This is a genomic window from Sporosarcina sp. P37 (genome assembly GCF_002109365.1).
Classification (GTDB): domain Bacteria; phylum Bacillota; class Bacilli; order Bacillales_A; family Planococcaceae; genus Sporosarcina.
In genome coordinates this window covers 1945172-2060514 of sequence record NZ_CP015349.1, presented here as the reverse complement: position 1 = coordinate 2060514, position 115343 = coordinate 1945172, and the positions used below count along the sequence as shown (strand labels likewise).

Sequence of the window (115343 nt, the reverse complement as noted above, 5' to 3'; positions counted from 1 at the left end):
TAATGCAGCATATTCAAATGTCACTTCTTCTGCGTCTTTTGGCGGCAGCCAATACACAGCGCCCGCAGCTTGTGCTATATGACGGCCGCCGGAAATATGATCCGCGTGCAGATGTGTATCCAGTACATGGGTTATTTTAACGCCTTTTTGTTCGGCAAAGTCTATGAAAACGTCTGTCATGCGTGTTGCATCAATAATGGCTGCTTCTCCGCCGGAAATGACCATGTAAGACAGACACCCTTTACCGAGACGGACAAATTGATAGAGCTCGCCGCCTGATTTCAAATCAGCAATCTTCACCGGCTCTAAGTACTCGCTCCAAGCTTTCATCCCGCCTTCCAAATACCCCGCGTTGTATCCTTCTTCCTGAAGAATTTCTGCTACCATGACGGACGAACCTTCTTTTGCACAGACAACTAAAATCTCTTCATCTTTTGGCAGCTGGTCCGCAATCTCTTCGATACCGTCCAGTAATTCAAAATAGGGCACGTTCAAGTGGCGCACTTGTTCTCCTTCAATCTTCCAATCCTCGAATGCATCTGTATTCCGGACATCCAGAATGAATAGCGGCTCCTTCGCAATCACTTTATTCGCAACTTCACTCGATTGAATGGTTCTCATTTATCCATACCCCCCGTTGTATTTTCTGTTTCACCTTTCCATTCAGACATGCCGGGAATCACATTCGTGACACATTCGTATCCGGCAGCGGCTAATTTTCGGCAAGCCATATCACTGCGGTTACCCGTTCTGCAGACGATAAACAACTTACTGTCTTTACTTAGATAGGTCATTCTCTCTTCCAGCTCGCCAAGCGGTATCGATAGGGCCCCGGGTATGTGAGAGAAAGCATATTCAGCTTCCTCCCGAACGTCAATCAGTACGGCGTCGGGATTCTTCAAATGTTCCAGCAGCTGATCATTTCCCACCGTAACTGGGTACTCAGTTTGCAGCTGATCTTCCTGTCCTGCTTTTCGCAAAAAGTGGCGCCATACGCCTGCTTCCTGCACGTTCCCAACATACTGGTGTCCCGTGCTTTCTGCCCATGCCTGTAAGTCTGCGGCTGTTCCTGAATCCGTTGACTGGACTTCGAGCACTTGGCCGCCTTCCAAATCCTTCATGACCTTTCTCGTCTTCACAATTGGCATCGGACAGGCAAGTCCCTTTGCATCCAATACTTTGTCTGTTTTAATCATCGTATCCCTCCGGTACCCCGCGGGGTATTTATTTTATTAAAAAAATTAAATGAATAAATTGACTTGACCATCCTGCGCTTCACCTAAGTAAGCCGCCACACCGCCGTATTCCACTTCTGTAAGCAGTTCGTCTTGTCCAAGTCCAAGCAAATCCATCGTCATCGTACAGGCAATCAGTTTTACATCCTGTTCGATCGCCATTTCAATTAACTGCGGCAGCGTCATTGCATTATGCTTTTTCATGACCTGTTTGATCATTTTAGGACCCATACCTGCGAAATTCATATTGGAAAGCCCCATTTTGTCTGCGCCGCGCGGCATCATTTTTCCAAATGCCTTCTCAATAAAACTCTTGTTGCTTTTAATCGGTTCATCTTTGCGCAATGCATTCAAGCCCCAAAATGTATGGAAAATCGTTACTTCATGGTCATAAGCTGCCGCGCCGTTCGCGATAATGTATGCAGCCATTGCTTTATCATAATCTCCGCTGAATAACACAATCGTTGTCTTCTTTTGTTCAGACATATTCTCGTTCCCTTCTATAGCTATTTTATATACCTATGGGGGTATATTATATTATATAAAAAAAAGAGTCAAGATTTGTTGCTTATCGACTCTTTACCAAAAGATCCACCGCTTCGTTAATTATGGCCTCATGTGTGCGGTCATCGGCCTCGTCCAGATTTTCCATGCATGCAATCAAGTTGGAACTCACAATTACACCAATTGTGCGGTCGATAGCAGAACGACTGGCAGACAATTGGGTAATGACTTCTTTACAGTCTTTTCCCTCTTCCATCATACGCAAGACACCTTTAATTTGCCCCTCAAGACGTTTTAACCGGTTTTTTACTTTGTCATCGTATTCCATATCGCTCACTCTCCTTTGTGTTAACTTAATAATATACCCCCTAAGGTATAATGTCAATAGAAAAGTTTTCATGTGTTTACTGCCCTATCGAACGTTCCCTCCATAACTGTACGGGAATCAATCTATCGAAATTCATTCGACAAAACACTTGCTCATTTGACAAACTTCTAGTATTCTGAAATATTTTGCGAAATGTGTTATAATAGATAGAGTAAGCTATTGTACACACTTTCCGTCTGATTTCAATGTCATATTGTGACAGACGAGATTCTTACTACCGAAGGAGATGATTCGATTGGCATTCCCACGTAAAGATCGTCCAGTTTCTGATTTTGTGGCCTCACGATATGTAGACGAAGTCATATCTTTCAACCGTAATGAACATGAAGTTTCCGGAACTATCTTCAAAATTCTTGAAAACTCTGTCATTGTGAAAATTTCCGAAGCAGACGCAGAGCAAATTGGAGCAGCTTCCAATATGACTGTCGTTGCACACAAAAATTACACGGTACAATAATCTATGTTTTTATGCCCTGCAGCTATATGCAGGGCTATTTTTTTGCGTGCTAGTTATACTCTTTCATGAGCATGCCAGAAAGTATAAAACAATCTTCCTTCATTGAACTTGATGGCTGCCGCCGTCTGTGGCAAGTCAACTAGACAAACGGCTTAACTCTTTCTTGCTGCGCCAGTTTACAAGGAAAATACCCAAACTGATAAGCATACCGCCAAAGATTAAACTCATCGACAATCTCTCGTTCAATAACACCCAGCCGGATAATGTGCCGAAAAACGGTGCCAAAAACAAAAATGCACTCGTCCGTTCCGGATTTCCTGTCTGCAATAAATAAAACCAAATAGAAAATTGTACAATTGATGCAGCAATCGCCAGCCACCCGAGAATTGCCAGTGACAGCGCATTCACTTCAAAAAACGGTTCTTCCAGTACATAACTCGCGGCGAATAAAATCAATCCGCCAAACAGCATTTGATACGCTGTCATTACCCACGTATCGAAACGGTGGCCATGCACTTTGACGAGAAGTGTTGCACAAGCCCAGGCTACTGCAGAAAGAAACCCTAATACTGTACCGATTTTCAAGTCCAAGTGCCCGCCCATTGTGATGAACACACCAAACAGACCGCAAATGACACCAACCCACTGTTGCAGACGATAACGGATCTTCAATACAAGTGTTCCGATGACTACTACAAGCAGCGGGTTGGTGAATGTCAGAATAGATGTTTCACCAGACGTAATCGTACGGAGCGCGATAAAGATACAGCCCATGACCGCAGCGGTCTGCAGTGACCCTATCAGCACGAGCCACTTCCACTCCCCGATCGTTTTTGGATGCGGCTTTTTCATTATCTTTACAATCACCGCCATAATCGCGCCCGCAATGGAAAACCGCAGTGCTACCAATAGCAGCGGTGAAGAATATTCCAGCCCAATTTTACCTACTGCAAATGAGGACCCCATCAATGCCGTCGTAATGACAACCAAAAGCCCAAATAGAATTTTATTCATCCGGCTCCTTCCTTTCCGTCCGCTGTGAAGGAGAGATAAATGGAGTCTTCAGGCGCCGTATCAGCACTTCAATTGCAGGAGACATGTAGCGGTTTTTTAAATAGGTGATATATACAGTACGCGTCAGCGTTTTGGAGTTCGTCGTTTTAATTACTATGGACGGGTCTGGCCGATCGGAAAAGTAATTCCGCGGAATAATCGAAACTCCAATATTTGCCCTTACCAGCTCCACAATCGTTTCGAATCGTTCCACTTCATAACGAATAGTCATCGGAACCCCTTCTTCTGCGAAGGCAGTGAATATATCCTGTCTCGTCTGCAAACCCACACTCGTGACAATAAACGCCTCGTCTTCCAGGTCAGCCAGCGTAATGGATTCCAGACCAGCCAGCCGGTGATCAGGATGCATAATGACCGCGAGCTGTTCGTTATAAAGCGGAATCGAATGAATATCCGGGGCGTCGATGTACTGGTTTGTCAAACAAGCATGAACCGAATACTGACGGAGCGCTCGCTCAACATCTTCCCGGCTCAATACTTCTATTAATTTCACTCTCATCGAAGGAAACTCCTTCTGGTATGCATGCAGCACCGCAGGAATCCAATTCTTTACAGACTCAATCATGCCGACTTGCACAATGCCGCTGCCTGTCCACTTTACTTCTTTAATTTCCTGCTGCAAAATATCTGTTTCATTAAGAATCTGCAGTGCGCGCTCATAAATCACTTGGCCCGATTCCGTGAGCCGGATATGTTTCGTAGTCCGCTCCAGCAAACGGAACCCTATTTCTGCTTCCAAGTTTTTAATTGCTTTACTGAGCGAGGGCTGTGACAGATGAAGTTTTTTGGCCGCTTCCGAAAAACTGGATTGCTGCACGACCATTACAAAATATTGCAGTTGCTTAAATTCCATTTATTCCACCCCTATCTATAGCCTGAATGCATGAATATATGAAAAAGATGTATTAGAATTAATAAATCAAAACCATTATAGTAAGAGTATCATGCGGGAAAGGGTGAAGTATATTGTTAATTCAAACAAATGAAAAGTTCTGGTCCGGCCGTACGGACAGTAAGACCGATAGAACCGCATTCCGTATGCACCAAATTGTCCAACTTTCCGAGCTAAAAGAAAGCGCTATCAATAAAACCTGTGCACTGATCGGATTTTCTTCCGAAGAAGGTGTACGTCGAAATAACGGCAGACTCGGTGCTGCCGAAGGACCGGATGCTTTGCGCAGTGAACTCGCTAAATTGCCGTGGCGCCTGCCCGCTGACTGTGACCTGGTTGATGTGGGCACTGTCGTATGTACTGACGGTCAATTAGAACATGCACAAGCTGAACTTGGCGCAGTCGTCAAAAGAAGTCTTCAACGTCACGCCAAACCTGTCATTTTAGGCGGCGGGCATGAAACTGTATATGGCCATTATCTCGGAGTGCGCGAATTTTTAGGCCCGGATGCGAAGCTCGGTGTCATTAATATCGATGCACATTTTGATCTGCGCAGTTACGATGAACAGCCTTCTTCAGGTACGATGTTCAAACAAATGCTTGATGCAGATATGAATGTTGACTACTTGGTCCTTGGCATTCAAGAGTTTGGAAATACAGATACATTATTTGCAGAAGCCGATAAAAAAGGCGTGACATATGTCATGGAACAAGAAATTATGTCGAGGCCTTTGAACGAGACATTAGAAAAAATACAGTTATTCATTGAAAAACAAGATGCTGTTTTGCTAACATTGTGCTCTGATGTCCTGAATTCTGCATTTGCTCCCGGTGTAAGTGCGCCGTCTCCATTCGGATTGGATCCGTTGACCGTGCGTTCGTTCATTCAAACCGCTGCATCGCATAAGAAAACCCTTTCATTCGACATTTCAGAAATAAACCCGTCACTTGACCAGCATAATCAAACGGTCAAACTCGGGGCCTATCTAACAAATGAAGCAATCTATGCATTGCTGGGAGGTCGAATCACATGACAATTGAGCTGAATCAAATAACCACGCTGTTTCTTGCGTTGGCACTTCTGACCTTGGGGACGATGTTAGTACGTAAAATCGGCTTTCTCCAGAAGTTCTGTATCCCGGCCCCTGTGGTCGGCGGATTACTATTCGCAATTTTGGCGACAATTTTGAAATACTTTGATTTACTGAGTTTCACATTGGATACTTCGCTGCAAAACTTATTCATGCTGACGTTTTTCACGACAGTCGGTCTGGGTGCCAGCTTCCGTCTGATTCGTCTGGGCGGAAAGCTATTGATCATCTACTGGGTCGCGTGCGGTTTCCTGGCATTGGCACAGAACGTTATCGGTGTTTCAATGTCTTATTTATTTAATCTTCATCCATTAATCGGGATGATGGCAGGCGCTGTATCCATGGAAGGCGGACACGGCGGAGCAACAGCCTACGGTCAGACACTGCAGGAGCTCGGCATCGATTCGGCATTGTCCATCGGGATTGCCGCAGCTACTTTCGGACTTGTGGCAGGCGGACTGGTAGGCGGACCTATCGTAAAATACCTGATTAATAAATATGATTTGAAATCCACAGAAGTTGAACATGAAGAAGCTTATTCTGTAGAATCACTTGAAAAGCCGATCAATACAGACAACTTTATAATACAGACATTACTGATTACGCTTTGTATCGCAGGCGGCACATTTATCGGTGATTTATTCTCAAACGCTACCGGGTTTGTCATGCCGGGTTACGTCGGCGCAATGTTTGTTGCGGTGATTGTCCGGAATATCGTTGACCGCGTGAAGGAAGATGCAGTCCATATGACAAGCATCAACCTAATCGGCGATGTATCGCTCGGTATTTTCCTGTCCATGGCGTTAATGAGCATCAAGCTATGGGAAGTGGCAGATTTGGCGCTTCCATTGCTGGTGATCGTATTTGTACAAGTACTTTTCGTCGTACTGTTCGCGATTTTTGTCTTATTCCGCATTCTCGGCAAAGACTACGACGCAGCAGTCATGATTGCCGGTTTCGCAGGACACGGCCTGGGTGCGACCCCGAATGCCATGGCGAATATGGCTGCGGTAACGGCTCGCTACGGCCCGTCACGCAAAGCGTTTCTGATCGTGCCCATCGTCGGCGCCTTCCTCATAGACGTCGTCTCGATGCCGATCATCATTACAACCATTAATATCTTTACGTAATGGCAGGAATGACAAAGAACTGGCAGCTTCTGTGCAGCGGCCGATCAACATCAATTACTACTCTGTTTTCAATAAACAGCAAAGAGCTTCCTTCACTTACAAAGAACCGGATATTCCGGTTCTTTTTTTATTCGTTTTAAGCGTAATTGGCACACCTTTCTGTTAAAATGAAAACAGAAATTCGCATACTGGAGAGGAGCTTGCTGCATGAAAGAACAATTGATTGAACGATTCATTCGTTACGCTAAAATCGACACACAATCAGATGCAACTTCTGAAACTACGCCGTCAACTGCCGGACAGTGGGATCTGCTGCATATGCTTGAAAAAGAAATGGCAGAAATCGGACTTGAGGAAATTTCGTTGGACGAAAATGGTTACTTGTTCGGCACACTGCCCGCCAACACTGACAAAAAGCTTCCGACGGTCGGCTTTCTGGCGCATGTCGACACAGCCACTGACTATACCGGCAAAAACGTCAAGCCGCAGCGCATCGATCACTATGACGGAACAGACATATCACTCAACGACACAACAATCATGAGTGTGCAAGCGTTTCCCGAGCTTCGCAACTATGTTGGGCACACGCTGATCACAACAGACGGCACAACGCTGCTTGGTGCAGATGATAAAGCCGGTATTACAGAAATCATGACAGCGATGCAGTATCTGGCCGAGCACCCGGAAATCAAACACGGCAAAGTACGCGTCGGCTTCACGCCAGACGAGGAAATCGGGCGCGGACCGCATAAATTTGACGTCGAGCGATTCGGTGCAGAGTTCGCCTACACAATGGACGGCGGACCGCTCGGTGAATTACAGTATGAGAGCTTCAACGCGGCCGGTGCGGAAATAACATTCCACGGCACAAACGTTCATCCCGGAACCGCAAAAGGCAAAATGGTCAATTCTTTACTGATTGCGGCTGAATTCCAGGAAGCGATGCCTCCGCATGAAATTCCGCAGGAGACGGAGCAGTATGAAGGCTTCATCCATCTGATGGAAGCGCATGGCTCTGTAGAGAAAACAACATATCAGTACATTATCCGTGACTTTGACCGGGATGCGTTTGAAGCCAGGAAAGAGCTTTTCCGGACCGCTGCCCAGCAGCTTCAGGACAAGTACGGAGAGCAGGCCGTAGAACTGACGATCACAGATCAATACTTCAATATGGGTGAAAAAATTACACCGGTTATGGAAATTGTGGACGTGATGGCCGATGTTTACCGCAGTCTGGATATTGAGCCGAAAATTGAACCGATCCGCGGCGGTACTGACGGTTCCCAACTTTCCTATATGGGTATGCCGACACCGAACATTTTCACGGGCGGTGAAAATTACCACGGCAAATATGAATTTATTTCAGCAGATAATATGGTGAAGGCAACGCAAGTAATCATCGAAGCGCTGAAGCTCCAAGAGCAGCGCGGATAAGCAAATGAAAGCAATTGGAATTGGCATCTTATCTGCCCTCTTCTTTGCTGTCACCTTCGTGTTGAACCGATCGATGGAGCTTGACGGGGGCAGCTGGATGTGGAGTGCATCGCTGCGCTATTTCTTCATGGTGCCGTTTCTGATTGCCATTGTCGCCATGCGCGGCGGGCTGCCAGGAATGAAACGTGAAATGACAGCGGCACCCCGCCTTTTTTTCATCTGGAGTTTCGTGGCATTTGTATTATTCTATGGACCGCTGACATTTGCTGCGGGGTACAGTCCCGGTTGGCTCGTTGCGGGAACATGGCAAATGACAATCGTGGCAGGCGTACTGCTCGCTCCTTTCTTTACGTTCCAGGTAAAAACGGAAAGCGGTGAAATCCGGACACTCCGCCACCGTATTCCCGCAATATCTTTGATGATTTCATTGGTTATCTTAGCCGGTGTTGTACTGATACAGATTCCTCATGCAAGCACTGTATCCGCGCAAATTATTTTGCTCGGCATATTGCCGCTTATCGTTGCTGCCTTCGCATATCCGCTCGGCAACCGGAAAATGATGAAACTGGTCGGCGGCAGACTGGACATGTTTCAGCGTGTGCTGGCGATGACGCTGATGACTATCCCAGTCTGGCTTCTCTTGGCGCTCTATGCATGGGCGACAGTCGGCTTACCTTCTGCCAGTCAGGTTGTGCAGTCATTGATTGTTGCGGTAAGTTCAGGTGTCATTGCGACATCGCTCTTTTTCATGGCAACCGATATGGTGCAGCACGATCAGGGCAAACTTGCGGCAGTGGAAGCCACACAGTCTGTTGAACTGCTCTTCGCAATGCTCGGTGAGATGCTATTGCTTGGCCTGCCATTGCCTGGCGCACTTTCATTAACCGGAGTGCTGGTGATTATCGGCGGTATGTCACTGCACAGTTATCAGACGTCACTCGCGGCAAAACACGGCTGAACAGAAAACAGGGTTGCCCGCTGATCAATAATTGATCTGCCGGACAACCCTGTTTATATTTTAGGTTCATGAATTTGCCGCGGGATACGCTTTTTAAGAAGCTGCGGTCTGACTTCAGACAATAAAATTGCAATGAAAATGATGAGCGCGCCGAGAAACATTCGGAACGTCAGAATTTCATATGCAAGGGCTACAGAAAAAATCATACCCCAAACCGATTCTGTCGATAAAATAATCGCTGCTTTTGTCTCCGACAGATGTTTCTGTCCCACTGTTTGCATTAAAAAAGCAAGTGTCGTGGAGAAAACGGCCAAATAGACTACGGAACTTAACGCTGCGGGGTCCATGGAAAATGAAGTTTCGCCCAGTCCAAGGACCGTCAAGCACCCGATGACTGCCGCGAAAGCCATTTGCAGCAATGTCAGCAAAATCGGATCTTCCGAACGGACAAATCGTGCTGTGTAGAAAATATGAAATGCAAACAGCACCGCACAGCCAAGTGTCAGCAAATCCCCCACATTGATGCTTGACGACCATTGCAGCGATAATACCGCTACTCCGATCAGCGCCAGCACCGCTCCGAATAACTCCAACGTATCCAGTCTGCGTTTATATAAAACAAATGCAATAAAAGGAACAATTACCACATTGACGCCTGTCAAAAAAGCATTCTTCGAAGGCGTCGTAAACTGCAGGCCTACTGTCTGCAGCGCAAACGCCGCATAAAGCAAGGCACCGAGCAAGGCACCTTTCCACAAAACAGCACGGTCCATATCGTGCAGACGTTTACGGAACACAAGCCCGAGCAGTAATGCACCGATTGTAAATCGAACCGCCAAAATTTGATACGGCGTATAGTAATCCAATGCGAGCGCACTCATCACAAAGCCGCTTCCCCAAATGACAGCGGTCACTGTCAAGCCAATTTCACCTATGTATTTTTTCATCTCATTCACCATGCTTCCGCTAATCAGTCGTATTAGTTTAGCATGAAATTCTTGTCGAATACAGTAACCTCGCAATATTTTGATAACAAAAAAAGCTCCTGCTTCACCATCGAAGCAGGAACTGAGTGTTATTCTTCATACAGACCGATTTCTTTAATGGCGCGCTCTACAAGTGACGGATCGACCGATTTGTCGAAATCAATTTCCCCGCGGATTGCTCCGTTTGCTTTATACGTTTCATATTGCTTCTTGATATCGTCAATGAACATTTTGCCGTTTGGATCAAGTCCCGTAACAAAAACTCTTTCCCACAGTTCAGGATCTTTCAGTGCGGTGTGTTTCACCATAATATCGATGATTTCTTGTTTATCTTTGTTCTTAAAGAACGCATCATTATAGTCACGCACGCCCTTCAGATAGGCAGCCATGAAGCGCAGTGATAAATCTTTATTCGCCATGAACTGCGGTGAAGCCAATACCATCGCAATCTGTGATTCAGGCGCATAATCGGTTGTGTCTCCAAATCGTACGTGGAAACCTTTACTGATTCCCTGCGCAATAAGCGGCTCGATATTCAGTGCAGCATCGACAGTTCCTGAATCCACCGCTCCAAGCATCGCACCGAAGTCAGCTATATGAACATATTCCACATCATCTTCTGTTAGACCCGCGTGCTTCAGCATTTCTTGGTAGATGTAGCCGTCTATCGAGTTGCGGGATGATACGGCAATTTTCTTCCCTTTGAAGTCACTGTATTCTTTAATCTGATCTTTCATGTGATTACCGATGACGAAGCTGAAGTAGGATTTACCAGGCATGTTGTGGCCTTTATCTGCAATAATCCGGACATCTATTCCTTGTGCAATGGCGTTAAAGAAAGATGCAGTGGAAACACCGCCCGCAATATCCACTTCTCCTGCCGCCAGTGCCGGCAGCATATCATCGCTGTTCGCAAAGTCTGCGAAGTCGACACGTATATTATAGTCTTCAAAATAACCTTTTTCTTTAGCAATATAGAAGCCCGCTCCGGAAGCCGCCCCGTCTTCCGCAATAAATACTTTCGCCTGCTTCTCGAGGGGAGCCAGATCACCCGACGCCGGTTTTTCATTGCCCGGTACAGGCTTCACTACTTCTTTCGGTGAACAAGCACCCATCATCAGAACAATTGATAACACACTGAACAAGCCCGCTTTTTTCATCCACTTCCCCACGTCATCTCTCCTTTTATCATTTACTCCCTAGATTTCAGTACTTCTTCTTGCAGATGATGCCAGATTTCAATAAATTTCGCCGCCATTTCGGGATCTTTGCGGATATCTTCAATTTGACGCGGCCGCGGCTTGTCGATGATAATCTCCTCTATAATCTTCCCTGGCTGTGCTCCCATTAATAATATCCGGTCACTCAGCAGTAACGCTTCATCGATACTGTGTGTAATGAACAGCACCGTCTTCTTCGTCTCTGCCCAAATGCTTAATAGCTCTTCCTGTAAAATGAATCGATTTTGTTCATCCAGCGCCCCAAACGGTTCATCCATCAGCAGAATCTCCGGATCATTTGCGAATGCCCGCGCAATACTTACCCTCTGCTTCATTCCGCCGGATAATTCTTTCGGATACAGTGAAGAAAAACGCTCTAATCCTGTCTTTTTCAAATAAAAGTCCGTACGCTCGTCAATAAATGCTTTCGGCAAGTTGCGCATCTTCAGTCCGAACGCCACATTTTCCCGGACAGTCAGCCACGGAATAACACCGCGCTCCTGAAACACCATCGACTGCAAAGGGCGGTCCTCATTCTCTGTCGCAATCGTAAAACTGCCGACACTCGGCTGTTCCAGCCCAGCCAAAATACGCAGCAAGGTCGTCTTACCGCACCCGCTCGGTCCGACCAGACAAACAAACTCGCCTTCTTGCACTGTCATGGAAATATTCTCAAGCGCCACCACACTGCCCTGCTTCTTATAAAAAGCTTTCATCAGACCATCCACCGTAATTTTTGGCGTCCCCTCTATTTCTTTCACCTCCAAGGCAGTAACTTATTTTGAAGCGCGCGCAGCATAATAGAAAATAAATAACCAAAAAACGAGATAAGAATTAAGCCGACGTACATTTCAGGCAATAAAAAGGCCTTATATGACGTCCAGATTAAATAACCGATTCCGGAAGTGGCCCCCATCATCTCTGCCGCGACAATGGTCAGCAGCGCAATCGCCTGCCCCATCTGAATCCCTTCTAGCATAACGGGCAATGCACCCGGAAGAGCAATTTTAAAGAAGAAATTCCACCGGTTTGTCTGGTAGTTATTGGCGACATCCAGATAAATTTTATCAATATTGAGCACACCGGCTGCCGTATTAATCACTACCGGGAAAAACACACTTCCCGCAATCGTCACTACTTTCGACAAATCCCCAATACCGAATAAAATAATAATAATCGGCAATAATGCCAAAGTTGGAATCGGCATAAGTGCCATGACAATCGGCTGTACGAAATGCCGAATCGGCGAATACAATCCCATCAGCAAACCAATAATTACACCGGGAATGACACCCGCCAAAAATCCGATGAAAATCCGATACAGTGATACGCCTACGTGCTTCGCCATCATACCGCTCGCAATCATATCAAAAAAGGTTTGCACAATCGTACTGGGCGGCGGGAAAAATCGAATGTCTAAGACACCTGTTCTGGAAAGCACTTCCCACAGCACCAGCAGGAAAATGGGGGACACAATCGTCAGCAGCTGCTTGCCGCGTTCCTTGCGCTGACGCAGCTTCCATTCCCTCTGTTCCACCTCAAATGACTCATCGCGGGCTAATTGTTGAGTTTCCACTCTTCACCACCTCTTCACTGCCTATAGTATGTAAAGGCCTAGTAAATTGGTTGGGCTTCTGCCGCATGCCGGTTGTTTCCAAGTGCCTGTTTGACTATACTGAAACTATGACTACACTTACAGCAGATCAAATCAGAGAATTGAATAGTTACAGTATCTATCTGACAACACCTGAACACCCCGTTTTCACACTCTCAGACGTTCTGGAGCCTTCTAAGATACAAAACGTGGTACAAGTCGCACAGACTGTCAGCCAGAGTCCGAATGAAGTAGTGGCCGCTTCCTATTTCATGCGGCGGCTGGGCATGTTCTTCGCCATGCAGCTCTATAATCTGGCGGCTTATGACGAAATATGGAACGGCTCACCGGAAAATCTTCATTTCGGTGCATTGGAGGAATTCGGAAACAGGACCATCAGTACATTTGCAGATGCAGACGACTGGGAAATGGTCGATGACGGGGAACGGCAGGCACATATTAAGCGTTTGCTGAATGATGCACATGCCGCGATCACGTCTTTGCGCACAGCTGCCCCCGTTTCTCCGCTCACCTTGTGGGAAAATATCTTTGGATTCTGGCTATGGCAATACCATGTGCTGTTGTCTGATCCGGCTACGGAAATGGAAGCGAGAGAAGATTTGAACATACTAAAAGACGACACCATATGGACAGGCATCGCCAATCACTCGCGCTTTGCGGGTTATTTGAACGGTTCGGAACCATCTGCTTTACTGAATACCACTGTGCGCAAAACTTGCTGCTTCTCAAAAGACGTTCCAGGCCTAATGCGCTGTGGTTTTTGTCCAATAGACTAAAAATAAACAGGCCCGTCCGCATTGAATGCGAAGGCCTGTTTATTGTTTGCTGCGATAAGCAAGAAATGATTGTTTGGTTGAATAGATCACACCCATTGCCGCCCCGCTGTAGAAAAACCCCATAAAGATTCCTGCAGATAAATTTTTCGGATGACTGATGAATATGGACAAGCCGAGTGCAACTACGGTAGCTACTGTAGAAAGCCAGGTAGGACGCACCTTGAACAACCATTTTGCCAGTAATACTGCTGCCAGTACGACCGGCACTGCCCACATAGCATCCCACACATTTGTATGGATTACAGGGAATTCCGTCAGCATCTGCTACACCCTTTCTTTTTTGTTAGGATGTGCATTTTGCTTTTATTTATCCGTTAAAAAACCTCCCAGTCCAAAAACTGAGAGGCACCCGCGCTATACTTCCTTCGTCGCGGCCCGTTGAATTTCCCTCCGCATTTCATAAATGTTCTGCACAATCACTTTACCGACTGCATAGGCAGGCACGGCAACTAAAATACCCAGGAATCCGGCCAGACTTCCCGCTACGAGCAAGACCGTAATAACAGTCAGCGGATGTATGTCAAGTGATTTTCCCATTACGTTCGGTGTGATGAGGTTACTGTCTATTTGCTGTGCGACCAAAGTAACGACACCTACCCAAATAACTAGCTTCGGATCTTGCAGATACCCAATAAGCAAAGCAGGCGCTACGGCAATCCACGGCCCGATGAACGGTATGAGGTTCATAAAGAGCGCGAGAATAGCCAGCAGCAATGCGTATTCCAGCCCGATAATCCAATAACCTATTAAGATAATGCTCGCTAGAATAGCACTGATCAGCAATTGACCCTGAATGTAAGAGCGCAATACCTGATCAATATCTTCCAATGTCTTCTTGATCCATAAACGGCGTTTTCCCGAGAACAGATTATAGATTTTTGGCGCGAACTTTTCATGATCCTTCAGCATAAAGAAGAAGAAAAACGGAACCAGTAAAAGTAAAACGACTGCCTGTACAAATGACTGAACAAATTGCACGAACCATTTGCCGAACTTCACCGCAAAGGTTTGTACAGATTCAAATGCTGAATTCAGCGAGTCCTGTAAGCCATCCGGCAAATTATCCTTCTGATTCAGCGCTTCGTTTTTCAGCTGTTCGAGCTGTTTGGTAAGCGCAGGCCCATTATCTACGAGATTATTCACTTCTTTCGATATAATCGGGCCAATAATTGCGATTAAAATCCAAACAACTGCCACCAAAATCAAGATAACTGTTATGATACTTCCCCATCTTGGCAGTCCCTTTTTCTCTAAAAACTTCTGAATAGGAACTGTCATGTAAAAAAGTAAGCCCCCGAAAATCAAAGGCAGAATAATAGTTTGTAAAATGACGCCAACAGGCCTAAAAATATAATTTACTTCTAAAAAGTATTTCGTGATCAGCAGTGCCAGCAATATACCAATTCCTGTCTGGAACCATACCTTTTTCGTCAAATGCTCACTTCCCCTCTTTTTAACTATACACGGTTATTGTTATTATACGCGGTTGAGCCGTCCGTGTCGAAATTTCCATTAGCCGTTTGATATACAATAATTCGAGAATTTTACACTGTATTGTAACAATAATTGTCTAACTATGCGAAAAAATCTCAATTCCTCTTGTCCTGGCCGTATTTACTCGGTAAAATGGTTCTGTCTTGGAAAGAATATCTATTCTTCAAGAAATACAACGTAGAAACGAAGGGATCTTAATGTTACAACAGACTTGGAATCGTCTATGGTCATTACATGATCAGGTGAAAGATGTCTTCCGCTTTTTCACTGCACCTGATTCTTCCGAAATGGTAAAGGGCGGACAGGGCGGAAAAAAGATTGGCGTGAATCATGAAGGAGGGGGAAGAGACTCCCGCAGTTATTCTGCTACACAGCTCATTGGGCTGCTGCTGGGACCGTTACTCTTTTCCCTGATTTTACTGTTCCTCAAACCTGCCGACTTGTCTGCGGCGGGTATCGCTATTTTAGCCAGTACCGTATGGATTGCAGTGTGGTGGATAACGGAAGCCATTCCGATTCCGGTTGCTTCACTGCTGCCGCTCATACTGTTTCCGCTGACAGGCGGGCTGGAAATGAAGGATACGGCGTCTTCTTATGGCGATGAAACGATTTTCTTATTTATGGGCGGATTTATGATTGCACTTGCCTTGGAGAAATGGAATTTGCACCGTCGGATTGCACTGACAATTATTTCTGCCATCGGAACAAACATGGACAAAATTGTTCTCGGTTTCATGGTAGCGACCGGATTTCTGTCTATGTGGATTTCCAATACTGCAACAGCCATGATGATGGTGCCGATCGGTCTGGCGATCATTACACAAGTAACTGTCGCGTTGAAGGATGATACATCTATCGACACGTCAAAAGAAAATTTTGGATTCGGTAAAGCATTGATGCTCGGTATTGCCTATTCGGCTTCACTGGGCGGGATTGCGACATTGATCGGTACGCCGCCAAATACATTGCTTGCCGGTGCTATCAATAAAATTTACGGCATCGAGCTGTCATTCGGCAAATGGATGTTATTCGGTGTGCCATTTGCCTGGGTATTCATTTTGCTTACGTGGTGGTATTTGGTGAAAATTGTCTATAAATCACCGGTAAAGACATTACCGGGCGGACGCGAAGTCATCGATAAAGAAAAGAAAATGCTTGGACGCCCTTCGATTGAAGAAGTGATGGTCTTCATCGTCTTCGCCCTGGCTGCCTTTTCATGGATTACACGTTCATTCTTCCTGTCAAAGTTTATTGACGGCTTGAGTGACGGCGTCATTGCGATTGCGTTTGCTATGATTTTATTCATCATCCCTTCTGTTAATAAAAAAGGCGATCACTTGCTGGATTGGAATACAGCAGTAAAATTACCATGGGGTATCCTGCTTCTGTTTGGAGGCGGGCTTGCCATCGCAGCCGGTTTTGTCAGCAGCGGTCTGTCTGAATGGATTGGAGCACAGCTGATTGGACTGAAAGGTGTTCCGCTCATTGTCATTATTTTGATCGTTGCGACACTGGTCATTTTCCTGACAGAGATCACGTCAAATACAGCAACAGCTTCCATGATGTACCCAATCATGGCTTCATTGGCACTTGCTCTTGGGTTCCACCCGTATGCATTGATGATCGCGGCAGGTGTAGCAGCATCTTGTGCGTTCATGCTGCCGGTTGCCACCCCGCCGAACGCGGTCGTTTTCGGGTCAGGTTATCTGCGGATTCCTGATATGGCAAAAGCCGGATTCGCGCTCAATATTGTCGGAGTTGTGCTGGTGACGCTCTGTATTTATTTCCTCCTCCCTTTATTGTGGGGAATCGATCTACAGACAATACCGGAAGTATTTAAAGGATAAAACAAATCAGGTGTCCGGGTTCGCTCGGACACCTGATTTTTATTTACTGCGCTTTACTCAGTATTTTGCGCCGTAACCGTATGAGCAGAACATAGACGACAGGCACAACTGCCGAAAACACAGCAAGGCCGGTCCACCCTGCGAACTGCCAAAGAGGGGTCACCAGCGTACTTCCTGCCGCCATACCGACATAATAAGAAACGAGGTACAGGCTGGAAGCACTTCCTTTGTGATGTGTTGCTTCTTTACTGACAGATGCGGCCGTTAAGGAATGGGCAGAGAAAAAGCCAAGACAGATGGCGCAATAGCCGATAACAATCAGCGGTAAGTTCGCCGAAATCGTAAGCAGACAGCCCGCCGCCAGCAGAAGGACTCCTGTAAAGCGGACTTGATCCATCGATATTTTTCCGGCTATGGATCCGGCAAGCGGTGAGCCGATTATTGCGAATGCATAAGCAAAATAAATGTATGATATTTCGTCGAGCGTCAGCGAGAATGGCGCAGCCGTCAAATGGAATGGAAGAAACGTCCACATGCCCGTGAAGCTCAGCTGCAGTACAATGCCGAGCCCAAAAACAATCAGCAATGCCGGATTCTTTAAGTGAACGCCAAAACCTTCCATGTCTTTCTTCATCGTCTCTACACTTGGCTCGAAATGAACAGACTTTGGCAAAACAAACAGCAGAAAGACAAATACCGCCACACCCGTGACCGTCAACAGCTGAAGTGACAGCTCCCACGACCAGCGTTCTGCCAAATATCCCGTTACAATACGGCCAATCATCCCGCCTGTGCTGTTAAATGAAATATACAGCGCGGTTGCCACGCCCACAACCCGCTCATTAATCTCTTCATTGATATACGCGAGGGCAGCAGCCAACACGCCAGCCATTGCAAAACCTTGTACAAAACGCAGCACAAGAATGACAGTGAATGACTGAGCCAATAACATAGGAATGAATAAAAGTGCGGTTGCCAATACAGATACTTTGACAAAATTTGATCTGCCGAGCCTGTCAGAATAAAACCCGAGAACGATTAAGCCGATAATCAGACCCACTGTATTGACAGACATAGCTAAACTGGCAGTGGATACCGATACATTAAATTGCTTTGTTAAAATTGGCAGCAAAGGCTGTACCGCGTACATTGCCGCAAAGATCTGCACTGAAGCAATGCCCAGTCCTATAACAATACGCCAAAATCTCAGCTCGCCAATTGTTGATTTTGCTTGTAAATTCATGAAGACACTTCCAGTTCTAATAATACGAATAATGAAATTATATCATTACGAAAGCGGTTTAACAGGAATTAGTAATGCATATGTTGAGATTTTCCGTATATTATCTACGCGAAAAGCCATCCTACTTTTTGGAGGTGTTGGACAAATGAACAAAATGGCGATGACAGCTGTCGGACTTGGTGCACTATACCTCATGCGAAATAAGCAGTCACGGGAAAAGCTGATGGAGCAGATTAGTCAACTTTCAGGGAAGAACAGTACTCCGTAATGCCTGACATTTGTTGTGCACTCCAAAAAGCCGGAGCTTTAGGGTTCCGGCTTTTTCTTTTTATGTAAGTTTTAATCAAAGAGAAGTTACTTGGAACTGTAATAATTCCGTCACTAGTTCAAAGGTTTTCTCCTGATCAAAATGGGTATTTATATAGTAACAAATGAAACGGAGGAGATTACATGAATAACAAAGACCACGGTACAGAAGATAAACTAAAAGGTATGGCTAACAAAGCCAAAGGAAGCGTTAAAGACGCTGTAGGCGATCTGACAGATAACACAAAAATGCAAGTTGAAGGTAAGCTGGACAAAGCAAAAGGTGCTGCCCAAGAAAAAATTGGGGAAGCAAAAGAGCATTTCAGCGATACGGAAGCACGCAGCGAAAACCCATAATCAATTGACAAGCCTGCAGATGATTCAGCAGACTTTTCTATTCAAAAAGAAGGATCTTCCACTCAGATGGAAGATCCTTCTTTTTCATAACTGATCTGTTCCTATCCGCGGACTGTTTGGAATGGGACGATCTGTATCCGCATCCAACTCATTATCCAAACGTTCTCCGCTGTTTGTTTGCTGACCGGCGCTGTCATGCAGGTTTACTGACTGTCCAAGCTCTTCTTCCGTCAGATTATCTACAAATAATGCAATACCGCCTTCTTTTAACTCATTATAAAAATTCTTTGCTTCTTGCTTGGTGAATCCCATTTTAATAAAGATAGTCAGCATTTCATCTTTACTGTTAAACAATCTGCGGGTATGATCCCACAAAGACCCGTCCTGAATACCGATCAATTCAATTTCGGCATCACTTTCTAAAACCTTCAGGTCGTCCAGCACATTGGAGACTGCACATATATGCTGCTTTTTAAAGCCTTGTGCTTCAAGCTCCGTTATTTTATATAAGACGTTATCCACTGAATGAAATGTGCCTGCATATTTTTTATTCATTAAACTTGCACCTCCCTTTTTAGCTAGCGCTATTCTTTACTATTACCCAGCAGCACCTGTTTTCACACATCCTATCTGACGGCGTGTATCCATTTTCAAAGCACATACTTTTACTTTTCCTGCACAAGCTATCGGTATCAACAGGAAAAGGAGTGGTCGATCAGTGAAAATGACAAACAAAGTGGAATCTGAAATTTCAAATCTGGGCGAGGAAAAGAAAGAGCAGATCCTGCAGAACTTCAATCATTTCAAGGGCTATTTGGCTGATAAAGTGCAAAAAGGCGAGAATTTGGGTCTTAGCGATGAGCAGCTGGCAAAGACAACGGAATTCATTGCAAATTACTTATCACGCCACGAAGAGCCGAGAAACCGAGAGCAGTATTTATTGCAGGAGCTATGGGATTCAGGCTCTAAAGAAGAGCAGCATTCACTAGCACATATGCTGCTGAAGATGGTGCGCCAAGCATAAGAGGAGGCGATGGAATTTGGCGGTTAAAGGAAATCCAGGGCCGAAATACGATCCGAATACGTATCGGTTAATCCAGAAACATCCCGAAAATTTACGGACCAATACCGTTAGTCTGTTCGATTTGCATGAAGATATGCAAACAGTCGACTCCATTTCTTTGCCTGATCAGCGAAAAGACCTCATGAAAGAAAAAATCAACCACTCCCCCCGATACAGTGGCGGCAGCCCGTCAACCGATTATGGTGCGCCACGATAAATTTCAGATAAAAGCTGTACAGTGTTTTATTCACTGTACGGCTTTTCCCCGTTTTACCACAGTCGCTGTCGATATTTCCCGGGAAATGCGCAAATTATTCTCCCATTTTTAAAAGAGGTTCCATGATATACTAGTATCCGATAGAAATGAGGGGAATCTGCATGAAACTATGGATGTATCCGCTGCTTGTCGTCATTGGTGCAGCTTGTTACGGAATTTTATCAACAATTATTAAATTGGCAATCCATTCTGGCTTTACTGCTTCAGAAGCGGTGACAAGTCAATACTATACAGGCTTCCTATTAGCTCTAATTATTTTTGTCATAGTAAAACGCGGTATGCCTTCCTTCCGCGGCAGTTTTCCCGTCCTAACGGCAGGTTTATTCACAGCAATTACCGGTACAGTATACGGGAAATCCGTGGAGTATATGCCCGCTTCTTTGGCTGTCGTGCTGCTGTTTCAGTTCACGTGGATCGGGATGCTGTATGAGTGCATCGGATCCAGGCGTCTTCCTAAACCATCTGAAGTTGTATCACTTGTGTTTTTGTTCGGAGGAACTATTTTAGCCGCAGGTCTGATCGATGCGGATATCAGCGGTATTCCGTGGCAGGGCTGGGCATGGGGAATTGCGGCGGCGTTCAGCTTCGCAGCGTTTGTGGCCGCGAATCAAAAGCCGGTGCCAGGCATGGATGTCGTGACCCGGTTATTTCTGATGTCGTTTTACGCGGCGATTGCCATTACGTTTTTCCAGTCGCCCGAGATTTTGTGGAATGGGAAGCTGGGTGAAGGTTTATGGCTGTACGGTGCTATTTTAGGCGTGTTCGGTATTGTCCTTCCTATTTTCCTGTTCTCCGTCGGTGTACCGAAAGTCGGAGCAGGCATGTCTTCTATTTTGAGTGCCATGGAATTGCCGGTTGCCATTATAGCATCCATGCTTTTGCTTGGTGAAAGACTGACGCCGCTGCAGTTTCTCGGCATTTTCCTAGTACTGTTCGGCATGACATGGCCTGCCGTGCTGCAGCGGTTTGCGTTGAAGAGAAGAGCGCTGTTGAAACGTGCGGAATGACGGGTCAGCGGCTGAAAACCGTTGATCTGCGCTGCAACTGGACTTAGTGTACATAATACAGTTTGATAGCCCTCTGCAAGTAGTGAAAGCCGAGTAGACTTGTCCATTCAGTCAGGCAATCCATAGCTCCAACCACACCGCGCAGATAGAGTCACTTACCATACTCCAATTTCTGGACGAACACTAACTGACCTGCGGACACAAACTCAAGGATTCTCCCGGAAGAACCGGCGACTCCTGGAGGATCAGGGTGACGGGCGTAATCGCCAACGCACTTCTGGCGAGTCCGCCGCGCCCCCTCAGGAAAGCGTCCGTTTCTGCAGGGAGAATCCTAAACCGTACACTATCTTTACAACGACTTGTCAAGAGCATCTCATTTCCAATAACCAATTTCTTTGGAAAATCTACAAACTTGTTATTTTCTGTATGTTTGACCATCTGGCCCGATAATTGAATAAACCATTCTTTCATAATCTACTTTATCATAAAACACTATTTCCACTTCACTTCCCGATAATCGCAAGATTCCGCTTGGCCAGCTCGTCGATGTTTAGATAGCCCGGCGATGGGGCAGCGGCTAAAAACCGTTGATCTGCGCTACTCTCAGACGCGTCCGAGAGCACGGTCTCTGCCGCTTCCTCCGCTCAGATCAACTAAATAAGCACTTCGAATGTTATTCTGTAAACGCATCCGCTTTATGAATAAAAATTACTTATTCAGTTGGCATGTAGCCGATTACTTTATAGGTATTAGGGTCAATAAGGATTTGAGGTGTTCCGGTAACAACATTTTCTGCGTCTTCAAAAGAAACAGTCAAAACTTCTTTATTCTTATTTTTGGTTTCCGAGTCGGGATAATATGTAAAACTTTGATGAATGCTAAAAAATGATAATGAATAATACCAAGATATGAAATCTATGACAAGTACAAGAAAAACTTCTTGACCTATCCAAAAAAATCCTTTCATGTTTTGTATTCATATAAATCTGCTTTATCTTCATGCTAATCCCAACAATTAAAAATAACTTCTCCGTTTGTATTTGGTCTCCAATATTTCACGTTTTTTAATTCACTCTCTGATAAGTCATGAAAATCGGGATTAAAGGCTTCGTTTAGAAATGCCATTTCTAAAACTGTATAGTATGGTCGTAATTCATTTATTACATCTTCAGAATCAAAATATTGTATTTGAAGTTCATTTCTATATGAAGCGGTGGCAACGTAAGGAAAGTATTCATGAAGTAAAATGGACATTATATTTTCACCTGTCTTTATATCTAGGCGGAAATAATTCAACGGATACCTAGGTAAAATATAACCAATTACTTCACCATGAAATTTCCTGGCAATTTCGTATCCTAACTTTTTAAATAAGTATCCATCCATCTTCTTTAAATCAATATTGTGATTTGCTATACCTGTAATATACATAGGTAACCGCATTTAATTCACCTCACTCCACGAGTACTTTGTTTCTATGATCCATAATTTAATTAATATATTTTACAATAAACCCGCCTGATTGAAGCATAATCCTTCTTATAGTGATAGGTAAGCCTTTGAAGTTATCTCAGTCGCTACTCTCAAAACTATTTTCCTTTTCAACGTTTCACTGGGAGTAAGCCCTCTAGATTATCAGCCTACAACATTTACTTTAATCAACCTAGTACAATCAGACTTTATCGTCAGTTTCACATTGATATTCAAGAATATCCCCTGGCTGACAATCTAAAGCCTTACAGATGGCATCTAAAGTTGATAATCGAATCGCTTTTGCCTTTCCATTTTTTAATATAGAAAGGTTAGCCATTGTTATTCCAACCCTCTCCGAAAGTTCCGTTACGCTCATTTTCCTTTTAGCCAACATCACATCAATATGGATTATAATCGTCATATCATCACCTCAGACCGTTAAATCATTTTCAGATTTTATATCTATCGCATCTCTTAAAAGTTTTTGAAGAACAGCAGAAAAAACTGAAACGACCATTGAAGCAAATATAATAACCAATCCGATTAGGACGATACCAGGAGCGTCATCTTTATCACCTAATAGGAAAAAGAAAGGCATGCCCACCATATACAAAATACTGATTGAGATTGCACAATACTTTATTTTCTTTAAAGCTCTTACAGAAATACTAGAAAACGCATTATTCTCATCAATAAAGCTTAAAAGGCGGAATGCCTGAAACAACGCAATAAAATACGGTACCGCTGATACATACATAATGCTTACAATTGGATACAGCATATTGGCATACTCGGCATTTGCTGGATTCTTAACTAACCAAGGCAAACCAATTAGACAAAAAGCAAGAACTGGTATTCCAATAAGAAGAACTGCCACCTTTAAAATTAGTGTTGTTCCACGCTTCATAAAAGCACCTCACAATTTATAATTATTTTTATTTTAGCAGTAAATTTATTGTTTTACAATAAAAATATACTGTAATTCAATTACTAGTTGTCGTAATAAAATTAATTATTATACAAAATTAAAAGCACCCTTATTAAAAGAAATGCTTCTCACTTTAAACTATTCAATTTTTAACTTGTTTAAATAACGTTACTAAGTTAGCTCACTGAGCCTTATTCTATTAAGTGGCACATTTGTCGATCAAACCATTCTTTCTTAATCTTCTTTACCATAAAACACCATTTCCACTTCAACGTTTTCTATTGTTTCAAAACTATTTACAATGACGTTATTCCAGCCACTAATCAACAAGCTTAACAGCAGCGCAATTGTGATGCCAATTTATCAATATCCGGCATTTGCCTGTTGGTGAAACAATAGAAATAGGGACGCAAACTCGTCTGCGAATTGCGTCCCGATTTCTATGCTTTTTATTCGTGCACGGTGCACTGAACCCGTTACTATATTTATCAGGTCATGTTTGTTTGTATTATTGCTAAACCGGCCGCTTACTGCAGCGGGCAGGGTCATCTTTGCCTTTTTTATCCGGTCATTCCTTACAGTGTCCGTAAAAACTCAACCAAGTCCTGCTGATTCTCGGGCGTCACGCCGTGTCCGTCAGTGTAGGTCTTAAATGTAACGTTCGCACCGAGCGACTCGAAATAGTCCTTGCTTTCTGCTCCCCACTGAGATGGAACAATGTAATCATAATCGCCGTGCGAAATAAATACTTGCTGTTTTTCTACGGACTGCTTTGCATAGTCACTCTTAACGAATTCAGGCACATAACCGCTCAGTGCCACTACGCCTTGCAGGGCAGGGATCAATGTTAAGCCCAGCGCTTGTGCAAGCACTGCTCCCTGACTGAAGCCGATGACCGTTAAACGTTCGGAGTCCAGATTATATTCCTGAATAGCTTCTCGGATGAAAGACTGGATATAGACAAGGATCTTATCGAACACTTGGCGATCCGGCTTGCCTTCCTCCTCTATCGTGAAAAATGCATAACCCGGCGGATGTACAACAGGGCCGCGCAAACTGAAAATATGATGAGTTTCTTTAAAGTCACTTACCAGCTGCGGCAAATCTCCTTCATGGCTGCCCATTCCATGAAGCAAAAACAGTGCGGGTTGTTTTCCGTCTGCAGCTGCCGGCGCTGTGTGTGTGAATGTAAACGGTGATTGCATGGTCATTCTCCCCTTTTTATTCTTTGTTTCACTAGTTTACCATAGAAAGAAACGCCTGCCACTTTAAGCGGCAGAGGCCCTGACTCGTTTATTTCTTTCCTGTTCTTCCTGCTTCTGCTTCACGCTGACAGACAAACCTGCGATTATTTACTCCACTATATAACCATCCCTCATCGTAATAACCCGGTCTACATACGGCAGCATCTCTTCGTCATGTGTCACCATTAATGTCGTCAAGTTCAATGCGCGTGTCAGTTCCTGCAACAATTCCATCACACCTTTTGAACGCTTCGTATCCAGACTGGCAGTCGGTTCATCCGCAAATAAAATTTTCGGGCGGTGAATGATAGCCCTCGCAATCGCCACACGCTGACGTTCGCCTCCCGACAGCGAAGCAGGGTATGCATCTTTTCGGTGTTCCATTCCGACTAGCTGCAGCATCTCATCTATAGCTTTGCCCTGTTCTTTTTTACTTAAATTCATTTCGGATACGTCCAGCATCAGCTGTAATTGTTCTTCTGCAGTCAAAAATGGAACGAGATGAGAAGACTGAAACACGAAGCCAAAATCTGAGGCGCGTATTTGACGGATTTCTTCTTGACTCATCTTTGTCATGTCTTTTCCTTCAAACAGGATTTCACCGCCGGATGCTTTTTGCAGTCCTGCCGCAATAGTCAGGATTGTTGACTTGCCGGACCCTGAAGGACCGATCAGTGCGGTAATTTCCCCTTCTTTTAATGATAAGTTTACACCTTTTAATATTTCTTCTTCGACTTCTCCATTAGAAAATGTTTTTTTCACTTTATCAATAGTAAAGACGGACATATTACATCTCTCCTTGCTGAATCGCCTGAAGCGGTTCAATTTTTTTGATTTGGAATCCTGAAATAGTTGCTCCGGTAAATCCGACAACTATAAATACCGCAGACAGCATCCATATTGTATCCATCGTTAAGTGAAACGGCATGCCTTCAGGTGCAATGAAATTAAATCCCTGGCTGATCACAATGGAGAGCGCAAGTGAAATAGCGGTAATGACCAGCATCTGATACCAAATCATCTTGAATAGTGAAGTGGTTTTCATTCCAATAGCTTTCAATATACCGTACAGACCAATTTTCTGAACGTTCATCATGTAGAAGAAAATTGCAAACAGCATACCGCTGATAATGACCAGGAACCAGATGATCATATTTAATGACATCTGCTCCGCACTGTAACTCGGAATTGCATTCAGGAACTCTTTATTCGAAAACGAATCGAGCGCACTGAGCACCGGTGTATCTGTACCCGGAATGAAAATCGTCTGCATTTCCATTACACGGTAAATTTCCTGATAGTTCGTCTTATGAATGAACGCTGCGGGCGCGTGACTGTATTTCTGCTGATCCACAAAGCCCTTGACGATAAATTCACCGCTGAATTGATGGTTAGTCAGTACGTCACCAACTTTGATGCCTTCGTCTTGAAGAGTACTGTCCAGAATAATTTCACCTGGTGTAACCTCTTCGAAAAGTTTCGAGCCGGCGGATGCCACAAATGCAACACTATGCTGTTTGTCTTCTGCATCATTGACGAAGCCCATCTGTACAGAAAATGCTGTTGCCTGCGGATTATCTATCAGTATTTGCTTCTGAATATCTTCATCAATTTTCGATAAGTTATATGTTTGATTGGCCTCTTTATCTAAATAAAATTGTCCTTGCGGCAAGTTTTTAATCAGCGCCGCGTTATCCTGTGATAATCCGTTCGCCAGTCCCGAAATGATAAATGTCAAAAAGCTGACGAGGAAGATGATCGATCCGAGAATCAAAAATTTAGCTTTACTTTTCTTCATTTCTTTCCATGCAATTTTCATGCAATTTTCATGCTGACCGCCTCCGTGTTTTTCTCTATGTCTCCATCTTACCTTGTGAAGATGAACAGAGAATGAACAGCATATTTCACGTCATTCGTTTTTCTTAGCAGTCAAAGAGGTTATGATTTCCTATTTTTCTGCCGATATGTAAAAATCATAATAATGAGGAGGGATGTTAATGATTCGATTTGAAGAAGTTTCGAAAAGTTATGATATGTCACGGTTAGTCGTGGAATCTGTAAACTTAGAAATTAAGCGCGGAGAGTTCCTCGTATTGGTCGGGCCGAGCGGCTGCGGGAAAACAACGACACTAAAAATGATTAACCGGTTAATTCCCCTGACAAAAGGAACGATTTGGCTGGACGACAAGCGTATCAGCGACTATCCGATTCATGAGCTTCGCTGGCAAATCGGCTACGTACTGCAGCAGATTGCTTTATTTCCGCATATGACGATTGAAGAAAACATTGCAGTCGTTCCTGAACTGATCGGCTGGAAGAAGAAGCGGATTAAGGAACGTGTAACCGAACTATTGGAGATGGCCGGACTGGATCCAGCGGTCTACCGCAAACGGAAACCACACGAATTATCTGGAGGGCAGCAGCAGCGGGTCGGGGTCGTACGCGCACTTGCCGCAGATCCTGAAATTTTATTAATGGATGAGCCTTTCAGTGCGCTGGATCCGATCAGCCGATCGAAACTTCAAGATGACCTGCTGGATTTACAGCAAAGAATTCAAAAAACTATCGTATTTGTTACACATGACTTACAAGAAGCATTCAAGTTAGGTGACCGTGTGTGTATTATGAATGAAGGCAAAATAGAACAAATAGCTGCACCACAGGAAATTCTGACGCATCCGGCTTCACCTTTCGTCCGGGAATTTACTGCGTCTGCGGCTGCACGAACGTTCTCAATTGCCGATCACATCGAGGATATACCGGATGACCTGTCCCTGGCCTTTGCAATTCCGTTTGATTCTGAATGGGGGCCTCTGCTGCAGTTTTTAGCTTCTGAAGAACAGGTGGCCATCAAACAGGACGGGCAAGTGGTCGGTATGATTACCCGAAAAGGGATTCTCCGTTTTCTGGCAGAACAGACAGTGAAGGGAGGACTGTCCGATGAATAATTTCCTGCACGTTTTCCAAGACCGGCGCGGTCAATTGCTTGAAGCATTGATTGAACACATACAAATTTCCCTGATTTCCTTACTGTTCGCAGTATTAATTGCTATACCTCTCGGAATTTATTTATCCAACCGGCGAAAAATAGCGGAATCTGTCATCGGTGTCAGTGCCGTATTGCAGACAATTCCTTCTCTGGCGCTGCTTGGTCTTCTGATTCCTCTGTTTGGCATCGGAAAGGTGCCCGCTATCATAGCATTAGTCGCCTATGCATTATTGCCGATTCTGCGCAATACGTATACCGGCATCAAAGAAGTCGACCCTTCATTACGCGAAGCGGCGACAGCAATGGGGATGAATACGCGAAAGCGCCTGATAAAAGTGGAGTTGCCGCTTGCGATGCCTGTCATTATGGCGGGAATTCGCACATCGATGGTACTGATTGTCGGCACCGCAACGCTTGCCGCACTGATCGGTGCTGGCGGTCTCGGGGATTTAATATTGCTCGGAATCGACCGAAATAATCCCTCCCTGATCGTACTTGGCGCCATTCCAGCTGCACTGCTTGCGCTGTTTTTTGATTTTCTGCTGAAAAAGTTTGAAGGCCTTTCATTTAGAAAAGCCATTGCAGCGTTTACCGTCTTCATTATTGCAGCCGTTTTAATGATTGCGGCACCTTTCCTCAATGGAAATGCCAAAAATGAACTTGTAATTGGCGCGAAACTCGGCGCTGAACCTGAAATTCTTATTAATATGTACAAACTGCTGATTGAAGATCAAACGGATATAACTGTCGAATTAAAGCCGGGGCTTGGTAAGACTTCATTTGTCTTCAATGCGCTGCAGGCAGGAAGCATTGATTTATATCCGGAGTTTACAGGAACGGCTATTTCAGAATTTCTAAAAGAAGAAGCTGTCAGCAATGATCGTGACGAAGTATATGAGCAAGCAAGAAAAGGTCTGGAGGAACAATTCAATCTTGCTTTCCTGACACCGATGTCGTTCAACAACACGTACACGCTGGCTGTCTCTAAAGCGTTTCAGGAGCAGTATAACCTGAAAACAATATCCGATCTGGCGTCTGTTGAAAAAGCTGTAAAGGCCGGCTTTACACTGGAATTCAACGACCGCGAAGATGGCTATCTTGGCATTCAAAAACTGTACGGCATCACGTTCCCTTCTGTTCAGACAATGGAGCCAAAATTGCGCTACCAAGCAATCGAAACGAATGAAATCAACCTGATGGATGCCTACTCCACAGACAGTGAGCTGCGCGAGTTTGAGTTGACGGTTCTTGAGGACGACAAGGAACTGTTCCCTCCTTACCAGGGAGCGCCGCTTCTGCGCAAAGAGACACTTAAGAAATATCCGGAGCTGGAAGACGCACTGAATACCCTTGCCGGCATCATAACGGATGACGAGATGCGCGAAATGAATTATCAAGTCAACGCGGAAGGTAAAAAGGCAAGAGCTGTGGCAGAAACCTTCTTAAAAGAACAAGGATTGCTGAAGTGATTATAAACTGAACAGAAAGTGTGTCATAAGTCTGGCAGCGTTAGATTTGCGAAGACGGCATGACATGGTGAATCCGTCAAAACCAAAAACAGTCACCGGCAGAATTCTCCGCCGGTGACTGTTTTGATTTTATTTAATTAGTCCATCCATGGAACTTCGATCATCGTACGGCCGATCCACTCACGCAAGACTTCATTTGTCGGCCCCATGATAGCGCCGGCACGTCCGTCGCGCACAAACTTCTCCACCTGGCCTGTCATATACCCTCGGCCTCCGGACACCTGCAATGCCGAGTTGGTCACGTCGATCACCATATCCGCTGCAAGCGTTTTTAACTGCCATAAAGGATACAGACAATCCGATAATTCCTTGCCTTCTTTACTGCAGCGATCCATCGCTTCTGCTGTACGGTACAACATACTGCGAACACTGTCGATTTTGATCTGCGCCTTTGCCAGTTCATGGCGAATGACTTGATAGTCTGTCACAGAAGATCCTGTGTCTGCATGAACTCTGCGTTTTGCGCCTTCTGTTGCCATATTCAAAGCACCCTGTGCAATTCCTACCCAGCAAGCTGCCGAACCAAGCAAGAACAGAGGGTCAATCGTATTGTCGTTAAAATATCCCATACCGCCTTCTCCGCCGATACGGTTTTCAAGCGCTACCTGTACGTCTTTGAAACTCATCGGACCACTGGCATTTCCGCGTAAGCCCATTGCATCGAACGGGAATGCTTCTACGCCTTTCTGATCATTTTCCACTAATAAAAACATCAGGTTATCCAAATCTTCCGTTTCAGGTGAAGTCGTTGCGACTAAATAAAAGTCTGCCTCTCCGCCGCTTGTAACGAATGATTTTTCTGCATTCAGCAAGTAACCGTTTGCATTTCGTTTCGCTTCACTGCCGATATTCCAGAAATGTCCGCCGGTTGCTCTTTCACTGAATGCCAGACCGCCGACTTGCCCTTCACGCAATCGCGGCAGCAAACGCTGACGCTGTTCTTCTGTTCCTGCCTCGTAAATTGTGTGGGCTGTCGTCATATGCATTACCCAGCACATCGTTGTAGACGGGCAGTAATGCGCAAAACTTTCCGAAAGGACCGCGAATGCTGTGAATCCATCTTTCAGACCACCCGCCTCGACAGGGATGGTAACAGCTGAATAACCAGCTTTCGCAACTTCACGTAAACTTTCACGCGGATATTTTCTCTGTTGATCGGAAATAAGTGCACGCGGCAGCAATTCTTTCTCGCCTAACGCATGTGCAGCTTTTTGTAATTCTTCATGCCCTTCTGGACAAGTCCACCATTCAGGAATTTGCATGATTCCTTCTTGTTGTTTTTCTTTCTCCATAATAGCACTTTTTACCAAAATTACCACTCCATTTTGTCATTTTCCAAGCTTCCTGTAAGCAAGTAAGCTGGCAGTTCTCTATCTAGTTTATCACGTTTTATTAAATAGTAAAGTTTTATTTATATATTCATTACTTTTTAACAAGGTATACGAATTTCTTTATGTGCTAAATTCATAATGCAACAATTTATTTCGCAGTTTTCCGCTATCTTTTATGCCCTATTTATTCAGCTGCAGTAATTACGTTTTCGGTTCCTCATTGCTAATAAACAGCGACTGACAGATGATCGTGGAAGTAATGAATGCCGGCTCTATTTCAGGAAAGTTTTCATATTATGCACACGCCGGATCTATTGGTCCAAGAATCATTTTCCCAAAAAGTTTTCTTTATATAATACACCGAATGTATAATCGCTATTCACTTTCTGACACCGTGTTTTTCATCATAATGACTGCCTTTCTTTTCTCAGCGGTTATGAACGTATAGTACAAGGTATTTTTCACCCCAAACAGTTCAGACAGTTCAGTAAAGTGCTATAATAAGAATATATGCCAGGAGGCGTGTGCGATGAAAAAATGGATAAGTATACTAACCCTCAGCTGTCTGTTATTTCTCAGTGCCTGTGCAGCAACTGACACGAATAAACTGACAATCCCAGAACTGACAGCGCGTGAAACACAGATCCTTGAAACGGCTGCCGATACAGCGTTTGTCTTCAATTATACAACCGATCAAAACTATACCGGCATCTCATTATGGGTAGAGAAATATGAAAAAGGCAGGAAAGTGGCAGAGCCGATCAGCCAATTGACTTCACCGCTGCCTGGTGAATCAACGAAGGGCAGTATCGTGATGACGGTTACTAAAACACTTGAGGAGGAATTACTATTCTCCGCAAGTGTAAGTGACACAAATGGTACTGTGAGCATCAGCAATCAGGAAGCATTGGAGAATATGGGAGACATGGCGACATTGTGGAATACCAATCCGCAACAAGGTTTGCTTCTCTCCGATGATATGCTGCTGGCCGGCATCATTTACACATCGGCACTACAAGGAGTTTCAACTAGCGCATTATCCGCCGACTTTTATGAGCAAAAGGAAGGCTATTTGGATGAACTGAAGGAATATGAGGTTGTCTATATCCTGCGGGCTTCGTTTGAGAAATAAACAGGGCGCAACAGCTAAAACTGCATACAAAAAGGGATGCCCACAGAAGTGTTATCACTTCCGGAGCATCCCTTTTCGTCGCATCAACCTTGCAAATACTCTTTGACTGCCTGCGATACTGTCTTACCTTCCGCACGGCCTGCCACTTCTTTCATCACTGTACCGATTGTCTGACCCATCGGCGCATCTTTTGAAATGCCCAATGAAGCAATCAGTTCTTTCACTTCTTCTGTATTCATCTGCTTCGGCAAGTACGATTCGATAATCGTGATCTTCGCCTTTTCTGCTTCAACGATATCTTCGCGATTTGCTTTCTGTCCTTCTTCAAGAGATTGCTTTGTTTGCTTTAGCTCACGCTGAACAATTTTAATTTCCTCTTCCTGCGTCAGTTCACGCTTCAATTCAAGCGATTCATTCTGCAGACCTGCACGCAATAAATTGATGACACCTTTTTTCATTGTGTCTTTTTCTTTCATCGCTGTCTTTATATCCGCCATTAAACGATCTTTTAACTCTGACATTGAAATCCCCCGTTTCTTAGGTATTATTCCCAGTATACAAAAAAAGTATGCAATCCGTCGCGTTTTTTCACTTCCTGCAGGATTCCAAATGAAATCGTATTGCCCTTTTGGTTGTCTAGTATCATAATTGCCGTGAAATCTGCAGGCTGGCGGTCTTTCACGGTATGCCGGCAGCATCTGTCTTAATTGACGAAACAGCCCGGCTAGTTTACACTTTTTACTACCAGCTCCTTCAGACAGCATAAGGCCATCCAACACCTTATTTGCTTCGAGGAGTTTTTTGATATGTATATAAAAAGGAGCTTATTCTATGAAAAAAAGCGTAGTACTCGCAGAGAAGCCTTCCGTTGCGCGGGATATTGCCCGTGTGCTGAACTGTAATAAAAAAGGAAACGGCTATCTCGAAGGCGATAAATATATTGTCACTTGGGCGCTCGGACACTTAGTCACACTTGCAGACCCTGAAAATTACAACACAAAGTATAAGACATGGAAGTTAGAAGATTTGCCGATGATGCCTGAAGATCTAAAACTGACTGTCATTAAGCAAACCGGCAAACAATACAACGCGGTAAAAGCACAGCTGCTCCGCACGGATGTTTCAGACATAATTATCGGAACCGACGCAGGACGTGAAGGCGAGCTCGTTGCCCGCTGGATTATTGAGAAGGCAAAGGTGAAGAAACCGATCAGACGTCTGTGGATTTCATCTGTTACGGATAAAGCAATTAAAGACGGATTCGCCAAGCTGAAGCCCGGTAAAGACTATGAAAATCTATTCGAAGCGGCCGTTGCACGCTCCGAAGCTGACTGGTACATCGGCTTGAACGCAACACGCGCACTGACAACAAAATTCAACGCGCAGCTCAACTGCGGACGCGTACAGACACCGGTTGTCGCTATCATTGCACAGCGTGAAGAAGAGATTAATACTTTTCGTCCAAAGACCTTCTACGGCATCGAAGCACTTTCCGATTCCAAATTAAAACTGACGTGGCAAGATGGAAAGACGGGCGATACACGTTCATTCGACCGTGACAAGCTGGCAGCCGTCGTCAAAAAATTAGATGGCAAGCAAGCAGTCATTGAAAACGTCGAAAAGAAAGCAAAAAAGACATTTTCTCCAGGTCTTTACGATCTGACCGAATTACAGCGTGATGCCAATAAATTATTCGGCTACTCCGCAAAGGACACGCTCAATATTATGCAGAAACTGTACGAACAGCATAAGCTGTTGACTTATCCGCGGACTGATTCGCGCTTCCTTTCCAATGACCTGGTCGCAACACTTCCGGAACGCTTAAAAACAGTCGGTATCGGTGAATATCGTTCTCTTGCAAATAAAATATTGAAAAAGCCGATCAAAGCAAATAAATCATTCGTAGATGACGGTAAAGTATCCGACCATCACGCAATTATTCCGACAGAAGAAATTGTCCTGCGCGATAAATTATCTGACCGTGAACGCAAAATTTACGACCTGGTCGTCAAACGGTTCCTGGCCGTTCTGTCCCCTGCCCACGAATATGAGCAGCTGACTGTTCATGCAAAGATAGCCGATGAAAAATTCACAGCCCGCGGAAAAACTATCTTAGTTCCAGGCTGGAAAGAAGTCTATAATAATCAATTCGAAGAAGACGAAACGGAACAGGACACGAAAGAACAGCTATTGCCGAAACTGGCGGCCGGCGACAAACTGGGTATCCAATTTATCAAAGAAACATCAGGCCAAACTAAGCCCCCTGCCCGTTTCAACGAAGCCACTCTTTTATCTGCCATGGAAAACCCGACGAAGTATATGGGTTTACAGGATAAAAAGCTTGCAGAGACACTGAAATCCACAGGAGGACTCGGCACTGTCGCAACACGCGCTGACATCATCGATAAACTGTTCAATTCCTTCTTAATCGAAAAACGCGGAAAAGATATTCACGTAACGAACAAAGGAAAACAGCTGCTCGAGTTAGTGCCGGACGAATTAAAATCTCCGTTGCTGACCGCAGAGTGGGAATTGAAGCTTGAGAAAATCGCAAAAGGCCAGCTGAAAAAGGAAACATTCATTAATGAAATGAAGGGATATACGAAAGAAATTGTTTCAGAGATCAAAACGAGCGAAGCGAAGTTCAAGCATGATAATATTTCGACGAAGTCCTGTCCGGACTGCGGAAAACCAATGCTCGAAGTGAACGGCAAACACGGCAAAATGCTCGTTTGTCAGGACCGTGAGTGCGGCCACCGTAAAAACGTGTCCCGCGTCACAAACGCACGCTGTCCGCAATGTAAGAAGAAGATGGAGCTGCGCGGTGAAGGTGAAGGCCAAATCTTCACATGCAAGTGCGGTTACCGCGAAAAGCTGTCCGCTTTCAAAGCACGTCGCGAGAAGGATTCCAAAGGGAAAGTCAACAAGCGCGATGTGCAGAAGTACTTGAAGAAGAATAACGACGATGAGCCAATCAATAATCCATTTGCAGATGCATTGAAAGGTTTGAAGCTGGACGATTGATTGGGTACGGATGGGGGCGGCGCGGTCAGGCACGGCTTTTGCTTGGAACCGCCGCAGCTTCGGCTCAATCTCCCGCTCCACATAAAAAAGGTGCCACGCATTGATGCATGACACCTTTTTTTATATTAATACGCTCTGGCAAACCAGACTGTATGCTTTGATTCTTTTCCGCAATTAATACAAGCGGTCTTTTCCTCCGGCGGATCGAAAGGAATATTACGCGTCGTAAACTTCGTCTCTTCCTTCACATGCTCTTCACATGCATCATCACCGCACCAGCCGGCAAGGATCCAGCCTGGAATTTTTTCATTGGCTGCGCTGTCTTCAATAAACTTCTTCAGCTCATCCAGCGTATCGATATGCGTATGCGAATTTTCTTCGCGGAACGTGCGCGCCTTTTCAAGCAAACGTTTCTGCATAGCTTCAAGCTCCTGTTCAATGCTTGAAACAGCTTCTGCCAAGTCAACCGCCACTTTCTCTTCGCCGTCACGCGCTTTCATCAATGCCTGATTATTATCAAGGTCACGCGGCCCGAGTTCCAAACGCACAGGAACACCTTTCAGTTCCCATTCATTGAACTTGAATCCTGGCGACTGATCTGAATCATCCAGACGGACACGAATTCCCTTGGCTTTCAATTCTGCAAAGATTTCGTCCAGCTTTTCCATGATCGCCGGATTCTTCTTCCACGGTCCGACCGGGATCAGCACGACTTGTGTCGGTGCAATACGCGGCGGCAGCACAAGACCTTGTTCATCACCGTGCACCATAATGACTGAGCCGATGAGGCGTGTTGATGTTCCCCACGAAGTCGTATGAACGAACTGATGCTTATTTTCTTTTGTCAGGTATTTGATATCGAATGCTTCTGCAAACTTCGTGCCCAAGTAATGTGAAGTTCCGGCCTGTACCGCTTTACCGTCTTTCATCATTGCCTCGATTGAAAATGTATCAACTGCTCCGGCAAATCGCTCGGAAGGTGTTTTTTGACCGTCATATACAGGAATCGCCAGCAGATCTTCTACGACTTCCTTATAGATCTGGAGCATCTGCATAGTCTCGTGGCGAGCTTCTTCTTCATCCGCATGCGCAGTATGACCTTCCTGCCATAGAAATTCCGATGTCCGAATAAACGGCAGTGTTTTCTTCTCCCAGCGGAACACGTTTGCCCACTGGTTAATGAGGACCGGAAGATCACGGTAGCTTTTAATCCAGTCTGCGTACAAATGGCCGATCATCGTCTCAGATGTCGGACGAAGTGCCAGACGTTCTTCCAGCTTCTCGCCTGCCGCCTCCGTTACCCACGGCAATTCCGGAGAAAATCCTTCGATATGATCTTTTTCTTTTTGGAAAAATGACTCAGGGATCAGCATCGGGAAGTACGCATTACGGTGACCCGTCTCTTTAAAACGGCGATCCATTTCATCTTTAATATGCTCCCAGATTTCATAGCCGTCCGGTTTGAACGCGATACATCCGCGCACTGGTGTATAATCCATCAAATCCGCTTTCTGGATTGTGTCAATATACCATTTTGTAAAATCATTTTGCTGATTGCTCATTACTTCATTTCCTCCTTAGTGAAAACCGCACTCTTGTTACTCCATACTGCTAATCATATAACAAATCAAGCATTCCTACAATTGAATGTAACAACAATGCCTGTCTGTGGTCATAATTTATTCGCAGCCGGCCTTCCTTTCTGACAAGTGATCTTACATGCATACACAGCCGCTCTTGCCCTTATATAGGCGATCATATGATCTGCAGCCCGCTTGACCCAATAAAAAAACTGCCCTCAATGAAGAGGACAGCCATCCATTATACTAATTTTTCTTCTGCGAAAACAAATTGCGGTTCACGTTCTTCTTTCACAGGCTCTTCACCGAAGCGGCCTTCCCACTTCGACATAACCACTGTCGCAAGTGCGTTTCCAACTACGTTGACTACCGTCCGTGCCATATCAAGCAAACGGTCGATTCCTGCGATGAATGCTAACCCTTCCAGCGGAATTCCTACTGTTCCGAGCGTCGCCAGCAATACGACGAACGAAACGCCAGGCACGCCTGCAATCCCTTTAGAAGTAATCATCAGTACTAATACCAGAGTAATCTGTTCTGTAATACTTAACTGAATTCCGTACATTTGCGCAATGAATATCGCCGCCAGCGCCTGATACAGTGTAGAGCCATCCAGGTTAAATGAATAGCCGGTCGGCACTACAAACGAGACGATATCTTTCGGGCAGCCGAACTTCTGCATTTTCTCCATCACTTTCGGCAAAACCGTTTCAGAACTGGATGTTGAGTACGCCAGAATCAGTTCGTCTTTTAACACCTTCATGAGGTGGAAAATATTCACTCCGACTATCTTTGCAATACCGCCCAGTACGACAATAATGAAGAATATCATCGTTGCGTACACTAAGACCATCAGTTTGCCCATTGGAATGAGCGATTCTAAACCAAACTTGGACACTGTCACACCGATTAAGGCAAATACACCGAACGGCGCAAATTTCATAATCATATTGGTTACCCAGAACATTGCGTCTGCGACCCCTTGGAAAACATCCAGTACCGGTTTGCCGCGCTCGCCGATTGCCGCTACACCCAATCCGAATAAAACGGAGAAGAAAATAATCGGCAACATATCGCCATTGGCCATGGAATCTACGATATTGCTTGGCACGATACCGACCAAGACATCCATAAATCCTTCATTCTGCACTTCTTCTGTCGTCTGCACATATTGCGAGATGTCACCTTTTTCAAGTGAAGACATATCAATGCCATCGCCTGGCTTAAAGATATTAGCTGACATAAGTCCAACAATAATCGCAATTGTCGTAACAATTTCAAAATATATAAGGGTTTTACCGCCAAGCTTTCCTAATTTCTTAATATCGCCAGTACCTGCTACTCCGATTACTAGTGTCGAAATAATAATTGGTACGACAATCATCTTAATCATATTGATAAACATCGAGCCGATCGGCTGTAAATATTTTTCGACGTCAGGATTACCATAGAAGATGGCACCGACTGCAATACCCAAAACTAATCCGATCAATATTTGATAGGCCAACGATAACTTAAATTTCTTTTTCACAGATAATCCCCCTTTAACGTTCCCTGAAAACGCTTTCTTTCAGTCAATTAAGAACATCTTACGGGACTCCTACAAAATTCTACATCTTCCTACAAAATATTTTTTCTTTCCTCTGCTGTCTCCATATATAACACTTGTAGAAACTTCTTGCTGTTTACTTTAACAGGCTTGAGTGCAAAGTCTTCTTCCTGAATTTGTTTCATCCGCAGACTGATTTCCTGAAAATCAAAGAAACGCGGCGCGTAGTATTCAAATTCATCAATTGTATAATCAACTGCGCCAAGTGATGCCAAATGATCCATCGCTGTTTGGATTGACCTGCGGATACGCTGCTCCATCGCTTTACTCTCTTTGCTCAGATCTTGCATCTCGACACCCATTTTGATCAGGGCGGATTCATACAGTTCTTTTAATGGAGGAAGCTGGACGGCGCGCTTCTCAATCAGCACTTCTATAATCGCTACGATATCACGCACACCGCTGTCACTGAAAATCCCCATATCATGAAGCTTCTTCAGTACGATATCCTTCACGGGCCGCTGTACTTTCGGCGGTCCTGCTGATCCCAGCTGCGCGAGAGATTCCCGAATCGTCAGCAGGGAATTTTTCAGACGGAGCTGGTCGGCTGTCCGCCGCACTACGCTTTGCACTTCTATTTGATTGATTGGTTTATGTATGAAAAACTCGACGCCGACCTGGTATGCTTCACCGACCATTTCTTTATTGATCACTTGGCTCAGCATAATGAAGTGCCCATTATAGCCTTGTGACTTTAATTGCTGAATGGTCTCGATACCATCCAGTTCAGGCATCAGCAGGTCTATCAGGACGACATCTGGCGCCAAGGTGATGATTTGCGGAATAGCTTTTACACCGCTGTCCGCCTCGCCAATAACCAGGCCGTCTTCCCCTGCCAGTATATTTTTCAGCATCAGACGGCTGGCTTTGTCATCGTCCACAATAAAGTACCTCATGTTTCTGTCTCCTTCCAAATGGATGTCACGGGGATTTCCACCTCTATGGCTAAGCCCTTTTCCAGACGTTCTACAAAAATTTTACCTTGCATGGCTTCTACGATTGCCGCCACATGCGATAATCCGATGCCTGTCGCTGCTGTGCCTTGTTCCGTAAATTTCGTTGTATACCCCGGCTCGAATATTACCTCATCGTGTTCAAAAGGTATGCCTTCTCCCGTGTCCTGCACGCTAAAACGCACCCGCTTCTCATCTCTGGCGGCGGTAATAAGGATAGATCCCTGTCCATCAATCGCTTCCACCGCATTCGCCGTCAGATTATTAAGCACAGCCAGCAGCGGCACATGTTGATCTGTCTGAAAATCTGAATGAACCGTTTTCTCGATCGTACACTGTCTGCCAATCATTTCACTATATTTTTCATTTGCACTGACGACCATATCCAGCAGATCGGATATATAAAAAGCCGTTACTTCCTGCCGGCTTGTCCACTTCGACAGCCCCGCCAAAATGCGCTGGGAATCCTTTTTCACCTCGTGGATTTCCTGTGCAATGTGCAGTGCCTGCCTGCTGAGTTCGAGCTGATTATCTTTTTTCAGCCTGCGGTACAGATCATGGCTTGACGCGGTGATCTGCTCTATATGATTCATCGATTTTTGTAAATACATCGCTTCTGCATACAGTTCCGATCCTACTCCAAGCATTTCTTCCACCCGCTGTTTCTCTTTCGACAGCGCGACAGAACTGTATAACCCAACTGTGAAAAAACTTCGCAGCAGTGCCACACCGACCAGTATGCCCCATTCTGTGCTTTTAAGCAGCGAACCATGCATCCACCAGTTCCGCAGCACATGTTCCGATGTATTACTGACTACCTCAAATATAAATGCCAGTGCACCAAGCCTCAGCGGGAAGGACTTATATTTCTCAAGACCCGCAAAATGCCAGCCTAGCGCTATAATAAAGTAAAACAAAAAGACCGGCACATGCATTTGCAGACTCTCAAGCAGTGCAGCGCCGAGCCACATCTCTTTCGTCACACGAAACACTACTACCGCTGCAGCTGTAATGAATCCTGTACGCAACATCGAGACTGGCGGATAGATCAAAATCAGTAAAAAGAACATAATTCCGCCAAGCGCAAAGCGGAATGTCTCGCCGTCAAACGGCATTACTTTTAATTCCCCTGTAAGTACCGTCAAAATGGTAATAAAGGCAACCTTTGCGGCTTCTGATTGGGACAGCCGCCGCCATATTGATTTTGTATTCATGCATTCTGCTCCTAGTGAAAAAGATGTTCGTACACGTATTATAGCAAGCCCGAAACTATTGTGCAGTTTTGCCGGACACCGAACACAGCATAGAAATTCCCTTTAGGACGCGCCACCAGAACGGTTTGCCCAATTCATTCCTATGCATTCATTCGACATTACTTATTATCCTTTGTATTGATTAGTATAACAGGCTCTTTCCTTCGGTAATTTACAAAACAAATACTAATCACCACCAGCAACAACCCAGTCAGCAGGGACTTCGTCATCGGCTCCCCGACAAAAGCCGTGCTGACGAACACAGAAATCAACGGCACCAGAAATGTGAACACTCCCACCTTACTTGCTTCCCCTGCGTGAATCAGACGATAATAAATGATATACGCGACCGGAATCCCCACTGTCGCACCAAAACCGAGTCCAAACAGATACATCGGATGCCACTCAATTGAAGACCAGCTCTCTGTCAATAATCCGAGGAGGAGCAGCACCATGCCCCCAATCGTGAACTGCATCGCCACCATCCAGTACGCATCGACTTCCCCACTGACTTTCTTGACGTATACTACTCCAATTGCCCAGCAGAATGCCGTCAGTACACCGAGCAGCACACCGATTATGGACAGCTGGGCAGTAAAATGTTCCTGGCTGACTGCGATGATGCCGACGAATCCGATAAGCAACCCTGTCACTTTAATCGGCGTCATATTTTCACCCAGCCAAATCCAGGCAAATAACCCGAGAAGGACCGGCTGAAAATATACCAATACAGAAAATAATCCTCCCGGAAGATAATGAAGTCCGACCGTATGAAGACCGAAGAACAGAATCGTATTGAACAAAGCCGATATGCAGTATTTTCGCCAATGTGCACGCCATTGCAGCCGGTCACGCAGCCTGATAATCAGAAGGGTGATCAAACAGCCGCCAAGAAAAGCACGCATTCCCGCAAACAAAAGCGGCGGTGCATAAACGACCGACAACTTGTAAATTGGCCAGCTGACACCCCATATCAACACTAAAAATGCCAATGCAGCGGTCGATTTCGTAAATAGCCTGTTCACTCTCCCATCCTTCCCGTTTTTTTACGGCTTCTGCATAGTCTATTCTTTTGCGTACTTTTATGACCTAACCGCAAGACAAAGGTTTTCTTTTTAATGAAAATTCCTTATGATTACAGATGGAGGCGATCTATATGAAGAAATTACTCGCAATATTTATAACAGCAGCCGCGCTGGCGGCCTGCAGCAATGAAGAACCGGCTGCACCTGCTGAACCTGCGGATGAGACTGCTCCTGCAGAACAAAGCAATGAAGTGGAAGAAGGACTTAAAGCAGATACTGCAGAACAAAAGTATACTGCATTCGCCAATGATGAAGTGCCCGTTAATTCTAAAGTGAAATATATCGGTACCATTTCTGCTTCTTCAGATAATCTTTACGAGATTCAAAACGGAACAGACGAGATTATTCATGTGAAGGATATCAGACTCGGAGAACGTGCTGATATTTTGGAAGGCAGCGCCGTTACTGTTTACGGCACGTATGACGGGAAAAATGATGAAGGGGTACCGGTCATTAAGGGCATTTTCATTGATGAAGAATAATAAAACCAATGGAACCGGCAGTAAAAAAGACCATCGATTGTATCATTGATGGTCTAAAGCTGTATTCTATCTGCATCTCAGATGCCAACCCACTCTTTAGGCAGTGCAATACGCACAGTTACTTCAGGATTGACCAGCTGGCTTACCCGCAAGTCACCTTTTGCGCTCACTAAACGATAAGCATCGGCAAATTCCAGACCTGTTTTCTGCTGGATGAGCCGCACTGCTTCTTTCATAGCTTTCTTCACAGCGTCACGGAATTCGACAGCACTCGCTATAATAATGGCTTCATCAGCCGTTTTGACCAGCGGCATATGAAGCATAAAATTTTCTGCTTTATTGACCAGAAGTGTTACTTTTCCGCCGACTTCCACTCCCGAGCCATTGAGCTCTCCGTCACCCATCGCGGCATGCAGATCGCCAAGAGCGAGCAGAGCACCTTCATGAAAGACTGGCAAATACAGAATACTTCCTTCTTTAACATCCTTTGTATCCATATTGCCTCCATGATCCCCGGGCGTAGTAGTCGGCACAGCATTCTCTCCAGGAGCTACACCGATCACGCCAATCATTTTATTTATGGGGAATGTCATGTCCTGCAATGTGATGTATTCGTCCTGTATAGGAAGAATTCGCGTCTGCGTTTCTGTGATGAACTCTCCGAGAATCCCTCTGTTTGAACGGGTAGGCATGACACCGAATGTATTCAGTTCAATCTTTTGAATATGAACTTCGAGCAAATCACCTTTATTTACACCTTCCACGAAAATAGGTCCTGTTGCCGGATTGGGCTTTCGGTCAGGAAAATCTGTCACCAGATCGCTTTCAGACTGAATCGTTCCGCTATAACAATCAATAGTTTCGATCTCCACCGTATCACCGCATGTAATAACGGCAGCCGGTTCATGGTGATGAGAAAATTCATAGATATATTGATCTTTGACAATCTGCGCCATGCCTGTTCATTCCTTTTTAGGTTTTTTTACTTATCAAATACTTTGAAGCCCTGTTACACTTTCCTTCTGTTCTCTGACTGCCTTATCTATTTCGTCTATTTCTTCTCCTTCAATTAGTGCCAGCTCCGCATCCGTCGCATACTTCCGGTTCCACCCTGTAATAGCGGAGAACAGAAGAACTGCCAGCAATGCCCATGAATAAGGGTTAATGAAGGCCGAAGCAATGCTCGGTGCAATGATTCCCCACTCGCCTGCCGCAGAACTGATAGTACTGTACCAAACAACAACGGCGATGTGCCAAGGCATCGTATAGAAAATTGTGCATACAGCACAGTCCATTAGATTTGCACGCCTTGCCGGCGACAGTTTAAACTTTTCGCCTACTTTTTTAACAAATGTAGGCCCGACCAATAACTCTGCAGGTGTGTTTGCAGAAATAGGGATTGATACGAGAATCGTCGTGAAAATAATTGAAAGCTCTGCACTGCGCACCGTTTTTGCTACTACTCTTAATGTCCAATTCAACAGCCTGTCCATGATACCGCTTTCAATTAGGATTTGAGTAATCGCTAATACAAGTAAAACAAATACAATGACACCTGTCACGCCTGTAATGCCGTCTTGAATAATTCCTGTTGACATTTCTCTGGACGAAGGAATATGAAATATATGCTTTATTGAAATGTTTTGAGTCAAGAGTCCGATTGCCATAGCCGACAGATTGCCCCAAATGAGAGATTCAATGATATGACGGCCGCTCAAAGAAGAGATCAGGACTACGGCGAGTGCTGCCAGCATAAACAATCCCGATGGGTTCATTGCCGCATCCATCTCTGGAAGCGCTTGCACTTTTCCGCCGCCGCCAAAGACGGCTAAGACGATAAACGTAATGAGCGCCGCTGTAATCGAAAGAGGAAAGCGAGTCCTGACTACGTCTCTCATAGTTGCACCCTGCGTGGAAGCGGATACAATTGTCGTGTCAGAAATAGGTGCCAAGTTATCTCCAAAAACCGCACCTGATAATATTGCCAGCGCCAGCATAGTGGGGTCTGCACCTAAAAAGAATCCTGCAGGGTATAACACAGGAGCAAGTGCCAGGATGGTTCCTGTACTGTCTCCGGTACCCATGGAAAAGATCATCGCAGCGATAAATGCGATAAGTGTAAATGCCACTCCTTGTGCACCAGTTGAAAAGCCGAACCACAGTAATCCCTCTACCAGTCCGCCCGCAACCATCAGGACACCAAACACCCCGGCAAACAGCGCCGCACATACAATAATCATGCCGTTCCTGTCACTGATCCCTCTAATGATTGCTTCACAATAATGATACTTATCCTTTGCAAACAGGATGCCAAGGGCAAGGGCTGCCCATCCTGCAGCCCAAAACGGAGTCGTTCCTCCCATGCCCGCCACTGACAGCCAAATTAAACCGACCAGCAATATTCCAATAGGTATTAACCCGCCGTAGACACCGCCATACATTTTAAGACGCTTATCGTTCATCCGCTCAGCTCCTTCTTTAGAAGTTTTCAGTTGATAACCAAAACAGCAGACCAATGGCAGAAAGTTACGTTGTCAGCGACGCTCCACTTTTTTGAAACAGTGATGTGTAATCATAAAGTGCAGGTGAGCCTCCTGTATGCAGGAATAATACCTTTTGACCTTTTTTAAAGTACCCTTGACGGATTAGATCGATAAATCCTGCCATGACTTTTCCTGTATATACTGGATCCAATAAAATTCCTTCTTGTTGCGCCAGTATTTCAATAGCTTCGACCATTTTTTCAGTCGGCAGCGAGTAACCCGGCCCCACATAGTTGTCATATACGTTGATTGCACTTTTATCGATTTCACTTTTTACTTGAAGGAAATCTCTGGTCTTCTCTACCAGCTTATACACATTGTTTTCCTGTGTTTCTTTATCCTTGTTCACGCTAATGCCCACGATTGGCACCGGGTTATTGCTTGCACGCAATCCGACAGTCAGCCCTGCATGTGTTCCTGCGCTTCCGCTTGGCGTCACGATGCAATCGATTTCCAATCCTTGATCAAACAGCTGCGCCATAATTTCCTGCGCACAGGCAACATAACCTGCAGCTCCGATTTCGTTGGAACCACCTCCAGGGATAATATATGGCTTTTTCCCTTCCGCACGAAGTTTCACTGCCACTTTCTCCATTTCCGCCATCATATCGGAACCGCCTTCTACAACAGATACACCATCTGTCTTCAGAAGATTAAATAAGAAATTGTTGCCGTTTGCATCTTCACGGTAGCTGCCCGGCACACGCTCTTCCAATACCAGATGGCAATCGAGCTTTTCTTTTCTTGCCGCCGATAATGTCAGCCGGCAGTGATTCGATTGAACAGCACCGCACGTTACCAATGTGTCAGCTCCTTGCTCCAATGCATCTGCCACCAGGAATTCTAACTTCCTCGTTTTATTACCGCCGCTTGTTAAGCCAAGCAAATCATCGCGTTTAATGTAAATCTCGGGACCGCCAAGAAGTTCCGTCAGATTCTCCAGCTTCTCGATGGGTGTTGATCCTTGTGTGTATCTTCTTCTTGGTAAGTTTGCTAAGTTCATAATTTCCATCCTCCTGTTTTCTTTAATTTATTGATTAATTAAAATATTAGCATTAATATAAATAGAAATAAAATTAATCATTTTTGTGTTCATCATTAGAATTATTAATGATTAAAGGAGGCTGTTTCATGGATCGATTACTGAACGTATTTTTGACAGTCGTAGAAAAAGGAAATCTTACGCGGGCCGCGGAAAAATTATTTATCACCCAATCAGCCGTCAGCCAAAATATTAAAGTACTGGAGGATCAATTTAAAACACAGCTGCTGGACAGAACAAACAAAAGCATCAAAATGACGAAAGCCGGCGAAGTTCTATATCTTCATGCGAAACAGATTATGAATCAGTATGCTCTTGCCGGCAGAATGATTGATGAATTGAAAGAAGGAATTACAGGTTCCCTAACGATCGGATCAGGCTTTATATTCGGAGAGTACTTTTTACCGGATGTAATTTCCACATTCATCAAAAACCATCCGAATATTAACCCCAAAATTACTATCAAAAATTCTATTCGCATCGCCAATCAAGTAAAGCAAAAAGACTTGGATATTGGTATTATTGAAAGAGAAATCTTTTATGACGAGTTACTGACCGTCCCTTTTTCACAGGATGATATGGTCATCATCGTCCCTAACGACTTTCCCAAAAACAACGGAGACGTCATCTCTCTCAGTGAACTAGCTGAGCAAACGTGGATTATTCGTGAAAACGGATCAGGCACACGCCAAGTAACGGACACTATGCTGGCCAGGACAAAACTGGTTCCTAAACGGGTCTTGGAGTTCGGAAGCACAAGGGTCATAAAAGAAACGGTGAAGAACGGTATTGGCATTTCGTATACTTCTAAAGTGGCAGTAAAGGAAGAGCTCGAGCAAGGGGCGCTAAAGGCATTGACAATTCAAGGTTATCAGGATGCCCGGACATTTTATTATGTAACGAATAAATCACAGCCTTATTCAAAAGCATTGGAGAAGTTTATTGAGAAGCTTGAAAATAGCGAATTGGCCAAATATATGGATTGATTTGCGCAAGAGGTATATAGTAAGGTTATTTTTAGTCACTATACTAGCAGACTGCTGTCTGCTACGGGGAAAGAGGAGATTGCATGCAGCGAAGACTTCTGGATTACTCCGCTTTACTGGTAGGTTCATTCATATTCGCAATCGGCATTAACTACTTCGCCATTCCAAATATGTTATCTGAAGGCGGCGTCATCGGGGTTACCATCATTACATACTATTTATTTGAATGGTCGCCGGGACTGGTCAGCTTCGTCCTGAACGTGACACTCGTTGCGATTGGCTATAAGTTCTTCAGCAGGCGCACGATTATTTATACAGTCATCACCATTATCTTCATGTCGATCTTTCTGGAAGTGACGAAGAACTGGGGGGAGCAACTGGGGAGTGACACGCTGCTCGCTGCTCTTTTCGCCGGCCTATTTGTCGGCGGCGGTCTCGGCATGATTTTCCGTGTCGGCGGTACTTCCGGAGGGGCCACTACACTTGCGCGCATGATGCAAAAATGGCTTGGCTGGAGTGTCGGGAAAGCCGTTCTGGTGATCGATATTACCGTCATTTTATTGTCGTCCTTCGTCATCGGCAAGGAAAAAGCCATGTTCACGCTGGTTGCAGTCTATGTCGGTGCAAAAGTGATTGATAAAATCGTAGACGGTGCAGATGACCGAAAAGCAGTCATGATTATTTCCAAACATCAGGAAACGATTCGCCGTGAATTACTCACTACGATGGGCCGGGGCGTAACAATTCTGGACGGCCGCGGGGGCTATACGCTCGAAAAACAGGCTATTTTATATATCATTATCAACCAGACCGAAATTGTGCAGCTGCGCCGTATTTTGGAACGTATTGACGAAGATGCGTACGTTACAATCAATAACGTTCAGGAAATTTTCAAGCGAGGATTTAAAGAAAGACGGCCGAAATAAGGAGCGGCTGGTAATAGCCGTATCTTTTAACGTTTTCCCATTCATCACGCTGCCGCTGCTTTATGCAAAGAATGTAAAAGCCGGTGATTCCCCACTGCCGGTAAACACCCCAGCCTGCCTGACATTCCGGCAGGTTTTTTCCTGTACATTTACACTATTCGCCCTCCTCCCAAAAATCGCAACAATCTTCCAAATTAATCATTTCAATTAAGTGTTTAACTGGGTTGCTTTCTTCTATATACTTGACGTTGTCTGAAATATTTATGCTCTTTCACAACTCAATGAATAGCATTTTAAATTGGAAGGAGAACATCATGGATACACAAAAAAGAGGATTTTTCCAGAAGTTTTTGGATATGATCGAAAAGACCGGTAACCGCCTGCCGCACCCGGTTACATTATTCGCTCTTCTTGCTTTGTTAGTCATCGTTTTATCGGCAGTGGTATCTTATTTTGGCATCAGTGCTGAGCATCCGGGCAAAGAAGGCGAAATGATCGAAGTACACAACCTTCTAAGCAGTGAAGGAATCCATTATATTATTACCAATATGACCGATAACTTCATCGGTTTTGCTCCGCTGGGCGTTGTGCTGATCACAATGCTTGGAATCGGAGTTGCGGAAGGTTCAGGCTTAATCAGTGCCTTGCTGCGCGGTTTTGTCATGTCTGTGCCAAAACGTCTGATTACACTCGGTTTAGTATTTGCAGGGGTTATGTCCAGTGTAGCTTCTGACGCGGGCTATGTTGTCCTGCCGCCACTTGGTGCAGTATTGTTCGCAGCGCTCGGCAGACACCCGCTGGCCGGTCTTGCAGCAGCTTTTGCCGGTGTTTCGGGAGGTTTCAGTGCCAACCTGCTGTTATCAGGAACAGATGCACTGCTTGGGGAGCTGACTATCATGTCGGCAGCCATTATCAACCCTGAGTATGCAGAAGGTATGAATATTGCGATGAACTACTACTTTATCGCATTCTCTGTAATCGTGCTGACATTTGTCGGTGCATGGGTCACAGAAAAGATTGTGGAGCCGCGTCTTGGTGAATATAACGGCGAGTTCCGTGAAAAGGTAGAAAAACTCACTCGTCTTGAGAAAAAAGGGTTAATTTGGGCAGGTGTTTCCGTCATTGTTGCGGGAATTCTTGTGGCGCTTCTTGTGATCTTCCCGGGAGCACCGCTGCGCGGAGATGAGGCAGATATGCCAATCATTAAATCGCCGTTCATGAAATCACTTGTGCCGATTATTGCGTTCATGTTCTTCGTTCCGGGTCTTGTTTACGGAAGAGTGACAAAATTAATTCGCAGTGATAAAGATGTGGCTGCGATGATGTCGACAACAATGGCCGCAATGGGTATGTTTATCGTGCTGTCATTCACAGCGAGCCAGTTCGTTGCATTCTTCTCTGAATCCAATATGGGCTTAGTGCTGGGCGTCTACGGTGCTAATTTCCTTGACAGTATTAACTTGAAAGGTATTCCGCTGCTGCTGATGTTTATCGTTATTGCAGCGTTTATCAACTTATTCATCGGAAGTGCATCTGCAAAATGGGCCATGATGGCACCGGTATTCGTACCTATCATGATGCAGCTTGGCTACTCCCCTGAACTGACGCAAATGGCATATCGTGTAGCGGATTCTTCAACGAACATCATTTCTCCGCTCATGACATACTTTGCGATCATCATTGCATTTGCTCAGAAGTATGACAAGAAAATGGGAATCGGTACACTCGTTTCCGTTATGTTCCCGTATTCCATGTTCTTCTTATTGTTCTGGAGCCTCACGCTCGTTGTATGGATGCTTCTCGGAATCGACCTCGGTCCCGGATCTCCTATCTACTACCTTAAATAAGGCATTTCGCATCCCGTAAGAGCATACATTGCTCTTACGGGATTTTTTGTGTTAAGATAGTAGTTGATAACCGTTTTCATTTAGATAAATTCTACTTGCAGAAAAGGAGTTTTCGACAATGAACTACACAGGAAAGAATGATGTAGAGACAGCAATCATGGGAAGACGCTCTATAAAGAAATTTACAACCGATCCGGTCGATATAGAAGAATTGATTGAACTGCTGAACGTCGCAAAATGGGCTCCGAATCACAAATTGACAGAGCCTTGGCGCTTCCAGCTGTATGCAGATAAAGGCAAGGAAAAATTCATTGAAGCTTTTCTTGCTTCGCAGGAGCGCGACGGCAGCGTACCCGATAAAGCAAAAAATAAAGCGAATTATTTCCGCGATATTCCGCTTCATTTAGTCGTGATCATGCCAGAAGACCCGCGTAAAAAACGTTGGGATGAAGATTATGCAGCAATCTCTGCAATGGTTCAAAACTTCCAGCTGGCGGCATGGGAACGCGGCATCGGCATGATTTGGCGCACGAACGACTGGACACATGATCCGGTGTTCAAAGAAGCCATCGGTGTTAAAGAAGATGAGAAAATTGTTGGCACACTTATGATCGGTTATCCAAAGCACGTGCCAAAGCCCGAGCAGCGTGCAGATATCCGTAATGTATTAACAATTATCGATGAGTAAATATCACGGTTACCGCTTCATTCAACTGAAGCTGGTAATCGTGATTTTTCTTTGAATCTGTATAATCAAGTACTTGATTTCTGTAAAATTAGGATTACACTAGAAAAAGAACTTTCACAAGGGGCAACCGAACATGAAAAAAATGATACAACCTATTTTTCAACACTATTGGAACCCCTATCTCGTCTTACTGATAGCCGGTATTCTCAGTGCAGTATATTTCGGCATCACTTCGACCGTTTGGGCTGTAACCGGTGAATTTACCCGGCTTGGCGGCGATCTTCTGTTATTATTTGGTGCAGACATATCGGATTGGCAGTATTTTGATATGGTGCATCTGCAGGGCGCCACGTGGAACCGGCCTGACGGCTGGATTGTATGGGGGATGTTCGCGGGCGCACTTATTATGGTGCTGCTAAGCAACAGCTTCAAAGTTCGCTTGCCGCAGCAGAAACGGCGCTACGTGCAAGGTTTAATCGGCGGCATCATCGCGGGGTTTGGCGCACGTCTGGCACTTGGCTGTAATTTAGCGGCGTTCTTTACCGGCGTTCCCCAATTCTCTTTTCACTCTTGGATTTTCATTGCGGCGACGGGAATCGGAACATTTTTTGGAGCCAAACTGACGAAAGCGCGCTGGTGGAAAGGCAAGCCTTCTTTGATGCGGGGAAATGCGAAGCCGACACCTCTCAAGAAACGTGTAATTCAGCCGTATATAGGCGGAACGTTTGCCGTTTTATACATCGGACTGATTGTCTATTTCTTTGCGTCCGGCCAAAAATTACTCGGTTTAGGTGCACTTTTTGGGCTCGCGTTCGGTATTCTGATTGAACGGGGACAGATTTGTTTCACTTCTGCATTCCGTGATTTATTTCTCGTTGGACGCAGCATGATGGCTAAAGCAATTATTGCCGGCATGGCTGTCAGTTCTATTTTGACTATAGTCATTATTTCCATCTATGACTTGACGCCGATTACACAAATCGCAGCGCTTAGCACATTTATCGGCGGCGCGCTATTTGGACTTGGCATTGTCATGGCTTCAGGCTGTGAAACCGGTATGATGTACCGCCTCATGGAAGGCCAATTAGTATTCTTGCCGGTGTTCGCGGGTAATATTATCGGCGCTACATTCCTTGCCTATGCATGGGATCATCTCGGCGTCTATCATGTATTAGTAAAGAGCGGAGCAAAAATCAATTTGCTCGATACCGTCGGACCAGTCGGCGCAATTGTTCTTTCACTTATTATGCTTGGCGGACTTTATGCACTGACGGTTTACGGAGAAAAACGATACCACCGCAAATTGGCAGTCAAGAAAGGAAGATATATACATGCAAGCTGAATTAGACGCGGACTTCACACTCGATCTTCGCGGAGAATCATGTCCTTATCCTGTCATCTATACACTTGAGACACTTGAAAGTATGAATAAAGGAGAATTACTGCAGGTCATCACTGATTGCCCGGGCTCTTTCCGCAACGTACCGGAAGAGGCCGTCGCGCACGGCTATAAATTTGCAAAGGACCCCGTGAAGAACGGACAGGAGTATTTGTTTTATATTTACGCATGAGAAAAGACAGAAGTCATTATGGCTTCTGTCTTTTCCAATGTGAATTTAAACCAAATGTTCTTTTTCAAGGATTTGGGTCGTAGTTTTATTCTTCATTCCTCGTTCAATAGTTATTTCAACTATTTGTTTGTCCGGTTCTTTATATGGTGCCCCTTCATACACATGGATACCATTTTTTCAACTTGGCACACCCATTTCATGAACGAAGCAATCATTAACAGCGTGATGAAAACGAGCGGTAATGCAGTAATAACGGCTGCTCTGTCCGAAAACTATTCATTATACCCAAGCAACAGCCCTTTTCATTTAACCTTTTACCATACCAATCAGTGTTACCGCTTACAATGGTTCAGTCTCGTCCATTGGTCTTTTAAAGAAATCATTTGTTCGTGACTAACATCTCCTCTTCCCGTGTCTCATCCACTTCTGCTAAGATGGCCGGTTCTTTATTCGTCACTTTCACTTCTGCTAGGATAGCCGGTTCTATATTCGTCTCTTCCATCTTTTCCGTTTTAAAAAGTCCCACCTTCTCTTTCGTTTCTTCTCCAGAAATGATTGCAGCCTCTTCTTTTAATCCGATAAATGTTGAGTAGCACATGAAAAGCATCAAGACTGCGATTGGAATGGCTGTGGCAACAAGTGCTGATTGCAGCCCTGCTAAGCCGCCTGTCATGATCAACACGACAGAGATAGCTGCGATGATAACTCCCCATACGATCTTCGTCATATGTGATGGATTTGGATTGCCATTTTCACTAATCATTCCAAGTACAAATACGGCTGAGTTTGCGGAAGTAATAAAGAAAACAATTACTAGCACCATGGCTAAAATACTCAAAAATACGCTCAATGGCAAGTATTCAAAAAACTTAAACAGTGCCGATGTAATGTCGGCTTCCACTGCAGCTGCAATTGCAGTCTCGCCTGCATTCTGGATGAACGCGATCGCCGAGCCGCCCATGACTGAAAACCAAGTGAAAGATCCCAATACGGGGATGAATATTGCACCGAACATGAATTCTTTTATCGTTCTGCCTTTTGAAATCCTGGCTACAAAGCTGCCGACTAAAGGAGCCCATGCGATCCACCAGCCAAAATAGAACAACGTCCAACTTGAAATCCACGAACCGTCTCCATATGGCTCAGTACGGAAGGACATGCTGATGAAGTTTTGCGCATAATCACCTATTCCTTGGAAGAATATTTTCATAATCATCTGTGTCGGACCAAAGATAAGCACCAGCCCCAATAAAGCGAACGCCAGTAACATATTCAAGTTGGATAGATGCTTCATCGCCCCTTGAAGACCCGAAACAGTTGATGCCACATAAATAATACTGACGACTATGATGATGATCGCTTGTGTGGAAATACCGACCGGCACATCCCAGAGGTAGTTCATGCCACTATTTACTTGCAGTGTTCCAAAGCCAAGCGAAGTCGCAATCCCAATGACGATGGATAGGATGACAATGACGTCGATGGTTTTGCCGAAAGCTCCTCGAATTTTATCGCCGACCAACGGGTAAAAGACGGAACTTAAAGAGGCCGGCAACTTTTTCCGAAACTGGAAAAATGCTAACGATACGCCGATCAATGCATAACAAGCCCACGCCGAAACACCCCAATGCAGGAAAACGAATTGCATTGATGTTTTTGCAGCTTCTTCCGAATAGCCCGTTCCAAAGGGAGGATCGATGTAGTAGGAAACTGGTTCTGCAACTCCCCAGAAGACGAGGCTGATTCCTATAGAAGCACTAAATAGCATACCGATCCAAGTGGCTGTCTTATATTCCGGCCGATCATCATCATCTCCCAATCGTATATGACCAAATTTGGACATTCCGATATACATACAAAAAGCAAAGAAGATGAAAACGCTTCCCAAAATGAACCAACCTAGATTATTATAGATAAAGCTAAGTGAGGAATTGGAGAAGTTCTCAAGCTGCTTCGGCGCAAAAATACCGACACTTATTAAAGCTAAGCTAACAGCCAAAGAAGAATAAAACACAGTTTTTTTATCTCTCATATTACCGCTCCTATTTCAAAGACCCACTTGTGTCGATGTGTCGAGAATCCCCACACAGCCAAACGAGCAGGCATTTGTTAAATTCTAATCGGTGTTATTTGCATAACACCGATTAGATCGAATTTAAGCCTTTACTGATTGCAAGCTTCCTATGATATCTACAATCCGATCCCCTACTTCTGAAGTAGAGGCGCTTCCTTTCATATCGGGTGTCAGCACTTCATCCTCGACTAATAACCGTTCGATAGAATCCACTACCATTTTGCCGTATGTTTCGTAACCGAAATGATCAAGCATTTGACTTGCAGACCAGATAGTGGCTAAAGGATTGCCGATTCCTTTTCCTGCAATATCGGGCGCCGAGCCGTGAACAGGTTCAAACATTGAAGGGAATGTGCCCTCTGGGTTAATGTTTGCTCCCGCAGCCAGACCGATTCCACCCGCGAGTGCCGCGCCTACATCCGTTAAAATGTCGCCGAATAAATTTGAAGTAACCACTACTTCAAACCGCTTAGGATCTGTGATCATCAGCATAGCAGCGGCATCCACTAAATAGGAAGCTGTTTTCACTTCCGGATAGTCTGCACTTACTTCTTCAAATACTTGATCCCAGAAGACCATCGAATAGTTTAATGCATTTGCTTTACTGATACTAGTCAGGCTGCGACCTTGTTTTTTAGCAGTTTCAAAAGCATAGCGAATAATTCTTTCTGTACCTTTGCGAGAGAATACTCCATTTTGAAGGACCACTTCATGTTCCTGGCCTTTAAATAGCCAATCTCCTGCTCCTGAATATTCACCTTCCGTATTTTCACGGATAAACAGCATATCAATATCTTTGCGCTCGACATTTTGAAGCGGGCAGTGGGCACCCTCCAATAATGTCACGGGACGGATATTGACATATTGATCGAAACTTTTACGGATAATCAACAGAAGATCCCATAATGAGATATGATCCGGAACACCCGGAAAACCAACAGCTCCCAAATAGATCGCGTCGAACTTCTTTAGTTGTTCAATTCCATCTTCTGCCATCATGCGTCCTTCACGGGTATAGTATTCACAGCCCCAAGGAAAATAAGTGAAATCAAAGGTGAAACCGCCGTCGAGTTCGGCAACCTTTTTTAGCACTTTAATTCCTTCATCAATGACTTCAGGACCAATCCCGTCCCCGGCGATTACTGCAATCTTATAAATCTTCATTTCAGAACCCACCACTTTCATCCTTGATTCCAAACAACAAGCTTCATTTCGGTCATTTCTTCAATGGCATATTTTAGCCCTTCACGTCCTGTGCCACTTTCTTTCACACCGCCGTATGGCATTTGGTCTACACGGTAAGTAGGTACGTCATTGATGATCACGCCGCCCACTTCCAGATTTTTTGATGCATATAGTGCATGCTGTACATTATTAGTATAAATTCCTGCCTGCAGTCCGAAGCGGGAATCATTGACTAGCTCAATAGCAGCCTGCACAGACTCTACTTTATTCACAACAACAATCGGAGCAAATACCTCCTGGCAAGATACTTTCAGTGAGTGATCCACATTGGTAATAATCGTTGGTTCAAGCACGCCGTTTTGCGCCTGACCGCCTGCAAGAACTTCTGCTTCACCTATTTTCGTTTCTTCAATCCAGCTAAGCGTGCGTTCCAATTCCTTCTTCGAAATCAATGAAGAAATGTACGTATCTTCCGCCAATGGATCTCCCAGCTTTAACTTTTTAGCTGCCGCTGCGAACTTAGTCGTGAATTCGTCATAAAGATCTTCGTGGACATAAATACGTTGCGTTGAAATACATACCTGGCCTTGATTTGAGAAAGCCCCCATAATGCAGCGTTCAATGATGGAATCAATATCTATATCTTTATCGATGATCAATGCAGAGTTCGACCCCAGCTCCAACGTTGTCTTCTTTAATCCAGCCTTATTACTGATACCAATTCCAACACTCGGGCTGCCAGTAAATGTGACCAGCTTAACACGCTCATCCATGACCAATACGTCGCCAATGACGCCGCCTGGTCCTGTAATTACATTTAATACACCCGCTGGAAGACCTGCGTCTTTAAACACTTCCGCGATGAAAAGAGAAGATAAAGGCGTTTGAGATGCCGGTTTCAGCACAATCGGGTTTCCTGCTGCAATCGCCGGCCCTACCTTATGCGCCACAAGATTCATCGGGAAGTTGAAAGGTGTAATGGCAGCAATGACACCGATTGGCTCGCGCAATGTATATCCTATACGCCCCACACCACCGGAAGCAGCGTCAAAGGGAATCGTTTCTCCATGTATGCGCTTTGCTTCCTCCGCAGCGAATTTGTATGTCTCAACAGTTCTTGATACTTCAGCACGTGCAAACATGATGGGCTTTGCAGATTCAGTTGAAATGACTATTGCCGCTTCTTCTGCTCTTTCAGTCAGGATCTTCACTACGTTTTCCAATATTTCTGCCCGTTGAAATGCAGGCATCGTTCCAATTACTTTTCTTGCATTATATGCTGCTTCAATCGCTTTTTCAGTCAACGCTTGGTCCGCTATGGCAATATCCGTAATTTTCTCTCCAGAGTATGGAGAGAAAAGTGGAGCATAGCTTGGAGCTTCCACATATTCACCGTTGATTATCAATTGTTTAGCTGCTGTTTTATCAAGTAGTTTATTCATTGAGCGCCTCCAGGACCATTTCATGGAATTGTACTATTGCTTGTTCAGATTGAGAGTAACGGCCTTTTTTGAATGCACGGGATTTAAAGCCAAGTTGCTCTAATTCAACCAATTCTATATCTTCAAAGCGAACTTGCTCTGCGAATGTCATCAAGTCTTTTTCTTCCTGAGTCAACTTTTCCAAACTGTCTTCGCTAAAGTAATATGTGTAAACGATTTCAGTATTTTCATGATCGATCGGAACCAATTGGATAGATGCCATGTTTGCAGGTCCCGGATAAATTGTCAGCATCAAGTTCGGCCATAACCAGAAGAATGATCCGCCTTGCATTTCTGCTTCATCCAGATTTACTTCTCCATATTGTTTGTCAGGCTTAACCATGGAACCCTGAATAGAGTAGTTTTCACATGTAATGATCTGATAGTCGTCCATATCCAGTGTGTCAATAAAGCTTGGATGTGCTACGTGGCAATGGTCACATTCAAGATAGTTTTCAATAAATGCTTTCCAGTTTGCTTTAATATGACGGGATTTCTTGTGAGTAAATTGCAAGTTCTTCAAGAATTCAAACTTACCTAAGCGATCGAAGAAATCACCATATGATTCAGCCAATGGTTTTGCATCGTCATCCAAGTTAACGAAAATCAAAGATTCAATTACTTCCATTCTGACCGGACGAAGGCATGCATCTTTAACACAAGCAGCATCTTCTTCGCTTCGGAAGTTAGGTGCTTTGTTTAGATCGCCATCCGTTTTGAATGTCCAACCATGATATGAACATTGAAGAATTTTCTTTTTACCTGAATCGCTTTTCTCGAGTTTTGTCGCTCTATGAGGACAAACATTATAAAATGCACGAAGGACTTCATCTGTTCCGCGAATAACGATAATGGGATCATCGCCAATCTGAGTAGTGAAGAAGGCTCCTTTCTTCTCAACTTGGCTTACATGACCGACTAATTGCCAACTCTTTGCAAAAATCATTTCTCTTTCTTTTTCCAATACCTTTGGGTCAGTAAATAAATTGTAAGGCATCGTTCTTTCGAATGTTCTTTCCGTCGCGTTCTGTACTTTATTATAAGCCATTTTTCATTCTCCTTGGAGTTATATTTTATCATTCATTAATCAATTAACTAGCTTCAATTCCCTGGCAAGAGAATGGTGCATCCGCCATTTTGATGGAATTTGTCGGGCAACCTTCGAATGCGTCTTCCAAATCTTCGATCAAATCTTCTGGTACTTCAGTAATACCTTCATTGTCATCCAATAAAGCAAAAGCAAATCCGTCGGCAGTGTAGTCAAACAATTCAGGGGCAACCGGGTTACACGCCCCGCAAGCGATACATGTGCTTCGCTCCACCATTGTATATTGTGCCATTTCCTAGCCTCCTATCTAAAATAATCAGTTGACTCCGGCAGTCACTTTCTTTGGTGCTTCTTCCGATTCTCCCATGATGCTGGTACTATGCAACGGCTGCGTTTTTGCTGTTGGATCGATATATACTTTTGCACTGCTCACCGCGACAGGCGCTTCACCAAAACCAGATGCAATCAACTTTACTTTTCCTTCATATGTGCAGATATCCCCTACCGCGTATAGCCCTTCGATATTCGTTTCCATTTTCGAATTGACCACAATGGAGTTTTTTTCTATTTCAAGATTCCAGTCCTTGATAGGCCCTAGTGATGAAACAAAACCGTAATTGACTAGTACATCATCGACTTCAAGCTCTACAATTTCTTCTGTTTTAGAATGCTTTAGAATTACTTTCTCAATTCTTTCATCTCCCAACAATTCGACTGGGACATAAGGTGTCAATCGATGCACTTTGGATTGTTTTAATAATTCCACGCTATGTTCATGTGCACGAAACTTATCTCTTCGATGAATGATGGATGCTTTTTCTGCAATCGGCTCCAGCATCAATGCCCAATCCACCGCTGAATCTCCGCCACCGAATAAAGCCACTCTCTTATTCTGGAATTGATTCATATTCTGAACAAAGTAATGAATATTCTTTTCCCGGAATTTCTCCTCGCTCTCGATCCCCATCTTTCTTGCTTGGAAAGCCCCGTTACCCGCAGTAACAACAATCGTTCTTGTATAATGCACTCCGCAATTTGTTGTCAGTTTGAAAATACCGTCATTTTCTTTATCAACTTGCAAGACCGTTTCACCCAAGCAGACAGTAGTCGGGAATTGATTCATTTGTTCAATCAGATTATCTACCAACTCCTGTGCTCTTACTTTAGGAAAACCAGCGATATCATAAATATACTTTTCAGGATACAATGCTGACAGTTGGCCACCCAGTTGTGGCAAACTTTCAATAACTTTTACAGACATTTGTCGAAGCCCCGCGTAAAATGCTGTAAATAGACCGACCGGTCCACCGCCAATAATTGTTATGTCGCTAACTTCATCAGTTCTATTCATGTTGTGCCTCCTTGTTTTTATTTTTATCTACTAATATAGTTACGGGGCGATTAGGGAACTCCCTCATTTTTGCCGCGTTAATAAATACTGTTGCAAGTATCATGCCAACTTTCTAAATCTGTATGAGGATAAGATTCTTATCGTTTTTTTAAAAAGAATCTGCTACAATTGAGTCAAATATGATTCAAAAAAGTTAGAATGTATCCAAAGTTGACTCAAATGAAGTATAGGATGGTGAACATAAATGACTTCCGAAAAGGAATCAGAAAAAATGGACTTATCTTTGGAATCTCTTCTTAAAATATTGGATTATTCTTCAGATGAAATCTATGTATTGGATGGAGAAACTAAGATTGTCTATGTCAACCGCAACTGCGAAAAGCATTACGGCGTGAAAAAGTCTGACGTTTTAGGCAGATATAATGCTGACTTTTTCAACGAGGGATATTGGACACCCTCCGTCGTTCCACGGGTATTAGAAGAGAAAACTCCTGTTTCGGCGCGCCAGCAAACGAATATCGGTGCTGAATTGCTGACTAGGGCTTTCCCTATATTGAATAAACAGAACGAAATTGAATACATCGTCATTACGGCAACTGAAATTAAGGATTTCACACGACTTACAACAACGGAAGAACAACCTTCTCTTTCCGAACTGGACCAAAACTTCACAGATACCATTATTATGAATAGTAAAAAAATGCGTAAAATCCTGCATTTCTGCGAAAAGGTTGCACCCACAGACTCCACAGTGCTGGTACATGGACAATCTGGAACTGGTAAAGGAGTCATAGCCTATCACTTGCACAAATTAAGTACGAGAAAAAATGAACCCTTCCTCAATGTAAATTGCGCTGCCATTCCCGAGGATTTGTTAGAATCAGCACTTTTCGGCTATATTGCAGGCTCGTTTACGGGAGCTAAAAAAGAAGGTAAAATTGGAATGTTTGAAGCGGCAGATAACGGGACTATATTCTTGGATGAAATTGGGGAACTGGCTTTGCCTTTACAAGCGAAAGTACTTCAAGTAATTCAAGATAAGAAATTTATCCCGGTAGGCAGTAACGTTAGTAAAACAGTGAATGTCCGTATCATTGCGGCCACCAATCAAGATCTTCTTCAGATGGTGCAGGATAAAACGTTCCGTGAGGATTTATTTTATAGACTTAATGTTATTGATATCCATATGCCTTCATTAGCTGAACGAAGAGATGATATAATTCCTTTAGTTTACAGTTTTTTAAGTAAGTTCAATGATAAGTACAATTTCACAAAAATTATTTCAGAAGATTGCTTAACTGTTCTTTATCATTACTCATGGCCCGGTAATGTGCGCCAACTGGAAAATCTGATGGAGCGTTTAGTAATTACGAGTGAAGCAGTCATTGGGGTGGAAGATCTTCCGGAAGTAATTTTGGATAAAGTAAAAGAAATTCCCGAATTGCTTTATTCGAATTCACTGGAAAGTGCATTGAATAATGTCACGGGCACTATGGTGAGAAGGTCGTACCAGAAGTTCGGTACTTCAAGGGGGGTAGCCGCTGATCTACAAATCAGCCAGTCAAAAGCCTCACGATTAATAAGGGAGCACTGCCCCAACGAAGACTAACGATAAAAAGATATGGTTTTGTTAGTAATAAATGCGCCGTCCTTCAGACAACTATGACTTGTCTGAAATGGAATCGCCTACTCATGTTCTTGGTAAGTTTTGTATCTCAAGTGTTTCATCCATAATTAACTTAAAAATATCGCTTAGTTCAAATCGTCCTTACCCATTTTTTCCAAGTTTCGCTTATTATTAGTAGTATACGGAGGAAATACGGCGACATAAATTGTTGATTAACATAAAAAAGCTCCCTGCCAAAGTAAACGGCAGGGAGAGCTTACAATAATACATAATTGTTTATCATCCATTACTTTCTTTGAAGTTTATCTTTTAATTAACTGCTAACAACCGTCTGTTGCACAGCAGCTTCCTTAAGACCTGCTACAATCACGCCGTTTATTGCATTAATGTACGCCAATGCGCTCGCTTTCAAGATATCGGTGTCTGCGGCTTTGGCGATAAAGCTTTCCCCTTCATGCGCAATAGTGATCTTCACTTTCCCAAGCGCATCTTTACCGCGTGAGACACTGCTGATATCATATCCGATTAGCTTCACCGGGATTTGTGTTACTTCCGCAATGGCTGAGTACAGCGCATCGATTGGGCCTGATCCGACAGCACTGGTCTTGAAGATTTCTTCACCTTTTCGTATCTTGACACTGGCTGAAGGGAAGCTTGAATTACTGATGACTTGCAAATCTTCAAACTCAAAGAAATGATCGCTGTAATTCGTCACGTTCTTCTTATCATTCTTTTCATAATAATTTTCTACAATTACATATAAGTCATGGTCATATACTTCCTTCTTTATATCTGCCAGCGTCAGGAAGCCTTCAAAGATCCCCTCAAACTCTTCAGGGCTCAAATACGTAAAGCCAAGCTTTTCAAGCGCATTTTTCACCGCGTGACGTCCAGAACGTGCTGTCAGAACTAATTCCATATCGGCCAAACCTACGTCTTCAGGATGAACAATTTCATATGCATCACGTGATTTTAATAAGCCGTCTTGGTGAATTCCTGAGGAATGGGCAAACGCATTGTCGCCAGTAATCGCCTTGTTCACCTGTACATCCAGCCCCATGAAATTGGATACCAGACGGGAAGTGTTAATAATTTCTTTCGTGTTAATTTTCGTATTGACATTGTAGACGGAGCTTCTCGTCTGTATCGCCATCACCACTTCTTCAAGCGCCGCATTTCCTGCACGTTCGCCGATCCCGTTGATTGTGCACTCCACTTTGTCCGCACCATTTTTCACTGCCGCCAGCGTATTGGCTGTCGCCATGCCCAAGTCATTATGGCAATGAACACTTAATAATACATCCGGATTCAAGTTTTTCATCCGGTCATTCAATTTATAAATCATTGCCCCGAATTCTTCCGGCTCTGCGAAGCCCACTGTATCGGGCACGTTAATCATTGTCGCGCCTGCTTTCATAACGGATTCAATCGTTTTCCATAAATATTCAAACTCCGAGCGTGAAGCATCTTCCGTTGAATATTGTACTTCAGGCAGTAATGTTTTCGCATATTTTACAGCGTCCACACCGATTTGCAGGATCTGGTCTTTTGATTTATTGAATTTTTTCTCCACGTGAATATCAGAAGTGCCCAGCACCATATGAATCATAGGGTTTTCCGCATGTTTCACTGCATGGTAGACAGAGTCGATATCTGCCTGAACTGCCCGTGCCAGTGCAGTAATCATAATATCGCCGGTATTGCCCACTCGCTGGGCAACTGCTTTCACCGCGTCAAAATCGCCTTGAGAGGAAGCAGGAAAACCGGCTTCGATTATATCTACGCCTAATTTTTTCAGTTGCTGTGCAATCTCCACTTTTTCATACAGATTCAGTTTAGCTCCAGGTACCTGTTCTCCATCGCGTAACGTTGTATCAAACACCCAAATTTTTCTGCTCATCTCTTTTGCACTCCTTTTTTTATAAAAAATAAAAACAAAAAACCCCGCCTCTATATTGAAATATAGAGACGAGGTTATACTCGCGGTACCACTCTAATTGACTTGCCGCATGCGGCAAATCCCCTTATCGACAGCTGACACTGTCTATCCCGGTAACGGAGGAAACCGACATCCCCTACTGATGAATTTTCAGGGAGTGACTCATGGATGAGTTCAAAATGTGCGCCTGCCGATTTTCACCACCCATCGGCTCTCTATAAAGACACAAGACACTTTTACTGGTTCCATTCTTAGTCTGAAATGTTATGTTGGAAGTAATGTTACAATGAGACGAACCAATTGTCAACACAAATCTAATAATTCATTCTTTTTATTGCGTGCACCTGCATGACTGCGTTGTGCTTTCGGCTGTATACACAGGCCAATGATCCAAGTACTAATCATCCGCATATTTTCATTTTTATTTGACAATTCTCCTATTACTTCACTAGTATAGTAGACAACTGTTTCGTATACCGAAGCATTACAACCAGACAGTTGAGATCAGTCTCAACACATCAAAGGAGTTGTTGCCAATGAATGTATTTACACACTGGGTAGAATGGATTTCGGACTTTTTATGGGGCTTCCCCATCATCATCCTGCTTATCGGCGGAGGTCTGTTCCTCACCATCCGTCTTGGATTTTTTCAATTCCGCTATATGCCCCACATTTTCCGCCAGACTTTCGGAAAAATTATGTCGAAAGGATCGGGAGATGGTACACTTACCCCCTTTCAGGCTACCACCTCTGCACTCGCTTCCACAATGGGCGCAGCAAATATCGTCGGCGTTCCCGTGGCGATTGCACTCGGCGGACCGGGAGCCATCTTCTGGATGTGGATTGTGGCACTCATCGGGATCGGAACAAAATATTCCGAAGTCGTACTCGGCATTAAATACCGGGAGAAGAACGCAGCCGGTGATTACGTCGGCGGCCCGATGTATTACATAAAAAAAGGACTCGGCTGGAAGAAAGTTGCGTACATCTTCGCCTTTGCTTTAATGATGGAAGTAATGGCAAGTGCGATGGTGCAATCAAATTCCATCGCCACAACGATTGAAGGCTCATTCGGATTACCGCCAATTGTGACAGGTTTACTGATTGCATTGCTCGTGGCGCTCATTTCATTGGGCGGTATTAAAGCCATCGGACGCGTGACAGAACGTTTAATTCCTTCGATGGTCGTCATTTATATTATCAGTGCGCTCATCATTATCGCCTTTCACTTCACAGCAGTCCCTGCAGCATTCGGTCTGATTTTTACACATGCATTCCAGCCCATTTCCGCAGCCGGCGGATTTGCCGGCGCAGGTGTCGCAGCGGCCATTCGCTGGGGGCTTGCACGGGGATTGTATTCCAATGAAGCAGGAATCGGAACAGCGCCTATTGCTCATGCAGCCGCAGTGAACAGTCATCCCGCAAAACAAGGGTTCTGGGGTGTCTTTGAAGTCGTCGTAGATACATTGATTGTCTGTACGATGACCGCGATGGTCGTGCTGACCACAGGTGTCTGGGAAGTAATCGACGCCGATAATGCCGCGAATATGGTTACAGAAGCCTATGGCACAGTATTCGGTTCTGCGCTTGGCGGTATAATTATTTCGATTGTTTTATTCCTATTTGTAATTACAACGATTGTAGTGATTATTTATTATGGAGAAAAGCAGGCAGAGTTCTTGTTCGGTGCCGGCTTTTCCAAAGCGGTTCGTGTCGTGTATATCGCAGCAATTTTAGTGGGTGCACTCGGCGGTCTGCAGTTTGTATGGAAGTTTCTCGATCTGCTGCTGGCGATGGTCGTTATTCCAAACGTGATCGCTGTGCTGTTCCTAAGCGGTAAAGTACGGGAAATCACGCTGGATTACTTTACAAATGTTTATCCGAATGAAAGAAAAAAGAAAGCATAGTCTGAATCTGCAAAAAGGCAGAAGCCCCTCAGCTTCTGCCTTTTTTGCTGTTTGATCAATCATGCAGTTACTTCATCAGCTCCTCAATTAATGCAATCGGCACATAAGTCTTCCACGGTTCCAGCAACCCAGGCGCCGCTTCAAACTTCATTAATGATTTATTGTAGCCATATTCTTTCTGGCCCCGGGTAATTGTATAAGAAAGCGCACCTTTTGACACGATCGCGCCTGTGCCCGTCGAATCCACTGTATATCCCAGTTTCTCCGCAAGCAAACGCAGCGGTACCATTTTGACACCGTCAACTATGTAATGATCATTTTCAATAATCTGTTCTGCGGTTACATGTTCATCTTCTGTACTGCCATCCAGAACAACTACTTTTTCTGGAGTGGTCTGCGCGGGAATGCTTTTGGTCGATGCTGTATAAAATACGAGTAAATCTTTGCCTTTCAAATCCCCGGCTTTCACCTGTTTTCCTGAGACCGTCAATAGTTCGGTATTTTCATCCACAGTCAACCGCAATTTCAAATGGGGATCAACCAATTCATCATTGAATCTCCCGACAGCCGCAGTGCCGGTCTTGTCTGTTTCGACAATCACTGCGTCCGGACTGTATTGCGGTGGATAAATCAAGATCATCGGCTTATCAGAATATACATAAGCAGAAACTTTATCCCCTTTTTTCAGTTTTTTCTCTTTACCGGTATTGTCAAAGATCAATGTTTCATCTGTCACGGCCAGTACGGGTGACTCTTCTTTCTGTTTAATCGTATAGCGCGTCACATCGTTCTCTTTGACGACATGTTCGATTACTCCCTCTACTTTACTAAATGCTTTTTCATCTGATGTCACTTCTGTTTTCACTTTCCCTTCAGCGTATATCGCCGCCGGTGCAGCTGCACTTCCAATCAATAAAGCCGTCAATGCAAATGAAATCATTTTATTCATCTTCATAGCGATCTGCTCCTTTATATACGTTCTACCCAGTAGTCCGTCTGCGGTGCAGAAAAGTTACAGAATCAACGGTCTTTTTACATCCAGTCTCTCTTTGCCATATAAAATGAAAATACCAGGTATCCACACAGCCGAATTAGTGTGTATACCTGGTTTCTGTTTATTAGTATTTTCATCCATGTCTGCGCCTAGCCGTTCACCCATTAACGAAATAACCAGCTTCCACGCACTGGAAGCTGTTATTTTTATTTCAAACACCACGCACATGTCTCTTACTTTCTTATTCTCAATGCCCGCAAAAGGTTCAGCGAACTAACGTGACTATTCCAGACTATACATGCTTCCATTTCTTCAAGCCGCTAATGGTCCCGTCCATCGACATGGGAGCATTCAGATCGACAAAGAACAGTACTGCAGTCGTATCTTCATTCGCAGTGAAAGGCGGAAGAGAGTGGACTGTATCTGTTACTGCTTCATATTTACCTATTGTGAGATCTTGAATCGTAATCTCACCATTCATTACATATAGAAATGGTGTCAGACCTGCATATGTTGGAACTTCCAATTCTTCGCCCGCTTTCGGATGTGCGTCTAATATATAGACCTGCTGCCTCACGTAAAGTGGCGCTTCGCTACCTTCAGGTCCCGCCATGACATACCAGTCCGGATGGTCTGACGGTTTATCATGAAATTGAATTTCAGGGGAAAGATCCGTTTCATACGGCCGGACGAAGATTTGAAGCATTTCTGTTTCCTCTTCTTTTACTTTTTCCTCATGCCAAAAGCCTGCTCCTGCATTCATCATCATTAATTTACCGCGTGCAATCGGCGCTTCAAAACCTGCAGAATCTGTATGATGCATGACACCTGAGCCTATATAACTTAGTATTTCATCATTAATATGTTCATGCATTTTAATCGTTACACCTTTTTTCATCACTGCATGATCAATGATTGCTAGTGGCCCGAATGCGGTATCTGTGGTTTTATCGCCTAACACATTACCCGGCTGAACTCGTGTGATAGTGAAAGGACCCCTGAACGGCTTGGCATGCTTTCCTGCCTCCAGTTTTTGCAGCAAGACAAACACCTCCAGCTTCATCGTATATAATAAAATCGGCTCTCCATTGGAAAGCCGATTTTATTGTCCGTATCAATTACTTTTTTATAGGACCGTTGTTAATTTCAGACAGCGGCACATTAATTTCAAAAATCTTGCCGCGGATCTCTTGAATACCGAAAGACGTCAACCGTGCCGAGTGCATTTCTAGATAGGCCTGAGCCGCTTCTTTAGTTTCAAATAGATAAACGCCGCCAGCTTCTTTTGCCGCCGCATCTTCCGTCCAAATTTTCCAGATCATACCCGGCTCGTCATTTATGCTTTGAGCCAATTCTGCAAAACCTTTTGACATTTCTTCGCCAAATGGGCCATCCATTGTAAAATCCACTTGTAATAAATACGTCATTTCAAAACCCCTTTTCATTTTACGTATATGTTTGCCGCGGTTATTTTGCCTGGATATACTTCTCGCCCAGGATCTCTTTAATTTCATACACATCTTGTGACAATTGTTTTGTAACGAATGGAGCTACGTCTTTTTCTTCAATTGAATAATATTCTTCAATTTCACGTGAAAATAATAATTTCTCTTTGCGGAGTAATTGATCTAAATCAGATAGCTGCTTTGGTTGCAACGTTTCATCTGGCAGTAATTGCTGAAGTGCATTCGTGTATTCTTCAGCGTTTCGGGCACCTACGATTCGAACCCCTTTTTGCTCTTCATTCACCATGACGATTGTCGGGAAGCCGCGGACACCCAGCTCACGGACACGCTGGAAATCTTCATGTAACGAAGTATTTGCTGCTGGAAGCTTTGATTGAGTAAGGATAGCTTCCCCATCAAGTCCGATTTGATCGATAAGAGTGATCAGCACTTCATCTTGTGCGATGTTTTTATTGAAAGCGAAAAGCTCTTCCCGTGCACGGCGTAAAAATGTATTAGCGAGCTCCGGATTTTTTTCCTGAATCACCTTATACACGCGAGAAGGGATAAAAGAAGACTCGATTGGATTGTCGTACCAAACGGTTCCGTCAATTGGCATGCGTGAATGTTCACCCACTTCTCTCCAATGGCCCGCCACATCTGACGGGCTGGAAATTCCATTGCCCGCATCTGTGAAGCCATCCCACTTTTCCAGTAATCCGCCCATAAGCGTATGCATAGTAACATATTGCCCGTATTGATCAATAAACTTTCTGAGGACTGGTTCTAATGCCCAGCAATGTGAACAGATAGGATCTGTTACGTAATACAGTTCAACCTTTTTTCTTTGCGCTGAAAAGTCAATAAACTCCATTGCATCAGTATCCTCTCCGCCCGGCCCGCATATACCGGTTTCCAAATCACAAATCATAGTATTTTTTGTTTCCATGGTAATTCCTCTTTTCATTTTTTAGTATCAGACGATTCAAGCTCTATATATTGCTGTGCCCATGCCTGTATTGGCTGCAAAGCAATAGCCAGTTGCTGTCCTTTTTCTGTCAGCTGATACGTAATAGTAACAGGAGTTCCTGCCATTACGTTTTTTACGACTAAGTTACATTCCGCAAGTTCCGTCAGTTTTAACGAAAGTGACCTTGGCGTAATGTCATGCAAATCACGCTTCATTTGCGAAAAATGGGCAGTATAATCGGGGCAATTCGACAAATAATGAATAATGAGTCCGTTCCAGCGCCTCCCCAAAATCTCGAAGCTGGATTCTAAATAAGGGCATACTTTAATAAGTAACACCTCCAACCAATACATTCATTATAATACGATATAGTTACTATACCAAGTATAAAGATTATACCACGCAGACAGCTTTCCGATAGGATTATTATTTACTGTATAAATAAGAAATTCCATACAAAAAAGGCGACTCTCTTCTATTAGATAGAGAAATCGCCAGTATATATTTATTGCGCAGGATTAACCTGAACTTCCACCGTAATTTTAATATCATCGCCCACTAATACGCCGCCTGTTTCTAACGCTTGATTCCAAGTTAAACCGTACTCTTTTCTGGAAATTTTCGTTTCTGTTTCAAAACCGACTACATCCACACCCCAAGGATTTTTTCCTGAGCCTGTACGGACGACGTTAAATGTCGTTTTCTTTGTGACGTCTTTGACAGTAAGATCACCTGTCACATCAAATTTGTCGTTTCCTGTTTTAACAATTTCCGTAGAATCAAATGTAATCTTCGGATAGGTTTCTGCAGCGAAGAAATCTTCTGAACGCAGATGGTTATCACGGTCATTATTATTTGTATTGATGGTGTTTACATCAATTTCAAAATGTATGCTCGCTTCATTTAAATTCTCCGGATTCCCATTAACAGAACCTTCAAATCCAGTGAAGCTTCCCTTCACGTTTGAAACCATCATATGTCTAACTGAAAAACCTATGTTTGAATGTGCTGCGTCTACTGTCCACTTTGTCATTATAAAACTCTCCTCTTCATTCTGTTTTTTATAATAAATACTAGGTATCTCTTACATATTAGTAAATTATCCCACCCGCGGACAATTTATTTAGAAAGAGGCGATCGATGGAAGTCGACCGGCTCTATATCACTTATTGATTTCCTTTTTTAACCCATTCAGCCACAGTTACAGTACGTTTTGCCTGATATTTTACGGCAGCCTGAACATCTTCAATCATTTTACCGTCCTGCCCTACGGTTACACTAGTTCCGTATGGGTTCCCGCCTGCTCCAAATACAACAGGGTCGCTGTATCCAGGTGTCGCAATAATCGCGCCCCAGTGCATCATCGCAGTATATAAAGATTGTAATGTAGCTTCCTGGCCGCCATGAGGGTTTTGAGCCGACGTCATACCGCTCACCACTTTATTGATGGTTTTGCCGTTTGCCCATAAACCGCCTTGAAGATCAATAAACTGCTTCATTTGTGATGCCATCACACCGAATCGGGTCGGCGTACTGAAAATAATTGCATCTGCCCACTCCAGATCTTCTGAAGTAGCTACCGGAATGTCTTTTGTATCATTTACAGTCGTCTTCCATCTTTCATTGTTTTCAATAACAGAATCCGGTGCTAATTCCTGTACTTTTAACACTCTGACTTCCGCGCCTGCTTCTTTGGCTCCTTCTTCCGCCCATTTCGCTAATTGATAGTTTGTTCCGCCCATACTATAAAAAATGACCGCTAATTTTACATTTGACATATTATCCGTCTCCTTTGTTTTTTCAAATATTTTACTTAAAAACCCCATACGTACACCTGCTTTTTATTGTTTTTTATTCATTTTTATCAATACCACCTCCGAAAAACACGAAACCGCAATACAGTCCTGTTCTTCTTATGCCCTTACACGAGAAATTTTAATCCCATTATTGAAGTTAAATTTTTTCGTGAAAGCAAAGGTGATTGAAATGCTGAGTTCTGAAATACTTCAAATTTACCAGGCTGTAAGCGCCTGGCCATTACTTGCTATATAGTGAAGCATACCAACTGCCGGCGGCATCAACTTCTTCAGCTGTCAGCTGATGGCCTCTATGTTCCCAATGAAGCTCAACTTTTGCGCCAGCCTTTTCCAGTAACGATTGCAGATCTGTTGATTCCGATGGTGAACAGATCGGATCGTTAGTCCCTGCTCCAATAAACACATTCTTCCCTGTCAAATCAGGCAGTTCTATTCCTCTTAGAGGAACCATCGGATGATGAAGAATCGCGCCCTTTAATGCATTCTGATAATGAAATAATAAACTCGCCGCGATATTCGCGCCGTTTGAGTAACCGATTGCGACTACATGATCTCTGTCAAACTCATACTTCTGTGCTGCTTCATCCAGAAACTCATGTAACTCTTTAGTCCGGAATATAAGGTCTTCCTCGTCGAATACTCCTTCAGCCAGTCTCTTAAAGAAGCGGGGCATACCATTTTCTGATACATTCCCCCTGACACTTAATACAGATGCCTCTCTGTCGACTCTCTCTGCAAGGGGCAGTAAGTCCTGTTCATTCCCCCCTGTTCCATGAAGCAAAAGCAGAGTTGGCTTAGCAGGGTCTTTTCCTTTAGTAAATATATGTTTCATCAACTTTCCTCCTTCAGTACTTGAATCTTCACAAAAAGGTCAGTCCAGCTCTCTGACTTCAATGGGAAGGACTGCTTGTTCAATCCTCTCTCGTTGGGATTCATATTGTTCTGGCAGCATCAAATCGCTTCCCATCGTCTCCTGAGATTCATCATGGGCAAATCCTGGAGGGTCAGTTGCAATTTCAAACAGGATTTTACCGTGCTCTCTGAAATAAACCGCATGAAAGTAGTTTCTGTCCCGAACCGGAGTGACACCATACCCTGATTTCTCCACATGCTTTTTCCACTTCAGCAGATCTTCATCATCACTTGCCCGCCACGCAATATGGTGTACCGTCCCAACGCCCATTTCTCCGCTGCCGACAGTGGTTAATTTTAAGTCAATGACATTTCCTATGTCGCTGGTAGAGCGGAAACGGATCAGGTCTCCTTCCTTTCCGACTTGCTCCAGCCCCATTACGTTTTCTAACAGCTCAGCAGTTTTTTCAGGTTCCTTTGACAGCAGCATAGCGCCTCCAAACCCTTTGATGGCTGCATCAGGCGTTACCCCTCCAAAACTCCTCGTACTCAATTCTCCCTCTTCTCTTTCAACAATCTCCAAGTGAAGTCCGTGGGGATCATCAAATTCCAAGTACTTTTCACCAAAGCGTTCAGTTTTTGTGAATGAAATATTGAACTTTTCCAATCTCTTTTCCCAAAACGCCATCGCTCCTACTGGCACTGCGTAGGAAGTGACCCCTACTTGACCATCTCCAATTTTCCCTTGCCGGGCATTAACCCAAGGAAAGAATGTGATGATGGTTCCCGGCTTGCCGCCTTCATCTCCGAAATATAAATGGTAAGTACCCGGATCATCAAAGTTTACGGTCTTTTTAACCAAACGTAACCCAAGCACGCCGGCATAAAAGTCTACGTTCTCTTGCGGATGGCCGACAATTGCTGTGATATGGTGAATTCCTGCGATTTTCTCAGACATTTACATTTCACTCCTTAACTTTTCAATTAACCAAAGTCGGGAGATATTTCTTTTAGACGTTTACCCGCTGTTTGTATAGTTCCCGTCCTGTCAATCAGCATGTCATTTATATCTTCTATAATTACTTTGGTCTCTCCATGGAAAATATATCTCCAATGGCGGCATAGTTGGTGCCGGCTAACCGGCTGACAGCGCCTAAACCTCTTGGATCGATTCGTCCGTTTTCATAAATTTCTTCATTAATATGAAAGCGAATTACTTCCCCGATGAACAAGTCGCTGCCAGGTCCGTCACCCCCGAAAGGGATCGCTTGAACCAGTTTGCATTCCATTCGGACTTTCGCTTCCTTCACTCCTGGAACTTCTATCGTTTCACTTGGCACAAGTGTTAAATCAGCCAGCTCAATTTCACTTTCTGCAGCAGGCAATGAGGCAGCTGTTTCATTGATTTTCGCTACATTCTCATCATCCACAATGTGTACAACAAATTGACGGTTAGTGTACATATTCCGTGCAGTATCTTTCAAACCATCCGCAGGCCTTTGGACAGCGAGAGAAACCATCGGAGGGTTTGACGATACGATATTGAAATAGCTGAACGGTGCCCCATTGACGATGCCTTCCTCAGATTGGGTAGTGACAAAGGCAATAGGCCTCGGAATAATAGAACCTATAAGAAGTTTATAATTATCTCGCTCACTATTTTTTGCCGGATCAATCGAAATCAATGAATTCAATCCCCTTTCATGCAATCGGCTTACAGATACTCTTTTTCAATTTCAAGTGTGCTCCGCACAGTGTCAATCGGTCTTACCGCTGCTTCAATTTGCTCCCGTTTTCCTTCAAGGAATGGCGGCAGTGACAAGATTTCCCCTACAGTTTCGTACGGTTCGTCACCCATAAAGCCGGGACCGTCTGTTGCCCATTCAAAAAGAAGGCCCGGTGCCACACGTGCATATAAAGATTCAAAGAAGAAGCGGTCAACGTAGCCTGAAGTACTGAATCCGGAAGCCTGCATATGGTCGATCCATTCATGCAGCACCTTTGTATCCTCTACGCGGAAAGCTGCGTGATGCACTGTACCAAATCCCTGTCGGCCTGCCGGCAATTTTTCGTTATGTTCCACAATGACCTGTGCGCCATTTCCTCCTTTACCCATTTCAAATAAGTGGAATGCGCCTTCTGCTGCAATTTCACGCATAAACATTACTTTTTCCAAAAGCTCTTTAAAATTGTCAAACTGCGCGATGCGAATATGAACCGGCCCTAAACCTGTAATCGCAAACTCCAAAGGCACCGGACCATTCTGCCAAGGCGTGCCCGACTCAATACCTTCGTTAAATTCATCGGAAATTAACATATACTGTTGGTCATCAAAGTCGACAAAGGAAATCGTCTTCTTGCCGAACACTTCCTCTATACCATTATGTTTTACCTGATACTTGTCAAAACGTTTCACCCAGTAATCAAGGGCAGCGTCTGTCGGAACACGGAAGGCCGTTTTATAAATTTCATTCGTTCCATGCGTGCCTTTTGGAATACCTGGGAAATCAAAGAACGTCATATCAGTACCGGCGGATCCTTTATCGTCCGCGAAGAATAAATGGTACGTTTGGATATCATCCTGATTGACTGTTTTCTTTACAAGACGCATTCCCAAAATATATGTGAAAAATTCATAGTTCTTTTCTGCACTGCTTGTTATAGCTGTTACGTGGTGAATTCCTTTTAAATGTTCCATAAATAATTCCTCCCGTTTATTGTTCTAAGTGAAGTATCTCTATTTCGAGATATATATGTTTTAAAAAAATTTACTGCTGTAAGCAGCTTATTCTTCATTTCATTCAGTTGGCATCGTTAAATTAACGGAAACTGTAGTTTATTTGCCAGTAAAGATAAATTAGAACGAATCGACTTATCTCGAATTCGTAATAAATATAACACGGCTTCATTTTCTTTGTCAACACTTTAATTTAAATTAATTAAAATTGACGGTAAAGCAGGGTAACCCTACTGTTTCTATACCTGAACTATTCCCCAATTTACAAAAAATATACCTACTTAGTCTAATAAGATATTAGCCGTTCCAAAATATTTATTGCAAACCTTTAAATAGTATATTCTCCTAAACAGCAGCAACGTGACAGCCCCTAAAAAAATATGTTCAGTTAAACAAGCATGTATGCTTTACCTTCAAGATTAAATGAATGACTGGCGCCAACCAGGACAGCACTGAATATTTTTATTAAATTCGTAAAATAAAGATCAACCGAGAAACAGATTATTTAATTGAGAATATAGTAGTTACATTCAACGGCACATGCTTCTCTTTTTTAAAAAGATTTAATTAGATAATAACAATAGAATCTTTCGTAATACATATTGTATAGCGTGCACCACAAGCAGTCCGAGTATAAATGTTGACAAACAATTTCACTTATACGATAATGATTATGTAATTAGAATTATTATAGTTAGTTGATGGCGATAAAATTTTTATAGTTACCGCGGTTTAGGTTTTAACGATATGGCCAAAACTAGCTATAAATATCATTTAGGAGGAATTTGTTTATGTCACAAATCGGTAAAGCAGTAGAATCATTTAAAGCTTCAGCTTACAACGCAGGAAGCGGAGAGTTCATCGACATTACTGAAGAGAACATGAAAGGTCAGTGGAGTGTTGTTTGCTTCTACCCGGCAGACTTTACTTTTGTTTGTCCAACTGAACTGGAAGACCTTCAAAACCAATACGCTACGCTAAAAGAACTTGGTGTTGAAGTGTACTCTGTTTCAACAGATACACACTTTACACATAAAGCATGGCACGATCACTCAGAAGCAATCAGTAACATTAGATATATTATGATTGGTGACCCTTCACAGAGAATTTCACGCAACTTCGATGTGTTAGATGAAGAATCAGGTCTTGCTCAGCGCGGTACGTTCATTATTGACCCGGATGGTGTTGTACAAGCAGCAGAAATCAACGCTGACGGCATCGGCCGTGACGCAAGCACGCTTGTAGGCAAAGTGAAAGCAGCTCAATATGTTCGCAACAATCCAGGCGAAGTTTGCCCGGCAAAATGGGAAGAAGGCGGAGAAACACTAAAGCCAAGCCTAGATCTTGTAGGGAAAATTTAATTTGAAATAGCGGGGGCATCCCCGCTTTTTTTAAAGAAAAATTATTAAGGAGTATGATTAGTCTTGTTAGAACCAGCTATAAAAGCACAATTAGCTCAGTACCTCGAGATGATGGAAAATGACGTGCTTCTGAAAGTCAGCACGGGATCTGACCATGTTTCGAATGAAATGAACGTTTTAGTGAATGAATTAGAAACGATGTCATCTCACATTAAAGTAGAGAAAACCGAGCTGGAAAGAACCCCAAGTTTCAGTGTAAACCGTATCGGAGAAGATACTGGCATCACGTTTGCAGGCGTCCCGCTTGGACATGAATTCACTTCATTAGTTCTTGCGTTATTACAAGTAAGCGGACGTGATCCAAAAGTAGATCAGAAGCTTATTGATCAAGTAAAAAAACTTGACGGTACTTACCATTTCGAATCGTATATAAGCTTAAGCTGTCAAAACTGTCCTGAAGTGGTCCAAGCACTTAACATTATGAGTGTCCTAAACCCGAACATAACTCATACGATGATTGATGGTGCGGCATTTAAAGAGGAAGTTGAAAGCAAAAAGATCATGGCTGTGCCAACAGTATATTTAAATGGGGAAGAATTCTCAGGCGGCCGTATATCACTGGAAGAAATCCTTGCGAAAATGGGCAGTGCGCCAGACGCTTCGGAACTTGAAAACAAGGAGCCGTTTGACGTGCTTGTTGTCGGAGGCGGTCCTGCAGGTGCAAGTGCTGCTATTTATGCGGCGCGCAAAGGGATTCGCACGGGCGTTGTAGCAGATCGTTTTGGCGGTCAAATTTTGGACACGGCTACGATTGAAAACTTTATTAGTGTTACTCGAACTGAAGGTCCAAAACTTGCTGCAAGCCTTGAAGAGCACGTGAAAGAGTACGACGTAGATATCATGAACTTACAGCGTGCAAAACGTTTGGAAAAGAAAGATCTTATTGAAATTGAACTGGAAAACGGTGCTGTTTTAAAGAGTAAATCGGTTATCCTTTCCACAGGTGCCCGTTGGCGAGACATTGGCGTCCCTGGCGAAGCAGAATTTAGAAATAAAGGTGTCGCATACTGCCCGCACTGTGATGGCCCATTGTTTGAAGGCAAAGACATTGCTGTCGTTGGCGGCGGCAACTCTGGCATTGAGGCAGCAATTGACCTTGCAGGTATTGTAAAGCATGTAACAGTTCTTGAGTTTGCTTCCGAGCTGAAAGCCGACTCTGTTTTACAAGACAGACTTCACAGCCTTCCAAACGTTACTGTATTGAAAAATGTTCAAACGAAAGAAATTACTGGTACCGATAGTGTAAACGGAATTACGTACATTGACCGTGACACAAATGAAGAGCACCATATCGAACTGGCTGGCGTTTTTATTCAAATTGGTCTCGTACCAAATACAGACTGGCTAGGCGATTCAGTTGAACGTAATAAATTCGGCGAGATTGTTGTCGATAAGCGCGGTGCAACAAACGTGCCTGGCGTTTTTGCTGCGGGAGACTGCTCCGATAGCGCCCATAAACAAATCATTATTGCAATGGGATCAGGCGCAACTTCTGCGTTAAGTGCATTTGATTATCTAGTTAGAAATTAATGGTTAGGCATGAATTGCTGAAATCATTCAGCGATAGTGGGGTTGAGCATACGAATCCGTTTCCGGACTCGTTCGTCCCTCTCACACCCCATACCCCATACGTACGATCGCGCATATGGCGATTTACTAATGTAAGCGTACGAACTGGTACAATTCGGATATATTCACATATCCAAATTGTACCCGTTTTCTTTTTATTAAAAGAACCGCACACGTACAATCCGTCCTGGAAGCGCTGGTCGCTTGGGAGCTTGCCTATATTACCCGAGCGTTACGAGTTCCAGGTGGCTCAAGGGAAATATAAACAGTTTCAAGTCGTGAAGAAATTGATTCGCGGAACGAATACTGTCATCAATGCCTGTGACTTATCTTCACAAAATCATGTGTACATAATAAACAGTCTTATCCTTAATTTAAGTACTACATAGATATCCCGTTATTTTTTCATTTGTACATAAATAAAAAAATGCGAAAAATCAGATGTTACATCTAGACTCTTATGCATTTTCAAGTTTCTTTTATCTTTAACTCTCTAAATTGTTGCCATTTAATCTGCACGAGCGCTTAACCATTTCCGTTTAGTTGCCCCAAACCTTACCCTTTATGTTTTTATTAATTGTACAAGTATTTATCTAAGTAGATTTAACAAAATCAAGATCGAAAAGTTCCAATACTTTCAAACAAATGAATGACGTGCTTATAGATTGTTTTACTAACTCTTCAATTTCCTCAAAAAGTGGTTGGTTTAAATAACCCTAAATTGGATGGTTCTCGAATATGTTTTATATTATAAAATTATAACGTATAGAATAAAAAATATTTATAAAAAGGAGTAAGGCATGAAGGTAGCTCTCATAGTTTCATTCATTTTTGTATTTATTGTTTTAGCTGTCGGACTAATTTTGACCATATCCGCAGCTAATTCTATGAATAAAGATTACAATGTGGAAAACAGTTTTTCTTATCTGCTATGGGTTTATGTTCTGGCAATCCCATTTACTATTATAATAGTACTCGTAGGTATATTTATAGTATATTAACACGAGAGGACGGTTCGGAACCAGTGAAGTAGTACATGTCGTTCTCGTGTCACAGAAACCGTCTAAGATTGCTTAAAATGGGGGAACTAAAAAGTTAGTGGAGTTCTTTGGAATTCAGATGTTTTCAAACATTCCCCCGTTATTTCTTAGCGCGTGGACAAACCTAGAAATGCCTTCTTTTATTGAGGCTTCGTTCCCTTTGCCATAAGTAAATCGAACGTATCCATTTTTTGAGCCCATTATTCTCCCAGGTACAAATGAAACGCCTTTTTTCATGGATTCTTCAAGTAACTTATATTCATCAATTTCGTGATTAATTTTACACCATAAATGAATTCCGCCTTGTGGCACTAAATATGTAACCTCATCTTTAGATAAGCTGTCCAATGCCAAAATTAACGCATTCCTTCGCTCCCTCAGTTGAATCCTTAAATTTGAAACGTGTTCGTCAAATTGGGGGGAATCTAGAAATTGATTCGCTATCCATTGAGGAAAAACACTATGGCCAAAGTCAATTTGCTGTTTGCCGTCTGACAAGCGTTTAATCACTTTTTCAGGACCAATAATCCAGCCAATACGCAGGCCTGATGCAACCACTTTTGATAACGAACTAATGTATAAAACATTATCATTATCATCCATTGACTTTAACGTAGGTCCAATGCACCTGTCGAATGACGTCAAATTATAAGGATCATCCTCTATTATCGGGAAACCGTGCTTTGATGATATTTCCAATATTCTCTTTCGGCGCTCCAGCGACATTTTCGTGCCAGTAGGATTTTGATAATCAGGATTTAAGAAGAGCATACGAATTCGATGTTTTCTTTGTAAAGCTTCAATATCATCAGGATTTACACCATGTTGATCAACTGGGAGTAAGAGCGTTTTAACACCAAATGATTGAAAGATCGGTAAAGAGAATGCATAGGATGGGTCTTCAATCGCTACTGTATCGCCTGGTTTTAACAAGCATTGAACGATAAGGTGTATTGCTTGCTGAGCACCCGATGTAATCAATATGGAGTTTGGCTCAACTACCATACTTTTATACGTTTTCATATGTTTACAAATAGTCTCCCGTAATCCGGCATCGCCTAAAGGATGGTCGTAACCTAAATGCTCCTCAAACGCATGTTCCTTAAGAATCCTGGCGAATTGGATGGTAGGTAGTAAATCCGCTGCAAGCTCTCCGCTTGATAGGTTAATCATTCCTTTTTGCTCAGTTTCATTACGAAGTTTCTGTACCAACGGAAGATTCGGAAGAAATGAGCCATCCTCTACATATCTCCCCCAATTGGGAACCCTTTTATGGGTTAGCCCCCATATATCCGTATTTATATACGTGCCGCTCCCTATCTTTCTGACAATTAATCCGACTGCTTCTAGCTCATCGTAAGCAGTCACCACCGTACTCCTATTAATCTCTAATTTTTTTGCCAACTCACGTTCAGACGGTAATGGCAGGTCCTGAGATAAATCTCCCGATAAAATTGCATTCTCTATTTGTTCTACAAGTTGCCTATACATAGGTTTTTTTATTGAACGGTCTAGCATAAATTGCATTATACTCCACCCTTTATTTGTAATTTTTCATATAACAATTATGTATTATGCCTATGATGATACAGTAAATGCTATTATAACATCTCTTGACATCAGTATCCTGTAGTAGTGTTAAAGACGATCTTGGCCATGAATCGGATGACAGTCGCTCAAACAAATGAAACAAACGTGAATTCCCCCACTTGTTCAACCTCTCATGCAGATTAATCTCACTATAGATCCTTGCTCCCAACTCGTAAACTTCTTCCATTTATGCGATAATAACAGAACGAACGTACTATACATACGACTGAGGTGATCATATGAAACCTGTAATCCTAGCCGAAAAACCAAGCCAGGCAAAAGCTTATGCCGATGCTTTCTCTTCGCGAAAACATGACGGCTATATGGAAATCAATCCGTGCCCGACGTTTCCGGAAGGGGCTTTTTTGACGTGGGGTGTCGGGCATCTCGTGGAGTTAAAAGAACCGCACACGTACAATCCGTCCTGGAAACGCTGGTCGCTTGGGAGCTTGCCTATATTACCCGAGCGTTACGAGTTCCAGGTGGCTCAAGGGAAATATAAACAATTTCAAGTCGTGAAGAAATTGATTCGCGGAACGAATACGGTTATTAATGCCTGCGACGTGGACCGGGAAGGGTCGAATATCTTCTACTCGATCTACTACATGACCGGTGCCCGCAATCAATTGATTCAGCGGCTGTGGATTAACTCGCTGGAAGCAGATGAAGTGCGTAAAGGGTTTGAAAATTTACGTGACAATAAGAAAGATCTGCAACTATACGAGGAAGCGAAAGCCCGTCAAATTAGCGACTGGCTGGTCGGCATGAACGGTTCAAGGCTATATACCCTTCTGCTGAAAGCAAAAGGAATTGAAGAAGTGTTTCCAATCGGCCGCGTGCAGTCGCCGACGGTCTATTTAATTTACCAGCGGCAGCGTGAAATCGAAACATTTGTATCGGAACCATTTTTTGAAGCAGAAGCCATTTTTACGGCAGCAAACGGAACGTATAAAGGGAAAGCAAAACTGAAGGAGCCAAAGCGTGAATTGATTGCGGATGCATTGAACAGCCGCAATATTACCAAACGAACCCCCGGTGTCATTACAGAGCTGACCAATACGGATAAACGCACGCCGCCGCCACAGCTTCACTCACTTTCCACCTTGCAGGCGACTGCTAACCGGCGCTGGAAGGCGAGTCCTGCGACGGTATTGAAAACGATGCAGACACTGTACGAGAAGAAGCTCGTGTCCTATCCCCGAACAGATACGCGGCACATTACACCAAGTGAATTTAACTACTTGGCGGCAGCTGTAGAAGACTACCAACAAGTAATCGGGCATCCGTTTGAAGTCGCTGTCCGAACACCGAAGAAGCGCTACGTCGACAGTTCAAAAGTACAAGAACACTATGCCATCATTCCGACGAAAAAACTGCCCACCCCCGCAGCACTGGCAAAACTGGCCCCACTCGAACGTAATCTGTACGAAGAAGTCGTGCGGACGACGCTCGCCATGTTCCATCGGGATTACTTGTACACTGAAACAAAGGTTACGACAGATGTGAATGGGCTGCCATTCTTTACAACTGGTAAAACAGAACGCGACAAAGGCTGGAAGGAACTTTTCAGTGCGCCGAAAAAGACCAAAGAAAACGAAGAGCCAGCCTTGCCGCCACTTGAGAAAAGCGAAACAGTACAAAGTGATATCGGCATTAAAGAAGGCGCGACTCAGCCGCCAAAACCGTACACAGAGGGCCAGCTGATCGCGATGATGAAAACATGCGGAAAGTTAGTGGAAGACCAAAGCGAGACCGACATTCTGAAGGAAATCGAAGGACTCGGAACCGAAGCAACGCGAAGCAGCATTATCGAAACCATTAAAAGGCACGGCTATATTTCGGTAACCAAAAATATTGTATCTATCACTGACAAAGGGCGCGTGCTCTGTCAGACTATCGAAGGCAGTCTGCTAGCCAGCCCTTCCATGACTGCAAAATGGGAAACGTATCTGAAGAAAATCGGAAACGGCGAAGGTACAGGCCAGCATTTTCTTGGCAGCGTATCAAAATTCATTCAGAAACTGATTGAAGATGTTCCGTCCCAACTGGAGAAGCAGACCATCGACATCGTGCTCCCGCCTCGCCCTTCTTCGCGCAAAGGCGGAGGCTATACACGGACAGAAGTCGCTCCTTGTCCGCGGTGCGGCAAAGGCATGATTATCGAACATCAAAAATTTTACGGCTGCAGCAATTATAAAAACGGCTGCAAACAGACTTTCCCGGGTCTGTTCCTGAAAAAAAAGCTCACAGTGCCGCAAGTTAAACTTCTGTGCACGAAAGGCAAAACAAACACGATCAAAGGCTTTACCTCGGCTGACGGGAAAAAGTTCGACGCATCACTGGAATTGAAAGACGGAAAACTGAATCTGGTGTTTATGTAGCCAATATTGAATTGTACAAAAGGAAGACAGCTCCGTATCCCGCGGACTTGTCTTCGTTTTTATGTTTATCATTCTTCATTAGAAATGCATACTGGCTTTACAAGATCGGCGACAACAACCGGGAAATCCCTTGCTTGAATTTAATCAGCAGCGATCGTTCCATGTACATTTCGCTCGTCAGCTCTGAACTCAATGCCGTATCTTTACGGAATAAATCCGCCAGCTGTTCAGCGACCTTCTCATCATATACGATTGCATTCACTTCAAAGTTCAAACGGAAACTGCGCGAGTCAATATTCATCGTCCCGACAGAGGCCACTTCCTCATCTACAACAATCGTCTTCGCATGCAGAAATCCATTCTCATACAACAATACGGTGGCGCCATAATTCAGTAACTCACCGACATAGGACCAAGTAGCCCAGTAGACAAACGGGTGGTCAGGCTTACAGGGAATCATAATCTGGACATCCACACCCGACAGCAGTGCAATTTTACACGCATCCATAAAGCTCGTATCCGGAATAAAATATGGTGTTTGAATATAGACGCTTTTCTTTGCGGATAAAAGCAGCTTGATATACATATTCTTCAGGTGCTCCGTTTCCGAATTTGGACCGCTCGAGACAATTTGCACAGGACTCGTACCGTGTAGTATTTCTTCCTGGAATACATACTCCTTCCAGTCACCGGGGTCCTTTTTCCCTGCCTGATGCCAGTCCAAAATGAATTTCCCTTGAATATGATTGACCGCTCCGCCTGTAATTCTGAAATGTGTATCACGCCAATAGCCAAACTTCTTATCGAGTCCAAGATATTCATCACCGACATTAAACCCGCCAATATACGCCGTCTTTCCGTCTATGATACATAGCTTTCGGTGGTTTCGATTATTAATCCGGAAATTGATCAGACGGAACATAGATGGAAAGAATACCTCAACTCTTCCGCCCGCTGCACGTAAATCGTCATAGAATGCCGGCGGTGTTTTCTTCGATCCCACTTCATCGTATAAGAGTCTGACCCTGACTCCCTCTTCCGCCTTTAGAATCAGCAGATCGCGCAGCTTTGTCCCAAGCGAATCTGACTGAATAATATAGTACTGAATATTGACCTCTTTTGTTGCTGCGCTGATATCAGCAAATAATGCCGCAAATTTTTTATGGCCGTCATCAAAAATTTCAATGTCATTATCCTTGGAAAGCAGGGCATGTGACGACTTCAGATTCATATGGATTAATTCAGTATGATCCTTTAATAACTGATTGCTTTCAAGTAAAGCCAAGTTTTCAGGCAACAGCTGCAGATCCACTTCTGTTTTCTCAGCTTTCCTTTCAGCAGCAGACAGATTATAAAAGTTTTTCTGTTTCATACTGCGGCCGAAGAACAGGTAAATGAAGAAACCGACAATCGGCAGAAACACCAGGACTAAAATCCATGCCCACGTATTGCCTACATCTTTTCTTTCTATAAATAAAACCCAAGCCAATAGCAGCGCGTTGAGAATCGTGATGACAGATACGAGCAGCGTAAGGACATTGCCAAGCTCCATGCCCATGATCATCCCTTCGAGTTCCAGCATTCTACCCGCTCCCATTCATTGAAAGTAGACTCTAATATAGCACAGAGCAAAGGTTTTCGCTGTTATTTTCTTAAGACTCGACAGATGAATATAGCTAATCCCTCTCATCGCAAAATGTATAAACCAATACTGTCCGCTTCGCAGTATCTGTTTCTGCATGAAACGGATAGAAGCCAGCATACCCAAAGACCGAAAATTTTTTCTCCATGAAGTTTGGCATGCAACGTTTCCCATACATCTGCAGCAGATGCTTAGGCAATAATCCTATCGTGATAATTTCCCGGGAAATGTTCCTTTACTCTCCCGCTTATTTTATCTTTTCTGTTCTTTAGTTTTTTTATATTGCGCCATAATATTTATGCCCCTCATTTCCCAGGCTGCCTAAAGATGCTTCGTGAATGCGCAATGGCTGTTCCTTGTACATAGCGTTTTCATATGTCGCTTAACATGTCTGGCACATACTAAATGTCTTCTATTGACTAGATGCCATACCAGATACTACGTCGTCTCCTGCTTTCCGCTGAAAAACTCTTCTTTCAGGCGCTTTCCATAGGCAAGTCCGCTTTCTCCGCGCTGTCTAGGAAACTCCTGCATGACAATCGGCAGTACTTTCTGCCACAGCACATCCATCACATATACATCCCGGTCAAACTGGTAATCAAGTTCATTCAGTGATAATTGCAGTGTTTTTGCATATTTTCGTTTTTCCGCATCCCATATCGTCGATACATTCTCTTTAATATAATTATCTATTTCATCTTCCGTAATCGTAATACCGTATGCTTCTTCCGCGACTTCCAGGGCCTCTTGATAATGGTCTGTCTGTTTTTCCGCAATCCCTTTTAGAAATGGCGAAGAGTGCTCTTGTTCTGTCAGGTTATTTTTTACGCGGATACGGAATTCCGTCTTACTCGATGAAAAGGGTTGTTCTGATTGTTTGGTATAGGTTCCTTCTTGTATCGATGCAAGTTCATCTTTAATTTCAGGCATGTCCTTCAGTACTTTTTCAACAGATTGATTCATCTGAGCATAATCAATCCCTATCGTTTCGATTTTCCGCTGTTCAGAACTTGCTGTCTGTTTGATCAACAATGTTCCGGCAATCAAAACGGTAAAGCAAATCATAGTAAGGTGAAACCGATTTCGAATGGTCATAGTCATAGCTCCTCCATCTGTTAGGTCATTCCAGTATGCCATGGAACAGGTGCGGTATTTGTTGAATTCGCTGAATAATAGAATAAAATTTCCTTTATAATTCGACAATAAAAAAACCCAAGAACACGGATTGAATCCGATTCTTGGGCCGCTGACTATTAACGCGCAGATGGTGATTTCTCAATCATAAACGTAACAATTACAAATAAAGCAAAACTGACCAGCAACACAGTACCGCCGACAATATAGAATATGAGCGCAAAGACTTCATTGACATTAAACGGCTTCATAAACTGCAGCCACATTCCTGCGGTCAGTCCAATGGAACCAATAATTCCTGTCCAGCCTTGAAGCGTCAGCAGCTTTCTTGCACGGACACGGTAGATCTTGTAGAACACGCCCCAAGAGAACACTGACAGCCAGCCAACCAATAAAATATGGGCGTGAATCGGGCGGAATGCGTAAGAACCTGCCCCCGCCATATGAGAACCAAGCACCGTCCCTATTAAACCAAAAGTTGCCGCAATACGAATTAATCGTACACTCCATTTATCTTGCATTATATATTTCCTCCCGTCATCTTTCTACTGCATTCATCATAACATGCCAAGATGAACGGAAGATGAACTGACGGTTACAAGTTCGGCAAATACACAGTGAACATCGTACCGCTGCCAAGTGTACTGTCGACTTCGATACGTCCATCATGCAGACGGACAACTTGTTCCACTATTGATAACCCAAGTCCAGTGCCTTCCGCCTCGCGCGTACGTGAATGATCAGCACGGTAGAAGCGGTCAAATATCCGAACCTTCGTTTCCTTTGACATACCGATTCCTGTATCTTCAATTGAGAAGCAAATTCCATTCACTTGCTCGGTCAGCTTGATATCAATCGTGCCTCCGTCCGGCGTATATTTCAGTGCATTCGATAATAAGTTTTCCCAAACCTTTTCAAGGAATTCAGGATCACCCTTATACCTGACTTCGTCGATCTCCAGCATGACGGACATTTCTTTTTCCTGCAGCAGCCATTGCGATTTCCGCACAGTCTCTTTCACTTGCTGATCCACGCGGAAGACTTTCTTCTGCAGCGGGGAAATAAGCTGGTCAAGTGATGTCAGCAGAAGCAACTGTTTGGTCAAGGTCGAGAGCCGTTCTGTTTCTGACCAAATGATTTCTGCATAACGTTTGCGTTCATTGGCAGGCAGCTCTTCGTCAGACAGCAAGTCTGCATAGCCTTTAATATTCAATAAAGGCGACTGGAAGTCATGAGATACATCACTGATGAATGCTTTCCGAATCTGATCATTTTCACTCAGACGATCCATCATCTGCTGAAAGCTTTTCGCCAACTGTCCAATCTCATCGCGGCGGTCAATTGACAGCGTACCTGTGAATTTTTCTTCGCCCACTTTTTTTGTTGCCTTCGTCAGTGCCACTATCGGCTGAATCAGCTTCCGCGCAACGATCAGCATCGCAAGAATACTGATGATTGCCATGACAATGACCATACCGCCGAGCAGGTAGTGTATTTCCGTAAAGAGCATCTTAATATCAGGACGCAGAAAAAGCGCATAGGTCTGCCCTGCATGAGTAAACGGCACACCTACTGTATTGGCAGATTCATTTGAAAAATAACCCGTCACAAATGTTTCAGCTTTCAGATCACGCATACCGTGGTACACTTCTCCGCTGTATACTCTCCGAATCGCCGCTTCTTCGAGGTTATTGTCGCGGAACGCCTCGCCGTAAACTGTGGAAGTCCCTTCAGGCATTACGACAAGAAGCTTATATCCCGTACTTGCCAGCATAGTAAAATAAGCCGTCAAATCGAGCCCGTCATTCTCTTCAATGAACGATGCGATCTGCTCCGCTACCTTCACATTCTTTACATCATTCTGGTCCTTCAAATACCTGTGATAATACGTATTAACCGAAAGAAAAGCCACAACCGCACTCGACAGCATAATTCCTACGGTTAAAATAAGAAACTTTCCGTAGAGCGACTTCATTCCGCACCCTCAAGCTTATAGCCGACACCGCGCACAGTGACAATTTTCACCTGATCAGTCAGCTTATCAAGCTTATCCCGCAAACGTTTGATATGCACACTCAGCGTCTGCTCATCTCCTTCGTAGTCAAAGCCCCACACACGCTCAACTAGCACCTCGCGCGTGAATACCTGACCATGCCGGGATGCGAGCACTGATAGAAGCTCAAACTCCTTCAATGGCAGCAGCAATGACTTTTTGCCAACCACCACTTCATAGCTTTGCCGGTTGATTAATAAAGGTCCAACTTGTATAAGCCGGTCAACCGCCCTGTCATAACGTCGCAAAATTGCATGGATACGGAATAACAACTCTTTCGGTTCAAATGGTTTTACTAAATAATCATCAGATCCGGCCAAAAAGCCCCGCTCCTTATCCTCCATCTCTCCTTTTGCCGTCAGCAGCAGCACTGGAATCTCCGTCTCTTCGCGAAGTCTCTTCGTCAGTGTATAACCGTCCATCCCAGGCATCATTACATCAACCACTGCCAAGTCCGGCCATTCCTGCTCCGCAAGCTCTAATGCCTCCAGTCCATTCATTGCCTTCACCACGGTATATCCCGCCTGCCGTAAATGTATACTGACGAGCTCTAGAATATGTATATCATCATCCACCACTAAAATTTTCATCTGGACCGCACCCTCCTTTTCCATTCCGCATTTAATAATCCGGAAAATATAATAATCACTGCAGTTAAATAAAACCATAACACAAGCATAATAATTCCCGCTAACTGTCCGTACAATCTGGAGTAATCAACCCGCGATACATAATCTCCGAACAACAGCGATACGAGCTGCCAGCCAAACGCTGAAAGCAATGCACCCGGCAATGCCTGTTTCCACTTCATTTTACCAGTGGGAACGAGCTGATAAAATATTAGAAAAAAGATAAACAGGAAGAACGTCCCCAGGCCCCATTTAATATTCGGCCAAACGTATAACCAGCCTTCCCACGCTTCCAGCACATCATAATACGCAATAACTGTACGCAGTAACCTTTCAATCAGCGGCAGGAACAGCGACAGCGGCACAACAAGCATAAACAGAACTGTCACTCCGAGAGTGCGTATGAGACTGACCCATACCGGCTGCCTGTGAATTTTCTGATTCGCTAAATCCAATGAACGTGCAAATGATTGGACGGCAACAGATGATGTCCATAACGCGGCCAGAACACTCAGCACGAGCAATTTGCCGTGACTCTTGTAGAGCATGGACTGAACACTTTGCTCAAGAAGCTGAAAAGATTCATCCGGCACAAAGGGACGCAGCAACGCCAGTATACTCGCCTCTTCCACCGGCAGAAATTGCACAATCGACAATACCACCAGTAAAAACGGGAGCACCGATAGCAACAGATAATAAGCGTTCTGCGCCGCCTGATCAAAAAAGCGTTCCTTAAAGAAGCGCTTAATTATCCTTATGACCATAAAATCATCCCCCCTCAACCATCGTACGTTTCTTACTATTAATATACCCCAATCACACACTCTATTAGATTAAATATATTATTGCATATATTTTATGGATATTTTGGCTGGAGAGATGTTTTGAAGGGATAGTTCGGGGCATAGGAAGGGGTATTGAGGGGGTGTGAAGGGGGTGTGAAGGGTGTGTATGAGCGCTTGGACGGAGAGATAGAGCGGATGCCGCGTGAGTATGAGCGCTTGGCAAGGGGCTTAGAGCGAATCTCGAGCGGGTATGAGCGTTTGGACGGAGGATTAGAGCGGATGCCGCCCGAGTATGAGCGCTCAGCCGAAGACATAGAGAGGATACCGGGCGAGTATGAGCGTTTGGACGGAGGCTTAGAGCGGATGAACCGGAGTTATGAGCGCTTGGCCGAAGACATAGAGCGTATACCGCCCGAGTATGAGCGCTTGGGTGGAGGCATAGAGCGGATGCCGCACAAGTATGAGCGCTTAGCCCGAGACATAGAGCGGATGAACTGGAGTTATGAGCGCTTGGCTGAAGACATAGAGCGTATACCGCCCGAGTATGAGCGCTTGGGTGGAGGCATAGAGCGGATGCCGCACAAGTATGAGCGCTTAGCCCGAGACATAGAGCGGATGAACTGGAGTTATGAGCGCTTGGCTGAAGACATAGAGCGGATACCGACCAAGTATGAGCACTTAGCCGAAGGCATAGAGAGGATGCCGCACAAGTATGAGCGCTTGAGCAGTTACTATGATCAAATATCCAATAGAAAGAGCGGATAACAGAAAAAATCTCTCAAAAATACAAAAAAGCCACTCCCCAAAGGGAATGGCTTCGCTTGCCTAGCAACGTCCTACTCTCACAGGGGGAAACCCCCAACTACCATCGGCGCTGAAGAGCTTAACTTCCGTGTTCGGTATGGGAACGGGTGTGACCTCTTCGCCATCGTTACTAGACTTTTTGAGTAAAGGTTGTTCACTCAAAACTGAATAAAAGACATTGGGTATTTCAAGTAATTTCTTTTTATAATAGGTTAAGTCCTCGATCGATTAGTATCTGTCAGCTGCATACGTCGCCGTACTTCCACCCCAGACCTATCCACCTCATCATCTTTGAGGGATCTTACTTACTTGCGTAATGGGAAATCTCATCTTGAAGGGGGCTTCATGCTTAGATGCTTTCAGCATTTATCCCGTCCATACATAGCTACCCAGCGATGCCTTTGGCAAGACAACTGGTACACCAGCGGTATGTCCATCCCGGTCCTCTCGTACTAAGGACAGCTCTCCTCAAATTTCCTGCGCCCGCGACGGATAGGGACCGAACTGTCTCACGACGTTCTGAACCCAGCTCGCGTGCCGCTTTAATGGGCGAACAGCCCAACCCTTGGGACCGACTACAGCCCCAGGATGCGACGAGCCGACATCGAGGTGCCAAACCTCCCCGTCGATGTGGACTCTTGGGGGAGATAAGCCTGTTATCCCCGGGGTAGCTTTTATCCGTTGAGCGATGGCCCTTCCATGCGGAACCACCGGATCACTAAGTCCGTCTTTCGACCCTGCTCGACTTGTAGGTCTCGCAGTCAAGCTCCCTTATGCCTTTGCACTCTGCGAATGATGTCCAACCATTCTGAGGGAACCTTTGAGCGCCTCCGTTACTCTTTAGGAGGCGACCGCCCCAGTCAAACTGCCCACCTGACACTGTCTCCTGCCCGGATCACGGGCAAGGGTTAGAAGTCCAATACAGCCAGGGTAGTATCCCACCAATGCCTCCTCCGAAGCTGGCGCTCCGGAATCCAAGGCTCCTACCTATCCTGTACAGGCTGCACCGGAATTCAATATCAGGCTACAGTAAAGCTCCACGGGGTCTTTCCGTCCTGTCGCGGGTAATGCGCATCTTCACGCATATTATAATTTCACCGAGTCTCTCGTTGAGACAGTGCCCAGATCGTTACGCCTTTCGTGCGGGTCGGAACTTACCCGACAAGGAATTTCGCTACCTTAGGACCGTTATAGTTACGGCCGCCGTTTACTGGGGCTTCAATTCAGAGCTTCGCTTGCGCTAACCCCTCCTCTTAACCTTCCAGCACCGGGCAGGCGTCAGCCCCTATACGTCATCTTACGATTTTGCAGAGACCTGTGTTTTTGCTAAACAGTCGCCTGGGCCTATTCACTGCGGCTCTCTCGGGCTATTCACCCTACCAGAGCACCCCTTCTCCCGAAGTTACGGGGTCATTTTGCCGAGTTCCTTAACGAGAGTTCTCTCGATCACCTTAGGATTCTCTCCTCGCCTACCTGTGTCGGTTTGCGGTACAGGCACCTCCCGCCTCGCTAGAGGCTTTTCTTGGCAGTGTGAAATCAGGGACTCCGGAGATCAATCTCCTTGCCATCACAGCCTAGTGTTATATGAGAACGGGATTTGCCTCGTTCTCCACCTCACTGCTTAGACACACAACCAACTGTGTGCTCACCCTATCCTACTGCGTCCCCCCATTACTCAAACGGCGGGGAGGTGGTACAGGAATATCAACCTGTTGTCCATCGTCTACGCCTATCGGCCTCGACTTAGGTCCTGACTAACCCTGAGCGGACGAGCCTTCCTCAGGAAACCTTGGGCATTCGGTGGAAGGGATTCTCACCCTTCTTTCGCTACTCATACCGGCATTCTCACTTCCAAGCGCTCCACCAGTCCTTCCGGTCCAGCTTCAACGCCCTTGGAACGCTCTCCTACCATTGACCTTACGGTCAATCCACAGCTTCGGTGATCTGTTTAGCCCCGGTACATTTTCGGCGCAGCGCCACTCGACCAGTGAGCTATTACGCACTCTTTAAATGATGGCTGCTTCTAAGCCAACATCCTGGTTGTCTGGGCAACGCCACATCCTTTTCCACTTAACAGATACTTGGGGACCTTAGCTGGTGGTCTGGGCTGTTTCCCTCTCGACAATGGATCTTATCACCCACTGTCTGACTCCCAAACATAAATCATCGGCATTCGGAGTTTGTCTGAATTCGGTAACCCGGGATGGGCCCCTCGTCCAAACAGTGCTCTACCTCCGAGATTCTTTCGTTTGAGGCTAGCCCTAAAGCTATTTCGGAGAGAACCAGCTATCTCCAGGTTCGATTGGAATTTCACCGCTACCCACACCTCATCCCCGCATTTTTCAACATACGTGGGTTCGGGCCTCCAGTCAGTGTTACCTGACCTTCACCCTGGACATGGGTAGATCACCTGGTTTCGGGTCTACGACCCCATACTCATTCGCCCTATTCAGACTCGCTTTCGCTGCGGCTCCGCTTTCTCAGCTTAACCTTGCATGGAATCGTAACTCGCCGGTTCATTCTACAAAAGGCACGCCATCACCCATTAACGGGCTCTGACAATTTGTAAGCGCACGGTTTCAGGTTCTATTTCACTCCCCTTCCGGGGTGCTTTTCACCTTTCCCTCACGGTACTGGTTCACTATCGGTCACTAGGGAGTATTTAGCCTTGGGAGATGGTCCTCCCGGATTCCGACGGAATTTCACGTGTTCCGCCGTACTCAGGATCCACTCTGGAGAGAATGCACTTTCGACTACAGGGCTTTTACCCGCTGCGGCGGACCTTTCCAGGTCGCTTCGTCTAATGCATTCCTTTGTAACTCCGTATAGAGTGTCCTACAACCCCAAGAAGCAAGCTTCTTGGTTTGGGCTCTTCCCGTTTCGCTCGCCGCTACTAAGGGAATCGATGTTTCTTTCTCTTCCTCCGGGTACTTAGATGTTTCAGTTCTCCGGGTGTGCCACGAGTATGCTATGTATTCACATACACGTACTGTCCCATTACGGACAGTGGGTTTCCCCATTCGGAAATCTTCGGATCAAAGCTTACTTACAGCTCCCCGAAGCATATCGGTGTTAGTGCCGTCCTTCATCGGCTCCTAGTGCCAAGGCATCCGCCGTGCGCCCTTTCTAACTTAACCTATAAAAGGTCCAACGTCATCCTAGCGATAGGAATCAGAAGGTTAAAAAGATTGCTTGAACTGCATATGACTATGCAATTCGGTTGATTACTTGATTACTTTCAATGTCGTTTTATCCAGTTTTCAATGAACAAGAAAAAAGCTTTGAACACTCAAAAAATGAGCCTTCAAAACTGAACGCAAAACGTTAACGTGATGAATCGGAGATTCATCTTCCGAATGTTTCTGTCATATTTCAGACAAGAGAACATAATCCTTAGAAAGGAGGTGATCCAGCCGCACCTTCCGATACGGCTACCTTGTTACGACTTCACCCCAATCATCTGTCCCACCTTCGGCGGCTGGCTCCCGTAAGGGTTACCCCACCGACTTCGGGTGTTACAAACTCTCGTGGTGTGACGGGCGGTGTGTACAAGACCCGGGAACGTATTCACCGTGGCATGCTGATCCACGATTACTAGCGATTCCGGCTTCATGCAGGCGAGTTGCAGCCTGCAATCCGAACTGGGAACGATTTTGTGGGATTGGCTCCCCCTCGCGGGTTTGCAGCCCTCTGTATCGTCCATTGTAGCACGTGTGTAGCCCAGGTCATAAGGGGCATGATGATTTGACGTCATCCCCACCTTCCTCCGGTTTGTCACCGGCAGTCACCTTAGAGTGCCCAACTGAATGATGGCAACTAAGATTAAGGGTTGCGCTCGTTGCGGGACTTAACCCAACATCTCACGACACGAGCTGACGACAACCATGCACCACCTGTCACCACTGTCCCCGAAGGGAAAGGCATGTCTCCATGCCGGTCAGTGGGATGTCAAGACCTGGTAAGGTTCTTCGCGTTGCTTCGAATTAAACCACATGCTCCACCGCTTGTGCGGGTCCCCGTCAATTCCTTTGAGTTTCAGCCTTGCGGCCGTACTCCCCAGGCGGAGTGCTTAATGCGTTAGCTGCAGCACTAAGGGGCGGAAACCCCCTAACACTTAGCACTCATCGTTTACGGCGTGGACTACCAGGGTATCTAATCCTGTTTGCTCCCCACGCTTTCGCGCCTCAGCGTCAGTTACAGACCAGAAAGCCGCCTTCGCCACTGGTGTTCCTCCACATCTCTACGCATTTCACCGCTACACGTGGAATTCCGCTTTCCTCTTCTGTACTCAAGTCCTCCAGTTTCCAATGACCCTCCACGGTTGAGCCGTGGGCTTTCACATCAGACTTAAAGGACCGCCTGCGCGCGCTTTACGCCCAATAATTCCGGACAACGCTTGCCACCTACGTATTACCGCGGCTGCTGGCACGTAGTTAGCCGTGGCTTTCTGGTAAGGTACCGTCAAGGTACAGGCAGTTACTCCTGTACTTGTTCTTCCCTTACAACAGAGCTTTACGATCCGAAAACCTTCTTCACTCACGCGGCATTGCTCCATCAGACTTTCGTCCATTGTGGAAGATTCCCTACTGCTGCCTCCCGTAGGAGTCTGGGCCGTGTCTCAGTCCCAGTGTGGCCGATCACCCTCTCAGGTCGGCTACGCATCGTTGCCTTGGTAGGCCGTTACCCCACCAACTAGCTAATGCGCCGCGGGCCCATCCTTCAGTGACAGCGAAACGCCGTCTTTCAACATCTCTTCATGCGAAGAAATGGATTATTCGGTATTAGCCCCGGTTTCCCGGAGTTATCCCCATCTGAAGGGCAGGTTGCCCACGTGTTACTCACCCGTCCGCCGCTAACTGTTGGAAGCAAGCTTCCAACAGTTCGCTCGACTTGCATGTATTAGGCATGCCGCCAGCGTTCGTCCTGAGCCAGGATCAAACTCTCCATAAGACTGACAGACAATCTGCAGCGAATTGCGTCGTCGATTTCAGTCGATCAGTCGGTCACGTACCTGAGTACGCTCCCTCCTTCTCTCCTTCATCTCCTAGCACTTCACTACACCTTGTCAGTCAGTAGAATGAAAAATCGATTAGCTCGAGTTTCATTTGCTGGCATCAATTAAGATACTCATTTTGTTTATGTCATCGTTAGATGCATAAACTGTATTTCGTTAACGTTTTGCTGTTCAGTTTTCAAGGTTCATGAAGTTCAAATATAATTAATGGTGGAGCCTAACGGGATCGAACCGTTGACCTCCTGCGTGCAAGGCAGGCGCTCTCCCAGCTGAGCTAAGGCCCCATTAAGTGGTCGGGAAGACAGGATTCGAACCTGCGACCCCTTGGTCCCAAACCAAGTGCTCTACCAAGCTGAGCTACTTCCCGACTGTATATAATGAGATTATTTAAATTATGGCGCGCCCGGCAGGAGTCGAACCCACAACCTTCTGATCCGTAGTCAGACGCTCTATCCAATTGAGCTACGGGCGCATATTATAAATTTGGTGCCGAGAACCGGAATCGAACCGGTACGGTAGTCACCTACCGCAGGATTTTAAGTCCTGTGCGTCTGCCAGTTCCGCCACCCCGGCAAGAGTGAAAAGCGGAAGACGGGATTCGAACCCGCGACCCCGACCTTGGCAAGGTCGTATTCTACCACTGAACTACTTCCGCGTAAAAGTGCGGGTGAAGGGAGTCGAACCCCCACGCCCGAAGGCACTAGATCCTAAGTCTAGCGTGTCTGCCAGTTCCACCACACCCGCAATATGATACTGTAAAAATGGTGAGCCGTACAGGATTCGAACCTGTGACCCTCTGATTAAAAGTCAGATGCTCTACCAACTGAGCTAACGGCTCGTACTAAGTGGTGCCGGCGAAAGGACTTGAACCCTCAACCTACTGATTACAAGTCAGTTGCTCTACCAGTTGAGCTACACCGGCAGGTGTAGAATATATATGGTGGAGGATGACGGGCTCGAACCGCCGACCCCCTGCTTGTAAGGCAGGTGCTCTCCCAGCTGAGCTAATCCTCCTGGGTATAATACTGCTTTTTTATTTTTCATTCCTATTGATCGCTTGATTATGTATGACATTATCATTGAAGATCTTAAGAAAAAAATTGCCTGGCGACGTCTTACTCTCACAGGGGGAAACCCCCAACTACCATCAGCGCTGAAGAGCTTAACTTCCGTGTTCGGTATGGGAACGGGTGTGACCTCTTCGCCATCGTCACCAGACTGCGAGTCCTTTTTTCAGGACATTTACTATTATAACACTTATTAAAATTAATGCAAGCATTATTTTTAATATTTTTTTGAGTAAAGCTTGTTCACTCAAAACTGAATAAAAGACATTGGGTCATTCAAGTAACTTCTTTTTATAATAGGTTAAGTCCTCGATCGATTAGTATCTGTCAGCTCCATACGTCGCCGTACTTCCACCCCAGACCTATCCACCTCATCATCTTTGAGGGATCTTACTTACTTGCGTAATGGGAAATCTCATCTTGAAGGGGGCTTCATGCTTAGATGCTTTCAGCATTTATCCCGTCCATACATAGCTACCCAGCGATGCCTTTGGCAAGACAACTGGTACACCAGCGGTATGTCCATCCCGGTCCTCTCGTACTAAGGACAGCTCTCCTCAAATTTCCTGCGCCCGCGACGGATAGGGACCGAACTGTCTCACGACGTTCTGAACCCAGCTCGCGTGCCGCTTTAATGGGCGAACAGCCCAACCCTTGGGACCGACTACAGCCCCAGGATGCGACGAGCCGACATCGAGGTGCCAAACCTCCCCGTCGATGTGGACTCTTGGGGGAGATAAGCCTGTTATCCCCGGGGTAGCTTTTATCCGTTGAGCGATGGCCCTTCCATGCGGAACCACCGGATCACTAAGTCCGTCTTTCGACCCTGCTCGACTTGTAGGTCTCGCAGTCAAGCTCCCTTATGCCTTTGCACTCTGCGAATGATGTCCAACCATTCTGAGGGAACCTTTGAGCGCCTCCGTTACTCTTTAGGAGGCGACCGCCCCAGTCAAACTGCCCACCTGACACTGTCTCCTGCCCGGATCACGGGCAAGGGTTAGAAGTCCAATACAGCCAGGGTAGTATCCCACCAATGCCTCCTCCGAAGCTGGCGCTCCGGAATCCAAGGCTCCTACCTATCCTGTACAGGCTGCACCGGAATTCAATATCAGGCTACAGTAAAGCTCCACGGGGTCTTTCCGTCCTGTCGCGGGTAATGCGCATCTTCACGCATATTATAATTTCACCGAGTCTCTCGTTGAGACAGTGCCCAGATCGTTACGCCTTTCGTGCGGGTCGGAACTTACCCGACAAGGAATTTCGCTACCTTAGGACCGTTATAGTTACGGCCGCCGTTTACTGGGGCTTCAATTCAGAGCTTCGCTTGCGCTAACCCCTCCTCTTAACCTTCCAGCACCGGGCAGGCGTCAGCCCCTATACGTCATCTTACGATTTTGCAGAGACCTGTGTTTTTGCTAAACAGTCGCCTGGGCCTATTCACTGCGGCTCTCTCGGGCTATTCACCCTACCAGAGCACCCCTTCTCCCGAAGTTACGGGGTCATTTTGCCGAGTTCCTTAACGAGAGTTCTCTCGATCACCTTAGGATTCTCTCCTCGCCTACCTGTGTCGGTTTGCGGTACAGGCACCTCCCGCCTCGCTAGAGGCTTTTCTTGGCAGTGTGAAATCAGGGACTCCGGAGATCAATCTCCTTGCCATCACAGCCTAGTGTTATATGAGAACGGGATTTGCCTCGTTCTCCACCTCACTGCTTAGACACACAACCAACTGTGTGCTCACCCTATCCTACTGCGTCCCCCCATTACTCAAACGGCGGGGAGGTGGTACAGGAATATCAACCTGTTGTCCATCGTCTACGCCTATCGGCCTCGACTTAGGTCCTGACTAACCCTGAGCGGACGAGCCTTCCTCAGGAAACCTTGGGCATTCGGTGGAAGGGATTCTCACCCTTCTTTCGCTACTCATACCGGCATTCTCACTTCCAAGCGCTCCACCAGTCCTTCCGGTCCAGCTTCAACGCCCTTGGAACGCTCTCCTACCATTGACCTTACGGTCAATCCACAGCTTCGGTGATCTGTTTAGCCCCGGTACATTTTCGGCGCAGCGCCACTCGACCAGTGAGCTATTACGCACTCTTTAAATGATGGCTGCTTCTAAGCCAACATCCTGGTTGTCTGGGCAACGCCACATCCTTTTCCACTTAACAGATACTTGGGGACCTTAACTGGTGGTCTGGGCTGTTTCCCTCTCGACAATGGATCTTATCACCCACTGTCTGACTCCCAAACATAAATCATCGGCATTCGGAGTTTGTCTGAATTCGGTAACCCGGGATGGGCCCCTCGTCCAAACAGTGCTCTACCTCCGAGATTCTTTCGTTTGAGGCTAGCCCTAAAGCTATTTCGGAGAGAACCAGCTATCTCCAGGTTCGATTGGAATTTCACCGCTACCCACACCTCATCCCCGCATTTTTCAACATACGTGGGTTCGGGCCTCCAGTCAGTGTTACCTGACCTTCACCCTGGACATGGGTAGATCACCTGGTTTCGGGTCTACGACCCCATACTCATTCGCCCTATTCAGACTCGCTTTCGCTGCGGCTCCGCTTTCTCAGCTTAACCTTGCATGAAATCGTAACTCGCCGGTTCATTCTACAAAAGGCACGCCATCACCCATTAACGGGCTCTGACAATTTGTAAGCGCACGGTTTCAGGTTCTATTTCACTCCCCTTCCGGGGTGCTTTTCACCTTTCCCTCACGGTACTGGTTCACTATCGGTCACTAGGGAGTATTTAGCCTTGGGAGATGGTCCTCCCGGATTCCGACGGAATTTCACGTGTTCCGCCGTACTCAGGATCCACTCTGGAGAGAATGTACTTTCGACTACGGGGCTTTTACCCGCTGCGGCGGACCTTTCCAGGTCGCTTCGTCTAATGCATTCCTTTGTAACTCCGTATAGAATGTCCTACAACCCCAAGAAGCAAGCTTCTTGGTTTGGGCTCTTCCCGTTTCGCTCGCCGCTACTAAGGGAATCGATGTTTCTTTCTCTTCCTCCGGGTACTTAGATGTTTCAGTTCTCCGGGTGTGCCACGAGTATGCTATGTATTCACATACACGTACTGTCCCATTACGGACAGTGGGTTTCCCCATTCGGAAATCTTCGGATCAAAGCTTACTTACAGCTCCCCGAAGCATATCGGTGTTAGTGCCGTCCTTCATCGGCTCCTAGTGCCAAGGCATCCGCCGTGCGCCCTTTCTAACTTAACCTATAAAAGGTCCAACGTCATCCTAGCGATAGGAATCAGAAGGTTAAAAAGATTGCTTGAACTGCATATGACTATGCAATTCGGTTGATTACTTGATTACTTTCAATGTCGTTTTATCCAGTTTTCAATGAACAAGAAAAAAGCTTTGAACACTCAAAAAATGAGCCTTCAAAACTGAACGCAAAACGTTAACGTGATGAATCGGAGATTCATCTTCCGAATGTTTCCGTCATATTTCAGACAAGAGAACATAATCCTTAGAAAGGAGGTGATCCAGCCGCACCTTCCGATACGGCTACCTTGTTACGACTTCACCCCAATCATCTGTCCCACCTTCGGCGGCTGGCTCCCGTAAGGGTTACCCCACCGACTTCGGGTGTTACAAACTCTCGTGGTGTGACGGGCGGTGTGTACAAGACCCGGGAACGTATTCACCGTGGCATGCTGATCCACGATTACTAGCGATTCCGGCTTCATGCAGGCGAGTTGCAGCCTGCAATCCGAACTGGGAACGATTTTGTGGGATTGGCTCCCCCTCGCGGGTTTGCAGCCCTCTGTATCGTCCATTGTAGCACGTGTGTAGCCCAGGTCATAAGGGGCATGATGATTTGACGTCATCCCCACCTTCCTCCGGTTTGTCACCGGCAGTCACCTTAGAGTGCCCAACTGAATGATGGCAACTAAGATTAAGGGTTGCGCTCGTTGCGGGACTTAACCCAACATCTCACGACACGAGCTGACGACAACCATGCACCACCTGTCACCACTGTCCCCGAAGGGAAAGGCATGTCTCCATGCCGGTCAGTGGGATGTCAAGACCTGGTAAGGTTCTTCGCGTTGCTTCGAATTAAACCACATGCTCCACCGCTTGTGCGGGTCCCCGTCAATTCCTTTGAGTTTCAGCCTTGCGGCCGTACTCCCCAGGCGGAGTGCTTAATGCGTTAGCTGCAGCACTAAGGGGCGGAAACCCCCTAACACTTAGCACTCATCGTTTACGGCGTGGACTACCAGGGTATCTAATCCTGTTTGCTCCCCACGCTTTCGCGCCTCAGCGTCAGTTACAGACCAGAAAGCCGCCTTCGCCACTGGTGTTCCTCCACATCTCTACGCATTTCACCGCTACACGTGGAATTCCGCTTTCCTCTTCTGTACTCAAGTCCTCCAGTTTCCAATGACCCTCCACGGTTGAGCCGTGGGCTTTCACATCAGACTTAAAGGACCGCCTGCGCGCGCTTTACGCCCAATAATTCCGGACAACGCTTGCCACCTACGTATTACCGCGGCTGCTGGCACGTAGTTAGCCGTGGCTTTCTGGTAAGGTACCGTCAAGGTACAGGCAGTTACTCCTGTACTTGTTCTTCCCTTACAACAGAGCTTTACGATCCGAGAACCTTCTTCACTCACGCGGCATTGCTCCATCAGACTTTCGTCCATTGTGGAAGATTCCCTACTGCTGCCTCCCGTAGGAGTCTGGGCCGTGTCTCAGTCCCAGTGTGGCCGATCACCCTCTCAGGTCGGCTACGCATCGTGGCCTTGGTAGGCCGTTACCCCACCAACTAGCTAATGCGCCGCGGGCCCATCCTTCAGTGACAGCGAAACGCCGTCTTTCAACATTTCTTCATGCGAAGAAATGGATTATTCGGTATTAGCCCCGGTTTCCCGGAGTTATCCCCATCTGAAGGGTAGGTTGCCCACGTGTTACTCACCCGTCCGCCGCTAACTGTTGGAAGCAAGCTTCCAACAGTTCGCTCGACTTGCATGTATTAGGCATGCCGCCAGCGTTCGTCCTGAGCCAGGATCAAACTCTCCATAAGACCGGTCGCCGATTCGCAGCGGATTGCGTCGTCAGTTTCACTCGCTCAGTCGGTCACGTACGTTAGTACGCTCCCTTCTTCGCTCGATCACTTCCTAGCACTCCACTACGACTCGACACCCGATAGAATGAAAATTCGATTAGCTCGAGTTTCATTTGCCGGCATCAATTAAGATACTCATTTTGTTTATGTCATCGCTAGATGCATAAACTGTATTTCGTTAACGTTTTGCTGTTCAGTTTTCAAGGTTCATCTCGTTGGTCTCTCGTAAGAGGCAACTTTTTAATAATAACACTTCGTTGTTTAGTTGTCAACTCTTTTAGTTAAAAACTTTTTCGCTTTGTTTTTTCGCTAAGTCGCTAACTCCAAAAGCAACGTTTATAAATATACCACCTGTTTTATAAAAGTGCAACTGTTTTCTTCAATTCTTTTTGTTTTTCTTTTTCCTTCTATAAGAACCTTCATCGCCGCGCATAAAAAAACAGCTTCGACACGGGTGTCGAAGCTGTAATATCAGTCTCTTGGGCGCATTTGCGGGAATAACAGCACGTCACGGATGGACTGGGAATTCGTCAACAGCATAACCAGACGGTCAATGCCTATGCCAAGTCCGCCAGTTGGCGGCAGTCCATATTCGAGCGCTTCGATGAAGTCCTCATCCATTTCATGCGCCTCATCATTGCCCTGTTCTTTCTCAACCAGCTGCGCTTCAAAGCGTTCGCGCTGATCAATAGGGTCATTCAGCTCAGTAAAGGCATTTGCATGCTCACGGCGTACGATGAACAATTCAAAACGATCTGTGTAACGCGGATCTTCCGGATTCTTCTTCGCAAGCGGCGATACTTCTACCGGGTGTCCATAGATGAAAGTAGGCTGTACAAGTTGTTCTTCTACTTTCTGCTCGAAGAATTCATTGAGCACATGACCCGCCTCCATAGAAGGAGTTACTTGTACGTTATGTTCTTTAGCCAGTTCATGGGCCTGCTCTTTCGTCAGCTGCTGCCAGAAGTCCACTCCTGTATACTCCTTAACTGCGTCTGCCATATGCAGCCGTTTCCAGCGCGGTGCCAATTCGATCTGATCGTCACCGTACTGGATCGTAGTGGTGCCCAGTACTTCTTGCGCAATATGTGCCACGAGATTTTCTGTCAGTTCCATAATATCATTATAGTCCGCATACGCTTCATATAATTCGATCATCGTGAATTCCGGGTTGTGACGGGTAGACATTCCTTCATTACGGAAGACGCGTCCGATCTCATAGACTTTCTCCAATCCGCCGACAATCAGGCGCTTCAGATGAAGTTCAATGGCAATCCGCATATACAGTGTCATATCGAGCGTATTGTGGTGTGTCACGAACGGACGGGCTGCTGCTCCTCCTGCAATGGAGTGAAGCATAGGGGTTTCCACTTCAAGGAAGCCTTGGTCATCCAGGTAATGGCGCATCGATTGAATGATACGGCTGCGCATGATAAATGTTTCCTTACTGCCTTCTGTTGAAATCAAATCCAGATAACGCTGACGGTAGCGCTGTTCTACGTCTTGCAGGCCGTGAAACTTCTCCGGCAACGGACGCAATGACTTTGTCAGGAACGTGAACTTCGTTGCTTTAATAGAAAGCTCGCCAACTTTTGTCTTGAAAATAATGCCTTGCACACCGACGATGTCTCCAAGATCTGCTAACGTAAATAGCTTGTACGCATCTTCACCGATGGCATCCTGACGCACATAAATCTGGATTTGACCGCCAAGGTCCTGAATGTGTGCAAATCCAGCTTTCCCTTTTCCGCGTTTCGTCATAATGCGGCCAGCAATTGTTACTTCATGCTCGGTTTCTTCCAGCTCTTCTTTTGACTGCTCTTCATAGGAAGCGCGGATCTCATTTGTCAGATGGGTGCGTTCAAAACGCTGACCGAATGGATCCAGTCCGCCTTCACGTATATCATTCATCTTCTGGCGTCTCACCAAAAGCTGATCATTCATTTCATCCAAATAGGACATTCCCTTTCACTCCTTCATACTTTGACCGCCCCTCTTCCCGGGATCAGCCGTCTGCAACTATTGTACACAAATTCCAGGCCTAACAAAAGGACAAACAGTTATCAGATGCCATTCCATAGAAAAAACTGCCCTGCTTACGGACAGTTTGCCAGTTCATTGTTCAATTCTGCTGTAAGAAATCCCCGATACTTTCAACCTTTTTCCAAAGGCTGACCCCGTCTTGCTGCATTGCAGGCTCTTCGCGGTAAAGCATCCCCGTTATAGGATTCCTTACTTCCAGTTCGATTTCGACGAGAGGTACGAGTACAAACGCGCGCTCAGACATGCGCAAATGAGGAACAATGAGATCCTCCAATTGGATATGGTCAGTATTGTAAAGCAGAATATCCAAATCCGCCGTCCGGGGACCCCAGCGGATTTTCCGCATTCTGCCAAGCTTGTTTTCAATGGATTGGCACGCACCCAACAATTCCTTTGCTTCCAATGAAGTCTCAAGCTTCACTGCGACATTTAAAAACTTCGCCTGTTCTGTCAATCCGACCGGTTCGGTTTCATAGACGGAAGAGACACGCAGCACATGAATGGACGGATGGGATTGCAGTAACTGCACTGCCTGCTGCAAATGTTCCAGGCGATTGCCTATATTGGACCCCATCGACAGGTAAGCGGTATTCACGAATAACGCCCCCTCGTGATTTCCACGGCGACAGATGAATAATGTCCGCGAATTGGCGGATCCGGCTTCACCAGTACGACCCGCACGCCATGTACTTTCTCCGCGAAGTCCGTCATGATTGTCCCCGCCACTGTTTCCGCCACCGTCTCAATTAAATGAACTGCGTCTCCCTCAACGATGTTCTTGCACATCTCGTACACTTCCGCATAATTCATCGTTTTCGATAAATCATCCGTCTGCCCCGCTTCAGCAAGATCCGTTGCCAGAGATACTGTCAGCCGGAAACGCTGGCCCAATGTATTCTCTTCAGGCAGTGCGCCGTGGTAACCGTAAAACTCCATATCATTCAAATGAATATAATCCATGAAATCCCTCCATTTTATCGCTTACCCAGTGTATGCCGCTTTTTTCGTCAATACGTCCATCATTTTAACCATCCGTGCGATTTCCTTCACGTCGTGGACACGCATAATATGTCCGCCGTGCTCAATACCGTAACAGACAGTCGCGCCCGTTCCTTCTACTCGTTCATTTACAGGCAAATCAAGCACTTTACCGATCATGCCTTTACGGGACGTTCCGAGTAATACCGGATACCCAAGGTCTGCAATGAGAGACAACCCCTGCATCGCCTGGATGTTCTGCTCCAGATCTTTCGCAAAGCCGATGCCCGGATCCAGCCAGATCATCTCTTCGCTGACTCCCGCTGCTTTTGCAATCTCAATACTTTCCTGCAAATCCGCCAGAACTGCCTCCATGAACGGCTGCTGATAATCAGTGTTGTCGCGGTTATGCATGAGGATAATCGGCACACCATAGCGCGCCGCCACTTCTGCTATCGCAGGCTCCCGCTTCGCTCCCCACACATCATTGATAATACTGGCGCCCGCTTTAACTGCTGCTTCCGCCACTGCCGCTTTAGACGTATCGATTGATAGTACACAGCCCAGTTCTTTCGTCAGCAACTCGATGACCGGCACCACACGGGCCAGCTCCTCTTCCGCCGAAACAGGCGTATAGCCCGGACGAGTGGACTCCCCGCCGATATCAATGATTTTTGCGCCGTCCGCGAGCATTTGCCGCGCGTGTTCAAGAGCCGGATTTTGCCCGCCGTATCTTCCGCCGTCGGAAAATGAATCAGGTGTGACATTCAATATCCCCATTATAACGGTTTCTTCTGTAAAGTTAATCGTCGTCTTACCTAATTGATAAGATGCACGTGCTTTTGCTAGTCTCATTACTGGTCACTCTCTTTCATTCGGTTGACGGCCTGTTGGTATCCCGCATGAAGCTGACGGTACACCGATCCCTCTTTGCCTGAAAATATCTTTTCCCCTACCTGTCGAATCGGAACGAGTTCCTGAACCGCGTTGGTGATGAATAGTTCTTCAGCCGATTCCAGCTCATTCGGCATATACAAACCTTCAGTAACAGTCAGTCCGAGTTCCGCGGCCGTCTCAATGACAAACGCACGTGTCGTGCCCGGTAAAATCCCTGTTTCCAAGGAAGGCGTATACAGTTGCCCTTCTGCCGCCCAAAAGATATTCGATGTAATTCCTTCCGCCACATAGCCTTCAGAAGTAACGAAAAACCCTTCCGTTTCTTTCAATGAAGCCAGCTCAAGACGCCCTTTGACATTATTCGCATACTGGTGGGACTTGTGACGAACAGCACTTTCCGGCTCATTACGCACCGTTTTAAGCCAGACGCCGTCTTTTTCTGTATGAACCGGCGGCAAATGAAGCGGTTTTTGGAAAATCAGCACAGTCGGCTGTTCATACTGTGCGGGTGCCAGTCCAATATCATGAACCCCCGCTGATACGTTCAGCCGGTAATAACCGTCTTCACCGCCATTTTCTTGGTACAGAGAATAAACGGCCGCCAGAATTTCCTCATCAGTGTACGGCATCTCAATCCGGTAATCGGCCAATGCCGAACGCAGCCGAATCATATGCGACTCATAAAGAAAAACTTTCCCTTCATACGTGCGGAATGTTTCAAAAAATCCTAGCCCATAGAGAAATCCGTGGTCAAAAGGGGAGATGCGGAGCGAATCCGCTTCTTGCTGCACCCCATTCATCCAGCAAATCAATGGCACTGCCTCTTTTCTTCACGAACCGCCCGCTCAGCCATTTCTTTCGCCTGCCACAACGCCTTCGCCTTATTAAGTGACTCTTCATACTCGGCAGCAGGATCTGAATCAGGCACTAATCCGGCACCCGCCTGAATATGTACGATACCGTCCTGAATAAATGCTGTACGGATTGTAATGTTCAGCTCCATATCGCCGTTAAAGCCGATCCAGCCTATCGAACCGGTATACAGGCCCCTTCTCGCAGGCTCCAGCTCCTCAATTATTTCCATCGTCCGCAATTTCGGATCCCCCGTAATTGAGCCGCCCGGGAATACACCATGCACAATGGATGTGAGGTTTTCTGAAGCCGCCGTACCCCGAACGTTTGAAACCAGATGCATGACGTGGGAGTACTTCTCGACCACCATAAATTCATCGACTTCCACAGTGCCGGGCTGACAAATCCGCTCCAGGTCCGCACACTCGAGGTCGACAAGCATCTTGTGTTCTCCCTTTTCTTTCGTGTTCGACAAAAGCTCTTCCTGCAGCGCAAGATCTTCCGCTTCCGTTACACCGCGCTTCCGTGTACCGCCGATTGGACGGGTACTCAATTCCGGTCCGCGCTTCTTTAGAAGTAATTCAGGCGATCCCGAGACCACTTCAAAATCCGGTGCCGCCATATACGCCATATAAGGAGAAGGATTGAATGAGCGCAATGCTTCATACATCGATAAAGAAGATGCGTGAAGCGGCTTCGACTGGCGCACAGACAGATTCACTTGCACGACATCGCCTTGCGCTATAAATTGCTGCACATCGCGCACCATCTGCTCAAACTGATCGCCCGTCACCGAAACTCGCAAATCTTCTTCTGTTATTTCTACATCTGCTGCCTGTCCCGGAGAAAATTGACGGTGTGCCATCCCTTCCTTCGCAGCAGCCTTCCATTCATCCGCCATTCCGTCCAGCGCAAATTGTTTTTCGGGAAGTGCCATGTAATAGACCGTTTCATTCTGTACATCCAGAACTGCCCATTGATCAAACAGATAAAAGAACACGTCTGGTGTCACAAGGTCTTCGTCCGCAAGAACCGGCAACTCCTCATAGCGCCGCACGTAATCATAACTGATCATGCCGATCGGACCGCCCTGATACGCGGGCAGATCTTTTTGATGTTCCAGCTCATAATTCGACATAAAGTGATTCAGCAGGTCAAGCGGATCTTCTCCCGTCAGCAGCTCTTCAGTTCCGTCACGCCACTCCACACGCAAGCCCTCTTCTGTTGCTTGTAATGTCACGAGCGGATCAAGGCCTGCCACACACATCTCGCCCCCGCGTCCGCTTTCCAGTAAAATATGCCTCTTGGTCTTTGTTGCAAGCTGATGATAAGCATAATAGAATTCATCTTTCGTCAGTGAAGCTGTCTGATAGGCTACTTTATTCATGCTGGTTCCCCCTGCGTCTCTAGTGTTCATTCTGCATTGCTTTCTTCTATGAGCTGTTTAATCATTTTATCATCCAGCGGAAGCGTCAATTTATCTGATATAACTCCCTCTTTATTAATGATATAAGTTGTCGGATAAACTTTAATCTGATAGGTTTTCATGACTTCACTGTCTTTATCCAATAAAATCGGAAACGATAACCCATACTCTTTTACGAATTCCTTCGCGCTCTTTTCTTTGTTTTTTTCAGTTTTCGTCATGTTGACCGCCAGTATTTCCATGTCATCAGACTCTTTATGATCTGTATAGTAGGTTTCCATATGCGGCATTTCTGAGCGGCACGGCGGACACCACGATGCCCAGAAGTTCAACATAACGGATTTGCCCCGATAATCGGACAGTTTGACAGTATCACCCGCAAGCGTTGTCAGTTCAAAGTCCGGTGCAATGTCTCCTTTTGCCAGTCCAGGCTTCTCGGTTTCCGAAGAGACCTGCCAATCTTCTGGCAGCCGTTCCACTTCATCCTTCGGCATGTCTTCCATCATCGCACTTTCATATCCGGGAATGCCTTTCGTTTCTTTCTTAATTTCTTTATTAATAATAATTATGACCGTAACCATGGTGATTACGATTAACGCTGAAATGACTATGCTCCACTTCTTTTTCACAGTGAGCCTCCTCCACCCTATGTATCACGATTGTGTTCCGATTTAATTATACAGAATTCAGCCCGCTGATAAAAGCTACAAGATTACAACTGCACAGCAACCAAGTTAAAAAGAAACTGCCGCCTGAAGTCACGCGCGACTTCAGGCGGCAGTTTCTTAATAAGGTACAAATTAGTGACTTCCTCACACTTACAGCTATGTTTGCGGCTGAGTGCAAGAAAACGTCTTTTTTCGGTTGGCTCAGACAGTCTTACTCCTCGTCAAACTGATAAAGGGGCGTACTCAAGTAACGCTCACCGTTGGACGGCAGAATCGCCACTACTGTTTTTCCTTTACCGAGCTTTTTCGCGGTCTGCAATGCAGCTGAGATGGCCGCACCAGAAGATACACCGCCAAGAATTCCTTCTTCTCGGGCTGCACGGCGCGCAAAGGTATACGCATCTTCATTAGAAACCTTAATAATTTCATCGTAAATTTCAGTATTCAGCACTTTCGGCACAAAACCCGCACCGATCCCTTGAATTTTATGCGGTCCAGGCTTGTCGCCTGACAGAATAGCTGAATCTTCGGGCTCCACAGCTATTATATGGATTCCAGGGAAACGCTCTTTCAAGACTTCTCCTGCTCCTGTAATCGTACCGCCGGTGCCAATTCCCGCAATGAATGCATCTACCTGATCCAGCGCATCGGCGATCTCAGGTCCTGTGGTCAAACGGTGAATTTCAGGATTGGACTCATTATTGAACTGCTGCGGCAGGAACCAGCCGTTTTCTTCAGCCAGCTGTTCAGCTTTGGAAATCGCACCTTTCATTCCTTCAGCACCCGGAGTCAATACTAGTTCTGCTCCGTATGCGCGAAGTAAATTACGGCGTTCCAGACTCATAGTGTCGGGCATTACGAGCACCGACTTATAGCCTTTTGCCGCTGCTACCATCGCCAGTCCGATTCCCGTGTTGCCGCTCGTCGGTTCGATGATTGTGCTGCCTTCTTTCAAGTGACCGTCTTTCTCCGCCGCTTCAATCATTGCCAATGCGATACGGTCTTTGACGCTTGAACCCGGATTGAAAAATTCTAATTTCAGATAGACGTCTGCATCTTCCGGACCTGTTAACCGATTTAACTTTACTAATGGCGTGTTACCCACTAAATCAATAACTGAATTTCCCACTCTGCTCATTTGTCATCCGCTCCTAATACCTAGTATTTTAATATGTTTTATTTACTTTATTTTACTACCTCCTATTTCTCTTGTCAATCAAATAATTCAGAAGGTTATATTTATCGGCACGCCAGCTGCGGGCTTCTCATAGACTGCCAAATATAGATTCATATGCATCTGACACCCGAACGATGCCATAACGATTTCTTTCAATCGGAATTGGCAGCGCTTACTTCGCCGCGCACTGGTTGGAATGATGAATACACCCGCTGCCGCAACACGCTTTTTGGCAGCGGGTGTATCTTTTTTATAGTTCTGAGAGAAACTCTCGAAGCTCCTGCTCGGAATATTGATACGTCTCGAGGCAGAAGTGACACTGTGCTTCCGCTCCATGATCTTCGTCAATCATGGCTTGAATTTCTTCGCGACCAAGCCCTTTAATCGCTTCTGCAAACCGTTCTTTAGAGCACTCGCATTCGAACTTCACATCCGTTTTATCGAGGAACTCTATGTTGTCCTGCCCTAACACTTCTGCGAGAATTCCTTCAGGCGTCAGTCCCTGATCCACCATTGTGGAAATTGGCGTCATGTTCGCCAGCTTTTCCTCCAAAAGCGCAATCGTTTCTTCCGTGGCACCCGGCATTACTGACAGAATGAATCCGCCGGAAGCTTTCACTGTATTGTCCGGGTCAACCAGCACACCCAACGCAACCGCGGACGGCACTTGTTCAGATACTGCCAAATACTGAGTAAAGTCTTCTGCAATTTCCCCGGAAATAATCGGCACCTGTCCTGTGAAGTAATCCTTCAGTCCAAGATCCTTCACTATGGACAGCGTCCCTTCAGTTCCGACTGCACCGCGCACGTCAAGCTTTCCTTGTTCATTTAAAGGAAGATGCGTTTGCGGATTTGTCGCATAGCCGCGAACCTCTCCTTTTGCATTGGCATCGACGATGATTGGACCAATCGGACCATTCCCCTGTACCTTTACCGTGATGCTGTCTTCACCTTTGAGCATGGCACCCATCATAACCGCTGCTGAAATAGTACGCCCAAGAGCAGCAGTTGCTGTCGGCCACATTTGGTGACGGCGCTGCACTTCTCCCGCCGTTTCGGTAGAACGCACGGCATATGCACGTATTTGGCCGTCAAACGCTAACGCTTTTACTAAATAATCTGTCGTCATTTCATTCACTCCTTACAAATTTCTTTCATAGATCAGATGTAATCCCTTCAGGGTCAGGAAGTTGTCGACGACATCGATCACTTTTGTTTCCGAAGCAATCAATTCTGCCATCCCGCCTGTCGCGATAACTGTAGGTTCCACTTCGCAGTCTTCTTTTATACGGTTAACGATACCTTCTACCTGCCCGACGTATCCGAAGACGATACCCGACTGCATAGCAGCTACCGTGTTTTTTCCCACTACAGATTCAGGGCGGTCCAGTTGCACACGCGGAAGTTTGGACGCACGGTCAAACAGCGCTTCCATGGAAATCTTAATCCCCGGCGCGATAGAACCACCCATATATTCTCCGCGTTCATTGACATAACAATACGTCGTAGCGGTTCCGAAATCCACTATGATCAATGGACTGCCGTATTCGCGGATCGCCGCTACTGCATTGACAATTCGGTCCGCACCGACTTCACGCGGGTTCTCATATTTAATGTTTAATCCGGTTTTCAATCCCGGCCCTACGACCAGCGGCTTCTGATTGAAGTACTTTTTACACATTTGCTCCAGCGGAAACATGACAGGCGGCACCACGGAGGAAATAATAATACCTGTAATGTCTGTAAATGAAATCCCCACATGCTGGAACATCGCTTTGACTTGCATCGCATATTCATCTTCCGTCTTGTGACGGTAAGTTTCCATTCGCCAGTGGTATTTCAGTTGATCCCCTTCATATACACCCAGCACGATATTGGTATTCCCTGTATCCAATACTAATAACATAGTCGTTTTCCTCTCTTGCTCTGACTTTTCCCGTACATCATATCATAATTCTGCACGATTATACTGTGGTTGTGCACTGATGTCCATTCATAGAAAACAGCCGACTGTTAGGTACAGTCGGCTGCAGGCTCGCTTAGTCTCTGCGCTCTTCATCAATCGGCGGAAGCGTTTTGTCAGTGGCTCCACCTTCACGCGGCAAGTCTCCTGTAGACGGATCACTCGGTGCACCCGTTACGTCCGGAGTTGCACCCGGCTTTGTATCCGGCGTTTCAACAGTTGCAGTATCCGCAGTGGATGGCGCTGCATTCTTATCGTCATTGCCGTTACCGTTTTCGTAAGGTCTATCCGGTAAGACACCGTGATTTTTCAGGTGATTGATTTGTTCCGCATCCAGCGTCTCGACTTCTAATAAAGTCGTTGCAATCAGATTAAGCAATTCTCGGTTTTCGGTCAAAATCTTTCTTGTACGTTCATATTGTTCTTTAATAATTTTCTGCATTTCAGAGTCAATCTCGTATGCAATTGCTTCAGAATAGTTCTGGTCTGAGTTGAAGTCACGTCCAAGGAATACCTGATTCCCTTGCGTCTGTCCGAATTGCATCGGGCCGATCTTATCGCTCATTCCGTATTCTGTTACCATCGAACGCGCAATGCCAGTAGCACGCTGGAAGTCATTATGTGCCCCGGTTGATACTTCACCAAGCACAATCTCCTCTGATACACGTCCGCCTAAAAGACCCGCAATTTTATCGAGCAATTCAGGTTTCGTCATAAAGTAACGGTCCTCTTTTGGAAGCATGACGGCATAACCGCCGGCCTGCCCGCGGGGAACAATAGTCACTTTATGGACGATTTCTGCATCATCGAGCATTAAGCCCACCACCACGTGACCCGCTTCGTGGAATGCAACGATGTTTCGTTCTTTTTGCGAAATGACACGATTGGTTTTCGCAGGTCCCGCGATTACGCGATCCGTTGCTTCATCAATATCGGACATATCAATTTTAGCTTTATTTCTTCTTGCCGCCACAAGAGCTGCTTCGTTCAACAAGTTCTCAAGATCCGCACCAGAGAATCCGGGAGTGCGTTGAGCAAGAGCTTTCATATCGACTGTATCGTCAAGCGGCTTGTTGCGTGCGTGAACCTTCAACACCGCTTCTCTTCCTTTTACGTCTGGACGGCCAACCGTGATTTGACGGTCGAAACGCCCCGGACGAAGAAGTGCAGGGTCCAAAATATCCGGACGGTTTGTTGCAGCAACGATAATGATCCCTTCGTTTCCTTCAAACCCATCCATTTCAACCAGCAATTGGTTCAATGTTTGCTCACGCTCATCGTGACCGCCGCCTAAGCCGGCTCCACGCTGACGTCCAACTGCATCAATTTCATCAATAAAGATAATACATGGTGAATTCTTCTTGGCGTTCTCAAATAAATCACGCACTCGGGAAGCACCGACACCTACGAACATCTCCACGAAATCAGAACCTGAAATCGAGAAGAACGGCACTCCTGATTCACCTGCGACCGCACGCGCAAGTAATGTCTTACCTGTACCAGGCGGTCCTACGAGCAAGATCCCTTTAGGAATTCTCGCGCCTAACTCCACAAATTTGCTGGCATCTTTCAAGAAATCCACGACTTCTTCAAGCTCAGCTTTTTCTTCATCTGCACCAGCAACATCATTGAAACGTACTTTCTTCCGATCATCGGATTGCAGTTTCGCTTTACTTTTCCCGAAGTTCATCACTTTGCCGCCACCGCCGCCTTGTGATTGGTTCAGTAAGAAGAAGAAAAGGATAATAATAATAATGAATGGTACAAGGCCTGTAAAGAACGATACCCATGCGCTAGTTTCTTTCGGCGGCAGGATTTCAATCTCAGTTTTAGTCGTTTTAACAACTTCACCAATACTGTCCATATCATTTGTAGGAATGTTCGTTACGAAAGTTTCTCCCTTTTCGTAGCCGGCCATTTCACCTTTTACTTCATACACGAGCTGTAACGGCTGAAAAGTTGCATTTTCGACTTTTCCCTGTTCCAGCGCCGTGACGAATTCGTCATACCGAATCGGTTTCATCTTCGGATTTGGATTGTTAAGCGAACTGAAAATCCCCATGATCGCGAGGAAAATCAATCCATATAAAAGAAAGTATCGAAGTATTCGATTCATCCCAAGCCTCCTCATCTCATTCAACACAAAACTAAACAGAAAACTATTGTAAATTTTAACATAAAGCAAGAGATCTCTACAATGAAAATGCCTTAAGGAAAAAGGCTTTTCGCCGGTTTGATAAACGGCCCGTCAAAAAATGTTAAAAAGAATAAATCTCTTTTTTCAACACACCGATATACGGCAGGTTTCGATACTTTTCTGCGTAATCCAGTCCATAACCAACCACAAATGCGTCCGGTACGTCAAAGCCTACATAGTCTGCTTTCAAATCCACTTTGCGTCCAGTCGGCTTATCAAGCAATGTAACAATTTTAATGGAGTTGGCCTTTCTGTATTTAAACAGCTCCACTAAGTAATTCAACGTTTTTCCGCTGTCAATAATATCTTCAATAATCAGCACATCGCGTCCTTCTATACTGGTGTTCAAGTCTTTTACAATCTTGACTTCACCTGAAGAAACTGTTGCATTGCCATAGCTCGAAACATCCATAAAATCTAATTCAATATACGTATCGATGCGCTTAATAAGGTCACTCATGAATGGAAGTGCCCCTTTTAATACGCCAACCGCCAAAGGAAACTTATCGCGGTACTCTTCTGTTAGTGTAGCTCCCAGCTCAAGAACTTTTTCCTGAAGCTGCTCTTCCGTTATTAAAACTTGCTCGATATCTTGCGTGATCATCGGCCCGTCCTCCTCCATATTATCTGCTTTCGCCTTCTCGCGTAATCCATATGTATGAATCGCCTTCCAGTTGGCTGCGTGAAAACATTTCACCATACCGCACACCAGGCACAGCACATACGGTACCACCCGCTGTTGTAATGACCGGCTGTTGATTCCTTTGCATGATACCCACTTTTTCATCAATAAATAACCGATTCACACGTTTCGGCTGAGACATGCCCTTAAGCTGAAGTCTGTCACCCGCAGCCGGCAGCCGCACGGTCAGCGGAAGTTCGGAATCGGGTAATTGAAAATACCTAATTTCATCTGAAGGTAAAAAGTGTCCGGTTGCATGTGCATTGGCGTGATGCCAGTAAAAATGAATAGATCCCCACGTATGCCAAATACCTTTTTCAAGTACTTTTGGATGAAGAGACGCTGTATCTATATCCTTTTTTGTAACTAGCAGTTTATCATATTCCCTGACAAACCGATAGCCATATGCCAAATCAATTGTAACATTCCCGGCCGAGTTCTCGATATGCTGTAACAGTTCTTCCACCAATGCAGAACGACGTTCAGCGTTCACTGCCATCCGGTCAGTAAGACAGTTTAATAGTAGTTGAATCACGCGCTTTTGTAAAGCGTGGGGAATAGTAAGAAATGCCTCCCGCTGAAATGAGGGAAGCTGTTCATCAGTATACGTGACTATCGATTGCCAATGTTGCCCGGCAAGTTCATTCAGAAACCTTTCATCCGCCTGGCGCTGCTCCGTCTGGCGGACCGTATTGACCGCAACGGACGGGTTTTCGTCAGACAGTACGGGCACGACGCGATGACGGAGACGATTGCGTAAATAGTCATCCCGTTCATTGCTCGGATCTTCCCTGAATGACAGCCTGTAATGTGACGCATACTCGTACAGCTCCCTCTTTTCCAATGGAAGGAAGGGACGGACCACTTCGCCCGAGTGAAATTCACGCCGTATCGGCATACCGTTTACTGACTGTCCTTTACTTAACTGAATCAGCACCGTCTCCAATTGATCGTCCGCGTGATGCGCAGTGGCAAGGACGGTGAACTGATCCCGTGACATCGTCTGTTCAAAACATGCATAACGCTGCTGCCTGCAAAGCTGCTGCATATTGCCGCCCTGATTCTTCAGCAGAGCGGGAATCGGCACTTGTTCAGAGTAAAAAGGCAGCCCGAATTCCTCGCACAGCCGCTCCACCACAAACGCATCTTCAGCTGACTCGGCCCCGCGCAGCATATGATCTACGTGGATGGCACCTACTTCAATAGCCAGCAATTGCCGATGCGCTGCAAGAAAGTGAAGCAGTGCAATGGAATCCACACCGCCCGAACAGGCAACCAATACACGAGAGCCGGGAGGAATCAGCGTTTGCTTTTCAATGAACTTCAATACTTTTTGCTGCAAACTCTTCATGACCCATCTCCCCCTCTCTCTATTCTATCATTCTTTAGCTAGAAATGATTCGGGGTTGCTTATTGGCTTTTGACCAACTTGGCACGATATGGCCGACCTTCATCACGAGTATTGTACGGTCATCTTCCACCGATTCAAATACGCGCTCCATTTCCATCATCACCTGGTCGGCAATCGTACGGCAATCCATCTCTTTAAAACGTTCTATCGTCTGATTCATTACGTCTTCCTGGATATCAAGCGGAATATCTCCATTAAATATACCATCGGTCATCATTACCACGATATCACCGGATTTCAGCTTTTCATTTTTTGCTTCTATTGAAAATGAAGGCAAGAAACCAAACGGCACTGTCTTACTGTCCAGCCGTATGCACTCATTGCTTCTCTTTATATACGTACTCATCGAACCTGCCTTCCATGACCACAGCCGGCCTTCCTGCAAATCGATCAATGCCAGATCAAGCGTGGCATACATATCATCCAATCCATTCAGCGCCATCATATAATGCAATGTATGAATCGCTGTTTCAGGATCCATTTTCTGTCCCAGACACTCTCGCATCAGCCGGATCACTTTACGGCTTTCATGGTACGCATTGATGTCTGAACCCATTCCGTCAGATAACAGAACTGCGGACAGTCCGTCGTGAATCTTAAATAATTCATAGGCATCCCCGCCGTGGAATGAACCTTTGCCCGCTGTTGTGACAATATCGTAATCCAACGAAAAACGGACGGCTGAGCTGAATGTCAGCTGCACATGCGGAAACGGAAACGGCTGATAGCTTGATTTTGAAATATACATCGGTTCATCATACATCTGCTCTAATATAGGCAATAATAAATACTCGCCAACCGTCGTTTCTGCTTCAAAGTCCGCCTTTTTCTCGGGCACAGAAATAACAATCCGGCAGGCTCCGCGTTCCTCCGACAGAATATCTATTTGGAAAAACTCTATCGCCTGTGCATGCAGGCGGTTCGCCAGCTCTTCTTCCGCCAGCTTGTACGTTGTCAGATCTTCTTTCACTTCACGCATTACTTTCTCAATATGCGTGCTCATATCGCGCAACTGCAATGCCAGCATCTTACGGCCGTGCTGCAGCTGCCCCATTAATAACTTATTAGCCCCTCGCTCCTCTAATTCATTAAGCAATCCTTTAAAACGCAGACATTTATACTTCATTTTTTGCTCAACACGCACCCGCGCCGCTTTTTTCGTGGCGGAATAAGTGGTTTCCCATTCATCAATCAGCGGTTCCATGCCATCCTCTTCACTTTCCCAGCACTTCCGGTAACGGAAACATGACTGGCAAATGGACGGTATTTGACTCGTCGCGGTCATCTCATCTTCCGGAGACAAGCGGTCGTTGACGAGCGTTGACATAAAATGAGCGAACTGCTGAAATTCCTCAAGCTGTCCATCCAGCTTATCCGCGAGCCATTGTTGACGCTTCTCTGATATTCCTTCCTGTTTCGGCAGGAATATTTGCCGTATTTGGCTTAATTTCCGTGACGGAATCAGCACAAACAGCAAGGCCGCCGCGCCAACAGTTGAAAAGTGAACGGTATCGAGCGGCAGCGTGGCATCATATAGAAGGAAAAATAGCGAAACAAATACGCTGCCCGTCACAATACCGATTTTTCCAAACCGCTTCAGCGAGCCTGCGAGCAGTCCGGTCATACCATAAAGCGCCATCATGCCGGTGAATGAAAGTTCGGACACTCCTATAATTAATGCGATAATCATCCCGACTGTCGTGGCAAACGGAACACCCCCCACTACAGCGGCTACATATATCGCAAGAAACAGAAAGACCCCGGCTACCGATACTGTGCCAAT

102 protein-coding genes, 9 tRNA genes, 6 rRNA genes and 1 other annotated feature (2 of these 118 running past the window's edge) are annotated in these 115343 nt (G+C 45.2%); of the genes, 29 read left to right on the top strand and 88 right to left on the bottom strand.

The genetic code is table 11. The features are described 5' to 3' along the window. The 4 genes from SporoP37_RS10635 to SporoP37_RS10620 all read right to left on the bottom strand — a co-directional run. Nucleotides 1-621: the 5' portion of an MBL fold metallo-hydrolase gene (locus SporoP37_RS10635; protein ID WP_085430907.1), read on the bottom strand. 501 nt of this gene lie to the left of the window's left edge; the window shows 621 of its 1122 coding nt (coding positions 1-621); it begins with the start codon at nucleotides 619-621; its stop codon lies beyond the left edge, outside the window. Continuing rightward, the gene (locus SporoP37_RS10630; protein WP_081243616.1) at nucleotides 618-1196 is read right to left on the bottom strand and encodes a sulfurtransferase TusA family protein; all 579 of its coding nucleotides are present in this window, start codon (nucleotides 1194-1196) and stop codon (nucleotides 618-620) included. Before SporoP37_RS10630 ends, SporoP37_RS10635 begins: the two co-directional genes overlap by 4 nt. Before the next feature lie 45 nt (nucleotides 1197-1241). Beyond that, nucleotides 1242-1721 (bottom strand): DsrE/DsrF/DrsH-like family protein, encoded by a 480-nt coding sequence (locus SporoP37_RS10625; RefSeq protein ID WP_081243615.1) that lies wholly within the window; start codon nucleotides 1719-1721, stop codon nucleotides 1242-1244. A gap of 82 nt (nucleotides 1722-1803) precedes the next feature. After that, entirely contained in the window at nucleotides 1804-2067 is a 264-nt protein-coding gene (locus SporoP37_RS10620) for a metal-sensitive transcriptional regulator (protein WP_081243614.1), read from the bottom strand. Between the two features lie 286 nt (nucleotides 2068-2353). Between SporoP37_RS10620 and SporoP37_RS10615 the strand changes: the two genes are divergently transcribed. Then, nucleotides 2354-2584: a DUF2187 family protein gene (locus tag SporoP37_RS10615; RefSeq protein WP_232329742.1), complete on the top strand. Its 231-nt coding sequence runs from the start codon at nucleotides 2354-2356 to the stop codon at nucleotides 2582-2584. A gap of 135 nt (nucleotides 2585-2719) precedes the next feature. Here the strand turns inward: SporoP37_RS10615 and SporoP37_RS10610 are convergent, their stop codons facing one another. Both SporoP37_RS10610 and SporoP37_RS10605 read right to left on the bottom strand, forming a co-directional pair. After that, nucleotides 2720-3598, bottom strand: coding sequence for a DMT family transporter (locus SporoP37_RS10610; RefSeq protein WP_081243612.1), 879 nt, complete (start codon nucleotides 3596-3598; stop codon nucleotides 2720-2722). After that, entirely contained in the window at nucleotides 3591-4511 is a 921-nt protein-coding gene (locus tag SporoP37_RS10605) for a LysR family transcriptional regulator (RefSeq protein ID WP_085430905.1), read from the bottom strand. The genes SporoP37_RS10610 and SporoP37_RS10605 overlap by 8 nt, the downstream gene beginning before the upstream one ends. Nucleotides 4512-4624: 113 nt before the next feature. On the opposite strand from SporoP37_RS10605, the gene hutG reads away from it, so the two are divergent. The 4 genes from hutG (at nucleotide 4625) to SporoP37_RS10585 (ending at nucleotide 9163) form a co-directional block, all read left to right on the top strand. Further along, nucleotides 4625-5584, top strand: a complete 960-nt coding sequence (hutG, locus tag SporoP37_RS10600; RefSeq protein ID WP_081243610.1) for a formimidoylglutamase — start codon at nucleotides 4625-4627, stop codon at nucleotides 5582-5584. Continuing rightward, nucleotides 5581-6771 (top strand): sodium/glutamate symporter, encoded by a 1191-nt coding sequence (gene gltS, locus SporoP37_RS10595; protein WP_081243609.1) that lies wholly within the window; start codon nucleotides 5581-5583, stop codon nucleotides 6769-6771. The genes hutG and gltS overlap by 4 nt, the downstream gene beginning before the upstream one ends. 207 nt (nucleotides 6772-6978) lie before the next feature. Next, nucleotides 6979-8205, top strand: coding sequence for a peptidase T (gene pepT / locus SporoP37_RS10590; RefSeq protein ID WP_085430904.1), 1227 nt, complete (start codon nucleotides 6979-6981; stop codon nucleotides 8203-8205). Between the two features lie 4 nt (nucleotides 8206-8209). After that, nucleotides 8210-9163: a DMT family transporter gene (locus SporoP37_RS10585; RefSeq protein WP_085430903.1), complete on the top strand. Its 954-nt coding sequence runs from the start codon at nucleotides 8210-8212 to the stop codon at nucleotides 9161-9163. Between the two features lie 53 nt (nucleotides 9164-9216). On the opposite strand, the gene SporoP37_RS10580 is transcribed toward SporoP37_RS10585, so the two are convergent. The 4 genes from SporoP37_RS10580 to SporoP37_RS10565 form a co-directional block, all read right to left on the bottom strand. After that, on the bottom strand, nucleotides 9217-10110 hold the full coding sequence (locus SporoP37_RS10580) for a DMT family transporter (RefSeq protein ID WP_081243606.1): 894 nt from the start codon (nucleotides 10108-10110) through the stop codon (nucleotides 9217-9219). Between the two features lie 128 nt (nucleotides 10111-10238). Further along, nucleotides 10239-11309, bottom strand: a complete 1071-nt coding sequence (locus SporoP37_RS10575) for an ABC transporter substrate-binding protein (RefSeq protein ID WP_085431771.1) — start codon at nucleotides 11307-11309, stop codon at nucleotides 10239-10241. A gap of 32 nt (nucleotides 11310-11341) precedes the next feature. Then, entirely contained in the window at nucleotides 11342-12085 is a 744-nt protein-coding gene (locus SporoP37_RS10570; protein ID WP_085430902.1) for an ABC transporter ATP-binding protein, read from the bottom strand. Between the two features lie 41 nt (nucleotides 12086-12126). Next, nucleotides 12127-12945 (bottom strand): ABC transporter permease, encoded by an 819-nt coding sequence (locus tag SporoP37_RS10565; RefSeq protein WP_085430901.1) that lies wholly within the window; start codon nucleotides 12943-12945, stop codon nucleotides 12127-12129. A 107-nt stretch (nucleotides 12946-13052) separates the two neighbouring features. Between SporoP37_RS10565 and SporoP37_RS10560 the strand changes: the two genes are divergently transcribed. Then, a complete protein-coding gene (locus tag SporoP37_RS10560) occupies nucleotides 13053-13760 on the top strand; it encodes a hypothetical protein (protein ID WP_085431769.1) in 708 nt (235 codons plus the stop codon). Between the two features lie 39 nt (nucleotides 13761-13799). Here the strand turns inward: SporoP37_RS10560 and SporoP37_RS10555 are convergent, their stop codons facing one another. Both SporoP37_RS10555 and SporoP37_RS10550 read right to left on the bottom strand, forming a co-directional pair. Next, nucleotides 13800-14081, bottom strand: coding sequence for a hypothetical protein (locus tag SporoP37_RS10555; protein ID WP_081243603.1), 282 nt, complete (start codon nucleotides 14079-14081; stop codon nucleotides 13800-13802). Nucleotides 14082-14174: 93 nt separating this feature from the next. Continuing rightward, entirely contained in the window at nucleotides 14175-15254 is a 1080-nt protein-coding gene (locus SporoP37_RS10550; protein WP_081243602.1) for an AI-2E family transporter, read from the bottom strand. A 257-nt stretch (nucleotides 15255-15511) separates the two neighbouring features. Here SporoP37_RS10550 and SporoP37_RS10545 point away from each other — a divergent pair, with 257 nt between their 5' ends. Next, the gene (locus SporoP37_RS10545; RefSeq protein ID WP_085430900.1) at nucleotides 15512-17161 is read left to right on the top strand and encodes an SLC13 family permease; all 1650 of its coding nucleotides are present in this window, start codon (nucleotides 15512-15514) and stop codon (nucleotides 17159-17161) included. A 43-nt stretch (nucleotides 17162-17204) separates the two neighbouring features. On the opposite strand, the gene SporoP37_RS10540 is transcribed toward SporoP37_RS10545, so the two are convergent. Then, on the bottom strand, nucleotides 17205-18404 hold the full coding sequence (locus tag SporoP37_RS10540) for an MFS transporter (protein WP_085430899.1): 1200 nt from the start codon (nucleotides 18402-18404) through the stop codon (nucleotides 17205-17207). Nucleotides 18405-18549: 145 nt separating this feature from the next. Here SporoP37_RS10540 and SporoP37_RS17590 point away from each other — a divergent pair, with 145 nt between their 5' ends. Then, nucleotides 18550-18672 (top strand): hypothetical protein, encoded by a 123-nt coding sequence (locus tag SporoP37_RS17590; protein ID WP_255414221.1) that lies wholly within the window; start codon nucleotides 18550-18552, stop codon nucleotides 18670-18672. Nucleotides 18673-18854: 182 nt separating this feature from the next. After that, nucleotides 18855-19067, top strand: a complete 213-nt coding sequence (locus SporoP37_RS10535; protein ID WP_081243600.1) for a CsbD family protein — start codon at nucleotides 18855-18857, stop codon at nucleotides 19065-19067. Nucleotides 19068-19151: 84 nt separating this feature from the next. Here the strand turns inward: SporoP37_RS10535 and SporoP37_RS10530 are convergent, their stop codons facing one another. After that, nucleotides 19152-19622, bottom strand: a complete 471-nt coding sequence (locus SporoP37_RS10530) for a general stress protein (protein WP_081243599.1) — start codon at nucleotides 19620-19622, stop codon at nucleotides 19152-19154. Between the two features lie 169 nt (nucleotides 19623-19791). On the opposite strand from SporoP37_RS10530, the gene SporoP37_RS10525 reads away from it, so the two are divergent. From SporoP37_RS10525 to SporoP37_RS10515, 3 genes are all read left to right on the top strand, one after another. Further along, complete coding sequence (locus SporoP37_RS10525) at nucleotides 19792-20091, top strand: DUF3243 domain-containing protein (RefSeq protein WP_081244830.1); 300 nt, start codon at nucleotides 19792-19794, stop codon at nucleotides 20089-20091. Between the two features lie 16 nt (nucleotides 20092-20107). Further along, a complete protein-coding gene (locus SporoP37_RS10520; RefSeq protein WP_085430898.1) occupies nucleotides 20108-20347 on the top strand; it encodes a hypothetical protein in 240 nt (79 codons plus the stop codon). Nucleotides 20348-20508: 161 nt separating this feature from the next. After that, nucleotides 20509-21414: an EamA family transporter gene (locus SporoP37_RS10515; protein WP_085430897.1), complete on the top strand. Its 906-nt coding sequence runs from the start codon at nucleotides 20509-20511 to the stop codon at nucleotides 21412-21414. A 183-nt stretch (nucleotides 21415-21597) separates the two neighbouring features. Here SporoP37_RS10515 and SporoP37_RS10510 read toward each other — a convergent pair whose 3' ends face one another. From SporoP37_RS10510 to SporoP37_RS10475, 8 genes are all read right to left on the bottom strand, one after another. Further along, on the bottom strand, nucleotides 21598-21885 hold the full coding sequence (locus SporoP37_RS10510; RefSeq protein ID WP_081243596.1) for a hypothetical protein: 288 nt from the start codon (nucleotides 21883-21885) through the stop codon (nucleotides 21598-21600). Nucleotides 21886-22126: 241 nt separating this feature from the next. Further along, nucleotides 22127-22381, bottom strand: coding sequence for a hypothetical protein (locus SporoP37_RS10505; RefSeq protein WP_085430896.1), 255 nt, complete (start codon nucleotides 22379-22381; stop codon nucleotides 22127-22129). Between the two features lie 35 nt (nucleotides 22382-22416). Beyond that, entirely contained in the window at nucleotides 22417-22857 is a 441-nt protein-coding gene (locus SporoP37_RS10500; protein WP_081243594.1) for a hypothetical protein, read from the bottom strand. A 229-nt stretch (nucleotides 22858-23086) separates the two neighbouring features. Next, a complete protein-coding gene (locus SporoP37_RS10495; protein WP_081243593.1) occupies nucleotides 23087-23308 on the bottom strand; it encodes a helix-turn-helix domain-containing protein in 222 nt (73 codons plus the stop codon). A gap of 9 nt (nucleotides 23309-23317) precedes the next feature. Continuing rightward, nucleotides 23318-23794: a DUF2975 domain-containing protein gene (locus tag SporoP37_RS10490; protein WP_081243592.1), complete on the bottom strand. Its 477-nt coding sequence runs from the start codon at nucleotides 23792-23794 to the stop codon at nucleotides 23318-23320. 596 nt (nucleotides 23795-24390) lie between these two features. After that, nucleotides 24391-25020, bottom strand: coding sequence for an alpha/beta hydrolase (locus SporoP37_RS10485; RefSeq protein ID WP_085430895.1), 630 nt, complete (start codon nucleotides 25018-25020; stop codon nucleotides 24391-24393). Nucleotides 25021-25167: 147 nt separating this feature from the next. Further along, nucleotides 25168-25845 (bottom strand): ABC transporter ATP-binding protein, encoded by a 678-nt coding sequence (locus SporoP37_RS10480; protein ID WP_085430894.1) that lies wholly within the window; start codon nucleotides 25843-25845, stop codon nucleotides 25168-25170. Between the two features lies 1 nt (nucleotide 25846). Next, a complete protein-coding gene (locus SporoP37_RS10475) occupies nucleotides 25847-26878 on the bottom strand; it encodes an ABC transporter permease (protein WP_085430893.1) in 1032 nt (343 codons plus the stop codon). 178 nt (nucleotides 26879-27056) lie between these two features. On the opposite strand from SporoP37_RS10475, the gene SporoP37_RS10470 reads away from it, so the two are divergent. After that, nucleotides 27057-28007: an ABC transporter ATP-binding protein gene (locus SporoP37_RS10470; RefSeq protein ID WP_081243588.1), complete on the top strand. Its 951-nt coding sequence runs from the start codon at nucleotides 27057-27059 to the stop codon at nucleotides 28005-28007. Next, the gene (opuFB, locus tag SporoP37_RS10465) at nucleotides 28000-29517 is read left to right on the top strand and encodes an osmoprotectant update ABC transporter permease/substrate-binding subunit OpuFB (RefSeq protein WP_085430892.1); all 1518 of its coding nucleotides are present in this window, start codon (nucleotides 28000-28002) and stop codon (nucleotides 29515-29517) included. The genes SporoP37_RS10470 and opuFB overlap by 8 nt, the downstream gene beginning before the upstream one ends. A 137-nt stretch (nucleotides 29518-29654) precedes the next feature. Here the strand turns inward: opuFB and SporoP37_RS10460 are convergent, their stop codons facing one another. After that, nucleotides 29655-30869: an acyl-CoA dehydrogenase family protein gene (locus SporoP37_RS10460; protein WP_081244829.1), complete on the bottom strand. Its 1215-nt coding sequence runs from the start codon at nucleotides 30867-30869 to the stop codon at nucleotides 29655-29657. 568 nt (nucleotides 30870-31437) lie between these two features. On the opposite strand from SporoP37_RS10460, the gene SporoP37_RS10455 reads away from it, so the two are divergent. Further along, a complete protein-coding gene (locus tag SporoP37_RS10455) occupies nucleotides 31438-32040 on the top strand; it encodes a hypothetical protein (protein WP_085430891.1) in 603 nt (200 codons plus the stop codon). 83 nt (nucleotides 32041-32123) lie between these two features. Here the strand turns inward: SporoP37_RS10455 and SporoP37_RS10450 are convergent, their stop codons facing one another. Together SporoP37_RS10450 and SporoP37_RS17295 are read right to left on the bottom strand one after the other, a co-directional pair. After that, a complete protein-coding gene (locus SporoP37_RS10450; protein WP_081243585.1) occupies nucleotides 32124-32561 on the bottom strand; it encodes a GatB/YqeY domain-containing protein in 438 nt (145 codons plus the stop codon). 23 nt (nucleotides 32562-32584) lie between these two features. After that, nucleotides 32585-32722 (bottom strand): hypothetical protein, encoded by a 138-nt coding sequence (locus SporoP37_RS17295; RefSeq protein ID WP_198160016.1) that lies wholly within the window; start codon nucleotides 32720-32722, stop codon nucleotides 32585-32587. 149 nt (nucleotides 32723-32871) lie between these two features. Between SporoP37_RS17295 and SporoP37_RS10445 the strand changes: the two genes are divergently transcribed. Next, the gene (locus SporoP37_RS10445; RefSeq protein ID WP_085430890.1) at nucleotides 32872-35064 is read left to right on the top strand and encodes a DNA topoisomerase III; all 2193 of its coding nucleotides are present in this window, start codon (nucleotides 32872-32874) and stop codon (nucleotides 35062-35064) included. A 125-nt stretch (nucleotides 35065-35189) separates the two neighbouring features. Here the strand turns inward: SporoP37_RS10445 and proS are convergent, their stop codons facing one another. The 5 genes from proS to SporoP37_RS10420 form a co-directional block, all read right to left on the bottom strand. Then, nucleotides 35190-36626: a proline--tRNA ligase gene (proS, locus tag SporoP37_RS10440; protein WP_081243583.1), complete on the bottom strand. Its 1437-nt coding sequence runs from the start codon at nucleotides 36624-36626 to the stop codon at nucleotides 35190-35192. Between the two features lie 259 nt (nucleotides 36627-36885). Then, nucleotides 36886-38175, bottom strand: coding sequence for a cation:dicarboxylate symporter family transporter (locus SporoP37_RS10435; protein ID WP_085430889.1), 1290 nt, complete (start codon nucleotides 38173-38175; stop codon nucleotides 36886-36888). Nucleotides 38176-38264: 89 nt separating this feature from the next. Beyond that, nucleotides 38265-39149: a response regulator gene (locus SporoP37_RS10430; RefSeq protein ID WP_081243581.1), complete on the bottom strand. Its 885-nt coding sequence runs from the start codon at nucleotides 39147-39149 to the stop codon at nucleotides 38265-38267. Then, a complete protein-coding gene (locus SporoP37_RS10425; protein WP_085430888.1) occupies nucleotides 39146-40420 on the bottom strand; it encodes a sensor histidine kinase in 1275 nt (424 codons plus the stop codon). The genes SporoP37_RS10430 and SporoP37_RS10425 overlap by 4 nt, the downstream gene beginning before the upstream one ends. A gap of 158 nt (nucleotides 40421-40578) precedes the next feature. After that, nucleotides 40579-41484 (bottom strand): DMT family transporter, encoded by a 906-nt coding sequence (locus tag SporoP37_RS10420; protein ID WP_081243579.1) that lies wholly within the window; start codon nucleotides 41482-41484, stop codon nucleotides 40579-40581. A gap of 131 nt (nucleotides 41485-41615) precedes the next feature. Here SporoP37_RS10420 and SporoP37_RS10415 point away from each other — a divergent pair, with 131 nt between their 5' ends. Continuing rightward, entirely contained in the window at nucleotides 41616-42026 is a 411-nt protein-coding gene (locus SporoP37_RS10415) for a hypothetical protein (protein WP_081243578.1), read from the top strand. A 77-nt stretch (nucleotides 42027-42103) separates the two neighbouring features. Here SporoP37_RS10415 and SporoP37_RS10410 read toward each other — a convergent pair whose 3' ends face one another. From SporoP37_RS10410 to SporoP37_RS10400, 3 genes are all read right to left on the bottom strand, one after another. Next, complete coding sequence (locus tag SporoP37_RS10410; protein WP_085430887.1) at nucleotides 42104-42982, bottom strand: acetamidase/formamidase family protein; 879 nt, start codon at nucleotides 42980-42982, stop codon at nucleotides 42104-42106. Between the two features lie 33 nt (nucleotides 42983-43015). Continuing rightward, nucleotides 43016-44488 (bottom strand): Na+/H+ antiporter NhaC family protein, encoded by a 1473-nt coding sequence (locus SporoP37_RS10405; protein ID WP_081243576.1) that lies wholly within the window; start codon nucleotides 44486-44488, stop codon nucleotides 43016-43018. A 64-nt stretch (nucleotides 44489-44552) separates the two neighbouring features. Further along, a complete protein-coding gene (locus tag SporoP37_RS10400; protein WP_081243575.1) occupies nucleotides 44553-45572 on the bottom strand; it encodes a D-cysteate sulfo-lyase in 1020 nt (339 codons plus the stop codon). A 128-nt stretch (nucleotides 45573-45700) separates the two neighbouring features. Here SporoP37_RS10400 and SporoP37_RS10395 point away from each other — a divergent pair, with 128 nt between their 5' ends. The 6 genes from SporoP37_RS10395 (at nucleotide 45701) to yedF (ending at nucleotide 51629) form a co-directional block, all read left to right on the top strand. After that, the gene (locus SporoP37_RS10395) at nucleotides 45701-46597 is read left to right on the top strand and encodes a LysR family transcriptional regulator (protein WP_158233626.1); all 897 of its coding nucleotides are present in this window, start codon (nucleotides 45701-45703) and stop codon (nucleotides 46595-46597) included. A gap of 83 nt (nucleotides 46598-46680) precedes the next feature. Continuing rightward, nucleotides 46681-47523, top strand: a complete 843-nt coding sequence (locus SporoP37_RS10390) for a YitT family protein (RefSeq protein WP_081243573.1) — start codon at nucleotides 46681-46683, stop codon at nucleotides 47521-47523. Nucleotides 47524-47837: 314 nt separating this feature from the next. Then, entirely contained in the window at nucleotides 47838-49370 is a 1533-nt protein-coding gene (locus SporoP37_RS10385; RefSeq protein WP_081243572.1) for an AbgT family transporter, read from the top strand. A gap of 118 nt (nucleotides 49371-49488) precedes the next feature. Beyond that, a complete protein-coding gene (locus SporoP37_RS10380; RefSeq protein ID WP_081243571.1) occupies nucleotides 49489-50058 on the top strand; it encodes a nitroreductase family protein in 570 nt (189 codons plus the stop codon). A 133-nt stretch (nucleotides 50059-50191) separates the two neighbouring features. Further along, a complete protein-coding gene (gene yedE, locus SporoP37_RS10375) occupies nucleotides 50192-51400 on the top strand; it encodes a selenium metabolism membrane protein YedE/FdhT (protein WP_085430885.1) in 1209 nt (402 codons plus the stop codon). Continuing rightward, nucleotides 51390-51629, top strand: a complete 240-nt coding sequence (gene yedF / locus SporoP37_RS10370; RefSeq protein WP_081243569.1) for a sulfurtransferase-like selenium metabolism protein YedF — start codon at nucleotides 51390-51392, stop codon at nucleotides 51627-51629. The genes yedE and yedF overlap by 11 nt, the downstream gene beginning before the upstream one ends. A 379-nt stretch (nucleotides 51630-52008) precedes the next feature. On the opposite strand, the gene SporoP37_RS10365 is transcribed toward yedF, so the two are convergent. The 6 genes from SporoP37_RS10365 to SporoP37_RS10340 all read right to left on the bottom strand — a co-directional run bounded on the left by SporoP37_RS10365 (nucleotide 52009) and on the right by SporoP37_RS10340 (nucleotide 58768). Next, complete coding sequence (locus SporoP37_RS10365) at nucleotides 52009-53661, bottom strand: BCCT family transporter (protein ID WP_085430884.1); 1653 nt, start codon at nucleotides 53659-53661, stop codon at nucleotides 52009-52011. Nucleotides 53662-53784: 123 nt separating this feature from the next. After that, nucleotides 53785-54867 carry a tartrate dehydrogenase gene (locus tag SporoP37_RS10360; RefSeq protein ID WP_085431767.1) on the bottom strand — a complete coding sequence of 361 codons (1083 nt, stop codon included), beginning with the start codon at nucleotides 54865-54867 and terminating at the stop codon, nucleotides 53785-53787. A 17-nt stretch (nucleotides 54868-54884) separates the two neighbouring features. Next, on the bottom strand, nucleotides 54885-56330 hold the full coding sequence (locus SporoP37_RS10355; protein ID WP_085430883.1) for an aldehyde dehydrogenase family protein: 1446 nt from the start codon (nucleotides 56328-56330) through the stop codon (nucleotides 54885-54887). Next, a complete protein-coding gene (locus SporoP37_RS10350) occupies nucleotides 56323-57417 on the bottom strand; it encodes an aromatic ring-hydroxylating oxygenase subunit alpha (protein WP_085430882.1) in 1095 nt (364 codons plus the stop codon). Before SporoP37_RS10350 ends, SporoP37_RS10355 begins: the two co-directional genes overlap by 8 nt. A gap of 43 nt (nucleotides 57418-57460) precedes the next feature. Next, on the bottom strand, nucleotides 57461-57709 hold the full coding sequence (locus SporoP37_RS10345; protein ID WP_085430881.1) for a ferredoxin: 249 nt from the start codon (nucleotides 57707-57709) through the stop codon (nucleotides 57461-57463). A 24-nt stretch (nucleotides 57710-57733) separates the two neighbouring features. Further along, nucleotides 57734-58768: an NAD(P)/FAD-dependent oxidoreductase gene (locus SporoP37_RS10340; RefSeq protein WP_085430880.1), complete on the bottom strand. Its 1035-nt coding sequence runs from the start codon at nucleotides 58766-58768 to the stop codon at nucleotides 57734-57736. A 244-nt stretch (nucleotides 58769-59012) separates the two neighbouring features. Between SporoP37_RS10340 and SporoP37_RS10335 the strand changes: the two genes are divergently transcribed. Beyond that, nucleotides 59013-60377 carry a sigma-54 interaction domain-containing protein gene (locus tag SporoP37_RS10335; RefSeq protein ID WP_085430879.1) on the top strand — a complete coding sequence of 455 codons (1365 nt, stop codon included), beginning with the start codon at nucleotides 59013-59015 and terminating at the stop codon, nucleotides 60375-60377. Nucleotides 60378-60708: 331 nt separating this feature from the next. Here SporoP37_RS10335 and SporoP37_RS10330 read toward each other — a convergent pair whose 3' ends face one another. After that, nucleotides 60709-62295 carry a 2-isopropylmalate synthase gene (locus tag SporoP37_RS10330; RefSeq protein ID WP_085430878.1) on the bottom strand — a complete coding sequence of 529 codons (1587 nt, stop codon included), beginning with the start codon at nucleotides 62293-62295 and terminating at the stop codon, nucleotides 60709-60711. A 61-nt stretch (nucleotides 62296-62356) separates the two neighbouring features. After that, nucleotides 62357-62596: a binding site (T-box leader), on the bottom strand. Between the two features lie 274 nt (nucleotides 62597-62870). Between SporoP37_RS10330 and SporoP37_RS10325 the strand changes: the two genes are divergently transcribed. Continuing rightward, complete coding sequence (locus SporoP37_RS10325) at nucleotides 62871-64241, top strand: alanine/glycine:cation symporter family protein (protein ID WP_085430877.1); 1371 nt, start codon at nucleotides 62871-62873, stop codon at nucleotides 64239-64241. Nucleotides 64242-64308: 67 nt separating this feature from the next. Here SporoP37_RS10325 and SporoP37_RS10320 read toward each other — a convergent pair whose 3' ends face one another. The 12 genes from SporoP37_RS10320 to SporoP37_RS10265 form a co-directional block, all read right to left on the bottom strand. Beyond that, complete coding sequence (locus SporoP37_RS10320; RefSeq protein WP_085430876.1) at nucleotides 64309-65196, bottom strand: stalk domain-containing protein; 888 nt, start codon at nucleotides 65194-65196, stop codon at nucleotides 64309-64311. A 57-nt stretch (nucleotides 65197-65253) separates the two neighbouring features. After that, entirely contained in the window at nucleotides 65254-65454 is a 201-nt protein-coding gene (locus SporoP37_RS10315; protein ID WP_157118628.1) for a hypothetical protein, read from the bottom strand. A 73-nt stretch (nucleotides 65455-65527) separates the two neighbouring features. Beyond that, on the bottom strand, nucleotides 65528-66277 hold the full coding sequence (locus SporoP37_RS10310) for a pirin family protein (protein ID WP_198160015.1): 750 nt from the start codon (nucleotides 66275-66277) through the stop codon (nucleotides 65528-65530). 76 nt (nucleotides 66278-66353) lie between these two features. Then, on the bottom strand, nucleotides 66354-66662 hold the full coding sequence (locus tag SporoP37_RS10305) for a monooxygenase (protein WP_085430873.1): 309 nt from the start codon (nucleotides 66660-66662) through the stop codon (nucleotides 66354-66356). Nucleotides 66663-66702: 40 nt separating this feature from the next. Then, nucleotides 66703-67629 (bottom strand): DsbA family protein, encoded by a 927-nt coding sequence (locus SporoP37_RS10300; RefSeq protein ID WP_232329741.1) that lies wholly within the window; start codon nucleotides 67627-67629, stop codon nucleotides 66703-66705. Nucleotides 67630-67643: 14 nt separating this feature from the next. Beyond that, nucleotides 67644-67979, bottom strand: a complete 336-nt coding sequence (locus SporoP37_RS10295) for a winged helix-turn-helix transcriptional regulator (RefSeq protein WP_081244828.1) — start codon at nucleotides 67977-67979, stop codon at nucleotides 67644-67646. 176 nt (nucleotides 67980-68155) lie between these two features. After that, a complete protein-coding gene (locus SporoP37_RS10290; protein ID WP_085430872.1) occupies nucleotides 68156-68683 on the bottom strand; it encodes a YceI family protein in 528 nt (175 codons plus the stop codon). Between the two features lie 133 nt (nucleotides 68684-68816). Next, on the bottom strand, nucleotides 68817-69428 hold the full coding sequence (gene wrbA / locus SporoP37_RS10285; RefSeq protein ID WP_081244827.1) for an NAD(P)H:quinone oxidoreductase: 612 nt from the start codon (nucleotides 69426-69428) through the stop codon (nucleotides 68817-68819). Between the two features lie 259 nt (nucleotides 69429-69687). Then, the gene (locus tag SporoP37_RS10280) at nucleotides 69688-70299 is read right to left on the bottom strand and encodes an alpha/beta hydrolase (RefSeq protein WP_085430871.1); all 612 of its coding nucleotides are present in this window, start codon (nucleotides 70297-70299) and stop codon (nucleotides 69688-69690) included. Nucleotides 70300-70338: 39 nt separating this feature from the next. Continuing rightward, nucleotides 70339-71277, bottom strand: a complete 939-nt coding sequence (locus SporoP37_RS10275) for a ring-cleaving dioxygenase (protein ID WP_085430870.1) — start codon at nucleotides 71275-71277, stop codon at nucleotides 70339-70341. 121 nt (nucleotides 71278-71398) lie between these two features. Then, nucleotides 71399-72004 (bottom strand): flavin reductase family protein, encoded by a 606-nt coding sequence (locus SporoP37_RS10270; RefSeq protein WP_085430869.1) that lies wholly within the window; start codon nucleotides 72002-72004, stop codon nucleotides 71399-71401. Between the two features lie 29 nt (nucleotides 72005-72033). Then, nucleotides 72034-73017 carry a ring-cleaving dioxygenase gene (locus SporoP37_RS10265; RefSeq protein ID WP_085430868.1) on the bottom strand — a complete coding sequence of 328 codons (984 nt, stop codon included), beginning with the start codon at nucleotides 73015-73017 and terminating at the stop codon, nucleotides 72034-72036. 830 nt (nucleotides 73018-73847) lie between these two features. Here SporoP37_RS10265 and ahpC point away from each other — a divergent pair. Then, entirely contained in the window at nucleotides 73848-74417 is a 570-nt protein-coding gene (gene ahpC, locus SporoP37_RS10260) for an alkyl hydroperoxide reductase subunit C (RefSeq protein WP_081243556.1), read from the top strand. A 108-nt stretch (nucleotides 74418-74525) separates the two neighbouring features. Next, on the top strand, nucleotides 74526-76007 hold the full coding sequence (gene ahpF / locus SporoP37_RS10255; RefSeq protein WP_085431763.1) for an alkyl hydroperoxide reductase subunit F: 1482 nt from the start codon (nucleotides 74526-74528) through the stop codon (nucleotides 76005-76007). 1154 nt (nucleotides 76008-77161) lie between these two features. Here the strand turns inward: ahpF and pdxR are convergent. After that, nucleotides 77162-78613: a MocR-like pyridoxine biosynthesis transcription factor PdxR gene (gene pdxR, locus SporoP37_RS10245; RefSeq protein ID WP_085430866.1), complete on the bottom strand. Its 1452-nt coding sequence runs from the start codon at nucleotides 78611-78613 to the stop codon at nucleotides 77162-77164. Between the two features lie 302 nt (nucleotides 78614-78915). Between pdxR and SporoP37_RS10240 the strand changes: the two genes are divergently transcribed. Beyond that, the gene (locus SporoP37_RS10240) at nucleotides 78916-81057 is read left to right on the top strand and encodes a type IA DNA topoisomerase (protein ID WP_085430865.1); all 2142 of its coding nucleotides are present in this window, start codon (nucleotides 78916-78918) and stop codon (nucleotides 81055-81057) included. A 97-nt stretch (nucleotides 81058-81154) separates the two neighbouring features. Here the strand turns inward: SporoP37_RS10240 and cls are convergent, their stop codons facing one another. The 6 genes from cls to SporoP37_RS10210 form a co-directional block, all read right to left on the bottom strand. Continuing rightward, nucleotides 81155-82609, bottom strand: coding sequence for a cardiolipin synthase (cls, locus tag SporoP37_RS10235; protein WP_085431761.1), 1455 nt, complete (start codon nucleotides 82607-82609; stop codon nucleotides 81155-81157). A gap of 528 nt (nucleotides 82610-83137) precedes the next feature. Then, a complete protein-coding gene (locus tag SporoP37_RS10230; protein WP_085430864.1) occupies nucleotides 83138-83794 on the bottom strand; it encodes a hypothetical protein in 657 nt (218 codons plus the stop codon). A 158-nt stretch (nucleotides 83795-83952) separates the two neighbouring features. Beyond that, nucleotides 83953-84354 (bottom strand): hypothetical protein, encoded by a 402-nt coding sequence (locus SporoP37_RS10225; RefSeq protein WP_085430863.1) that lies wholly within the window; start codon nucleotides 84352-84354, stop codon nucleotides 83953-83955. A 74-nt stretch (nucleotides 84355-84428) separates the two neighbouring features. Then, the gene (locus SporoP37_RS10220) at nucleotides 84429-85808 is read right to left on the bottom strand and encodes a sensor histidine kinase (protein ID WP_085430862.1); all 1380 of its coding nucleotides are present in this window, start codon (nucleotides 85806-85808) and stop codon (nucleotides 84429-84431) included. Beyond that, entirely contained in the window at nucleotides 85805-86476 is a 672-nt protein-coding gene (locus SporoP37_RS10215; RefSeq protein WP_085430861.1) for a response regulator transcription factor, read from the bottom strand. The genes SporoP37_RS10220 and SporoP37_RS10215 overlap by 4 nt, the downstream gene beginning before the upstream one ends. Beyond that, on the bottom strand, nucleotides 86473-87279 hold the full coding sequence (locus SporoP37_RS10210) for a YihY/virulence factor BrkB family protein (protein WP_085430860.1): 807 nt from the start codon (nucleotides 87277-87279) through the stop codon (nucleotides 86473-86475). Before SporoP37_RS10210 ends, SporoP37_RS10215 begins: the two co-directional genes overlap by 4 nt. Before the next feature lie 174 nt (nucleotides 87280-87453). Here SporoP37_RS10210 and SporoP37_RS10205 point away from each other — a divergent pair, with 174 nt between their 5' ends. Next, nucleotides 87454-88065, top strand: a complete 612-nt coding sequence (locus tag SporoP37_RS10205; protein ID WP_085430859.1) for a hypothetical protein — start codon at nucleotides 87454-87456, stop codon at nucleotides 88063-88065. Between the two features lie 58 nt (nucleotides 88066-88123). Here SporoP37_RS10205 and rrf (SporoP37_RS10200) read toward each other — a convergent pair. The 29 genes from rrf (SporoP37_RS10200) to SporoP37_RS10060 form a co-directional block, all read right to left on the bottom strand. Beyond that, a 5S ribosomal RNA gene (gene rrf, locus SporoP37_RS10200) occupies nucleotides 88124-88239 on the bottom strand. 73 nt (nucleotides 88240-88312) lie between these two features. After that, nucleotides 88313-91241: ribosomal RNA gene (locus SporoP37_RS10195) — 23S ribosomal RNA — on the bottom strand. Nucleotides 91242-91501: 260 nt separating this feature from the next. Next, nucleotides 91502-93054 (bottom strand): 16S ribosomal RNA (locus SporoP37_RS10190). Nucleotides 93055-93326: 272 nt separating this feature from the next. Then, nucleotides 93327-93402, bottom strand: a tRNA-Ala gene (locus SporoP37_RS10185). A gap of 6 nt (nucleotides 93403-93408) precedes the next feature. Continuing rightward, nucleotides 93409-93485: transfer RNA gene (locus SporoP37_RS10180), tRNA-Pro, on the bottom strand. Nucleotides 93486-93513: 28 nt separating this feature from the next. After that, nucleotides 93514-93590, bottom strand: a tRNA-Arg gene (locus tag SporoP37_RS10175). Between the two features lie 12 nt (nucleotides 93591-93602). Further along, nucleotides 93603-93691: transfer RNA gene (locus SporoP37_RS10170), tRNA-Leu, on the bottom strand. A gap of 10 nt (nucleotides 93692-93701) precedes the next feature. Next, nucleotides 93702-93773, bottom strand: a tRNA-Gly gene (locus SporoP37_RS10165). A 7-nt stretch (nucleotides 93774-93780) separates the two neighbouring features. Further along, nucleotides 93781-93862 (bottom strand) — tRNA-Leu (locus SporoP37_RS10160). 18 nt (nucleotides 93863-93880) lie between these two features. Then, nucleotides 93881-93956, bottom strand: a tRNA-Lys gene (locus SporoP37_RS10155). Between the two features lie 8 nt (nucleotides 93957-93964). Beyond that, nucleotides 93965-94040, bottom strand: a tRNA-Thr gene (locus tag SporoP37_RS10150). Between the two features lie 16 nt (nucleotides 94041-94056). Continuing rightward, nucleotides 94057-94132 (bottom strand) — tRNA-Val (locus SporoP37_RS10145). Nucleotides 94133-94220: 88 nt separating this feature from the next. Beyond that, a 5S ribosomal RNA gene (gene rrf, locus SporoP37_RS10140) occupies nucleotides 94221-94336 on the bottom strand. Nucleotides 94337-94482: 146 nt separating this feature from the next. Further along, nucleotides 94483-97411: ribosomal RNA gene (locus tag SporoP37_RS10135) — 23S ribosomal RNA — on the bottom strand. Between the two features lie 260 nt (nucleotides 97412-97671). Further along, a 16S ribosomal RNA gene (locus SporoP37_RS10130) occupies nucleotides 97672-99224 on the bottom strand. The 16S, 23S and 5S rRNA genes sit together here with 9 tRNA genes alongside, the layout of an rRNA operon. Nucleotides 99225-99737: 513 nt before the next feature. Beyond that, nucleotides 99738-101228, bottom strand: coding sequence for a lysine--tRNA ligase (lysS, locus tag SporoP37_RS10125; RefSeq protein WP_081243542.1), 1491 nt, complete (start codon nucleotides 101226-101228; stop codon nucleotides 99738-99740). A gap of 160 nt (nucleotides 101229-101388) precedes the next feature. Then, nucleotides 101389-101883: a 2-amino-4-hydroxy-6-hydroxymethyldihydropteridine diphosphokinase gene (gene folK, locus SporoP37_RS10120; RefSeq protein ID WP_085431760.1), complete on the bottom strand. Its 495-nt coding sequence runs from the start codon at nucleotides 101881-101883 to the stop codon at nucleotides 101389-101391. 17 nt (nucleotides 101884-101900) lie between these two features. Further along, complete coding sequence (gene folB, locus SporoP37_RS10115) at nucleotides 101901-102269, bottom strand: dihydroneopterin aldolase (protein WP_081243541.1); 369 nt, start codon at nucleotides 102267-102269, stop codon at nucleotides 101901-101903. 21 nt (nucleotides 102270-102290) lie between these two features. Continuing rightward, entirely contained in the window at nucleotides 102291-103142 is an 852-nt protein-coding gene (gene folP, locus SporoP37_RS10110; RefSeq protein WP_085430858.1) for a dihydropteroate synthase, read from the bottom strand. Then, on the bottom strand, nucleotides 103142-103984 hold the full coding sequence (pabC, locus tag SporoP37_RS10105) for an aminodeoxychorismate lyase (protein ID WP_443028325.1): 843 nt from the start codon (nucleotides 103982-103984) through the stop codon (nucleotides 103142-103144). The genes folP and pabC overlap by 1 nt, the downstream gene beginning before the upstream one ends. Before the next feature lie 8 nt (nucleotides 103985-103992). Continuing rightward, nucleotides 103993-105423 (bottom strand): anthranilate synthase component I family protein, encoded by a 1431-nt coding sequence (locus tag SporoP37_RS10100; RefSeq protein WP_085430856.1) that lies wholly within the window; start codon nucleotides 105421-105423, stop codon nucleotides 103993-103995. Nucleotides 105424-105449: 26 nt separating this feature from the next. Next, complete coding sequence (locus tag SporoP37_RS10095) at nucleotides 105450-106091, bottom strand: peroxiredoxin family protein (protein WP_081243537.1); 642 nt, start codon at nucleotides 106089-106091, stop codon at nucleotides 105450-105452. A 250-nt stretch (nucleotides 106092-106341) separates the two neighbouring features. Next, on the bottom strand, nucleotides 106342-107268 hold the full coding sequence (cysK, locus tag SporoP37_RS10090) for a cysteine synthase A (RefSeq protein WP_081243536.1): 927 nt from the start codon (nucleotides 107266-107268) through the stop codon (nucleotides 106342-106344). Between the two features lie 289 nt (nucleotides 107269-107557). Further along, entirely contained in the window at nucleotides 107558-108436 is an 879-nt protein-coding gene (gene hslO, locus SporoP37_RS10085; protein WP_081243535.1) for an Hsp33 family molecular chaperone HslO, read from the bottom strand. A gap of 12 nt (nucleotides 108437-108448) precedes the next feature. After that, nucleotides 108449-109213 carry a type III pantothenate kinase gene (locus SporoP37_RS10080; RefSeq protein ID WP_081243534.1) on the bottom strand — a complete coding sequence of 255 codons (765 nt, stop codon included), beginning with the start codon at nucleotides 109211-109213 and terminating at the stop codon, nucleotides 108449-108451. 133 nt (nucleotides 109214-109346) lie between these two features. After that, a complete protein-coding gene (ftsH, locus tag SporoP37_RS10075) occupies nucleotides 109347-111386 on the bottom strand; it encodes an ATP-dependent zinc metalloprotease FtsH (protein ID WP_085430855.1) in 2040 nt (679 codons plus the stop codon). 142 nt (nucleotides 111387-111528) lie between these two features. Further along, a complete protein-coding gene (gene hpt / locus SporoP37_RS10070) occupies nucleotides 111529-112071 on the bottom strand; it encodes a hypoxanthine phosphoribosyltransferase (RefSeq protein ID WP_081243532.1) in 543 nt (180 codons plus the stop codon). Between the two features lie 19 nt (nucleotides 112072-112090). Beyond that, nucleotides 112091-113500, bottom strand: coding sequence for a tRNA lysidine(34) synthetase TilS (gene tilS, locus SporoP37_RS10065; protein WP_085430854.1), 1410 nt, complete (start codon nucleotides 113498-113500; stop codon nucleotides 112091-112093). 34 nt (nucleotides 113501-113534) lie between these two features. Further along, on the bottom strand, nucleotides 113535-115343 hold the 3' portion of the coding sequence (locus SporoP37_RS10060) for a SpoIIE family protein phosphatase (protein ID WP_085430853.1). 591 nt of this gene lie beyond the right edge of the window; 1809 of the gene's 2400 nt are visible here — the last part of the coding sequence; its start codon lies off the right edge, out of view; its stop codon occupies nucleotides 113535-113537.

Bases quoted from the DNA above. Each gene is read 5' to 3' on its own strand.
- SporoP37_RS10630 (WP_081243616.1), bottom strand. From the start codon at position 1,196: ATGATTAAAACAGACAAAGTATTGGATGCAAAGGGACTTGCCTGTCCG.
- SporoP37_RS10625 (WP_081243615.1), bottom strand. From the start codon at position 1,721: ATGTCTGAACAAAAGAAGACAACGATTGTGTTATTCAGCGGAGATTAT.
- SporoP37_RS10620 (WP_081243614.1), bottom strand. From the start codon at position 2,067: ATGGAATACGATGACAAAGTAAAAAACCGGTTAAAACGTCTTGAGGGG.
- SporoP37_RS10615 (WP_232329742.1), top strand. From the start codon at position 2,354: ATGATTCGATTGGCATTCCCACGTAAAGATCGTCCAGTTTCTGATTTT.
- SporoP37_RS10610 (WP_081243612.1), bottom strand. From the start codon at position 3,598: ATGAATAAAATTCTATTTGGGCTTTTGGTTGTCATTACGACGGCATTG.
- SporoP37_RS10605 (WP_085430905.1), bottom strand. From the start codon at position 4,511: ATGGAATTTAAGCAACTGCAATATTTTGTAATGGTCGTGCAGCAATCC.
- gltS (WP_081243609.1), top strand. From the start codon at position 5,581: ATGACAATTGAGCTGAATCAAATAACCACGCTGTTTCTTGCGTTGGCA.
- pepT (WP_085430904.1), top strand. From the start codon at position 6,979: ATGAAAGAACAATTGATTGAACGATTCATTCGTTACGCTAAAATCGAC.
- SporoP37_RS10585 (WP_085430903.1), top strand. From the start codon at position 8,210: ATGAAAGCAATTGGAATTGGCATCTTATCTGCCCTCTTCTTTGCTGTC.
- SporoP37_RS10580 (WP_081243606.1), bottom strand. From the start codon at position 10,110: ATGAAAAAATACATAGGTGAAATTGGCTTGACAGTGACCGCTGTCATT.
- SporoP37_RS10575 (WP_085431771.1), bottom strand. From the start codon at position 11,309: ATGAAAAAAGCGGGCTTGTTCAGTGTGTTATCAATTGTTCTGATGATG.
- SporoP37_RS10570 (WP_085430902.1), bottom strand. From the start codon at position 12,085: ATGAAAGCTTTTTATAAGAAGCAGGGCAGTGTGGTGGCGCTTGAGAAT.
- SporoP37_RS10560 (WP_085431769.1), top strand. From the start codon at position 13,053: ATGACTACACTTACAGCAGATCAAATCAGAGAATTGAATAGTTACAGT.
- SporoP37_RS10555 (WP_081243603.1), bottom strand. From the start codon at position 14,081: ATGCTGACGGAATTCCCTGTAATCCATACAAATGTGTGGGATGCTATG.
- SporoP37_RS10545 (WP_085430900.1), top strand. From the start codon at position 15,512: ATGTTACAACAGACTTGGAATCGTCTATGGTCATTACATGATCAGGTG.
- SporoP37_RS10540 (WP_085430899.1), bottom strand. From the start codon at position 18,404: ATGAATTTACAAGCAAAATCAACAATTGGCGAGCTGAGATTTTGGCGT.
- SporoP37_RS17590 (WP_255414221.1), top strand. From the start codon at position 18,550: ATGAACAAAATGGCGATGACAGCTGTCGGACTTGGTGCACTATACCTC.
- SporoP37_RS10535 (WP_081243600.1), top strand. From the start codon at position 18,855: ATGAATAACAAAGACCACGGTACAGAAGATAAACTAAAAGGTATGGCT.
- SporoP37_RS10530 (WP_081243599.1), bottom strand. From the start codon at position 19,622: ATGAATAAAAAATATGCAGGCACATTTCATTCAGTGGATAACGTCTTA.
- SporoP37_RS10525 (WP_081244830.1), top strand. From the start codon at position 19,792: ATGACAAACAAAGTGGAATCTGAAATTTCAAATCTGGGCGAGGAAAAG.
- SporoP37_RS10515 (WP_085430897.1), top strand. From the start codon at position 20,509: ATGAAACTATGGATGTATCCGCTGCTTGTCGTCATTGGTGCAGCTTGT.
- SporoP37_RS10510 (WP_081243596.1), bottom strand. From the start codon at position 21,885: ATGAAAGAATGGTTTATTCAATTATCGGGCCAGATGGTCAAACATACA.
- SporoP37_RS10505 (WP_085430896.1), bottom strand. From the start codon at position 22,381: ATGAAAGGATTTTTTTGGATAGGTCAAGAAGTTTTTCTTGTACTTGTC.
- SporoP37_RS10500 (WP_081243594.1), bottom strand. From the start codon at position 22,857: ATGCGGTTACCTATGTATATTACAGGTATAGCAAATCACAATATTGAT.
- SporoP37_RS10495 (WP_081243593.1), bottom strand. From the start codon at position 23,308: ATGACGATTATAATCCATATTGATGTGATGTTGGCTAAAAGGAAAATG.
- SporoP37_RS10490 (WP_081243592.1), bottom strand. From the start codon at position 23,794: ATGAAGCGTGGAACAACACTAATTTTAAAGGTGGCAGTTCTTCTTATT.
- SporoP37_RS10485 (WP_085430895.1), bottom strand. From the start codon at position 25,020: ATGCAATCACCGTTTACATTCACACACACAGCGCCGGCAGCTGCAGAC.
- SporoP37_RS10480 (WP_085430894.1), bottom strand. From the start codon at position 25,845: ATGTCCGTCTTTACTATTGATAAAGTGAAAAAAACATTTTCTAATGGA.
- SporoP37_RS10475 (WP_085430893.1), bottom strand. From the start codon at position 26,878: ATGAAAATTGCATGGAAAGAAATGAAGAAAAGTAAAGCTAAATTTTTG.
- SporoP37_RS10470 (WP_081243588.1), top strand. From the start codon at position 27,057: ATGATTCGATTTGAAGAAGTTTCGAAAAGTTATGATATGTCACGGTTA.
- opuFB (WP_085430892.1), top strand. From the start codon at position 28,000: ATGAATAATTTCCTGCACGTTTTCCAAGACCGGCGCGGTCAATTGCTT.
- SporoP37_RS10460 (WP_081244829.1), bottom strand. From the start codon at position 30,869: ATGGAGAAAGAAAAACAACAAGAAGGAATCATGCAAATTCCTGAATGG.
- SporoP37_RS10455 (WP_085430891.1), top strand. From the start codon at position 31,438: ATGAAAAAATGGATAAGTATACTAACCCTCAGCTGTCTGTTATTTCTC.
- SporoP37_RS10450 (WP_081243585.1), bottom strand. From the start codon at position 32,561: ATGTCAGAGTTAAAAGATCGTTTAATGGCGGATATAAAGACAGCGATG.
- SporoP37_RS10445 (WP_085430890.1), top strand. From the start codon at position 32,872: ATGAAAAAAAGCGTAGTACTCGCAGAGAAGCCTTCCGTTGCGCGGGAT.
- proS (WP_081243583.1), bottom strand. From the start codon at position 36,626: ATGAGCAATCAGCAAAATGATTTTACAAAATGGTATATTGACACAATC.
- SporoP37_RS10430 (WP_081243581.1), bottom strand. From the start codon at position 39,149: ATGAGGTACTTTATTGTGGACGATGACAAAGCCAGCCGTCTGATGCTG.
- SporoP37_RS10425 (WP_085430888.1), bottom strand. From the start codon at position 40,420: ATGAATACAAAATCAATATGGCGGCGGCTGTCCCAATCAGAAGCCGCA.
- SporoP37_RS10415 (WP_081243578.1), top strand. From the start codon at position 41,616: ATGAAGAAATTACTCGCAATATTTATAACAGCAGCCGCGCTGGCGGCC.
- SporoP37_RS10410 (WP_085430887.1), bottom strand. From the start codon at position 42,982: ATGGCGCAGATTGTCAAAGATCAATATATCTATGAATTTTCTCATCAC.
- SporoP37_RS10405 (WP_081243576.1), bottom strand. From the start codon at position 44,488: ATGAACGATAAGCGTCTTAAAATGTATGGCGGTGTCTACGGCGGGTTA.
- SporoP37_RS10400 (WP_081243575.1), bottom strand. From the start codon at position 45,572: ATGAACTTAGCAAACTTACCAAGAAGAAGATACACACAAGGATCAACA.
- SporoP37_RS10395 (WP_158233626.1), top strand. From the start codon at position 45,701: ATGGATCGATTACTGAACGTATTTTTGACAGTCGTAGAAAAAGGAAAT.
- SporoP37_RS10390 (WP_081243573.1), top strand. From the start codon at position 46,681: ATGCAGCGAAGACTTCTGGATTACTCCGCTTTACTGGTAGGTTCATTC.
- SporoP37_RS10385 (WP_081243572.1), top strand. From the start codon at position 47,838: ATGGATACACAAAAAAGAGGATTTTTCCAGAAGTTTTTGGATATGATC.
- SporoP37_RS10380 (WP_081243571.1), top strand. From the start codon at position 49,489: ATGAACTACACAGGAAAGAATGATGTAGAGACAGCAATCATGGGAAGA.
- yedE (WP_085430885.1), top strand. From the start codon at position 50,192: ATGAAAAAAATGATACAACCTATTTTTCAACACTATTGGAACCCCTAT.
- yedF (WP_081243569.1), top strand. From the start codon at position 51,390: ATGCAAGCTGAATTAGACGCGGACTTCACACTCGATCTTCGCGGAGAA.
- SporoP37_RS10365 (WP_085430884.1), bottom strand. From the start codon at position 53,661: ATGAGAGATAAAAAAACTGTGTTTTATTCTTCTTTGGCTGTTAGCTTA.
- SporoP37_RS10360 (WP_085431767.1), bottom strand. From the start codon at position 54,867: ATGAAGATTTATAAGATTGCAGTAATCGCCGGGGACGGGATTGGTCCT.
- SporoP37_RS10355 (WP_085430883.1), bottom strand. From the start codon at position 56,330: ATGAATAAACTACTTGATAAAACAGCAGCTAAACAATTGATAATCAAC.
- SporoP37_RS10350 (WP_085430882.1), bottom strand. From the start codon at position 57,417: ATGGCTTATAATAAAGTACAGAACGCGACGGAAAGAACATTCGAAAGA.
- SporoP37_RS10345 (WP_085430881.1), bottom strand. From the start codon at position 57,709: ATGGCACAATATACAATGGTGGAGCGAAGCACATGTATCGCTTGCGGG.
- SporoP37_RS10340 (WP_085430880.1), bottom strand. From the start codon at position 58,768: ATGAATAGAACTGATGAAGTTAGCGACATAACAATTATTGGCGGTGGA.
- SporoP37_RS10335 (WP_085430879.1), top strand. From the start codon at position 59,013: ATGACTTCCGAAAAGGAATCAGAAAAAATGGACTTATCTTTGGAATCT.
- SporoP37_RS10330 (WP_085430878.1), bottom strand. From the start codon at position 62,295: ATGAGCAGAAAAATTTGGGTGTTTGATACAACGTTACGCGATGGAGAA.
- SporoP37_RS10325 (WP_085430877.1), top strand. From the start codon at position 62,871: ATGAATGTATTTACACACTGGGTAGAATGGATTTCGGACTTTTTATGG.
- SporoP37_RS10320 (WP_085430876.1), bottom strand. From the start codon at position 65,196: ATGAAGATGAATAAAATGATTTCATTTGCATTGACGGCTTTATTGATT.
- SporoP37_RS10305 (WP_085430873.1), bottom strand. From the start codon at position 66,662: ATGACGTATTTATTACAAGTGGATTTTACAATGGATGGCCCATTTGGC.
- SporoP37_RS10300 (WP_232329741.1), bottom strand. From the start codon at position 67,629: ATGGAAACAAAAAATACTATGATTTGTGATTTGGAAACCGGTATATGC.
- SporoP37_RS10290 (WP_085430872.1), bottom strand. From the start codon at position 68,683: ATGACAAAGTGGACAGTAGACGCAGCACATTCAAACATAGGTTTTTCA.
- wrbA (WP_081244827.1), bottom strand. From the start codon at position 69,428: ATGTCAAATGTAAAATTAGCGGTCATTTTTTATAGTATGGGCGGAACA.
- SporoP37_RS10280 (WP_085430871.1), bottom strand. From the start codon at position 70,299: ATGAAACATATATTTACTAAAGGAAAAGACCCTGCTAAGCCAACTCTG.
- SporoP37_RS10275 (WP_085430870.1), bottom strand. From the start codon at position 71,277: ATGTCTGAGAAAATCGCAGGAATTCACCATATCACAGCAATTGTCGGC.
- SporoP37_RS10265 (WP_085430868.1), bottom strand. From the start codon at position 73,017: ATGGAACATTTAAAAGGAATTCACCACGTAACAGCTATAACAAGCAGT.
- ahpC (WP_081243556.1), top strand. From the start codon at position 73,848: ATGTCACAAATCGGTAAAGCAGTAGAATCATTTAAAGCTTCAGCTTAC.
- ahpF (WP_085431763.1), top strand. From the start codon at position 74,526: ATGATGGAAAATGACGTGCTTCTGAAAGTCAGCACGGGATCTGACCAT.
- pdxR (WP_085430866.1), bottom strand. From the start codon at position 78,613: ATGCAATTTATGCTAGACCGTTCAATAAAAAAACCTATGTATAGGCAA.
- SporoP37_RS10240 (WP_085430865.1), top strand. From the start codon at position 78,916: ATGAAACCTGTAATCCTAGCCGAAAAACCAAGCCAGGCAAAAGCTTAT.
- cls (WP_085431761.1), bottom strand. From the start codon at position 82,609: ATGGAGCTTGGCAATGTCCTTACGCTGCTCGTATCTGTCATCACGATT.
- SporoP37_RS10230 (WP_085430864.1), bottom strand. From the start codon at position 83,794: ATGACCATTCGAAATCGGTTTCACCTTACTATGATTTGCTTTACCGTT.
- SporoP37_RS10225 (WP_085430863.1), bottom strand. From the start codon at position 84,354: ATGCAAGATAAATGGAGTGTACGATTAATTCGTATTGCGGCAACTTTT.
- SporoP37_RS10220 (WP_085430862.1), bottom strand. From the start codon at position 85,808: ATGAAGTCGCTCTACGGAAAGTTTCTTATTTTAACCGTAGGAATTATG.
- SporoP37_RS10215 (WP_085430861.1), bottom strand. From the start codon at position 86,476: ATGAAAATTTTAGTGGTGGATGATGATATACATATTCTAGAGCTCGTC.
- SporoP37_RS10210 (WP_085430860.1), bottom strand. From the start codon at position 87,279: ATGGTCATAAGGATAATTAAGCGCTTCTTTAAGGAACGCTTTTTTGAT.
- lysS (WP_081243542.1), bottom strand. From the start codon at position 101,228: ATGTCCTATTTGGATGAAATGAATGATCAGCTTTTGGTGAGACGCCAG.
- folK (WP_085431760.1), bottom strand. From the start codon at position 101,883: ATGGGGTCCAATATAGGCAATCGCCTGGAACATTTGCAGCAGGCAGTG.
- folB (WP_081243541.1), bottom strand. From the start codon at position 102,269: ATGGATTATATTCATTTGAATGATATGGAGTTTTACGGTTACCACGGC.
- folP (WP_085430858.1), bottom strand. From the start codon at position 103,142: ATGAGACTAGCAAAAGCACGTGCATCTTATCAATTAGGTAAGACGACG.
- pabC (WP_443028325.1), bottom strand. From the start codon at position 103,984: ATGAATGGGGTGCAGCAAGAAGCGGATTCGCTCCGCATCTCCCCTTTT.
- SporoP37_RS10100 (WP_085430856.1), bottom strand. From the start codon at position 105,423: ATGAATAAAGTAGCCTATCAGACAGCTTCACTGACGAAAGATGAATTC.
- cysK (WP_081243536.1), bottom strand. From the start codon at position 107,268: ATGAGCAGAGTGGGAAATTCAGTTATTGATTTAGTGGGTAACACGCCA.
- hslO (WP_081243535.1), bottom strand. From the start codon at position 108,436: ATGACGACAGATTATTTAGTAAAAGCGTTAGCGTTTGACGGCCAAATA.
- SporoP37_RS10080 (WP_081243534.1), bottom strand. From the start codon at position 109,213: ATGTTATTAGTATTGGATACAGGGAATACCAATATCGTGCTGGGTGTA.
- ftsH (WP_085430855.1), bottom strand. From the start codon at position 111,386: ATGAATCGAATACTTCGATACTTTCTTTTATATGGATTGATTTTCCTC.
- hpt (WP_081243532.1), bottom strand. From the start codon at position 112,071: ATGATCACGCAAGATATCGAGCAAGTTTTAATAACGGAAGAGCAGCTT.
- tilS (WP_085430854.1), bottom strand. From the start codon at position 113,500: ATGAAGAGTTTGCAGCAAAAAGTATTGAAGTTCATTGAAAAGCAAACG.